General features: G+C 58.1%; 109 protein-coding genes and 1 pseudogene (2 of these 110 only partly in view). 35 read left to right on the forward strand and 75 right to left on the reverse strand.

Going from position 1 to position 115,343, the window contains the following annotated elements; genetic code table 11:
• A protein-coding gene (locus J5M73_RS03565) for a sulfite exporter TauE/SafE family protein (RefSeq protein ID WP_102860901.1) crosses the window boundary here: on the reverse strand, positions 1-521 show its 5' portion. It extends 229 nt beyond the left edge of the window; 521 of the gene's 750 nt are visible here — the first part of the coding sequence; its start codon is at positions 519-521; the stop codon falls past the left edge of the window.
• A 105-nt stretch (positions 522-626) separates the two neighbouring features.
• On the opposite strand from J5M73_RS03565, the gene J5M73_RS03570 reads away from it, so the two are divergent.
• The 3 genes from J5M73_RS03570 to J5M73_RS03580 all read left to right on the forward strand — a co-directional run bounded on the left by J5M73_RS03570 (position 627) and on the right by J5M73_RS03580 (position 2,748).
• On the forward strand, positions 627-1,577 hold the full coding sequence (locus J5M73_RS03570) for a LysR family transcriptional regulator (protein WP_102860900.1): 951 nt from the start codon (positions 627-629) through the stop codon (positions 1,575-1,577).
• A gap of 75 nt (positions 1,578-1,652) precedes the next feature.
• A complete protein-coding gene (locus J5M73_RS03575) occupies positions 1,653-2,114 on the forward strand; it encodes a MarR family transcriptional regulator (RefSeq protein WP_102860899.1) in 462 nt (153 codons plus the stop codon).
• A 214-nt stretch (positions 2,115-2,328) separates the two neighbouring features.
• The gene (locus J5M73_RS03580; protein ID WP_102860898.1) at positions 2,329-2,748 is read left to right on the forward strand and encodes an organic hydroperoxide resistance protein; all 420 of its coding nucleotides are present in this window, start codon (positions 2,329-2,331) and stop codon (positions 2,746-2,748) included.
• 71 nt (positions 2,749-2,819) lie between these two features.
• Here J5M73_RS03580 and J5M73_RS03585 read toward each other — a convergent pair whose 3' ends face one another.
• On the reverse strand, positions 2,820-3,392 hold the full coding sequence (locus J5M73_RS03585) for an elongation factor P (protein ID WP_007931398.1): 573 nt from the start codon (positions 3,390-3,392) through the stop codon (positions 2,820-2,822).
• 48 nt (positions 3,393-3,440) lie between these two features.
• Positions 3,441-4,574 (reverse strand): elongation factor P maturation arginine rhamnosyltransferase EarP, encoded by a 1,134-nt coding sequence (gene earP / locus J5M73_RS03590; RefSeq protein ID WP_102860897.1) that lies wholly within the window; start codon positions 4,572-4,574, stop codon positions 3,441-3,443.
• A 124-nt stretch (positions 4,575-4,698) separates the two neighbouring features.
• Here earP and J5M73_RS03595 point away from each other — a divergent pair, with 124 nt between their 5' ends.
• On the forward strand, positions 4,699-5,094 hold the full coding sequence (locus J5M73_RS03595; protein WP_102860896.1) for a hypothetical protein: 396 nt from the start codon (positions 4,699-4,701) through the stop codon (positions 5,092-5,094).
• A gap of 2 nt (positions 5,095-5,096) precedes the next feature.
• Positions 5,097-5,579, forward strand: coding sequence for a GreA/GreB family elongation factor (locus J5M73_RS03600; protein ID WP_102860895.1), 483 nt, complete (start codon positions 5,097-5,099; stop codon positions 5,577-5,579).
• A 6-nt stretch (positions 5,580-5,585) separates the two neighbouring features.
• On the opposite strand, the gene cysB is transcribed toward J5M73_RS03600, so the two are convergent.
• The 5 genes from cysB to J5M73_RS03625 all read right to left on the reverse strand — a co-directional run bounded on the left by cysB (position 5,586) and on the right by J5M73_RS03625 (position 9,541).
• Positions 5,586-6,560, reverse strand: coding sequence for an HTH-type transcriptional regulator CysB (gene cysB, locus J5M73_RS03605; protein WP_102860894.1), 975 nt, complete (start codon positions 6,558-6,560; stop codon positions 5,586-5,588).
• Positions 6,561-6,671: 111 nt separating this feature from the next.
• A complete protein-coding gene (locus J5M73_RS03610) occupies positions 6,672-7,172 on the reverse strand; it encodes a universal stress protein (RefSeq protein WP_102860893.1) in 501 nt (166 codons plus the stop codon).
• 95 nt (positions 7,173-7,267) lie between these two features.
• Positions 7,268-8,173 carry a 5'-nucleotidase gene (locus J5M73_RS03615; protein ID WP_102860892.1) on the reverse strand — a complete coding sequence of 302 codons (906 nt, stop codon included), beginning with the start codon at positions 8,171-8,173 and terminating at the stop codon, positions 7,268-7,270.
• 25 nt (positions 8,174-8,198) lie between these two features.
• A complete protein-coding gene (locus J5M73_RS03620; RefSeq protein WP_102860891.1) occupies positions 8,199-9,155 on the reverse strand; it encodes a putative 2-dehydropantoate 2-reductase in 957 nt (318 codons plus the stop codon).
• On the reverse strand, positions 9,155-9,541 hold the full coding sequence (locus J5M73_RS03625) for a thioredoxin (RefSeq protein ID WP_102860890.1): 387 nt from the start codon (positions 9,539-9,541) through the stop codon (positions 9,155-9,157). The genes J5M73_RS03620 and J5M73_RS03625 overlap by 1 nt, the downstream gene beginning before the upstream one ends.
• Between J5M73_RS03625 and J5M73_RS03630 the strand changes: the two genes are divergently transcribed.
• Both J5M73_RS03630 and J5M73_RS03635 read left to right on the forward strand, forming a co-directional pair.
• Complete coding sequence (locus J5M73_RS03630) at positions 9,540-9,974, forward strand: PilZ domain-containing protein (RefSeq protein ID WP_102860889.1); 435 nt, start codon at positions 9,540-9,542, stop codon at positions 9,972-9,974. The two genes, J5M73_RS03625 and J5M73_RS03630, sit on opposite strands and share 2 nt — an antisense overlap.
• A gap of 140 nt (positions 9,975-10,114) precedes the next feature.
• Positions 10,115-11,191, forward strand: a complete 1,077-nt coding sequence (locus J5M73_RS03635; RefSeq protein WP_047305542.1) for a 3-deoxy-7-phosphoheptulonate synthase — start codon at positions 10,115-10,117, stop codon at positions 11,189-11,191.
• Between the two features lie 61 nt (positions 11,192-11,252).
• Here the strand turns inward: J5M73_RS03635 and J5M73_RS03640 are convergent, their stop codons facing one another.
• Positions 11,253-11,534 carry a GNAT family N-acetyltransferase gene (locus tag J5M73_RS03640; protein ID WP_011062548.1) on the reverse strand — a complete coding sequence of 94 codons (282 nt, stop codon included), beginning with the start codon at positions 11,532-11,534 and terminating at the stop codon, positions 11,253-11,255.
• A 633-nt stretch (positions 11,535-12,167) separates the two neighbouring features.
• Here J5M73_RS03640 and oprI point away from each other — a divergent pair.
• Positions 12,168-12,419, forward strand: a complete 252-nt coding sequence (gene oprI, locus J5M73_RS03645) for an outer membrane lipoprotei OprI (protein ID WP_003448337.1) — start codon at positions 12,168-12,170, stop codon at positions 12,417-12,419.
• Between the two features lie 127 nt (positions 12,420-12,546).
• Here oprI and J5M73_RS03650 read toward each other — a convergent pair whose 3' ends face one another.
• From J5M73_RS03650 to J5M73_RS03660, 3 genes are all read right to left on the reverse strand, one after another.
• Positions 12,547-13,521 (reverse strand): L,D-transpeptidase family protein, encoded by a 975-nt coding sequence (locus tag J5M73_RS03650; RefSeq protein WP_102860888.1) that lies wholly within the window; start codon positions 13,519-13,521, stop codon positions 12,547-12,549.
• 134 nt (positions 13,522-13,655) lie between these two features.
• Complete coding sequence (locus J5M73_RS03655; protein ID WP_007931378.1) at positions 13,656-13,949, reverse strand: hypothetical protein; 294 nt, start codon at positions 13,947-13,949, stop codon at positions 13,656-13,658.
• 56 nt (positions 13,950-14,005) lie between these two features.
• Positions 14,006-14,611 carry an arylesterase gene (locus J5M73_RS03660; protein WP_102860887.1) on the reverse strand — a complete coding sequence of 202 codons (606 nt, stop codon included), beginning with the start codon at positions 14,609-14,611 and terminating at the stop codon, positions 14,006-14,008.
• A gap of 10 nt (positions 14,612-14,621) precedes the next feature.
• Between J5M73_RS03660 and J5M73_RS03665 the strand changes: the two genes are divergently transcribed.
• On the forward strand, positions 14,622-15,305 hold the full coding sequence (locus J5M73_RS03665; RefSeq protein ID WP_102860886.1) for an ABC transporter ATP-binding protein: 684 nt from the start codon (positions 14,622-14,624) through the stop codon (positions 15,303-15,305).
• Positions 15,305-17,809 carry an ABC transporter permease gene (locus J5M73_RS03670; protein WP_102860885.1) on the forward strand — a complete coding sequence of 835 codons (2,505 nt, stop codon included), beginning with the start codon at positions 15,305-15,307 and terminating at the stop codon, positions 17,807-17,809. The genes J5M73_RS03665 and J5M73_RS03670 overlap by 1 nt, the downstream gene beginning before the upstream one ends.
• 33 nt (positions 17,810-17,842) lie before the next feature.
• Here J5M73_RS03670 and greB read toward each other — a convergent pair whose 3' ends face one another.
• Entirely contained in the window at positions 17,843-18,316 is a 474-nt protein-coding gene (greB, locus tag J5M73_RS03675; protein WP_102860884.1) for a transcription elongation factor GreB, read from the reverse strand.
• A 302-nt stretch (positions 18,317-18,618) separates the two neighbouring features.
• Between greB and J5M73_RS03680 the strand changes: the two genes are divergently transcribed.
• On the forward strand, positions 18,619-19,248 hold the full coding sequence (locus tag J5M73_RS03680; RefSeq protein WP_102860883.1) for a response regulator transcription factor: 630 nt from the start codon (positions 18,619-18,621) through the stop codon (positions 19,246-19,248).
• A gap of 144 nt (positions 19,249-19,392) precedes the next feature.
• Here the strand turns inward: J5M73_RS03680 and J5M73_RS03685 are convergent, their stop codons facing one another.
• The 3 genes from J5M73_RS03685 to J5M73_RS03695 all read right to left on the reverse strand — a co-directional run bounded on the left by J5M73_RS03685 (position 19,393) and on the right by J5M73_RS03695 (position 21,958).
• Complete coding sequence (locus tag J5M73_RS03685; protein ID WP_102860882.1) at positions 19,393-19,701, reverse strand: hypothetical protein; 309 nt, start codon at positions 19,699-19,701, stop codon at positions 19,393-19,395.
• 298 nt (positions 19,702-19,999) lie between these two features.
• Positions 20,000-20,434 carry a DoxX family protein gene (locus J5M73_RS03690; protein WP_102860881.1) on the reverse strand — a complete coding sequence of 145 codons (435 nt, stop codon included), beginning with the start codon at positions 20,432-20,434 and terminating at the stop codon, positions 20,000-20,002.
• Between the two features lie 102 nt (positions 20,435-20,536).
• A complete protein-coding gene (locus J5M73_RS03695; RefSeq protein ID WP_102860880.1) occupies positions 20,537-21,958 on the reverse strand; it encodes a transglycosylase SLT domain-containing protein in 1,422 nt (473 codons plus the stop codon).
• 235 nt (positions 21,959-22,193) lie between these two features.
• On the opposite strand from J5M73_RS03695, the gene J5M73_RS03700 reads away from it, so the two are divergent.
• The 3 genes from J5M73_RS03700 to J5M73_RS03710 all read left to right on the forward strand — a co-directional run bounded on the left by J5M73_RS03700 (position 22,194) and on the right by J5M73_RS03710 (position 25,074).
• Entirely contained in the window at positions 22,194-23,000 is an 807-nt protein-coding gene (locus J5M73_RS03700) for a TatD family hydrolase (RefSeq protein WP_102860879.1), read from the forward strand.
• An 85-nt stretch (positions 23,001-23,085) separates the two neighbouring features.
• On the forward strand, positions 23,086-24,567 hold the full coding sequence (locus tag J5M73_RS03705) for a methyl-accepting chemotaxis protein (RefSeq protein ID WP_102860878.1): 1,482 nt from the start codon (positions 23,086-23,088) through the stop codon (positions 24,565-24,567).
• Positions 24,568-24,711: 144 nt separating this feature from the next.
• On the forward strand, positions 24,712-25,074 hold the full coding sequence (locus tag J5M73_RS03710) for a terminase (protein ID WP_102861005.1): 363 nt from the start codon (positions 24,712-24,714) through the stop codon (positions 25,072-25,074).
• A gap of 4 nt (positions 25,075-25,078) precedes the next feature.
• On the opposite strand, the gene J5M73_RS03715 is transcribed toward J5M73_RS03710, so the two are convergent.
• From J5M73_RS03715 to J5M73_RS03725, 3 genes are all read right to left on the reverse strand, one after another.
• On the reverse strand, positions 25,079-25,876 hold the full coding sequence (locus J5M73_RS03715) for a thioesterase family protein (protein WP_102860877.1): 798 nt from the start codon (positions 25,874-25,876) through the stop codon (positions 25,079-25,081).
• A 109-nt stretch (positions 25,877-25,985) separates the two neighbouring features.
• Positions 25,986-26,753 carry a CHAD domain-containing protein gene (locus tag J5M73_RS03720; protein ID WP_102860876.1) on the reverse strand — a complete coding sequence of 256 codons (768 nt, stop codon included), beginning with the start codon at positions 26,751-26,753 and terminating at the stop codon, positions 25,986-25,988.
• 143 nt (positions 26,754-26,896) lie between these two features.
• Positions 26,897-27,175: a hypothetical protein gene (locus J5M73_RS03725; RefSeq protein WP_102860875.1), complete on the reverse strand. Its 279-nt coding sequence runs from the start codon at positions 27,173-27,175 to the stop codon at positions 26,897-26,899.
• A 221-nt stretch (positions 27,176-27,396) separates the two neighbouring features.
• On the opposite strand from J5M73_RS03725, the gene J5M73_RS03730 reads away from it, so the two are divergent.
• The gene (locus J5M73_RS03730; protein ID WP_102860874.1) at positions 27,397-28,431 is read left to right on the forward strand and encodes a patatin-like phospholipase family protein; all 1,035 of its coding nucleotides are present in this window, start codon (positions 27,397-27,399) and stop codon (positions 28,429-28,431) included.
• A 29-nt stretch (positions 28,432-28,460) separates the two neighbouring features.
• Here J5M73_RS03730 and J5M73_RS03735 read toward each other — a convergent pair whose 3' ends face one another.
• The 6 genes from J5M73_RS03735 to kdpF form a co-directional block, all read right to left on the reverse strand.
• Positions 28,461-29,156, reverse strand: coding sequence for a response regulator (locus J5M73_RS03735; RefSeq protein ID WP_102860873.1), 696 nt, complete (start codon positions 29,154-29,156; stop codon positions 28,461-28,463).
• 103 nt (positions 29,157-29,259) lie between these two features.
• Complete coding sequence (locus J5M73_RS03740; protein ID WP_102860872.1) at positions 29,260-31,911, reverse strand: sensor histidine kinase KdpD; 2,652 nt, start codon at positions 31,909-31,911, stop codon at positions 29,260-29,262.
• 74 nt (positions 31,912-31,985) lie between these two features.
• Positions 31,986-32,531, reverse strand: coding sequence for a potassium-transporting ATPase subunit KdpC (gene kdpC / locus J5M73_RS03745; RefSeq protein ID WP_102860871.1), 546 nt, complete (start codon positions 32,529-32,531; stop codon positions 31,986-31,988).
• A 36-nt stretch (positions 32,532-32,567) separates the two neighbouring features.
• The gene (gene kdpB, locus J5M73_RS03750; RefSeq protein ID WP_102860870.1) at positions 32,568-34,652 is read right to left on the reverse strand and encodes a potassium-transporting ATPase subunit KdpB; all 2,085 of its coding nucleotides are present in this window, start codon (positions 34,650-34,652) and stop codon (positions 32,568-32,570) included.
• Positions 34,653-34,662: 10 nt separating this feature from the next.
• The gene (gene kdpA, locus J5M73_RS03755) at positions 34,663-36,357 is read right to left on the reverse strand and encodes a potassium-transporting ATPase subunit KdpA (RefSeq protein ID WP_102860869.1); all 1,695 of its coding nucleotides are present in this window, start codon (positions 36,355-36,357) and stop codon (positions 34,663-34,665) included.
• An 11-nt stretch (positions 36,358-36,368) separates the two neighbouring features.
• Positions 36,369-36,458 carry a K(+)-transporting ATPase subunit F gene (kdpF, locus tag J5M73_RS03760; protein ID WP_016964080.1) on the reverse strand — a complete coding sequence of 30 codons (90 nt, stop codon included), beginning with the start codon at positions 36,456-36,458 and terminating at the stop codon, positions 36,369-36,371.
• 344 nt (positions 36,459-36,802) lie between these two features.
• Between kdpF and eat the strand changes: the two genes are divergently transcribed.
• Entirely contained in the window at positions 36,803-38,167 is a 1,365-nt protein-coding gene (gene eat / locus J5M73_RS03765) for an ethanolamine permease (protein WP_102861004.1), read from the forward strand.
• A gap of 132 nt (positions 38,168-38,299) precedes the next feature.
• Positions 38,300-38,467, forward strand: coding sequence for a DUF2897 family protein (locus J5M73_RS03770; protein ID WP_020796133.1), 168 nt, complete (start codon positions 38,300-38,302; stop codon positions 38,465-38,467).
• A 45-nt stretch (positions 38,468-38,512) separates the two neighbouring features.
• Here J5M73_RS03770 and J5M73_RS03775 read toward each other — a convergent pair whose 3' ends face one another.
• Positions 38,513-39,364, reverse strand: a complete 852-nt coding sequence (locus tag J5M73_RS03775; RefSeq protein WP_102860868.1) for a DUF1989 domain-containing protein — start codon at positions 39,362-39,364, stop codon at positions 38,513-38,515.
• Between the two features lie 15 nt (positions 39,365-39,379).
• Positions 39,380-40,033, reverse strand: coding sequence for a GntR family transcriptional regulator (locus J5M73_RS03780; protein ID WP_102860867.1), 654 nt, complete (start codon positions 40,031-40,033; stop codon positions 39,380-39,382).
• A gap of 192 nt (positions 40,034-40,225) precedes the next feature.
• On the opposite strand from J5M73_RS03780, the gene J5M73_RS03785 reads away from it, so the two are divergent.
• A complete protein-coding gene (locus tag J5M73_RS03785; RefSeq protein WP_102860866.1) occupies positions 40,226-40,786 on the forward strand; it encodes a TetR/AcrR family transcriptional regulator in 561 nt (186 codons plus the stop codon).
• Positions 40,787-40,809: 23 nt separating this feature from the next.
• Here the strand turns inward: J5M73_RS03785 and J5M73_RS03790 are convergent.
• From J5M73_RS03790 to mtnA, 23 genes and pseudogenes are all read right to left on the reverse strand, one after another.
• A pseudogene (locus J5M73_RS03790) lies at positions 40,810-41,250 on the reverse strand (SDR family NAD(P)-dependent oxidoreductase); the annotation flags it as partial.
• Between the two features lie 172 nt (positions 41,251-41,422).
• On the reverse strand, positions 41,423-41,752 hold the full coding sequence (locus tag J5M73_RS03795) for a helix-hairpin-helix domain-containing protein (protein WP_102860865.1): 330 nt from the start codon (positions 41,750-41,752) through the stop codon (positions 41,423-41,425).
• Positions 41,753-41,863: 111 nt separating this feature from the next.
• Positions 41,864-43,858, reverse strand: coding sequence for a nucleoside-diphosphate sugar epimerase/dehydratase (locus J5M73_RS03800; RefSeq protein ID WP_102860864.1), 1,995 nt, complete (start codon positions 43,856-43,858; stop codon positions 41,864-41,866).
• An 84-nt stretch (positions 43,859-43,942) separates the two neighbouring features.
• Entirely contained in the window at positions 43,943-44,959 is a 1,017-nt protein-coding gene (locus J5M73_RS03805) for a glycosyltransferase family 4 protein (protein WP_102860863.1), read from the reverse strand.
• A 414-nt stretch (positions 44,960-45,373) separates the two neighbouring features.
• Complete coding sequence (locus J5M73_RS03810) at positions 45,374-46,318, reverse strand: SDR family oxidoreductase (protein WP_102860862.1); 945 nt, start codon at positions 46,316-46,318, stop codon at positions 45,374-45,376.
• The gene (locus J5M73_RS03815) at positions 46,318-47,085 is read right to left on the reverse strand and encodes a glycosyltransferase family 2 protein (protein WP_102860861.1); all 768 of its coding nucleotides are present in this window, start codon (positions 47,083-47,085) and stop codon (positions 46,318-46,320) included. The genes J5M73_RS03810 and J5M73_RS03815 overlap by 1 nt, the downstream gene beginning before the upstream one ends.
• 9 nt (positions 47,086-47,094) lie before the next feature.
• Entirely contained in the window at positions 47,095-48,504 is a 1,410-nt protein-coding gene (locus J5M73_RS03820; RefSeq protein ID WP_102860860.1) for a mannose-1-phosphate guanylyltransferase/mannose-6-phosphate isomerase, read from the reverse strand.
• Positions 48,505-48,543: 39 nt separating this feature from the next.
• Positions 48,544-49,629 (reverse strand): glycosyltransferase, encoded by a 1,086-nt coding sequence (locus J5M73_RS03825; RefSeq protein ID WP_102860859.1) that lies wholly within the window; start codon positions 49,627-49,629, stop codon positions 48,544-48,546.
• A gap of 6 nt (positions 49,630-49,635) precedes the next feature.
• Positions 49,636-50,790 carry a glycosyltransferase family 4 protein gene (locus J5M73_RS03830; protein WP_102860858.1) on the reverse strand — a complete coding sequence of 385 codons (1,155 nt, stop codon included), beginning with the start codon at positions 50,788-50,790 and terminating at the stop codon, positions 49,636-49,638.
• Positions 50,787-51,974, reverse strand: a complete 1,188-nt coding sequence (locus tag J5M73_RS31810) for a glycosyltransferase (RefSeq protein ID WP_146036382.1) — start codon at positions 51,972-51,974, stop codon at positions 50,787-50,789. Before J5M73_RS31810 ends, J5M73_RS03830 begins: the two co-directional genes overlap by 4 nt.
• The gene (locus J5M73_RS03840) at positions 51,971-52,531 is read right to left on the reverse strand and encodes a DapH/DapD/GlmU-related protein (protein WP_242553879.1); all 561 of its coding nucleotides are present in this window, start codon (positions 52,529-52,531) and stop codon (positions 51,971-51,973) included. Before J5M73_RS03840 ends, J5M73_RS31810 begins: the two co-directional genes overlap by 4 nt.
• A gap of 61 nt (positions 52,532-52,592) precedes the next feature.
• Complete coding sequence (locus J5M73_RS03845; RefSeq protein WP_207815057.1) at positions 52,593-53,570, reverse strand: GDP-L-fucose synthase; 978 nt, start codon at positions 53,568-53,570, stop codon at positions 52,593-52,595.
• Between the two features lies 1 nt (position 53,571).
• Positions 53,572-54,696, reverse strand: a complete 1,125-nt coding sequence (gene gmd / locus J5M73_RS03850; RefSeq protein ID WP_102860854.1) for a GDP-mannose 4,6-dehydratase — start codon at positions 54,694-54,696, stop codon at positions 53,572-53,574.
• A gap of 599 nt (positions 54,697-55,295) precedes the next feature.
• Positions 55,296-55,586, reverse strand: a complete 291-nt coding sequence (gene ihfB / locus J5M73_RS03855; RefSeq protein WP_102860853.1) for an integration host factor subunit beta — start codon at positions 55,584-55,586, stop codon at positions 55,296-55,298.
• Between the two features lie 146 nt (positions 55,587-55,732).
• Positions 55,733-56,014: a hypothetical protein gene (locus J5M73_RS03860; protein ID WP_102860852.1), complete on the reverse strand. Its 282-nt coding sequence runs from the start codon at positions 56,012-56,014 to the stop codon at positions 55,733-55,735.
• A 198-nt stretch (positions 56,015-56,212) separates the two neighbouring features.
• Positions 56,213-57,907 (reverse strand): 30S ribosomal protein S1, encoded by a 1,695-nt coding sequence (gene rpsA, locus J5M73_RS03865; protein ID WP_007931318.1) that lies wholly within the window; start codon positions 57,905-57,907, stop codon positions 56,213-56,215.
• 121 nt (positions 57,908-58,028) lie between these two features.
• Positions 58,029-58,718 carry a (d)CMP kinase gene (cmk, locus tag J5M73_RS03870; protein ID WP_011062580.1) on the reverse strand — a complete coding sequence of 230 codons (690 nt, stop codon included), beginning with the start codon at positions 58,716-58,718 and terminating at the stop codon, positions 58,029-58,031.
• Positions 58,715-60,922 carry a bifunctional prephenate dehydrogenase/3-phosphoshikimate 1-carboxyvinyltransferase gene (locus J5M73_RS03875; RefSeq protein ID WP_102860850.1) on the reverse strand — a complete coding sequence of 736 codons (2,208 nt, stop codon included), beginning with the start codon at positions 60,920-60,922 and terminating at the stop codon, positions 58,715-58,717. The genes cmk and J5M73_RS03875 overlap by 4 nt, the downstream gene beginning before the upstream one ends.
• Positions 60,923-60,950: 28 nt before the next feature.
• Positions 60,951-62,063, reverse strand: coding sequence for a histidinol-phosphate transaminase (gene hisC, locus J5M73_RS03880; protein ID WP_102860849.1), 1,113 nt, complete (start codon positions 62,061-62,063; stop codon positions 60,951-60,953).
• Positions 62,064-62,073: 10 nt separating this feature from the next.
• Entirely contained in the window at positions 62,074-63,168 is a 1,095-nt protein-coding gene (gene pheA / locus J5M73_RS03885) for a prephenate dehydratase (RefSeq protein WP_016964092.1), read from the reverse strand.
• Entirely contained in the window at positions 63,168-64,253 is a 1,086-nt protein-coding gene (serC, locus tag J5M73_RS03890; protein WP_102861003.1) for a 3-phosphoserine/phosphohydroxythreonine transaminase, read from the reverse strand. The genes pheA and serC overlap by 1 nt, the downstream gene beginning before the upstream one ends.
• Before the next feature lie 64 nt (positions 64,254-64,317).
• A complete protein-coding gene (gyrA, locus tag J5M73_RS03895; protein WP_102860848.1) occupies positions 64,318-66,987 on the reverse strand; it encodes a DNA gyrase subunit A in 2,670 nt (889 codons plus the stop codon).
• Between the two features lie 353 nt (positions 66,988-67,340).
• Positions 67,341-68,417 (reverse strand): S-methyl-5-thioribose-1-phosphate isomerase, encoded by a 1,077-nt coding sequence (gene mtnA, locus J5M73_RS03900; RefSeq protein ID WP_102860847.1) that lies wholly within the window; start codon positions 68,415-68,417, stop codon positions 67,341-67,343.
• A gap of 108 nt (positions 68,418-68,525) precedes the next feature.
• Between mtnA and J5M73_RS03905 the strand changes: the two genes are divergently transcribed.
• From J5M73_RS03905 to J5M73_RS03925, 5 genes are all read left to right on the forward strand, one after another.
• Positions 68,526-69,857: a TRZ/ATZ family hydrolase gene (locus J5M73_RS03905; protein ID WP_102860846.1), complete on the forward strand. Its 1,332-nt coding sequence runs from the start codon at positions 68,526-68,528 to the stop codon at positions 69,855-69,857.
• Positions 69,858-69,919: 62 nt separating this feature from the next.
• Complete coding sequence (ubiG, locus tag J5M73_RS03910; protein ID WP_016964097.1) at positions 69,920-70,618, forward strand: bifunctional 2-polyprenyl-6-hydroxyphenol methylase/3-demethylubiquinol 3-O-methyltransferase UbiG; 699 nt, start codon at positions 69,920-69,922, stop codon at positions 70,616-70,618.
• A gap of 3 nt (positions 70,619-70,621) precedes the next feature.
• Complete coding sequence (mupP, locus tag J5M73_RS03915; protein WP_102860845.1) at positions 70,622-71,293, forward strand: N-acetylmuramic acid 6-phosphate phosphatase MupP; 672 nt, start codon at positions 70,622-70,624, stop codon at positions 71,291-71,293.
• Positions 71,294-71,350: 57 nt separating this feature from the next.
• Positions 71,351-72,091, forward strand: coding sequence for a YciK family oxidoreductase (locus J5M73_RS03920; RefSeq protein WP_102860844.1), 741 nt, complete (start codon positions 71,351-71,353; stop codon positions 72,089-72,091).
• 368 nt (positions 72,092-72,459) lie between these two features.
• Positions 72,460-73,386, forward strand: a complete 927-nt coding sequence (locus tag J5M73_RS03925; protein ID WP_102860843.1) for a GGDEF domain-containing protein — start codon at positions 72,460-72,462, stop codon at positions 73,384-73,386.
• A 100-nt stretch (positions 73,387-73,486) separates the two neighbouring features.
• Here J5M73_RS03925 and J5M73_RS03930 read toward each other — a convergent pair whose 3' ends face one another.
• The 7 genes from J5M73_RS03930 to J5M73_RS03960 form a co-directional block, all read right to left on the reverse strand.
• On the reverse strand, positions 73,487-74,272 hold the full coding sequence (locus J5M73_RS03930) for an iron-containing redox enzyme family protein (RefSeq protein WP_102860842.1): 786 nt from the start codon (positions 74,270-74,272) through the stop codon (positions 73,487-73,489).
• 44 nt (positions 74,273-74,316) lie between these two features.
• Entirely contained in the window at positions 74,317-76,776 is a 2,460-nt protein-coding gene (locus tag J5M73_RS03935; protein ID WP_102860841.1) for an EAL domain-containing protein, read from the reverse strand.
• 207 nt (positions 76,777-76,983) lie between these two features.
• Positions 76,984-78,804, reverse strand: coding sequence for an ABC transporter ATP-binding protein (locus tag J5M73_RS03940; protein ID WP_102860840.1), 1,821 nt, complete (start codon positions 78,802-78,804; stop codon positions 76,984-76,986).
• Positions 78,797-79,399, reverse strand: coding sequence for a DsbA family protein (locus tag J5M73_RS03945; protein ID WP_170003873.1), 603 nt, complete (start codon positions 79,397-79,399; stop codon positions 78,797-78,799). Before J5M73_RS03945 ends, J5M73_RS03940 begins: the two co-directional genes overlap by 8 nt.
• Positions 79,400-79,435: 36 nt before the next feature.
• Entirely contained in the window at positions 79,436-80,377 is a 942-nt protein-coding gene (locus tag J5M73_RS03950; RefSeq protein WP_102860838.1) for a rhodanese-related sulfurtransferase, read from the reverse strand.
• 104 nt (positions 80,378-80,481) lie between these two features.
• Complete coding sequence (locus J5M73_RS03955; RefSeq protein WP_102860837.1) at positions 80,482-80,781, reverse strand: BolA family protein; 300 nt, start codon at positions 80,779-80,781, stop codon at positions 80,482-80,484.
• 12 nt (positions 80,782-80,793) lie between these two features.
• Positions 80,794-81,309: a DUF2059 domain-containing protein gene (locus J5M73_RS03960; RefSeq protein WP_102860836.1), complete on the reverse strand. Its 516-nt coding sequence runs from the start codon at positions 81,307-81,309 to the stop codon at positions 80,794-80,796.
• Between the two features lie 193 nt (positions 81,310-81,502).
• Here J5M73_RS03960 and J5M73_RS03965 point away from each other — a divergent pair, with 193 nt between their 5' ends.
• Positions 81,503-82,897 carry a class II fumarate hydratase gene (locus tag J5M73_RS03965; RefSeq protein ID WP_102860835.1) on the forward strand — a complete coding sequence of 465 codons (1,395 nt, stop codon included), beginning with the start codon at positions 81,503-81,505 and terminating at the stop codon, positions 82,895-82,897.
• Between the two features lie 72 nt (positions 82,898-82,969).
• On the opposite strand, the gene J5M73_RS03970 is transcribed toward J5M73_RS03965, so the two are convergent.
• The 3 genes from J5M73_RS03970 to pap form a co-directional block, all read right to left on the reverse strand.
• Positions 82,970-83,929: a DMT family transporter gene (locus J5M73_RS03970; protein WP_102860834.1), complete on the reverse strand. Its 960-nt coding sequence runs from the start codon at positions 83,927-83,929 to the stop codon at positions 82,970-82,972.
• A gap of 162 nt (positions 83,930-84,091) precedes the next feature.
• Positions 84,092-85,276: a thiolase family protein gene (locus tag J5M73_RS03975; RefSeq protein WP_102860833.1), complete on the reverse strand. Its 1,185-nt coding sequence runs from the start codon at positions 85,274-85,276 to the stop codon at positions 84,092-84,094.
• A gap of 103 nt (positions 85,277-85,379) precedes the next feature.
• A complete protein-coding gene (gene pap / locus J5M73_RS03980; protein ID WP_102860832.1) occupies positions 85,380-86,903 on the reverse strand; it encodes a polyphosphate:AMP phosphotransferase in 1,524 nt (507 codons plus the stop codon).
• A 148-nt stretch (positions 86,904-87,051) separates the two neighbouring features.
• Here pap and mnmC point away from each other — a divergent pair, with 148 nt between their 5' ends.
• The 5 genes from mnmC (at position 87,052) to J5M73_RS04005 (ending at position 94,379) form a co-directional block, all read left to right on the forward strand.
• Complete coding sequence (gene mnmC, locus J5M73_RS03985) at positions 87,052-89,028, forward strand: bifunctional tRNA (5-methylaminomethyl-2-thiouridine)(34)-methyltransferase MnmD/FAD-dependent 5-carboxymethylaminomethyl-2-thiouridine(34) oxidoreductase MnmC (protein ID WP_115580660.1); 1,977 nt, start codon at positions 87,052-87,054, stop codon at positions 89,026-89,028.
• Between the two features lie 203 nt (positions 89,029-89,231).
• Entirely contained in the window at positions 89,232-91,004 is a 1,773-nt protein-coding gene (locus J5M73_RS03990; RefSeq protein ID WP_102860830.1) for an N-acetylglutaminylglutamine amidotransferase, read from the forward strand.
• A gap of 3 nt (positions 91,005-91,007) precedes the next feature.
• Entirely contained in the window at positions 91,008-92,753 is a 1,746-nt protein-coding gene (ngg, locus tag J5M73_RS03995) for an N-acetylglutaminylglutamine synthetase (protein WP_102860829.1), read from the forward strand.
• A 127-nt stretch (positions 92,754-92,880) separates the two neighbouring features.
• Positions 92,881-94,065, forward strand: coding sequence for an osmoprotectant NAGGN system M42 family peptidase (locus tag J5M73_RS04000; protein WP_102860828.1), 1,185 nt, complete (start codon positions 92,881-92,883; stop codon positions 94,063-94,065).
• A gap of 86 nt (positions 94,066-94,151) precedes the next feature.
• Positions 94,152-94,379: a YheU family protein gene (locus J5M73_RS04005; RefSeq protein ID WP_025127101.1), complete on the forward strand. Its 228-nt coding sequence runs from the start codon at positions 94,152-94,154 to the stop codon at positions 94,377-94,379.
• 35 nt (positions 94,380-94,414) lie between these two features.
• On the opposite strand, the gene J5M73_RS04010 is transcribed toward J5M73_RS04005, so the two are convergent.
• Both J5M73_RS04010 and J5M73_RS04015 read right to left on the reverse strand, forming a co-directional pair.
• On the reverse strand, positions 94,415-94,747 hold the full coding sequence (locus J5M73_RS04010) for a YnfA family protein (RefSeq protein ID WP_102860827.1): 333 nt from the start codon (positions 94,745-94,747) through the stop codon (positions 94,415-94,417).
• Between the two features lie 64 nt (positions 94,748-94,811).
• Positions 94,812-95,627: an SDR family oxidoreductase gene (locus tag J5M73_RS04015; RefSeq protein WP_102860826.1), complete on the reverse strand. Its 816-nt coding sequence runs from the start codon at positions 95,625-95,627 to the stop codon at positions 94,812-94,814.
• 296 nt (positions 95,628-95,923) lie between these two features.
• Here J5M73_RS04015 and J5M73_RS04020 point away from each other — a divergent pair, with 296 nt between their 5' ends.
• Positions 95,924-96,076 (forward strand): DUF3309 family protein, encoded by a 153-nt coding sequence (locus tag J5M73_RS04020; RefSeq protein ID WP_007945780.1) that lies wholly within the window; start codon positions 95,924-95,926, stop codon positions 96,074-96,076.
• A 99-nt stretch (positions 96,077-96,175) separates the two neighbouring features.
• Here the strand turns inward: J5M73_RS04020 and J5M73_RS04025 are convergent, their stop codons facing one another.
• The 9 genes from J5M73_RS04025 to J5M73_RS04065 all read right to left on the reverse strand — a co-directional run bounded on the left by J5M73_RS04025 (position 96,176) and on the right by J5M73_RS04065 (position 107,348).
• Positions 96,176-97,141 (reverse strand): fimbrial protein, encoded by a 966-nt coding sequence (locus J5M73_RS04025; RefSeq protein ID WP_060844319.1) that lies wholly within the window; start codon positions 97,139-97,141, stop codon positions 96,176-96,178.
• Positions 97,142-97,156: 15 nt separating this feature from the next.
• Positions 97,157-99,688, reverse strand: coding sequence for a fimbria/pilus outer membrane usher protein (locus J5M73_RS04030; RefSeq protein ID WP_347709941.1), 2,532 nt, complete (start codon positions 99,686-99,688; stop codon positions 97,157-97,159).
• 185 nt (positions 99,689-99,873) lie between these two features.
• Positions 99,874-100,611 (reverse strand): fimbria/pilus periplasmic chaperone, encoded by a 738-nt coding sequence (locus J5M73_RS04035; RefSeq protein WP_102860824.1) that lies wholly within the window; start codon positions 100,609-100,611, stop codon positions 99,874-99,876.
• 55 nt (positions 100,612-100,666) lie between these two features.
• Positions 100,667-101,191, reverse strand: a complete 525-nt coding sequence (locus J5M73_RS04040; protein ID WP_102860823.1) for a fimbrial protein — start codon at positions 101,189-101,191, stop codon at positions 100,667-100,669.
• A 354-nt stretch (positions 101,192-101,545) separates the two neighbouring features.
• Positions 101,546-103,633: an LTA synthase family protein gene (locus J5M73_RS04045; RefSeq protein ID WP_102860822.1), complete on the reverse strand. Its 2,088-nt coding sequence runs from the start codon at positions 103,631-103,633 to the stop codon at positions 101,546-101,548.
• 339 nt (positions 103,634-103,972) lie between these two features.
• A complete protein-coding gene (locus J5M73_RS04050; RefSeq protein ID WP_102860821.1) occupies positions 103,973-104,164 on the reverse strand; it encodes a PLD nuclease N-terminal domain-containing protein in 192 nt (63 codons plus the stop codon).
• A gap of 84 nt (positions 104,165-104,248) precedes the next feature.
• The gene (locus J5M73_RS04055) at positions 104,249-104,779 is read right to left on the reverse strand and encodes a hypothetical protein (protein WP_102860820.1); all 531 of its coding nucleotides are present in this window, start codon (positions 104,777-104,779) and stop codon (positions 104,249-104,251) included.
• A gap of 114 nt (positions 104,780-104,893) precedes the next feature.
• Positions 104,894-105,412 carry an ankyrin repeat domain-containing protein gene (locus J5M73_RS04060; protein WP_102860819.1) on the reverse strand — a complete coding sequence of 173 codons (519 nt, stop codon included), beginning with the start codon at positions 105,410-105,412 and terminating at the stop codon, positions 104,894-104,896.
• Positions 105,413-105,509: 97 nt separating this feature from the next.
• On the reverse strand, positions 105,510-107,348 hold the full coding sequence (locus tag J5M73_RS04065) for a long-chain-acyl-CoA synthetase (protein WP_102860818.1): 1,839 nt from the start codon (positions 107,346-107,348) through the stop codon (positions 105,510-105,512).
• 678 nt (positions 107,349-108,026) lie between these two features.
• Between J5M73_RS04065 and J5M73_RS04070 the strand changes: the two genes are divergently transcribed.
• Positions 108,027-108,305, forward strand: coding sequence for a DUF3509 domain-containing protein (locus J5M73_RS04070; RefSeq protein ID WP_019093389.1), 279 nt, complete (start codon positions 108,027-108,029; stop codon positions 108,303-108,305).
• Between the two features lie 71 nt (positions 108,306-108,376).
• Here J5M73_RS04070 and J5M73_RS04075 read toward each other — a convergent pair whose 3' ends face one another.
• From J5M73_RS04075 to aroC, 3 genes are read right to left on the reverse strand one after another with little or no spacing between them, the layout of a single operon-like run.
• Positions 108,377-108,922 carry an acireductone dioxygenase gene (locus J5M73_RS04075; protein WP_102860817.1) on the reverse strand — a complete coding sequence of 182 codons (546 nt, stop codon included), beginning with the start codon at positions 108,920-108,922 and terminating at the stop codon, positions 108,377-108,379.
• A complete protein-coding gene (locus tag J5M73_RS04080; protein ID WP_180988518.1) occupies positions 108,919-110,076 on the reverse strand; it encodes an MFS transporter in 1,158 nt (385 codons plus the stop codon). The genes J5M73_RS04075 and J5M73_RS04080 overlap by 4 nt, the downstream gene beginning before the upstream one ends.
• Positions 110,077-110,104: 28 nt before the next feature.
• Positions 110,105-111,196 carry a chorismate synthase gene (gene aroC, locus J5M73_RS04085; protein WP_102860816.1) on the reverse strand — a complete coding sequence of 364 codons (1,092 nt, stop codon included), beginning with the start codon at positions 111,194-111,196 and terminating at the stop codon, positions 110,105-110,107.
• A 142-nt stretch (positions 111,197-111,338) separates the two neighbouring features.
• Between aroC and J5M73_RS04090 the strand changes: the two genes are divergently transcribed.
• On the forward strand, positions 111,339-112,292 hold the full coding sequence (locus tag J5M73_RS04090) for an alpha/beta fold hydrolase (RefSeq protein WP_102860815.1): 954 nt from the start codon (positions 111,339-111,341) through the stop codon (positions 112,290-112,292).
• Positions 112,293-112,390: 98 nt separating this feature from the next.
• The gene (locus J5M73_RS04095) at positions 112,391-113,182 is read left to right on the forward strand and encodes a hypothetical protein (RefSeq protein WP_102860814.1); all 792 of its coding nucleotides are present in this window, start codon (positions 112,391-112,393) and stop codon (positions 113,180-113,182) included.
• Between the two features lie 52 nt (positions 113,183-113,234).
• Here J5M73_RS04095 and prmB read toward each other — a convergent pair whose 3' ends face one another.
• Positions 113,235-114,143 (reverse strand): 50S ribosomal protein L3 N(5)-glutamine methyltransferase, encoded by a 909-nt coding sequence (prmB, locus tag J5M73_RS04100; protein WP_102860813.1) that lies wholly within the window; start codon positions 114,141-114,143, stop codon positions 113,235-113,237.
• Positions 114,144-114,384: 241 nt separating this feature from the next.
• On the opposite strand from prmB, the gene J5M73_RS04105 reads away from it, so the two are divergent.
• Both J5M73_RS04105 and J5M73_RS04110 read left to right on the forward strand, forming a co-directional pair.
• Complete coding sequence (locus J5M73_RS04105) at positions 114,385-114,975, forward strand: cysteine hydrolase family protein (RefSeq protein WP_016962781.1); 591 nt, start codon at positions 114,385-114,387, stop codon at positions 114,973-114,975.
• Between the two features lie 129 nt (positions 114,976-115,104).
• Positions 115,105-115,343: the 5' portion of a hypothetical protein gene (locus J5M73_RS04110; RefSeq protein ID WP_102860812.1), read on the forward strand. It continues 82 nt past the right edge of the window; the window shows 239 of its 321 coding nt (coding positions 1-239); the start codon lies at positions 115,105-115,107; the stop codon falls past the right edge of the window.

A 115,343-nucleotide genomic window follows, 5' to 3' on the forward strand; every position in this document is an offset into this window, starting at 1 on the left:
GCCACCACCTGGGAGGTGCCAAAGACGCTGGTCAATACTGGCGTGGCCACTACCGCTCCGCCTACGCCGAACAACCCGCCCATGGCCCCGGAGGCAGCGCCCAGAACCCCCAGCCAAGGCCAGGAATAACGCATCCGCGTGCTGGCCGGCGCGCTGCTCATGAACATGCGCAGCAGGTTGTAGGCCGACAGCACCAGGAGAAAGACGACAAAGCCGATACGCATCTTCTGTGCGTCGATGCCCACCGCCCAGATCGAGCCGAGCCAGGCGAAACAAAAGCCCATCAGCGCCAGTGGCAGGGCATGGCGCAGTTCGATGCGGTTGCGCTGGTGATAACGCCACAGCGCCAGCATCACATTGGGCACCACCATCACCAGCGCGGTGCCCTGAGCAATCTGCTGATCCAGGCCGAACAACACCCCCAGCACGGGAATCGCGATCAAGCCGCCGCCGATACCGAACAAACCACCCACAGTGCCCAGGGCCGCGCCCAACAGCAGATACATCACTAACTCGATCACAGCCGCTCTCCTCACCTGAGAGCTGCATGCTACGCAGTCGGCCCTGGCACGGAAACGCACAGCAACGCACAATGGCTGTGCCGTTTTCGCATAAGCGCTCTGACCATGAATCCCAACACTCTCACCGAACAACTGGGGCTGTTTCTCGATGTGCTGGAAGCCGGCAGTTTTTCCGCCGCGGCTCGCCGCCATCCACTGACGCCCTCCGCCGTGGCCCGGCGTATCGACAGCCTGGAAAGTGCCGTGGGCACCACGTTGTTCATGCGCACCACCCATGCCGTGGTTGCCACAGCCGCTGGCCTGGCCTTCGCCGAACGGGCCCGGCGCATTGTCGCTGAACTGCAACTGGCCCGGGCCGAGGCGGTGTCCCTGAGCCATGCGCCGGAAGGCCTGATCCGCATCGATGCCCCGGCCGCCTTCGGCCGCCGTCATCTGGCACCGGCGATCGCCGACTTCCTGGTGCTCTATCCCGGCCTGGATGTACAACTGCACCTGATCGACAGCTTCGTCGACATGCAGGGCTCGCACCTGGGCAAAGTGGACCTGGTACTGCGGGCCGGGCAACAGGTGGATACCCGGATGGTGGCCACCTCCCTGGCCAGCATCGTACGCATTGCCTGCGCCAGTCCGTCCTACCTGAAGAGCCGTGGCACCCCGACTCAACCCGCTGAGCTCAGCCAGCACGACGGCCTCGACTGGGATGGCCTGGCACCCTTGTTCGCCTGGCGCTTTGAACGGGACGGACAGCTGCACAGTCATCGCCCACAACGCATCCGCCTCAGCGCCAACAATGCCGAAGCCCTGCTTTCGGGAGCCTTGGCCGGGCTGGGAATTGCTCACTTGCCCACCTGGCTGGTGAGTGAGTACCTGTTGCGCGGAGAACTGGTGCCGTTGTTCTGTGATAACGGTCTACCCAAGCCGGAAACCGCCGGTATCTATGCCTTGCGTATGGAGCAGCATCCCAATGCCCGTAGCCGCCTGCTGCTGGAGTACCTGAAAAGTCGCTTCAGTCCGGTTCCGCCATGGGACCTGGCACTGCAGAGTGCAATGAACTGACGTCGAAGAAAATTATCTGGTGCATTAAAGACTCGCCCGCTAGATTCAGGACCATTAACGACCAAGGCCCCCGACATGACCACCGACCGCTCTACCCCGGATACCTGCGAACAGCTGCTGCTGGACAACCAAGTGTGTTTCGCCCTGCACTCCACATCGCTGCTACTGACCAAGGTCTATAAACCGTTGCTGCAGCAACTGGGGCTGACCTATCCGCAGTACCTGGCAATGCTGGTGCTCTGGGAGCGGGATGGCCTGACCGTCGGCGAAATCAGCCAGCGCCTGCTGACCGACCCCGGCTCGCTGACTCCCTTGCTCAAGCGCCTGGAAGCCGAGGGCCTGCTGAGCCGCACTCGCAGCCGGGAAGATGAGCGAGTGGTCATTGTCGAGCTGACGGAACAGGGCCGAGCGATGCGCGAACAAGCCCGGAACATCCCACAGTGCATCCTCGGCGCCAGCGGTCGGACAGTGGAGCAGTTGCGGCAGCTGCAAGAAGATTTACAGATGCTGCGGGGGCATTTGCAGGACAGTCTCTAAGGCTTCGCCGACAAGCCAGCGCCTATGGCTGGGGCTGGTTTTGAGAAAAAAATATATTTATAAAAAACAATGAGTTGAGCCAGAAACAGGGCTTCAGGCAAGAGTTTGCATAAAATATATCTTGCGCACTAAATATTTGAGCGATACATTTATTTCGCACTTACTTAGCGCGCAAATAATTAGCGCAAAAACAACCCAGCACGAGGTTTTCACCATGCAAACTCTCTACACCGCAGTTGCAACCGCCACCGGTGGCCGTGATGGCCGCGCTGTTTCCAGTGACAACATCCTCGACGTCAAACTGGCCACCCCCAAGGAACTCGGCGGGGCCGGTGGACAGGCGACCAACCCGGAACAGCTGTTCGCTGCCGGCTATTCGGCCTGCTTTATCGGTGCCCTGAAGTTCGTTGCCAGCCAGAGCAAGCGCAAGATCCCGGACAACGCCTCGATCACCGCCCATGTCGGTATCGGTCAGATCCCTGGCGGCTTTGGCTTGGATATCGATCTGCATGTCAGCCTTCCGGGCGTGGCTCAGGAAGAGGCGCAAAGCCTGGTGGATGCCGCACATCAGGTCTGCCCCTACTCCAACGCCACCCGCGGCAATGTTGATGTACGCCTGCACGTGAACGTCTGAAACGGTAAACGCCAGGCATAAAAAAGCCCGACTCAAGGTCGGGCTTTTTCATCGACAAGATCGAACCAGGATTAAACCTTGGCGCGGCCCTTGTAGGAACCGCCTTCGCGGGTATCGATCTCGATCATGTCGCCGATTTCGATGAAGTCCGCAACGCTCAGCTCGGTACCGTTTTTCAGTTTGGCAGGCTTCATCACCTTGCCCGAAGTGTCGCCGCGAGCGGAACCTTCGGTGTAGTCAACCTGACGTACGATGGTGGTCGGCAGGTCAACGGAAACCAGACGGTCTTCGAAGAACACGGCTTCGCAAACGTCGGTCATGCCTTCTTCGATGAACGGCAGAACGGCCTCGATGTCTTCGGCGTTCAGCTCGTACATGGTGTAGTCGGTGGTGTCCATGAAGGTGTAGGTGTCACCGCTGATGAACGACAGGGTCGCTTCTTTGCGATCCAGGATCACGTCGTCCAGTTTGTCGTCCGCACCGTAAACGGTTTCGGTCTTGTAACCGGTCAGCAGGTTCTTCAGCTTGGTCTTCATGATCGCGCTGTTACGACCGGACTTGGTGAATTCAGCTTTCTGAACCAGCCAAGGATCGTTGTCGATACGGATCACGGTACCGGGTTTGAGTTCTTTACCAGTTTTCATTGCGAATATCCGAATTTGGATGGGATTTACAAAAATCTAGGCCGCGTATCATATCCAATTTAGGTAAAACTGCACCAGCGCCGCAGCAAGATCGGCTTGCAAGCCTTGTTCCAGACACCATTGTTCGGCGTGCGCGGCGACTTCGGGCCAGTGTTGCAGCAGGTTTTTCCAGGCTTCGGTCATCGCTGCCTCGGTATTCCAGACCTGCCACAGGGCCCGCACCGCCGCTTGGGCGTCAGGTGAAAGAGTCCGGGTGTACAAGACGAGAAAGGCCTCGAGCTTGTCCAGGTGAATGTCTTCGTCCTGGCGGTAGATATGCCAGAGCATCGGCCGCCCGGCCCATTGCGCCCGAACAAAGGAGTCCTCTCCACGCACCGCGTTGAAATCGCAGCACCACAACAGACGGTCGTAATCTTCCTGGCGAACAAAAGGCAGGACCTGGACCGTCAGGGACTGCCGGATCTGCAGGCTGCCCACACTCAACGACGCGTCTCCCAGCCAGCGCTGCACATCTCCCAGGATGCGCCCTTCGGGCACCAGCAAATGGGTCTGTTGCGTATCGAGGGCCAAGGCATCCAGCCAACCACCAAGACTGGCGTTCTCATAGGCAAACAGCGATATCAAGCGGCTACCGGCGGCGGGAGTGACTCCCAGTCCTTGAAGAAAATCCAGCTGGACCTGGCGATCGGCCTGAAATTGCCGGCGGCGCTCGAGCAATCCGGCTTCGCGCAGCAGGCCGCCCGTGCCAGCCTGGAATCCGGGGAAGAAAAAGTACTTCTGTACACCACGAAACTTCACTGATGGCAGGCCGTGGCAGCCGCTGACCCAGTCCTCCGCGCTCAGGTAATCCAGATTCAGCCACAAGGGTGCACGCTGGCGCTCGGCCATCGCCTCCATATAGGCATGGGGCAACTGACAGGCAAACGCAGCGATCACCACATCGGCTGCAACTTCATCCTGCCACTGGGCCGGCCAGTGGCGCACTTCGACCCCATCCTGGTACTGGCTGTGTCGCTGGAAATCGATCTCTGGACAGATCTTTTCAAAGGCCCGCAGATCATCGACCCACAAACGCACCGTGCATTGATGCTCGGCCACCAATTGTCGGGCCAGGCGCCAGGTCACGCCGATGTCGCCGTAGTTGTCGACCACGCTGCAAAAAATATCCCAGGAGGCTTTCATTCCAGTCCCCGATTGGCAAAGGCGCCGATTGTCCGCATAAATGCTCCTGCGCAGAAGAGCCAACCTCGATTAATCTTCATGCGACAATCAGCCCTCGCCCACTATCGCCCGCCAGGAGGCAACCATGTCTTATCGCCCGCCCGCTCGTCGCTCCTTGCGCATCAGCTTCAATGCCCTGGCGCTCAGCGGCAGCATTGCCCTGGGCCTGTGGCTGGGTTTTCTGGCGATTGCCCTGACCTGCTGGCTAGCCTCGCACTTTCTCTTCAGCCAGCAACTGGCTCCTGTAGCGCAAGCCGTGCAGCAATTGGCGAAGCCGCCGGTGGTTGCGCCTGAGCCGCCCAATCGGCTGTTCGAGCAGTATCAGGAAAACCTGCGCAAGAACGAAGAGTTGCAATCCCTGGATAACGCTCGTAGCAACCCGCGCAACCTGTCCAATCCCAAATGCCAGTTCTGGTTGCAACAGGACCAGACAGCGCCCAGCGAAAAGAGTCGCGCCAACGTTCTGCAGTTCTGTAATTGATCATGAATAAACAGTCTGTCTGCCAACTGATTCTGCAACAGCTCCGAGAGGATCTGGAAGTCGCGGTGCGCGCTGCGCAAACCGCCTACGAAACCGCCACTCACGAAGAGAATATCGCCGAGAACAAGTACGACACCCTGGGGCTGGAAGCCTCCTACCTGGCGGCCGGCCAGGCTCGGCGGGTCGAGGAAATCCGTCAGGCATTGAGTCTCTGGCAGAATCTGAGTTTGCGATCCTACGACCCACAGGCCGGAATCCAGGTCGGTGCGTTGCTGGGGCTGGAGGATGAAAATGGCCACGAACAATGGCTGTTTCTTGGTCCCGACGGGGCAGGCTTGAAGGTTTATGTGGTGGGGCAACTGGTGACCGTCATCACCCCGCGGTCACCGCTGGGCAAGAGCCTGATGGGCAAGTTCGAGGACGACGAGGTGGAGATCGTAGTGGCGGGGACCCGGCAACAGTTCACTGTCACCGAGGTCCGCTAGCTGTAATCAGTGAACCGGCAGTTCAACGCCGTCGAACAGTTCTTCCAGTTCCTGCTTGTTATGGCATTGAATCGCCTTGGCCATGACTTCGCGCGTCAGGTGCGGGGCGAACTTCTCGATGAAGTCGCACATGAAGCCGCGCAGGAATGTACCGCGACGGAAACCGATCTTGGTGATGCTCGACTCGAACAGCTCGCTGGCGTCCAGTACCACCAGGTCATTGTCGAGCTTGGTGTCGACCGCCATCTTGGCGACGATACCCACTCCCAACCCCAGGCGCACATAGGTCTTGATCACGTCGGCGTCAGCCGCAGTGAACACCACCTTTGGCGTCAGGCCACGATGGCTGAAGGCTTCATCGAGCTTGGAACGGCCAGTGAAACCAAACACGTAGGTAACGATGGGGTATTCGGCCAGGGTTTCCAGGGTCAGCTTCGGCAGCTTGGTCAGCGGGTGGCCCTGAGGCACAACCACGCAACGGTTCCAGCGATAGCACGGCATCATCACCAGATCACCGAACAGCTCCAGCGCCTCGGTGGCGATGGCGAAATCCACAGTGCCGTCAGCGGCCATCTCAGCGATCTGCATCGGCGAGCCCTGGTGCATGTGCAGGGCCACATCGGGGTACTGCTTGATGAAGCTACTGATCACCGGCGGCAGGGCGTAACGTGCCTGGGTATGGGTGGTGGCGATGGACAGGGTGCCCTTCTTCTCGTTGGAGAACTCCTGGGCGATCTGCTTGATGCTCTCGACTTTGCGCAGGATCTCGCCAGCGGTAGTGATGATTCGCTCACCGGCCGGGGTCACACGGGTCAGATGCTTGCCGCTGCGAGCGAAGACCTCGACCCCAAGCTCGTCTTCGAGCAGACGGATCTGCTTGCTGATACCCGGTTGTGAGGTGTAGAGGCTTTGGGCGGTAGCGGAGACGTTGAGGTCGTGGTGCGCCACTTCCCAGATGTAGCGCAATTGTTGAAGCTTCATATCAATCCCTCAAAGCAGGTAGACGCCACGGGTATCAGCGACGGTATATAACTATATTAATGGTCAGGAGAATAAATCTAGAACTTTTATTCAGAATTTTCCATTCCGCTCTCAGACATCCCCCTGACGCCGACGCTGTACCAGAGGCACCAGATAAACCGGCACTTTGGCCAGCTGTAAAACCCGTGCGGCCGTACGCCCCAAAGGGGTTTGCGCACCGCCCCCGTGGCTGTGACTTCCTACGATCAGCAAATCCACCGAGAGTTTCGCCGCCTGATCCAGAATCACCTGGGATGGGTCCCCTTGAAGCACCCGCACCGACTGGATCAAGGTCAGGTCCTGCATGCCCTCCCCCAACTCCTCGCGAAAACTGTCCAGCACCCGCTGCTCGATATTGGCCATTACCGTGCTCAAGCCCTGGCGGTGAAACTCGTTCAAGGATTGCTCATCCAGATAGCTCTGCAACACCGATTCGGCAAATAGCCCCATGGGTTCCACTGCGTGCACTACATGTAAGTCGGCATTGAACGTTCGAGCCAGCTCCAAGGCATGCTGCATGACAAAGGGCGCATACAGACCGAGGTCGGTGGCATACAGCATCGAACGAATCATATGACCTCCTCAACTGCCAAGATGGCGGAGATTGATTCAGCTTAGCAGTGCCTGGAACTGTGGGAGGTTCGACGCCAAGCCTGGGATTTTAGGGCTCAATCCCTGGCTTCGTTGCTGATGCCGTGGGGCACGTGACCGGTGGCAACCACCTCGCGGGCCAACTCGCAGTGACCGGCCTGATCATCAAAAAAAACATCGGCGGCGAAGGCTTCAAGAAAGGCGGCTTTCTCCAGGCCGCCCAGAAACAAGGACTCGTCCAGACGAATGTCCCACTCGCGCAAGGTGCGGATCACCCGCTCATGGGCCGGCGCCGAACGGGCCGTGACCAAGGCCGTGCGAATCGGGCAGGCATCGTTGGGAAACTCGCCCTGAAGCAGATTGAGTGCCGCCAGAAAGCCCTTGAACGGTCCGCCCGGCAATGGCTCCCGAGCCGACTGCTGCTCACTGGCCTGAAAGGCCTCCAGGCCACCGGTTTGATAGACCCGTTCCGAGTCATCGGAAAACAGCACGGCGTCCCCGTCGAAGGCGATGCGCAACTCGCCATTGGCGGCACGCCGGGCGCCGCCTGAGAGGATGGTCGCGGCAGCAAACCCAGCCTCCAGAGCACTGCGCACATCGTCGGCATGGGTAGAGAGAAACAGATCGCTGCCAAAGGCCGCCAGATAGGGATAGGGACTGCGACCGCCGACGAAGGCCGCACGGGAAATACCCAGGCCGTAATGCTGGATCGAGTTGAACACCCGCAGGCCGGTGTCGGCACTGTTGCGTGAAACCAGTACCACCTCGACCCGCGCACGCCCCAGACTGGCATTGAGACTGAGCAGCTTCTTCACCAATGGGAAGGCATCGCCCGGTTCGAGGATCTCCTCTTCGTGTTCGATCTGGTACTGCCTATAAGCCTCGACCCCCTGGGCCAGATAGACCTTATGGCTGTCGCTCAGATCGAACAGCGCCCGCGACGAAATCGCCACCACCAGCTTGCCATCCAGGCCATTTGCCATATTCCGTCCCCTTCAGGTAATCAGCTCAAGCGTGATGCCGGTCGATGAAACTCAAGGCCTGGTAAAGCGCCTGGATTTTCGGCAGCTCACAGCCAGCGGCCCTGGCTGCCGCCAAAGGTGCGGCATAGATGGCTGCCAACTCCAGAGGACGCTGATGCAGGAAATCATGGTACATGCTCGGCCAGTAGTCGGGCATGTGCTCGGTGGACTTGAACAGTTGCTGTGCGTAGGCATCTGGAATGACATGACCACAAGCCGCGGCCCCCAGAAGCACCTCCTGCATGAGGTTCTGAATCAACTCGCGGCTGTCCGGATCGCCCATCAACGGCGTGGTGCTGGCCTTGAGCAGCACCGATAGACCGTTGTAAGGCACATTCCACACCAGCTTCTGCCAACGCGCCTGCTGCAGGTTGCCCATGACCTTGGAATCAAGCCCGGCCTCACGAAACAACGCCGCCCCTTCTTCGACAATAGCCTGGCTCAACACCGGATCAGCGCTTGCCGGACCGCTGTGGTAACCCAGATTGACTGCACCAAGAGCCTGGTGCTCGATCTGGCCGGGACCTGCACGATGGACACAGATAAAGCACAAGCCACCCAGTAGGTGCAGCGACTCAGGAAGCACGGCGCGCAGGCCATCTTCAACGTCCAGGCCGTTCTGCAGCAACAGAACCTTGGCATCAGGCGCCGCCGCCTGAATGATCGCCGGCGCCAACTGGAGGTTGCTGGTGGTCTTGGCTCCCACCAGCAGCCAGTCACAAAGCGGCATCTCCTCAGCGCTGGCGTATGCCTGCACCGGTTTCAGGCTCAACGCCCCGTACTGAGCGCTGTTGACCTGCAGCCCCTGCTCCACCACCGTCGAAAACTCGCTACGCAATAGAAAGTGCACGTCGAAACCGGCGCGTGCCAGCATCACCCCGTAAAAACCTCCGATCGCTCCGGTCCCGATAATGCCCACACGCGGTTTACGACCTGCATCCATCAAGGCAACTCCTCTGGAATTCGATTGAGCGCCTGACGCAAGCCCTCAGTGAGCTCCTTGTACGTCAGCCGCGACTGCAACGCCCCATAAAACTCACCGTCGCTCACCACAGACAGGGCCGGCAGGTGAAACACCTGATAGCGCTCCACGGCGCCTCCGTTGTCAGCGGCGTCGACCCAGCACAAGCGCTCGACCGGCAAGCCCAGCCCCGGCAGTTGCGCCCGCGCCCAACGGCAACTGGAACAGCCAACGCTGGTGAAAACCACCAGGGAAACACCATCCAGACCCAGCAATTGCTGGTCGATATCGAAGTCTGTCAGTTCCAATTCGACCACTATACTGGGGGAAACAATGTCAATTGGACGACACTCGGAGTCTGCGGTCATGGGACGTTTTTTGCCTCATCCTGATGATGTTCCGGTTGAACTGACCCTGCGTAAATACGCCTGCATTTCGCGTCAGCGGTTGCACACTATCAGCCTCGGTGGCATGGCGTGCAATTACCACCGCGCCTGGCGCCACGGCACCGCACTAGAGGTGTATATGCCGACGCTGGGGGAAAATGCGCGCTACAACGGCTATGTCGCCTGGTGCCTGAAACGCAAGCGCGGCTACCTGGTGGGCATCGCTTTCGTCGATGAACAAACGCTGTTCGGCGCCCGCATGGGCGAACAGGTGTGCCAGATCGCTCGATACTGCCGCCTGCATGAACCTCAGAGCGAACAACAATGCATCGAGGCCCTGGCCCTGAATTGGGTCGAGCAGCACGCAGAGGACTATTCCGAGGACCGCGTACACCAGGCTTTTGTGCAGCCTTAGCCCAATAAAACCGCCGTCTGCCCATTGTAGAGTCACCGGGTAACGCGCTAAGGTTCCGCTCCCCGACGCGCTCAAATCCGCTGTGCTCCGCCGCGCGGGGATCGCTGGCGGCCGGCACCCGTGACCTGACGAGTAACACGATGGCTGATTTACCGATCAACGACCTTAACGTCGCCTCCAACGAGACCCTGATCACCCCTGATCAACTCAAGCGAGACATCCCCCTTAGCGACACCGCCTTGCGCACCGTGACCAAGGGTCGCGAAGTGATCCGCAACATCCTCGATGGCACTGATCACCGTCTGTTTATCGTCATTGGGCCCTGCTCGATCCACGACATCAAGGCAGCGCACGAGTACGCTGAACGTCTCAAGGCACTGGCGGCGGAAGTCTCTGACACTCTCTATCTGGTAATGCGGGTGTACTTCGAGAAACCCCGTACTACCGTTGGCTGGAAAGGCCTGATCAACGACCCTTACCTGGATGACTCGTTCAAGATTCAGGACGGTTTGCATATCGGGCGGCAGTTGTTGCTGGACCTGGCTGAAATGGGCCTGCCTACCGCCACTGAAGCCCTTGACCCGATCTCCCCGCAATATCTGCAGGACCTGATCAGTTGGTCGGCCATCGGTGCACGCACCACCGAATCCCAGACCCATCGGGAAATGGCTTCCGGCCTGTCGTCGGCCGTGGGCTTCAAGAATGGCACCGACGGTGGCCTAACCGTGGCGATCAATGCGCTGCAATCGGTATCCAGCCCGCATCGTTTCCTGGGGATCAACCCACAAGGTGGCGTATCGATCGTAACCACCAAAGGCAACGCCTACGGCCACGTGGTGCTGCGTGGCGGCAACGGTAAGCCGAACTACGACTCGGTGAGCGTCGCTGTCTGCGAACAAGCCCTGAGCAAGGCCAAGATCAAGCCGAACATCATGATCGACTGCAGCCATGCCAACTCCAACAAGGACCCGGCGCTGCAACCTCTAGTCATGGAAAACGTTGCCAACCAAATCCTGGAAGGCAACCAGTCAATCATCGGTCTGATGGTGGAAAGTCATCTGAACTGGGGTTGCCAGGCGATTCCGAAGGACCTGTCAGACCTGCAGTACGGCGTATCGATTACCGACGCCTGCATCGACTGGGAAAGCACCGAGAAAACCCTGCGCAGCATGCACGCCAAGCTCAAGGACGTATTGCCGAAACGCAATCGCAGCTGATTCCTTTTCGTCAGACACAAAAACGCCGGGCCAAGCCCGGCGTTTTTTATGGTCGCCCCGATCAGAGCTTTGCTGCGTGACGCTGATGGCGTTCCATGTAGCGTTCTACATAAGAACAGGATGGAATCACTGTGTAACCCATACGCTCGGCGTACTCCAGCGCCTGCTCGGTCAACGCCGCGGCAATGCCGCGCCCACGTAATGCGTTGGGCACGAAGGTGCGGTAGATATCCAGAGTCTGCTTACCCAGGTCCATATAGGTCAGGTAGGCACGATGACCGTCCACATTGGTCTCGAACTGATGACCAGCCTGGTCATGGTGGATGGACAACGCCTCGCTCATCACTACTCCTTGCGGGTCTGGAATGCTGACCCATACCTTACCGATGTTTTTCCGGCGAAGGAACAACTTACGCCACCTCGTGCCTGTCGGACACCACCGTAGAAGGCATCCCCCTTACATCGCGAGCACGTTACAAAATAGTAGGCGCCCTGGGCATAAATGCTCAAGCCACACTCGTCACAGATCAACGTAAAACGCCCTCAGCAAGCCTTGCAGAAAGCACCGTCAGGCCCAGTGTAAAAATGCGTTGAGGCTATACATCGCCGGATGCTGAAACTTAAGACGAGCACCGTTTCTTAAAGTCACCGGCAAGATGGATAAAGATAGGCCAAGGCTGGGCAGATTCTGAAGAAAAGTGCCATCGACAGAATATAGGCCACTTTAGCCTAGACTCTGAAACAGCGCCTGGAGAATGCTGGCAAACAACCAGCACCCTCTGACAGAGCCTTGCCGCTGAATGTTTTTTATACAATCGCTTAAAAAGTTGCTCGAAAAAGAATCACCGCCTAGAATTTTTTTTGCTTCTTGCGCTACGTCAGTTTACTTACTACAAGTAATGGGTAGTATGTACGCCGGCTATTTCCTCACTCTGAGGTGATAGCTACTAATAGAAAGTCCTTGAAGGGGAACACGATGAACAACGTTCTGAAATTCTCTGCTCTGGCTCTGGCCGCAGTTCTGGCTACCGGTTGCAGCAGCGTATCCAAAGAAACCGAAGCTCGTCTGACTGCTACTGAAGATGCAGCAGCTCGTGCTCAGGCTCGTGCAGACGAAGCCTATCGTAAAGCTGATGAAGCTCTGGCTGCTGCTCAAAAAGCACAACAGACTGCTGACGAAGCTAACGAGCGCGCTCTGCGTATGCTGGAAAAAGCTAGCCGCAAGTAATAGTCCCTCGGGATTGTTATCAAGCCGATCCATTTTTTGGATCGGCTTTTTTATTGCCTGGGATTTTCCACTGACAATAAAAAACCCGTCGACACCGGCAGGTCTCGACGGGTTGTTGTTCTAACCCTTACTGCTGCAGATCGAACGGAGCACTGGACAACGATGTTGCAGGCGCAGTGGTCGGTATTGCGATCTCCACTGGCAAGCCATCTTCGGCCGCCACTACATCCCTGACCACATCCCAGTTCATGCGCAGGTTGTTGGCCAGATCTTCGCGCTTGAGCAAAGCATTGATCACCGCAGTGTGCTTGTCGACCACTGAAGGATTACCCTTGTCATCCAAAGGTGTATGCGCCTCCAGATAGACTTTGCCACCGCTGATACCGAACTTGTACGGATCGTTGATGATACGCACGGAAGTTCCTACCGGAACCATCCCAGCCATTTCCAGCACGTTGTTGTTGAGCATACGGAAACAGCCATGGCTGGTGCGCATGCCGATGCCGAACTTTTTGTTCGAACCGTGGATCAGGTAACCAGGCGTGCCCAAGGTGAACTTGAACGGCCCCAGCGGGTTATTCGGTCCTGCCGGCACCACGCTCGGCAGGGGATCACCATCGGCAGCGTGTTCGGCCCGGATCGACGCTGGTGGAGTCCAGGTTGGATTCGGGGTTTTCGCAGTAATGCTGGTATGAGCGATCGGCGACCCCCAACCCTCGCGCCCAATGCCCAACGGGAAGGTGTAAACCACATTCCGCCCCTTGGGGAAGTAGTAAAGACGATACTCCGCCAGGTTAATCACGATGCCCTCACGGGGCCCGGGAGGCAGGATGAAACGGGTGGGCAAGATGACCTCGGTCCCCGCCCCCGGCAACCAGGGGTCGACTACCGGATTGGCCGCCACCATCTCCAGATACCCCAGGTCATGAGCAGTGCCCAGGTCGGCGAAGGTGTCTTCGTACTTGGCCTTGATCACCTGCACCTGACCGACAATATCTTCACCGGGCGGCGGTAGAGGCAATTCCAATGCTGCAACGGGACCGGCCACACACAATGCGGCAAGTGTCAGGCAGCGGGTGACGACGGGGAGACGCGGCAACATCCGGATAATCCTTCGCATGAAAAACGAGTGATAGAAACGCGATTGTACACCCCGCCCCCTGGCTGCGGGAGCCAAGCGGGAGACACAAGCGCAGGCACATGAAATCCCTGTCGAAACGGTCCGCTATCGACCGCCTACAGCTCGAAGCGCAACTCCGGCCAGATCGGCGGAGTGCCGCGCTTTTGCGACTCCAGGATTGCCCGGCACAAAGGGCAGAGTCGTTGATCCTGGAAAATCGTCCGATCCACACTCGACCAGCGCGGCTGCGCGGGCAACAAAGTGCCACACAAGGTCCGATCGGCAGAACCACCCAATTCCAGCTGACGCGTCACCAGATGCACTCGAACTTCCTGGCAGGCGAACAGGTCAAGCTGTTCATCAGGCTCGATCAGTTGATAGGCAAACAGGGACCAGGCGGGACGCGGCATCGGGGGCTCCAAATCGGGGGCGCCACATTAGCCGAAACACTGCCACTAGAAAAGCGTCAAAGCAGCGGTTTTAGCGTCGGCCAGACATTTTCCAGCAACTTGTCCTGAGCCGCTGCTGCAGGGTGCAGACCGTCTGCCTGCATCAGTTCGGGATGACCACCGACCCCATCAAGAAAAAACGGTACCAGCGCCACCTTTTTGTCACTGGCCAACTGGCCATAAACCTGAGCGAACGCCTGGGTGTAGCGCACACCATAGTTGGGCGGCAACTGCATGCCCAACAGCAGCACCTTGGCACCACTGGCCTGGGCACTGTCGATCATCGACGCAAGATTTTGTTGCAATTGCTGAGGCGGCTGGCCGCGCAGGCCATCGTTGCCGCCCAACTCGAGGATCACCACCTCAGGCTTATGCTCTGCAAGCAGCGGCGGCAGCCGCGCCAGGCCACCGGCACTGGTGTCGCCACTGACCGAGGCGTTGATCACTTTGTCGGTGAAACCCTGGTCCTTGAGCCGCTTCTCCAACAGAGCCACCCACCCCTCGCGGGTATCCAGGCCGAAAGCCGCACTGATACTATCGCCCACGATCAGGACCGTACCCGCCGCTGCGTTCTGGGCCATGCACATCAAGGCCAGGCCGGCACTCAAAAACCATACACGCATCGGATTCTCCATGGGCGCAAGCATTCTCACTGCGCGGAACCTTAGCAAAGTGGTTCCCAGCGCGGAAGGTGAACTGACCATCCTTCATGAACTCAGCCTGGAGCTGAACCAGGGCGACAGCCTGGCCATAGTCGGCGCCTCGGGTTCCGGAAAATCCACACTGCTCGGTTTGCTGGCAGGACTCGACCTGCCCAGTAGTGGTGAGGTCACCCTCGCCGGCCAGGCCTTGAGTCGCCTGGATGAAGATCAGCGAGCACGGGTCAGGGCCGAGCACGTTGGGTTCGTGTTTCAATCCTTCCAGTTGCTCGACAGCCTCAACGCCCTGGAAAACGTCATGCTGCCCCTGGAACTGGATGGCCGCCGCGACGCCCGTGAGCGCGCCACCGAGCTGCTGCGACGGGTCGGCCTCGGCCAGCGCCTGAGCCACTCGCCTCGCCAGCTTTCCGGCGGTGAGCAACAACGAGTAGCCATCGCCCGGGCCTTTGCCGCCGAACCCGACGTGCTGTTTGCCGACGAACCTACCGGCAACCTCGACAGCCACACCGGTGAACGCATCAGCGACCTGCTGTTCGAACTCAACAAGGAGAGCGGCACGACCCTGGTGCTGGTGACCCATGATGAACGCCTGGCCCATCGTTGCCGGCGCCTGATCCGTCTTGAAGCGGGCTTGCTGGTCGCCCCTCTGGAGCCTTGATGGCACGTCTGCCGCTGTTGCGCCTGTTCAGCCTCGCCCTGCGCCAGCTGTTGCGCGATGCCCGCGCCGGGGAGTTACGGGTACTGTTCTTTGCCTTGCTGGTGGCCGTGGCGGCGAGCACCGCCATTGGTTATTTCGGCGCCCGCCTGAACGGCGCCATGCTGCTGCGGGCCACCGAGTTTCTCGGGGCTGATCTGCTTCTGGAGGGCAGCTCACCGGCACGCCCGGAGCAGGTCGACAGCGGGCGTGCACTGGGACTCGATCATGCCCGCATAGTCGAATTCTCCAGCGTTATCGCCACCGACAATGGCATCCAGCTGTCGAGTATCAAGGCAGTGGACAATGCCTACCCACTACGCGGCCAACTCAAGAGCGCGGCAGCGCCCTACGGTATTGAAGAGCCCGGTGGAGGTCCAAAGGCCGGTGAAGCCTGGGTCGAATCACGCCTGCTGACCGCGCTGAATCTGAAGATCGGCGACAGCATCGACGTCGGCACGCACCCCCTGCGGCTGGCTCGGGTCCTGACCTATGAGCCCGACCGAGCCGGCAACTTCTATAGCCTGACGCCTCGAGTGCTGATCAGCCTGGACGACCTGCAAGCCACCGGCGTCGTCCAGCCGGGTAGCCGGGTCAGCTACAAGGAGCTCTGGCGCGGCCCGGCACTGGCCCTAGAGAGCTATCGCCAACTGATCAAGCCGGGCCTGGCGCCCAACCAGCGACTGCAGGATGCCCGCGATGGCAACCAGCAGATTGGCGGCGCCCTGGGCAAGGCCGAGCGTTACCTGAACATGGCCAGTCTGGTAGCCGTGTTGCTATCCGGGGTCGCCGTCGCCTTATCGGCCAATCGTTTCGCAGCCCGGCGCTTCGATGCCAGCGCCTTGCTACGCTGCCTCGGTCTGTCGCGACGGGAAACCATGTTGCTGTTCAGCGTGCAATTGGGACTTCTGGGGCTCCTGGCCAGCGTCAGCGGCGCACTGCTGGGGTGGTTGGCCCAACTTGGCCTGTTCTATCTGCTGCATGACCTGCTGCCCAGCGATGTGCCTCCAGGTGGCCTGCTCCCGGCCATTGCCGGCATTGGCACCGGGTTGGTGGCCCTGGCAGGGTTTGCCCTACCGCCCCTGGCTGCCTTGGGGCGGGTCCCGCCACTTCGCGTGTTACGTCGTGACCTGCTGCCAATTCCTTCCAGTACCTGGATGATCTACGGCGCTGCCCTGTTTGCCCTGGGCCTGATCATGTGGCGCCTGAGTCTGGATCTGATCCTGACCTTTGCACTGCTCGGCGGTGGGCTGATAGCGGCACTGGTACTGGGTGGGTTACTGCTTCTGGTGCTGCAAAGCCTGCGTCGTCTGCTGGCCCGCTCCTCCCTGCCCTGGCGCCTGGGGCTGGGCCAGTTGCTGCGGCATCCCCTGGCGGCAGCCGGACAGTCCCTGGCCTTTGGTCTGATTCTGCTGTCCATGGCACTGATCGCCCTGCTGCGGGGCGAACTGCTCGATACCTGGCAGAACCAGTTGCCGAAAAATGCCCCCAATTACTTTGCACTGAATATCCTACCCGCCGAAAAACAGGCTTTTAGCGAACGCCTGGTACAACTTTCAGCCCCTTCGGCGCCGCTGTATCCAGTGGTTCCCGGACGCCTGGTGAGCATCAACGGCGAGCCCGTAAGGGAGATAGTCAGCAAGGACTCCAGTGGCGACCGCGCGGTACAGCGCGACCTGAGCCTGACCTGGGCCGCCGACCTGCCGGCCGGCAACCGCATCACCGAAGGCAACTGGTGGTCAGCGCAGCCCGCCGACGCTGTGCCCGGCGTATCGGTGGAGGCCAAGGTTGCACAAAGCTTGAAACTGAAGCTGGGCGACCAACTGACCTTCACGGTCGCGGGCGTTAATCGGGAAGCCCGGGTTACCAGCCTGCGCAGCATCAACTGGGACAACTTCCAACCGAACTTCTTCATGATCTTCCAGCCAGGCACCCTGAAAGACCTGCCTGCCACCTACCTGACCAGCTTTTATCTGAGCCCGGGACACGACCAGCAGGTCATCGAGCTATCCAGGGCCTTTCCAGCGGTGACTATTCTTCAAGTGGAGGCCTTGCTGGAGCAACTGCGCAGCATCCTGGCCCAGGTCACTCTGGCAGTGGAGTATGTATTGCTGTTTGTCCTTGCGGCGGGAATGGCAGTGCTGTTTTCCGGCCTGCAGGCCACGTTGGACGAGCGCATTCGCCAAGGCGCCCTATTACGCGCGCTCGGTGCCGAGAGGCGGTTGCTGGTCAAGGCTCGGCGGATCGAGTTCGGTCTTCTCGGCGCCGTCAGCGGCCTGCTGGCAGCCCTGGGTTGCGAACTGGTCAGCCTGGTGCTTTACCGATTCGCCTTCGACCTGCCCTGGCACCCACATCCCTGGCTATTGCTGCTGCCGCTGATAGGCGCCCTGTTGGTGGGCGGGGCCGGGGTTTTCGGCACCCGCCGGGCATTGAACGCCAGCCCGTTGAGCGTCCTGCGCGAAGGGTGAAGAGCAACAGCTCGCCAGCACAGGCTGGCGAGCCTACTTCTCATAGTCGATCTGATTGATCCACCAGCAGGTTTCGCCAGCCGGCGTATGAACAATGGCCTCGTCGCCCACTTCCTTCTTCAGCAGCGCCCTGGCCATGGGCGAGTCGATGGAAATGTAGTCCTTGCGCAGATAGATCTCGTCGTATCCAACGATACGAAAGCGCTTGATCTCGGCAGCCTCGTTTTCCACTTCTACCCAGGCGCCAAAGAACACTCGCCCTTCCTGCTCTGGCGCGTAGGAAACCACCTTCATGTCTTCCAGACGCTTGCGTATGTAACGCACCCGGCGATCAATTTCCCGCAAGAGTTTTTTGTTGTACTGATAGTCCGCGTTCTCACTGCGGTCACCCAATGACGCGGCCCAAGTGACCTTCTGGGTAATATCCGGGCGCTTCTCCCGCCACAGATAATCCAACTCCTGCTTCAGAGCGTCGTAACCATCCTGTGTGATGAGCTTAGTACTCAATTGGCTTGTCACCTTCCAGCCTTGTACATGCTGTTCTGTTATTTGAATGAGCTGATGCACTCGGCCCGTCATGGGAGGGTTGTTACGCCCCCTTCTCCCAGCCAGTCAGCACTATCAGATTTGTCCGATTTAGATTTCAGAGAGGTCAGCCAATCATAGAGCCAAACAGCTGAGGCTTACGGCACAAGACACACCTTAAGTAACAGTGTTTGCACCCAGCCTGAGGCACAACTTGAAACCTACTTATCCAAAGCACCCGCCAATACTGACCAACACCTCTAAAAACAAAGGGAACGCACTAAATGGGCAACATCATTATCGTCGATGACCATCCTCTGATTCGACTGGCCATCAGGTCGGTGCTGGAACCCCACCATCACACCATCGTTGCCGAAGCCGACAACGGTGCGGACGCGGTGCAACTGGTGCGAAAGCACATGCCGGACCTGTTGATCCTCGACCTGGGTATTCCCAACCTGGACGGCTTTTCGGTCATCGCCCATATCAAGTCCGCGGACCTGCTTGTAAAAACCCTAGTTCTGACTTCCAGTGACTCGAAGAACTTCGCCCTGCGATGCCTGCAAGCGGGAGCCGCGGGATTTCTGTGCAAGACTGAAAACCTTCACGAGCTGGCCAATGCGGTTAAAGCCATTCTGTCCGGGTACAGCTACTTCCCGGAAGACACCATCAATATCCTGCAGCAAAACACCAATGCCGCCAGTCAGGAGAGCGTGTTGATCTCGCGCCTGACCGATCGCGAGATCACGGTGCTGAAGCTCCTGGCAAGCGGCCTCAACAACCAGCAGATTGCCGACGCTCTGTTGATCAGCCACAAGACCGTCAGTACCTACAAGGTTCGCTTGCTCAAGCGCTTCAACATTTCCAACCTCGTGGCGCTGGCCGATCTGGCAAAACGTAACGCCGTAGTTTGAACATTAACCCGTTGTCGCTTCACTCATGACCAGCAGTAACTGCAACCGGGACTGTCCCAATCAGTGCTTGTTAGGTGGGGCCACAATCTGAATACGGCGCAGTTCAGCAACAAACTGTACAGCGCCGCCGAAACCTCTATGCAACTAGCGGCGAATGATCAGGCCTTGGCGAGCGACGCGGGTCAGTTGCTTGATGACTTCAGCAGCATCCGCTGCACTGGGGGCCGGAATGACCGCCAGATCAAAGCTATCGCTGGCAAAACGTGCCAGAGACTCGCCCTCTTCAACAAACTGAATCAAAAAGGCCGCCGGGCCCGGGGAACGCCGTGGCCAGCCGTCGAGGTAACGCAACAAGGTGGGTTGATGTTTGCCGCCAAGAAGGATTTTCGGGTTGCGCTGGGAAAGACTCGCCGTGATCGGCGCAAGACGTACAAGGGGGCGTGGTGCATTCATCGTATTGTGTCTCTGCCTCAAGTTTCTGCCGGGCAGGTGAGAGGCAACACCGAACCAGCGCTTTAGCGGTATTTCGAAGCCAGAATATAGCTTCTAACAGTGATCTTTCGACTCACTTGGCGCCCCGCAAGTAGCTGTTTAAATCGGCGCATGAGCAGCATCCTAGAGAAGCCAGCAGGTCAGTGTCAAGATTTCCCAACAACGAAAAAGGCCTGCATTGGCAGGCCTTGGAAATTTTCCTGGCAGTTGATCCAGAGCCGCCGAAGACCAACTTGACGGATGAATCGAGCTCGTCAAATCACTTGGTTATTGCTGCATCCACAGACAACTTGCCAGCACCTTCGAACAGGACCGCGACAGTACCGCCCAGCAGAGCCAGGGCGAACTCATAGCCGTTATTGGCCATGAACAAACCATTGCCGATATGCACCGAGAAGATCGCCACCAACAAGGTAAAGGACAAGCCCAGAGCTGCCGGACGCGCCAGCAAGCCAATGACCAGCGCCAAACCAGCGAAGAACTCGGTACCACCTGCCAACAACGCCATCAGATACCCAGGAGCCAGACCAATGCTTTCCATCCACTGAGCCGTTCCCGCCAGACCGCCTCCCCCGAACCAGCCAAAGAGTTTCTGCGAACCGTGGGCCGCAAAGATGATACCGACGAAGATCCGCAAGACGCTCAAGCCGTAACCAGCGCGAGTACTCAGTAGGTTTTTGATCAATGTGCTCATGCTCTGTAGTCCTGTGTATGGTGGGGAAGTTGGTCGCCATATTAATCAATTTTTATCATGCTAAAAGCGCAAAAAACCCAAGATAAAAATCAGTTTTTTCGATTATTTGCGAGACGCAACTTTTCGCTCCTGAGGCTCCAGAGAGCCTCGCTCACGGTCAAAGGCCAGATAGTATTTATTGACGCTATTAACATAGCTGACCGCGCCCATGCCCACCTGCTCCATGGCAATACGCTCAACCTGGAAAAACCATTGATTGGGATTCAGTCCACGGCGCCGGGCCTCGCTGCGCATTCCTTGTACCCGTTCCGGGCCCATGTTGTAGGCCGCCAGGACGAACGCCATGCGCTCGCGTTCGTTAAGCTTGGGGCTGGAGAAGAACTTACGGCGGATCATCGCCAGGTACTTGGCACCGGCCTGAACATTGTTGTCCAGAGACTGGATATTGTTGACCCCGACCCTTTGCGCCGCCGAAGGCGTGATCTGCATCAGCCCGGTTGGGCCGCTGCCGCTCCTGGCGCTGGGCTGCAAGGCCGACTCCTTGAACGCCAGGGCCGCCAGATTCAGCCAGTCCATACCCTGCTCCCCCGCATGCTTCTGCAACACCGGCCGCAGTTTTTCCAGGCGCTGTCGATCGGCCCGAGCCAGGGGGTAATGCACCTGGTACTGGCGACGATAGATACGCAAGAAGGCTACATCCTGGTCCGCTGGAGTCTTATAGGTCTTGAGGAAACGATCGATACTTGCCCGCAACATCGAGGCATCGCGCCGGACAAACCAGTGCTCCTCTCCCGGCTCACTGATCTTCAATTGCCTGTCAAAACGCAACTTGGGCAGGATCTTGCTCCAACGCTCGGCAATCGGCTGCTCGACAATGGTCAGGTGGAAGATCCCGCCCTGGACCATTTCCAGCACATCTTCCACCGCCAGACTGGGGTCCACCCACTCGACCTTGATCGGCGCCAGCTTGTGCAACGCAAGTTTCTGATTGATCTGACTCACCGCATCCCCTGCGGCGCTACCAGTGGTCAGGGTCAGAGTCTTGCCGGACAGCTGTTCGATACGCGTATAACGACGCTCGCCCTTGATCCCCACCAGCAGTAAGGGAACATTACTGACGATCGGATCGCTGGAACTGACCGCATGCCCTAGCTGAGCCTCCAACAACTCACCGGGAGCCACCAGATCCCCTTCTCCTCGCTGCAAGGCGCCAAGCAGTTGATCCTTGGCTTTGGGAATGATCTTGAGGCTGATTTCCTGACCGTCACGGGCATGGCCGTTGAGATACTGCTCGAACGAGCGCAGACGATGGTACTCGACGCCAATGGCCTGGCCCTGGACTTCACCGGAACTATTGCGGCTCTGGTTGACCAGTACCCGCAGAACCCGACTGCTGCGGATCTCCGCCAGGTCGCGGACCTTTCCCGCAGCCTGGGTTTCCGACGGCCCCGCCAAGCGCGCCATGGCCGGCAATGGCAGTAGCAACGTCAGGCACAGCGCGAGCAATATCGAGGGTCGGGTCATCCGTTCTCCGCAAAGAATACTGTTCAACCCTTCGTCGTTTTTTGAAGAATTGATCGACAGAAACAGAGCGCCATGAGTACTGGCAAGGTGCGAAAGACAAACGCAATGGCAGTAAAAAGCCTGAGCACTACGTTCTTCCGGCAACAAAAGACAGCGTTAACTCGTTGTAGTTCTTGGTTTTTCTTATAAATCTACAGCTCTGATATGCTTTCCGGCCGCAGGCGGAGATAGCACCATGCAACTCATCGATATCGGCGTCAACCTGACCAATCCCTGTTTTGCCGAAAAACATCAAGCCGTTCTCGATCGTGCTTATGAGGCTGGGATCTGCCAATTGGTCCTGACCGGAACCAGCGTCGAAGGTAGCGAACAGGCCCTGGAACTGTGCCAGCAACTGGACAGCAACGGGCAGCGACTGTTCGCCACCGCGGGCCTGCACCCTCACGCTGCCAGCGACTGGAATGCCGACAGCTCGCGGCGTTTGCGCGCATTGCTCAGCGAGCCACGGGTACGTGCAGTGGGCGAATGCGGACTGGACTTCAATCGCGACTTCTCCCCCCGCCCACAACAGGAAAAAGTCCTGGAAGAACACTTGTCCCTGGCGGCCGAGCTGCAACTGCCGGTGTTCCTCCACGAGCGCGACGCCAATCAGCGTCTGCTGGATATCCTGCGGGACTTTCGTGACCGTTTGCCAGCAGCCGTGGTGCATTGTTTCACCGGTGAACAACGGGCGCTGTTCAGTTACCTTGATCTTGACCTGCACATCGGCATCACCGGCTGGATCTGCGACGAACGCCGGGGTACCCACCTGCACCCACTGGTACGCAACATTCCCCGCGGGCGTCTGATGCTGGAAAGCGATGCTCCCTATCTGCTGCCGCGCAGTCTGCGACCAAAACCGAAGAGCGGCCGTAACGAACCGGCCTATCTGACCGAGGTCTTGAGGGAAGTGGCACAGCACCGGGAAGAGACCCCGAAAGACCTGGCCAACCACAGCACCGCCTGCTCCAGAGCTTTCTTCCGCTTGCCAGAGATTGCTTGACTCATATCAAGATTTTTCCGAGATCATGACGGCACAATAATGGCACCTTGCCAATACTGTTCCGCTCAATCAGAGAAAACCTTCTATGGGTGCCTGGCTTAGCAATATCTCGTTGAAATACAAATTCTGGGCGGTCAATGCGGTCGCCTTTGTCACCACCTTGCTATTGGTGCTTTACGCCGTGCAACTGGAGCAGCAGGCACGTAGCCAGACCGCCCAGGCCGCCGCCCATAGCCAGGCCCTGCTGCTCAATGCCTGGCCTGCAGGACAGCCCCTGCCCACCGATGAACACCTACTGACTTTCTCCCAGGGACAGACGCCCAGTTTCAACGACCAGGCGTTGCCCGAGCTGAACGGCGCCAACGGCTGGATCGAGATCAACCACATGCCGCTGTTCGGTACCAACCCGTTGCTGGGCGCCGAAGTCGTCCATCGCGCCGACGGCCAGCAGGTTGCAGTCCTGGCCCGCGCTCCAAGCCTGGCCCAGGTCTTCAGTGACCGCTTCACCAACTATGCAGCGGCCGTATTCATCCTGATGTTCGCCATGCTCTGCGCCTCGCAGTTGCTGATTCGCTTTCTCCTCAGCCAACTCAATACCCTCAAGGACGTCATGCTGCATGTTGAGAAGACCGGCGATCTGTCTGCCCGCGTACCGCTCTCCTGTAAGGACGAGGTGGGCCAGATGGCCAGCGCGTTCAACGCCATGCAGGCCGGCTACCAACGGGTGGTGAATACCGTGGCCAATACCGCTCGCCAATTGGATCAGGGCGCCGCGCGCCTAGCCTCAAGCATGAATGATGTACGCCACGGCATGCTCGGCCAGCAGAGCGAAACCGATCAGGCCGCCACCGCCATCAACGAAATGTCCGCCACCGTCTACCACATTGCCCAGCATGCAGGTGCCACTCGTGACCTGTCGCAAACTGCCGACACCCTGGCCGGCACTGGCCATGAAGTGGTCGGTCGAGTGCAGAAATCCATCGCTGGGCTGTCCAGTGGCGTGCAACAAACTGCCGAGATGATTCAGAAACTCGCCGAGGACAGCCAGAAAATCAACGGCGTGGTCAACGTCATCCACAGCATCGCCGAGCAAACCAATCTGCTGGCGCTCAACGCCGCCATTGAGGCCGCACGAGCCGGCGAAATGGGTCGCGGCTTTGCCGTGGTGGCAGATGAAGTACGCAACCTGGCCAAACGCGTACAGGCCTCGACCGACGAAATCACCGGCATGGTGTCCGCCCTGCAAGCCGGTACCCGCGATGCGGTGGACTTCATGCAGGAAAGCTCGTTCAAAGCCGACGACTGCGTGCAACAGGCACAGGAAGCCGGGGCGGCACTGGCGGAAATCACCGGCGCGGTGGCACAGATGCGCGAAAGCAACACTCAGATCGCCGTCGCCGCGGAACAGCAGAGCCAGGTGGCCGAAGAAATGAATAGAGCGGTGGTCAGCATTCGCGATGTTACCGAAAACACCGTGCAACAGACCGTTGCTTCCGCCACGACCAGCAGTGAACTGGCGACCCTGGCCGGCGAATTGAGCAAGGCCATCGGCCAGTTGAAGCTCTGATCCGCCAGCATGAGCCGCTACCCCGTAGCAGCCACCTGCCCTCACCCCACTGGCTATCGAACCGATAGCCAGCCTTGATTCGCCGCCAAACCGACTGCGCCCTATTCTTAGTCCATGAGTTTTCAAGCACTAAGGATGATCATCATGGGCAAACGTCACCCCAACCTCCCCGCCTGGCAATGGCGCGTCTACCCGCACAGCCACCAGCATCCGACCAACCTGGTTTTGCACCTGATCGCCGTCCCGCTGTTCATTGTCGGTTTTCTGCTGATTGCTTCGGGAGTGTTCTCCCTGAGTTTCCTGAGCCTGGCCATTGGCGTGCTCGGAGTGCTGGCTGCCCTCGGTTTGCAGCGTCACGGCCATAGCCTGGAGGCACAAGCCGGCGAACCATTCAGCGATCGCAAAGATGCAGTGCAACGCCTGCTGATGGAGCAGTTCGTGACCTTTCCACGCTTTGTCCTCAGCGGTGCCTGGTGGCGTGCCTGGCGGCAACGCCACCGTCACTGACGGATCAGGCGAAGATGGTTACCGTCTGCCGACTCAGGGCAATCAGTTGCCCCTCAGGGCTCCACAACGCGGCGGCAGCGTGCCCGTAGCCATCACGGGCATGCTCGATTTCCACCCGGTACTTGCACCAGTCCAGGGTGCTGATTGACAACAACGGCTGGACGAATTCGATAGTCCAGGTCAGGGTGCTGCCCGCCGCTGGCTTGTTCAAATGCGGCAACAGGGCCGGCGGCCAGGCATCCACCAGCGCCAGGATATGCGCCTCGGTCACCGGCTCCTCTTTGACATCCCCCCGCAGGCGCACCCAGCCCCCCATGTCCCGGGAACGGTTGCCAGTGAAGGGCATGCCGCCGATGCTCCAGCGCATTGCCAAATGACGCATGAATTCCGGCGTCACGCCCTTGATGTAGGGCAGTTCCTGGCACTCCTCCCAATGCTTCATCTCAGGCGCCGGAAGTGCGCCGACACTGACCACAGACTCGCGGGAAGCGCCAAAGCTGCCCTGCACCAGGGTCACCACTTGGCCGTCCTGCATGACGCGTCCCAGCACCTGGCTGACAGCCTTGCCTTCGCGCAGCACATCCACTTCAAAACTGACCGGTACATCCGGTGACACTGGGCCGACAAAGGTGACCGCCAAGGAACGTACCGGCCGGTCCAGCGGGACCTTGGCCCGCATCGCTTCGTACTGCAAGGCAACCACCAGGCCACCAAAACTGGCACGCCCCTGAGCCCACTCGGGCGGAATGGTCAACGCCTGGGGCTGGCCGCGTACGGCCTCAAGCAAATCGTAAAAACGCATGAAAACCTCGAGGGGCAAAAAATTGACTCAAGGATCTTAACCAGCGTCGCAGAGCCGCACAGCCACTATTCTGGCCAAAGCAGCGGACAGATAAGCCGCACAACGGTAGTCAGTTCCTGAAGCAATCGCCATGAAGCTTGTCCAGTACCTGGTCGGCGCGGGCCTGGGACTTGTGCATGGTTTTACGCCAGGTGGCGACACAGGGCAGCAAGTCCATCTGCTGTTCGGCCTGAGCCAGCCATTGCCAGCAATCATGCCAATCCCCCAATGCCCCCTGGGCTGCCTTGAGGCGTTTCATGGCTTGGGGTGGCAAACGATCCAGTTCGGGGTATGCATCGGCGGCGTAGCGCACACGCTTGATCAACAGTCGCAGGCGATGCCGGTCGTGGGCGGGATCACGCAACGCCTCACCCAGGGCTTTCCACTGCTTGGACAAGCGTTTTTCAATCTTTCCTCGTAAACCACGCAGCAGACCCTGACGTTCGGAGGCCCGTAGAAACCGCGGAAACGCATCCAGTACCAGAAACAACTGCGCCAACGGCGGCCCGGCGGCGATCGCCGAATACTCCCCTTGCAACTGAGCGGTACGACGCTCGGCGGCAGCATGCAGGCCATGCTGATACAGATAAGCGGCCAACACTTCGCGGTCACGAATCGGCGTCGTCAGCTGTCCCACGTCACTGGCTGCAGCCTCCAACTGCTCGACACCAGGCAAACCGCGCAATGGACGCAACAAGCTGCGCAAGCGGCGCACAGTGATACGCAAGTCATGCAGTGCCTCGGCATCAGTGGCGGCAGCCAGCCGCGCCTGACAAGCCAGCAAGCTCACTTCCAGGCTCAGGATCTGAACCACCAATCGATCAACCAAGGCAGACATCAGGCTTTCCCCAATACGGCTCACAAGCCCGATGTGGGCTTATCCGACTCAAGAATGACACCCCAGGCCCAAGAACGGCGTTGCGCCATGTCATTGGGGTCCAGGGTGGAGATTCACCGCTTCAGCGTAGCGGCTGGCGCGGCTCAGCGCCCGGCGCGGGACTCACGAATATAGAAGCGCGCCTTCTCGGCTTTCTTGGTGCACCCTTCAAAGGCTTCGAATTGCTGCTGAGTCTTGGCCCCCGTCAGCAACGACAAGGCCTTTGAATAACTCACAGTGCCGGCGAAACCTTCAGCCTTGGCCAGGTCCAGCTCGCGCCAGGCGGCGTCCAGCTGAGTGCCACAGCTGTCCCGGTAGGCGGTCTTGCCTGCGCAACCGGTCAGTACCAATGCCATCAGGGGCAAGCAGATCCAGGCTTTCATCAATGACACCTCAAGAAAAGAAAACAGTCGTACAGGGTAAGACGATGGCCGCGTAAAAAAGTGCCTGACGCAACCCTTGGAAAATATAGCCGCAGGAGCATAGCCGCGCGGCCCGAGCCCCCCAAGGAAAAAACACCGGACAGGTCCGGCCTTACATCAGCAATTGAACCCCAGGCCGCTATGGGTGCATTGTTGCAACCTGTTTGGCGAAGGGACGAATCATGAACAAACGTGTCGCATTGGTCCTCGGCTCGGGAGGCGCTCGCGGGTACGCCCATATCGGGGTCATCGAGGAGATCGAAAGACGCGGGTATGACATCGCCTGCATCGCCGGTTGCTCCATGGGCGCCGTGGTGGGCGGCATCTATGCCGCAGGCAAGCTCGCCGAGTATCGGGAGTGGATCGAAAGCCTGGATTACCTTGATGTACTGCGCCTGGTGGACGTGAGTTTCCGCCTGGGGGCGATTCGCGGCGAGAAAGTCTTCGGCCAGATCCGCAAGATCGTCGGTGAAGTGAATATCGAAGAGCTGCGCATTCCCTACACCGCGGTAGCCACTGACCTGACCAACCAACAGGAAATCTGGTTCCAGGAAGGCTGCCTGCATCAAGCCATGCGCGCGTCCGCAGCCATCCCAAGCCTGTTCACCCCGGTGATGCAGGGTAACCGCATGCTGGTGGACGGCGGTCTGCTCAACCCGCTGCCGATCGTGCCAGTGGTCTCCAGCCACTGCGACCTGATCATCGCGGTCAACCTCAACTCCACCAACCAGCGCCATTATCAGTTACCGGTGATCCAGCGCCCCCCGGCGTTCAAAAGCCGCTTTGACAGCCTGATCAACTCCCTGGGCTCGCACCTGCCGTTCCGGCGTAAACAGGCCGAACAACTATTGCTGCTGGAACAGGAGGCCTTCAAGAACCAAGCCGCCGAGATCAATCCCTGGGTCGAAGGTGCCGAACCGGAATCCCAGCAACCGGCTGCTGCGCCTGAAACCGACGGCGCGCCCAAGTCCGCCAGCGGTTCGTTCATCATCGACAACGTCGGTCCGGCCTCGCTACTGGACCTGGTGAACCAGAGCTTCGAGGTCATGCAGACGTCCCTGGCCCAATACAAGATCGCCGGCTATCCACCGGACATATTGATCAACGTGCCCAAGCGTGTGTGCCGGTTCTTCGAGTTCTACAAGGCCCCGGAACTGATCGCCCTGGGTCGTGAAATCGCCAGCGATACCCTGGACCGCTACGAACAGGAACAATAGCAAGCCCCGACATTCCAGCCCTCTAAGGCTCAGGGCTCGCTCCCCAAGAGACGGTAGCCAACCCCCGCCTCGGTGACGATGAACCGTGGTTGGGTCGGATCATCCGCCAGTTTCTGGCGTAAATGCCCGACCACGATCCGCAGGTAATGACTGTCCTCGGTGTGGGTCGGCCCCCAGATGTCCTTGAGCAGCTGCTGTTGGGTGATCACCCGACCGGGGTGTCGTGCCAGTTGCGCCAGCACAGCGTACTCCTTGCGCGTCAGGGCCACTTCCTGGCCATCGAGCAGTACCCGACGGTAGGCCAGGTCCACCGTCAGCGGCCCAACTTGCAACGCCGCTTCCTGCACCTCCCCCACCGGCGCCTGGCGCAACAGGGCGCGGATGCGTGCCAGGAACTCCTGGATGCCGAAAGGCTTGGTCACGTAATCGTTGGCGCCACCGTCCAGGGCCTCGACCTTCTGCACCTCGCTGGCACGCACCGAAAGCACCAGCACGGGCACCGTCGACCACTCACGAAACTCGCGCAGTACCTGCTGGCCATCCATGTCCGGAAGCCCCAGGTCGAGCACCAGCAGATCCGGCTTGTTCAGTGCCGCCTGGGCCAGGCCCTCGGTACCGGTACCGGCTTCAATCACTTTGTATCCTTGGGACGCCAAGCTGATGCGCAGGAACTTGCGGATCTGCGGCTCGTCGTCGATGACCAGGATGGTCGCGGTCTGGCTCATGGGTTCAATTCAAGACAAATAAGAGGCAAAAGAGTAGCGCAAGGCTGCTCCGGTAATCCCGGTAGCGCTTGCGTTACGAGGTATGACTGCGTTCTACAGGTATTCACAGATCCTGCTCAAGCTCCGGCTGGGTTTGCAATGGCAAGTGCAAGGTGATGCAGGTGCCATGGCCGTCAATACCATCGGCGACACTGATATGCCCGCCGTGGGCACCAACCATGCCCTGGCAAATCGCCAGGCCCAGCCCCGTTCCCTGCCCTCCCCGATCGCCACGGGCAGCGGTATAGAACATGTCGAAGATCTTCGCCCGCTCCTCTTCGGGAATCCCCGGGCCCTCATCGCTGACGGCAAAGCTCAATTCATGCTCATCGGCACTGACCTTGAGTTGCAGGCGACCCTGGTTTGGCGAAAAGCGTGCGGCGTTCTCCAGGACATTGACCAGTGCCTGCTCGATCAGGGCGGCATGCACATGGAGCAACGGCAGGTCCGGTGGCAATTCGGTGCTCACCTGCAGCGGCGCCAGCACCGCACGCAGGCGGTTCAGGGCGCTGCCGACTATGTCCCCAGGCGCGACCCAGTCGCGAGCCAGTTTCAACGCACCATGGCCGAGCCGGGTCATGTCCAAGAGGTTCTGGATGTAGCGATCCAGGCGCTCGGCCTCATCCCGCGTGCCTTCCAGGAGTTCACGCCGGTCTTCCAGGGGAATCGCCTCCCCCAGCGCCAACAGGCTGTCGATGCTGCCGCGCATCGAAGTCAGCGGTGTGCGCAGATCGTGGGACACAGAGGCCAGCAAGGCACTGCGTAACTGTTCGGTTTCACCGTGCAGTCGCGCCGCCTCCAAATCCTCCGCCAAACGCGCCCGAGCCAGCGCCTGGGCCAGGGGCTGGCTGAGGGCGGTGAGCAGGCGGCGACGCTGGCCACTGAACTCTTCGCCTTCCCTGGGACAGACACCCAACAACCCCAAGGGGCCGTCATCCACCGATAATGGCCACCACCACCAACGCCCGAAGGGCAAGGTCCCGGTCCCCAGCCCCGCAGGCTGATCGTGCTGCCAGGCCCAATCGGCCGCCGCACGCTCAGCCTCGGAGAACTGCGGCGAGCCACCGGTTTCGACTTTCCAGCCCCCCTGCCCGTCGCGATTAAGCAGGCAGATACGCAACTCATCACGCCCATGCAGGTGCTGGGCTGCGGCACTGATCACCGCTTGCCGGTCAGTGGCAGCGGTGAGCTTGCGTGACAGGTCCAACAGTTCACCGGTTTCCTCCTGGGTCTCGCGCAGGGCCTGCAACTGCCGCCGCTGGCGCGCCGCCAGGTTGCCGGTGAGCGCAGCCATGAGCAGGAAAAACAGCAGAGTCAGCACATCCTCTTCACGCTGGATGGCAAAAGAGAAACTCGGCGGGATAAACAGGAAGTCATAGCTCAAGAACGACAGCGCCGCGCAAGCCAGGGCCGGCCCCAGGCTGCTGCGCACGGCCACCAGCAACACTGCGGCAAGAAACACCAGGGAAATGTTCGGCAACGGCAGCACACTGGCCACCCCCCAGGCCAGGGCACTGGCCAACACGGTCGCCAACAGCGCCAGGGCATAGTCGAACCACAACAGCGAATGCTTGGCTCGCAAACCCGGCTGATGGGGTTGTGGCTCGCTGTCCAGGACATTGATTTCCAGGCCATCGGCATTACGCAAGAGGCGCGCCGCCAGGCCACCACCAAACCAGCGCCGACGCCAGCGGCGGCTGGATTGCCCCACCAGCAACAGACTGGCGCGGCGTTCGCTGGCGTGCTGGATCAGGGTCTTGGCCACCTCGCCAGCCCGCAGCAGAACCACCTCCCCGCCCAGGCGCTCAGCCAATTGCTGCGCCGCCTGCAAGCGCAGGCGCGACTGCTCGTCCCGCAGCCGGCCGTTGTCCACATGCACCAGGCTCCAGGGCAAATGCCGACGCTGGGCCACACGACTGGCATGACGCACCAGACGCTCGGCCTGGGCATCGCCATCAATGCCCACCAGCAAACGCCCACGCACCGCCGGGGCCGCCTGCCCCAACTGGCGATAGCCCAGGGCCAGGTCGTTATCCACCTGGGCCGCAGCAGTCTGCATCGCCAACTCCCGCAGCGCGGTGAGGTTGGTCTGGGTGAAAAAGGCATCGATGGCCGCCCGCGCCTGCTCCGGTACATAGACCTTGCCGTCCCGCAGGCGCTCCAGGAGCTCCCGCGGCGGCAGGTCCACCAGCAGCAATTCATAGGCTTCCTGCAGCACCCAGTCGGGCAGCGTCTCGCGGACCTGGACCCCAGTAATGCCGCGCACCTGATCGTTGAGGCTCTCCAGGTGCTGGACGTTGACCGTGGTGAACACGTCGATACCCGCCGCCAGCAGCTCCTGGATATCCTGCCAACGCTTGGCATGCCGGCTGCCCGGCGCATTGCTGTGGGCCAGTTCGTCCACCAGCACCAGCTTGGGCCGGGCCTTCAACAGACCATCCAGGTCCATCTCTTCGAGCACCACCCCACGGTACTCCGAGCGCACCAGGGGCTGCTGCGGCAAGCCGCTCAGCAGCGCTTCGGTCTCGGCACGACCATGGGTTTCCACTACCCCGGCGAGCACCTTGACCCCTTGGCGCATTTGCGTGTGGGCGGCCTGAAGCATGGCGTAGGTCTTGCCGACGCCAGGAGCGGCGCCAAGAAAGACCTTGAGCCGGCCGCGGCCATCCCGGGGCAGATCAGCAAGCAGCGCGTCGGCGCGGCCGGAATCACTCATGGGTTATCTCTCTGCAACAAAACAATCGGTTCAATCCGCACGCTAGACGCTGTCACCCGCACGAACGGCAGCGCTTACAGATTCTCCAGGGCCTGGTTCAGGGCCAGTACATTGACCACCGGCGGCCCCACCAGCGGCCGCTCGATATGTGCCTGCACCAGCGCCTGTAGCTTAGCCGCCGGCAGATTGCGCGCCGCCGCGACCCGCGCTAGTTGATAGTCAATCGCCTCGGGTGGCAAGTGCGGATCAAGGCCGCTGCCGGAGGTGGTCAGCAAGGCCAGCGGCACTGGCCCTTGACCTGGCACCTGGAGCTTTTGGGCATCGTCGATCACCCGCGTGGCCAGGGCCGGGTTGCTCGGCGCCAAGTTGCTGGCACCACTGGACACCGTGGCAAAGGCTCCTGCCGATGGGCGTGGATGAAACCAGGCATCACCGACAAAATCCTGGGCAATCAGGGTCGAACCACGCACCTTGCCCTGGGCATCACGCACCAGGCTGCCATTGGCCTGATCCGGGAACGCCACCTGGGCCACACCGGTCACCACCAGTGGATAGGCCACGCCGGTAATCACAGTCATCAACACAATCAGGCTCAAGGCCGGACGCAATACGCTAGTCATTTCTCAATCCTCGATTCATTCAATGCCGCAGGCGAGTTACACCAGGTGCAAGGCGGTCAGCAGCATGTCGATCAGCTTGATCCCGACAAAGGGCACCACGATCCCACCCACACCGTAGATCAGCAGGTTGCGCCGCAGCAGGTGGGCGGCACTGGCGGCCTGGACCGTGACCCCGCGCAACGCCAGAGGGATCAGCACCACGATGATCAGGGCGTTGAATACGATCGCCGAGAGAATCGCGCTCTGCGGGCTGGTCAGGTGCATGATGTTGAGCACGCCCAGCTGTGGATAAATCGCTGCGAACAGCGCTGGCAGAATGGCGAAGTACTTGGCGACATCGTTGGCGATGGAAAAGGTGGTCAGGGCGCCACGGGTCACCAGCAGCTCCTTGCCGATCTGCACCACATCCAGCAGCTTGGTCGGATCACTGTCCAGGTCGACCATGTTGGCCGCCTCGCGAGCCGCCTGAGTGCCGTCGTTCATCGCCATGCCGACATCGGCCTGGGCCAGCGCCGGGGCGTCGTTGGCACCGTCGCCGCACATCGCCACCAGGCGTCCGTCGTTCTGCTCGTGACGGATGCGCGCCAGTTTCTTTTCCGGCGTGGCTTCGGCCAGTACGTCGTCGACCCCGGCTTCAGCGGCGATGGCGGCAGCAGTCAGCGGGTTGTCGCCGGTCACCATGACAGTGCGAATCCCCAGCTTGCGCAACTCGGCGAAACGCTCGCGGATACCCGGCTTGACCACATCCTTGAGGTGAATGGCCCCAAGCATCCGGCCTTCGCCGCACACCAGCAGTGGAGTACCACCGCTCTGGGCGATCTTGTCGATTTCCCGGGACAGGGCCGGCGCCAGGTCGCTGCGTTTGAGGCCAACAAAGTTCAGCACCGAATCCACCGCCCCCTTGCGATAGATCCGGCCCTGGTAATCGACGCCGGACAGGCGGGTTTCCGCACTGAATGGCACGGCGGTCAAGACTTCAGGAGCCGGTTCAGGTTGTGGATAAAGCTCCCGCAAGTACTCGACGATGGATTTGCCTTCGGCAGTGTCATCCGCCAGTGAAGCCAGCAATGCTGCTTCGGCCAGCTCACGAGCGTTCACGCCGGGAGCCGGATGAATGGCGCTGCAACGACGGTTGCCGAAGGTGATGGTGCCGGTCTTGTCCAGCAACAACACATGCACATCCCCCGCGGCCTCCACCGCACGCCCGGATTTGGCGATCACATTGAGGCGTACCAGACGATCCATCCCGGCAATGCCGATGGCCGACAGCAGGCCGCCGATGGTGGTGGGAATCAGGGTCACCAATAACGCCACCAGGAACACCAGCGGCAGGCTGCCATTGGCAAAGTGGGCGAAGGGCTGCAGGGTCACCACCACCAGCAGGAAGATCAGGGTCAGGCCGATCAGCAGGATATCCAGGGCCACTTCGTTGGGCGTCTTCTGCCGCTTGGCACCTTCCACCAGGGCGATCATGCGATCCAGGGTCGACTCGCCGGGATTGCTGGTGATGCGCACCAGCAGCCAGTCGGAAACCAGCCGGGTGTTGCCGGTCACCGCTGAGCGATCGCCACCGGACTCGCGGATCACTGGCGCCGACTCACCGGTGATCGCCGCCTCATTGACCGCGGCAATGCCCTCGATCACCTCGCCGTCCCCCGGGATCATTTCCCCGGCTTCAACCCGCACCACATCGCCTTTGCGCAGGTTGATCGCCGGCACCACCTGATAGGTGCCCTCGCTGGTGCGACGGCGAGCACTCAAGCCTTCGCTGCCGGCCTTGAGGCTGTCGGCCCGGGCCTTGCCACGGCCCTCTGCCAGAGCTTCGGCAAAGTTGGCGAAAAGCACGGTAAACCACAGCCAGAGGGCTATCTGTGCCGCGACGAACGTCGATACCGAGGTATCCGGCACGAAACACAGCACAGTGGTCAGGATTGCCGTCAACTCCACCACCAACATCACCGGCGAACGTTGCAACTGGCGAGGGTCGAGCTTGACGAAGGCCTGAATCAGCGCCGGGCGCCACAGAGCAGAGATCGCGGTACTCGAAGATTCGGCCTGGGTGCGCTTGGCCTTGGCGGCCGAGTCAACAGCCTTGTTCGAGGCAGGAACATGCATATTCATCATCAGGTCCTCAGAAGCCCATGCTCAAGTGTTCAGCGATTGGGCCCAACGCCAGGGTCGGCAGGAAAGTCAGGCCGCCCACCAGCAAAATGGTCACGGTCAACAAGGCCACGAACAACGGGCCGTGAGTGGGAAAGCTGTTCTGGCCGATGGGGGCGGGCTTCTTCAGCCCCAGGCTGCCAGCCAGGGCCAGCACCGGCAGGATGTAGCCGAAACGTCCAATCAGCATGCCCAGGCCCAGCATCAGGTTATGGAAGGGGGTGTTGGCACTGAAGCCACCGAAGGCCGAGCCGTTGTTGGCGCTGGCTGAGGTGTAGGCATACAGCAACTGGCTGAAACCGTGAGGCCCTGGATTGCTGATGGCTCCGGCCGGGCCAGGCAGGCTGGCGGCCAGGGCACCGAGAACGAGGACGCCAATGGGCATGACCATCAGGGTCACTACCAGCAATTGCACTTCCTTGGCCTGAAGCTTCTTGCCCAGGTATTCCGGGGTGCGACCGATCATCAACCCGGCGAGAAATACCGCGATCAGTACGTTCAACAGCATGCCGTAGAGACCCGCGCCGACACCGCCGAAGATCACCTCCCCCACCATCATGTTGATCAGCGCCACCATGCCGCTCAGAGGATTCAGGCTGTCATGCATGCCGTTCACCGAGCCATTGGACGCGGCCGTAGTGGTCACCGACCAGAGCACCGTGGCAGTGGTGCCCAAGCGCGCTTCCTTGCCTTCCAGAGGTGCCGCCTGCTCCACCGCAGCATTCTGCAACGCCGGATTGGGTTGATACTCCGCCCACAGCGAGGTGGCACCGCCAATCAGGAACAGGGCAAACATGCAGGCAATGATCGCGCGGCTCTGGCGCAGATCCTTGACGTAGTGGCCGAAAGTGAACACCAGGGCCACGGGAATCAAGATGATCGACACCAGCTCGAACAGGTTGCTCCAGGCACTGGGGTTCTCGAACGGGTGAGCCGAGTTGACACCGAAGAAGCCACCACCATTGGTGCCCAACTGTTTGATGGCGATCTGGCTCGCCGCCGGGCCCAGCGGAATCACCTGGTCGTTACCTTGCAGGGTCAGGGCATCCACGTAGTGGGCAAAGGTCTGGGGCACGCCCTGCCAGACCAGGAACAACGCCAGCAGCAGACTCAGCGGCAGCAAGCCATAGAGAGTCGCGCGGGTCATGTCGCCCCAGAAGTTGCCCAGGGTGCGCACCGAACGCCGGCCAATGCCGCGGCACAAGGCAACCAGCACCGTCAGCCCGGTAGCAGCGCTGACAAAGTTCTGCACGGTCAGGCCGACCATCTGGCTGAGGTAGCTCAGGGAGGCCTCACCACTGTAGGACTGCCAGTTGGTATTGGTCATGAAACTGACGGCGGTGTTGAACGCCTGGGTCCATTCCTGTCCCGGAAGATTCTGCGGGTTGAGTGGCAGATACCCCTGGAACAGCAGGATGGCAAACAGCAGGACAAACCCCGCCAGGTTGAAGGCCAACAAGGCCAGGGTGTATTTCTGCCAACTCTGCTCGTCTTGTGGGTCGACCCCGGAAATCCGGTAGCACGCACGCTCCACCGGCCCCAGGACCGGGGTCAGCCAGGTGCGCTGGCCTTCCATGACCTTGTAGTAGAAACGTCCCAGCCAGGGCGCGGGCAGCAGCACCAGGGCAAAGAAGGCGAGGAGCAGCCAATAGTCATAACTGTGCATAACCGCAGCTCCTAGTTCCGATCCGCGCGCAGCAGCGCAACCAGTAGATAAACGAACAGGCCCACTGCCAGCAGCAATGACACCGCGTCCAGAATGTTCATGGAATGTCTCCGAGGTACGGCGATTGCCGCGAATGCAGCCATTGTCCGCAGGGTGCCTGTAAAGGAACGAGATCGACGGGGTGGGAGGCCCATAAAGAAAGCGTAAAGACTGGCTTTATGCGGCGTTTACCTGGGCAGTTGGAAGACGACAGCGGCTGCCCCCATGCTCCCCCTGCCCCAATCGAAGGCACCGGGATGCACCAGACTGATATCGATCGACGACAAAAACCTGGAAAACATCCTCGATACGACCGCTTTCCTGGCTTTACGACGGTCGCCACGAGACTGGCATGGGCGCTGCACAGGCCAGTCCCGAGCACTTCCAACCGTTCAGGGAGCAACTGATGAACACACAACTCAAGCCCACTCTGGGCACGCTGCATTTATGGGGTATCGCGGTCGGTCTGGTGATTTCCGGGGAATACTTCGGCTGGAGCTATGGCTGGGGCGTGGCCGGACCCCTTGGTTTCCTCGTGACCTCTTTACTGGTCGCCACCATGTATACCTGCTTTATATTCAGTTTCACCGAGCTGACCACGGCCATTCCCCATGCAGGAGGCCCCTTTGCCTACAGCCGACGCGCCTTTGGCGAGAAAGGCGGCTTGATTGCCGGGTTGGCCACTTTGATCGAATTCGTCTTTGCGCCACCGGCGATTGCCCTGGCCATTGGCGCCTACCTGAATGTGCAGTTTCCGGCGCTGGACCCCAAGCATGCCGCCGTGGGGGCCTACCTCGTCTTCATGGGCCTGAACATCCTCGGGGTAAAACTGGCGGCTACCTTCGAACTGGTGGTGTGCGTACTGGCGGTGGCAGAGCTACTGGTATTCATGGGCGTGGTAGCACCGGCCTTCAGCTTCAGCAATTTCGCCCTCAACGGCTGGGCCGGAGCCGACACCTTCGGAGCCCCTGCGATTGCCGGGATGTTCGCCGCCATCCCCTTCGCCATCTGGTTCTTCCTGGCCATCGAGGGTGCGGCCATGGCCGCCGAAGAAGCCAAGGACCCCAAACGCACCATTCCCAAGGCCTACATCAGCGGCATTCTGACCCTGGTACTGCTGGCCATGGGGGTGATGTTCTTCGCTGGCGGAGTGGGTGACTGGCGCACCCTGGCCAATATCAACGACCCGTTGCCACAGGCGATGAAAGCCGTGGTGGGCGACAGTTCCGGCTGGCTGCACATGCTGGTGTGGATCGGCCTGTTTGGCCTCGTGGCCAGCTTCCACGGGATCATCCTCGGCTATTCGCGGCAGTTCTTTGCCCTGGCTCGTGCCGGCTATCTGCCAGCATCCCTGGCCAGGCTGTCACGTTTCCAGACGCCACACCGGGCGATCATCGCCGGCGGCCTGATCGGTATCGCCGCGATCTACAGCGATGGCCTGATCAACCTGGGCGGCATGACCCTGACCGCCGCAATGATCACCATGGCGGTATTCGGCGCCATCGTGATGTACATCATGAGCATGCTCAGCCTGTTCAAACTGCGCCGGACCGAACCGGACCTGCCACGCAGCTTCCGCGCCCCGGGCTACCCGCTGGTACCCGCCATCGCACTGGCACTGGCGCTGGTGTGCCTGGTGGCCATGGCCTGGTTCAACGCGCTGATTGGCCTGATCTTCCTCGGCTTCATGGTGCTGGGTTTCATTTACTTTCAGCTCACCGCACAACTGCGGGCCGATGCCCCGGCGGATGCCATGCTCACCGGTCTGTAAGCATCGGGCACTACTAGCCAGAACAATCAGGCATACAATGGAACCAGTGCGAAACGCTTTAACTCAAAGCATTACAGGCAGTCCCGAGGGCGAACCTTCGTCCTCGGGAAACTGCCGTTCAAGGAGAGCCCTATGCCCTGGTATGCCTGGTTGATTCTGGTGGTTGCTATCGGTTCGATCGTCGGCGGCTTGATGATGCTGCGCGACACCGCCCACAAGGTGGAACTGACTGATGAGCAACGTAAACGCGTAGCCGAACGCAACGCAGAAATGGATGCCAAAGAAGCGCAGGATCGTTAATCCCATCAGCCCTTTCGTCCTGCATTGAAGGGACTGCTCAAGGCCCTACTTTTCCCATTCGGCCTTGGCGATGTGCAAGCCGTGCTGACCTTTGTAGGCCGCCCGCTCCGGCTGGCTCCAGCCTTCAAGCAGTGACTCTTCGAGACGATAGATCTCCACTCCCAGTGGCCGGCAAACACTCAAGGGGTCCTGAGCCTCGGGGCCCCACATCGGCAAGGACAGATCGCCCCCCGGGCAGGTCGACAGTGCACACAGCAGGTCGATTTCGGCAAAAAACTCCAGATAGTCGCCCTTTTGCGCCGGACAGGCCTTCATGAAATACATGTCGTCATGATTAAGGCCGGTGCACTGAAAGATATTCAATACGTCATGCACGTCGAATTCGGTGAGGCCATGGGGCAGAACCGCCCGTGTCAGATTGGAGTGACAGTGATGATGAAAATCCTCGCCTGTGAGCATTCGGTTCACATAGGGATCGCAACGGGTACCCAATAAATCGTGCAGGCGCCCGCCATGCTCGTCGATACCATAATTCGCCAGGCTGTCATCGGTGATCGTGACCAGCGGCCGCAAGAAAGGCAGGTTCGACCAGAGCCGGTCATGGGTGCTGACATGGGCGCCCTGCAACTGCCGGGTACGTGCAGCCCATAGGCGTTCTCGCGGGTCATTGGCATTCCAGACGTTGAAGTCTCCCACTTGCGGGCCTACGGGTGTGGTCACTCGAAACACATGACCGGCGGGCACCTTCCAGGCCCGGCCCGTACGAATCGGCACCTCGAACTGCTCGATCAGCGTACGTTGTGCCCGGTTATCACGGATACGTTCATAAAAGGTCGTATCCACCTGCAGCGCCGAGCCTTTGCTGACCTGATAAGCCGCTGGATAGTCTTTGTACATGGGTATCGCCCTCACTCAGTGACGCAAGGATTGACTGAACATGTTCAGCAGCAGGCGCTCGGAGTCGTCCAGATATGCCTCCATTGCCTCGCCGGCGCGGGCTTTGTCACCCTCCACCAGCCATTGGTGAATCTGCCGGTCACGAACCAGCCAGGGCGCCTGGAACAACGCTTCATCCGGCGCGGCGCAAAACACCAGACGCAATTGCGCGACTACATTGGTGAAAAATTCATCGAACAAGGAAGAGTCCAGTAGCCTTACCACCTGCTGATGAAAGCGCAAACCATGGGTCCCGACAGCACGCCAGTCCTCGCGATCTCGGGCCAATTGGGCCGCCTCGATGGCGTCGAGCATACGATCAGCCTGGCACTCGCTCAGCGGCTTTGCACTGGCGATCGCCTGCAACTCCAGAGTCCGACGTACTCGGAACAGATCCTTTACCTCATCGCTGCTCAGGCGTCTGACCACCACGCCTTTATAACGGACATAGTGGGTCAACCCCTCCTGGCCCAAGCCGTGCAACGCTTCACGTATGGTGTTGCGCGAAGCGTTGTAGGTGTTGACCAGCTCGCTCTCTACCAACGGCATGCCAGGCAACAGGCGACCACCGATAATGTCGGCACGCAGTTCCACCCTGATCTGGTCCGCAAGGGATAAACCGTTGCTCATGGCAACACCTCGAGATTGTTCAACAATTCGTGATCAAACTTTAATCACTTATCGTGCCAATTCCTGAGGGTCCTGCAAACACTCGCCCTACCTGTCGGAACGCTGTAAATACGCAAAACACCCACTGATAAGTAGGGGCGTGATCTGATGATCCTTGGTTAAAATAGCGCTCTAGTTGTGGAGGTTTCTCAAATGCGTTATTCAGCAGACCATAAAGCCCAGACACATCAACGCATTATCAAAGAAGCTTCGGAACGTTTTCGTCGTGATGGAATAGGGGGAACGGGATTACAACCACTGATGAAGGCACTGGGCCTGACCCATGGCGGTTTCTACTCCCACTTCAAGTCCAAGGATGAGCTGGTAGAAGAAGCCCTTTGCGCAGCTGCCCAAGACCTGGACGCCCACTGCGCAACTCTGTTCGCACAAGAACAGCCCTTGCAGGCGTTTATCGACAACTACCTTTCCGAGTGGCATCGCAGCTCACCCCATCAAGGTTGCCCACTACCAACCATGAGCTCGGAACTCGGCCAGCGCGGCCAACCCAGCCCCACCACCGATGCAGTGCTCAATGCCAGACTTGCCCAAGTGGAAGCGACTCTGGAAGGTGAAAATAAGGCGCAACGCAGCCTGATGATCATGTCGACCCTGGTGGGAGCGTTGATGCTCTCGCGCAGCGTGGAAAGTCCTGAACTGGCGGTACAGATACTGGAAGTCGTCAGTGAGGGCCTGAAGAAACAGGAGCAGGAATAATACAACCCGCTCCATGGGCCGCCTTAATTGGAACGCGCGGCGGCACTGTTCCTGGAAAGATTGGGCCCCAAGGCCAGGCGCGCGGCGACCAGTGCTTGCCAGTCCGCCGGAGCGGGAAACGAAGGTAGCGTGATCAACTCTCTCTGGTCGAAACCACTCAATGCCGCGTCCACCATCTCAGTCGCCTCAATCACCATCTCTAGGGGGATGGCCTTAGCCTCCAAGCCTGAACGCTCCCAGATCTCGGTACAAGTAACGCCAGGCAAGCTCCCCTGAGCCTGAACGTCATTGCCTTTCAACTCAGCCGGCAGTGACTGAGTCAGGCTTAGCACGTAAGCCTTGGCGGCACTGTAAGTCGCATTGAAACGCTCCGGGATTAACGCGACCACTGAGACAATTTTGATGATCGCCCTGCGCCCGACCGCGAAAAAACTCGTCGCGGCCGCTCCTGACAATCTTGAAAGTAATGGACGCCTCCGATTGGAACATCCGGAGAGCGAAAAATATTACATGCACAATACTCTTGCAGCACCATGAAAAAATTGCCTGTTGATTGAGATTCATGGCTAGGCACCAAACCCGCCCGAAATACAGAAGGCCGGTCACTGACCGACCTTCGATTGCTACTTGATCAAGTCAGTTGACGACGAGCTTGTCTCGATTGCGCTCCAGGATAGTCTTGCCGATACCCTTGACCTCAAGCAGTTCATCCACCGAAGCAAAGGGACCATTCTCTTCACGATAAGCGACAATCGCCTTGGCCTTGGCCTCGCCAATTCCAAATAGCTCGCGCTGCAGGACAGCCATATCGGCGGTATTGAGGTTGATTTTGCTGACTTGAGGCGTTGCCTGCTCCACTGCCTCAGGAGCAACAGTCTGCGCCTTGACAGCAGGCGCTGCTTGAGCTGCAAGCGAAAGGCTGGCTAGAACGGCAAAGATCAGCGAGGAGAGATAAGAGTTACGCATAGTGACGCTCCATGACATCGAGTAAGGAAAACAGCTTTTCCGAAGCTGCCTTCCAAACCTAGGTGATGCCGCAGGCAAGTCAAAAGCAGGAGGGTTACCGGTTGTGTAGATTCAAGGTTTGAGACGCCGCTGTTGATAAACCCAGTCGACGATTTCACCGTCCGGGGTATAACCACTCACCGTCTCACGAAGCAGTTGTCGAACTCTTGCATAATCATCTAACTCAAGCGCTGCAAGGAGTTCGCTGAGCTTGGCCTTAAGCACATCCCAAGACAGATGATCCTCATTGGCGCTCATGATCATTGGGTGTTGAGTCGCCACTACGTTGTCGCCAATCAGCAACTCTTCGTAAAGCTTTTCACCAGGACGAAGGCCGGTAAACTCGATAGCGATATCGCCATGAGGATTTTTTTCCGAGCGTATGCTCAGCCCGGAGAGATGAATCATCTTTTCCGCCAACTCGACGATTTTCACCGGCTCACCCATATCCAGCACAAAAACATCACCGCCCTGCCCCATCGATCCAGCCTGGATAACCAGCTGAGCAGCTTCCGGAATAGTCATGAAATAGCGCGTAATCTTCGGATGAGTGACCGTCAGCGGACCACCTGATTTGATCTGTTTGCGAAACAGTGGAATGACTGAGCCTGAAGAGCCCAATACATTACCGAAACGCACCATGGTGAAACGGGTTTTATTTACCCTTGAAATATTTGAAGAGTCATTGAATAACACTGGCGCGACTTCTTTGCTCAACGCCTGCAGAGTAAGTTCCGCCAAACGCTTGGTACTCCCCATTACGTTAGTTGGGCGAACAGCCTTATCAGTAGAAATCAGTACAAAATTAGCCACACCGGATTGCAAAGCGGCCTGCGCCGTGTTGAGCGTACCCATCACATTATTAAGTACACCTTCAGCAATATTATGCTCAACCATCGGTACATGCTTATAAGCAGCAGCATGATAAACCGTCTCGACACTCCAGGTTTTCATGACAGATAACAGCTTTTCGTAATTACGCACGGAGCCTAGAATAGGGAGCAATTTTACAATACGAGCCTCCCGCGACACACGCAGTTCAAGCTCAGACAAAATACTGTAGAGATTGAACTCGCTATGATCGAGCAGAATCAGAGCAGTGGGGCCCAAGGACAAAATCTGTCGGCAAAGCTCAGATCCAATAGATCCGCCGGCACCTGTCACCAGAATAGTTTTCCCTTTTATACAGTGCGCCAACAAATCGCCTTGAGCAGGTACAGAGTCACGCCCAAGCAAGTCCGCAATGTCCACTTCTTGAATGTCATCAACCTTCACTCGCCCACTGGCCAAATCCATAAAGCCAGGAACACTTCGAACATGAAGGGGAAAGTCCTCAAGAAAACCAAGAATCTCTCTACGACGACTACGAGTAGATGAGGGAATCGCTAGAAGTATTTCTTCTGCTCCCGTTTCGTCTATCATCTGTTGCAAGTGCTTGGGCTTGTATACCTGCAAACCAGCAATCATCCGATCGGCAATACTGTCGTCATCATCGATAAATGCAACTGGACGCATGAAACGTCCCAATCGTAGCGCTGCAACTAGCTGATTACCTGCCGAACCAGCGCCATAGATAGCTACCTTGGGTAAACCATCATCCCGGTTGGTGAATGGTACGTGCTGTGCGGTCGTGAACCAATCACCGAGAAAATATTGGCGCATAGCCAATCTTAAACCACCAATCATCACTAGACTCAACCACCAGTAGTTGAACACGATTGAACGTGGAACCACGACCTGGTGATTGCTATAAAGATAAACAACCAATGAAAGAATCAAAGCAGATAAAGTTACCGCCTTTACAATCGTAATAAGAGCATCATTACCAAAGTAACGCATGACGGCCCGATACATTCCAAACCGAACAAATAGAGGAATAGCAATTATCGGTGCACTTATGAACAGCCAAAGATGAAGAAAAAAAAGGTTATCTAACTCTTCAAACCCCAGCCTAACAACGAAAGCCATCCACAACGCAGCCCACACCAGAAAAACGTCAACAACCACCTGGAGCACACGTTTTTTTCTACGAGAACGACTCAATAAAAATGACCGTATCTTTTCCATATCTTAACTTCACCTCAATCCCTCAAAAACCAGCCCAAGAATAATGCACAACAAAAATCAACCATCTAGAAGGCACATATCAAGTCAACTGGATTTCTCTGTAGCTCCCGCATTAAATTTTACGGCAAGAAAAACCAAAGGAAAATAAGCAATCACAAGACCTAATATTCCATCCAGCCCGAATACACCTACGCATATGGCAATAGGTAGTAACCAAAGAGTATTTATAGTAGCAATAGCAAGAGTAACGGGTAAATGACCTTTAAAATGACGAGATGCATATTGATAAGCGTGACTACGGTGCGCTTCGTAGATCTTATCTCCACGAATAAAACGGCGGAGCAGCGTGAACGTCGCATCTACAATAAAAACGCCGAGCAGAATTAGCCAAACCCATATTAGATGAGGGGATACCAATGCTGCCTGAAGAGACAGAATCCCAAGGATCAATCCCAAGAAACCACTGCCTGCATCCCCCATGAAAATACGTGCGGGAGGGAAGTTCCAGTACAGAAACCCTGATACAGCAGCAATTAACAATAAAGGAGTTGAAACGAGCTCGTTTTCTCCACTCAACCAATAAACCAAGCAAGCGCCAATACAAACACTCACTGCCTCAATACTGGCAATCCCGTCAATTCCGTCCATGAAGTTATAGAGATTAAGCAACCAGACAAGATAGACGGCAGCCAATAAATATCCTACCCACCCCAGATCAAGAACAACGCCAAATACATCAACGGAGGGGACCACCTGCAGCCAACACAAGGCCCAACCCGCCCCAGAAAAATGGGCAAGTAATCTCCATCTGGCAGCGATATGCCCATGATCATCAAGGAATCCAACCATGGCAATCAGCGTTCCGGCGCCTACCAAACTTATAACGCTAGGCCAAGCCGCAAAGCCTTCCAAAGCTAGTAGAGGCAGAGCTGCCAGATAACTCACGACAATAGCCACCCCACCACCGCGAGGTGTTGGCAACAAATGAGAACTTCGCTCATTAGGTATGTCGATCAAACTGCGAGCGATAGCATATCTACGTAGAGATCCGGTCAAAAGCAGCGAACAGACGAGAACCGCCACAAAAAAAACAACAATCATGAGTTTCCCCGAAACATTACCAATACCTGATAAAGCTACATCGATGGCCAGGAGTGGTCTTTGATTTTACACGACTAGACAAAAATGGCGAAACCTATACCAGCGACCAATGAGCTAAAAAACATTTTTAGCACTATAGCCTCAAAAAACAACTCACAAAAAATCGATATTCAGCGACTAATACTCCTAAGACAGCCAACTTCAAGATCAAGTAGACCGTCTGCAACGCGTTATCTTACTCGCATAAAACCAAAAAAAGCAGATATTGACTATCTTCAACCATCCTCAAAAAAACAAAAATATGACTAAAAAGATAAAAAACAAACCCCGCCATTAAAACTTGCAAATCCATTAGTAACGACAGAAGCAATTCCACGTAAAAAGCACTTAATTCAAGCTCTACAACTGATTTAATTATTTTCTACGCTTGAACCCATCAACCGTTTTTCTCAATGCCTCGTCAACCCCAATCACCGGTTGCCATCCAAGAACCTTCCTAGTTTTTTCGACATCAACTTGCAAAGAACCAAGAAGACGCTGAGCCTGAGACTTTTTACCAAGAACCTGAAAAATCGCACGTAGTAAAAACGTAGGAACTGGCAGCAACCAAGTATTACGCCCCAAAGCCCTTCCAACACGTTGAAAAAGCTGAGTCGCAGTTAAATCTTCATCATCACTGACAAGAAATACTTGATTAGATGCATCAGGGTGATTCATACAAGTAAAAATCAAATCAACCAAATTATCCAATGCAACAAAACTACGTTTATTCACCAGCCTGCCAAAAGGTAATGGAATTCCGCGATCTAACCAGGAGATCATATTATAAAAGTTAGCTTTTACTCCATCACCATAAACTAAAACAGGCCTGATAATCACAACATCCATTTCTGAATCAGCGGCTATCTCCAGTAAACCCTGTTCCGCCTCAAGCTTCGAGATTCCATAATAATCAGAAGGCGCAGGCTCGTCATCGGCACGAAATGGTCGATCGGAGCTTGTAACTTCACCATTGACCTTGATTGAACTTAAAAAAATAAATCTTTTAACTCCACTCGCCAATGCCTCCCGCGCCAAATTTAATGTCCACTCGGTATTCACCTTACGGTATTCGGACAAAGCATTGGGCGAATACTCATCCATTACATGAACCCTTGCAGCAGTATGGATGACAACATCAACACCAAGCAGCGAGACGTTTTCAGTTTCTAAATTAACGACATCATGTACAGCACATTGCAAAGGAGAACTAGATTTACGAACAGCGGCGGTAACTTTAATATCATTAAGTGAAGCTAAGCGCTGTAAAACTGCCCCTCCGACAAAACCACTTGCCCCAGTTAGAAACACATGCATCATTACCTCATACTCCTAGGCTTACGGAACAACTCATACAGTTTGAAGGGGAGCTTTAAAAGCACCATAAATATATTCGTATACAAACCATTGTTCCTGCAAGCAGTCACTATCTCTAAATTAAGCCTCAAACTACTCTTAAACCCAGAAGTACTAACACCGCCCGAGCGCATACGCACAAGGACTTTATTAATATATAAATACTTCAAACCATGTACATAAAGCTGACGAACGAACATTTCGTAGTCAGCAGCAATTTTGTATTTAAGCGAATAAGCACCAACCTTTTCATATGCAGATTTACGAATAAAAGTAGCAGGATGAGGAGGCATCCAGCCAAAACGCAATCGCCATACAGAAAATCTATTAGCACGATAAAACCGCGTAACTTTCTTTAGGTCGGACGGTTCAACAAAAACAACATCGCCAAAAACAATATCAACTTCTGGTTTTTTATCAAATGCACCAACCACATAAGACAATATGCTTTCACTTTCGTAAAAATCGTCTGAATTCAATATCCCTACGATATCGCCAGTAGCTAAAGCGACACCTTTGTTCATCGCATCGTAGATCCCGTTATCTTTTTCTGTTACAAAAGTACTTATTTTATTTCCGTAAGATTTGACTATATCGATAGTTCCATCATTAGAACCACCATCCACAACTATATATTCAACATCGACATAATCTTGAGACAAAACCGACTCAATAGTATCTTTAATAGTAGAAGAACTATTATAACAAACGGTAACAATAGAGATTTTCAAGCACACCTCTTAGACACGGCCATACAAATCTTCAAACCTTACAATATCATCCTCCCCAAGATAGGAACCAGACTGTACCTCAATCAGCTCTAATGGAATTACACCTGGATTTTCAAGAGTATGCATTTGCCCTATAGGGATATAAGTAGATTGATTTTCTGCAACTAGATAAACTTTATCACCATTAGTAACTTTTGCTGTACCACTAACAACAACCCAATGCTCCGCTCGATGATGATGCATTTGCAATGACAATTTAGCACCAGGATTAACCGTAATACGCTTGACCTGATAGCGAGCACCATTGTCTATAGAATCATAGACACCCCAAGGTCGATATACTTCCCGATGATTCTTATATTCGGAACGACCAGAGGACTTTAGCTTTTCAACAATTTTCTTTACTTCTTGAACATGCTCTTTATGAGCAATCAGAACCGCGTCCTTGGTCTCTACAACGATTAGATTATCGACTCCAACAGTACTAACCAAACGACTTCCAGAATAGATATAGTTATTAGTAGAGCCTTCTACTATTACATCACCACGGCAAATATTTCCCTGAGAATCCTTATCTCCTACATCCCATAATGCGGCCCAAGAACCAATATCACTCCAGCCAGCATCCATTGGCACAACAACTGCATCTTTCGTTTTTTCCATCACCGCATAGTCAATCGACTCATCTGGACATTTTTCAAACTCATCACGTCCCACCCGAGTGAAATTCATGTCCTGCTCCCCCTTGCACAAAGCTTCACGACAAGCGCTCAGGATGTCAGGGCGGAAATGCTCTAGCTCACACAAATAACGGCTGGCACGAAACATGAACATGCCACTATTCCAGAGATAACAGCCACTCTCCAAATACGAGTTAGCCAATTCCTGAGGTGGTTTCTCGACAAATCGAGCCACTTCAAAACCACCACTTTCTAAGCCTGCACCCTTCTGGATGTAACCATAGCCTGTTTCAGGATGAGTAGGGTTAATGCCAAAGGTAACCAACTTTCCATCAATAGCTAATGGCAGTGCTTTATGAATACAGGATTGAAAGGCTACAACATCATTAATTAAATGATCAGCCGCCAAAACAAGCAATATAGGATCTTGACCATTCAAACATTCTTGAATTGCAACTAACGCAACTGCAGGTGCGGTATTCCGACCAGCGGGCTCCAATAGAATATTAAACTTTTCTAGACCTTGTTGCCTTAACTGTTCGGCTGCCAGAAAACGGTGATCTTCATTACAAATCACGCGTGGCGTAGCCGTTTCCAAACCGTTCAAGCGAGCGATAGTCGCTTGCAACATGGACATTTCAGCATCTGCCAAACACAGGAACTGCTTAGGATTTAGCTGGCGGGAGAGCGGCCATAGACGAGAGCCCGAACCACCTGCCATAATTATCGGAACTAACATAGATTTTCTCTTCAACTAAATTAAAATCATAGCAGTAATTTATTTTTCAACAGCAATTTCTAGAATTCTTCGCCCAACAGACTCCCAATCTTTTGGAATCATCTTCAATTGCTCGCTCCAATCGGGCCAATACCCAGTAGATAGCTTTCTATGTAACTCATCAACTGCACATCTCAAAGACTCGACATCATCAACCACAAAATATATAGCCTGATCTCCACACAGGGCTCTGGCGTATTCAAGATCGGGACAAACTATAGGAATGCCAATAAACATCGCTTCAACAAGCGGAAAACCATAGCTTTCATCTTTAGACAAAAACAAAAGAGCATCAGCAAGATTATAAGAGTCTAACATTCTCTGCGACGATAGCCGCCCACAGCAATGAATCCAGGAAATATCCTTAGCAGGGTGAGCCTCTTGCTCAATGGTTAACTCAAGGCTCTCGACTGGCCACTGTGATGCACTATTAGCTTGTATACTATCCAGTAGTTTATGATTTTTATGTGGATAGTCGGCAGCTGGATAAAACAAACGTAACGGAGCATCAGTTGCCACGACTCGTCCCCCACGCACTACTCCTGCGTTAAGAAGCCAGTTAGGTACAGGTTGAGGTACAACATGTACTCGTGCTCTTAACGAAGGATAAGATTTAATAAGAGCATCACGCATTAGCGCTGTCTGGACTATAAATGCTTGTGCATATCTTATGTTAAGAGAAAATATCCACCGAAAAACCAAAAACTTTAGACTTGATTTATTCCAACTAATCTTATCAGGAACTAACAAGTGCGAATTTTGCACAAAAACTGTTTGTTTTGCACTACAACGAATAGGCAGATCCCCCATAACCAAAAGAGGAGTGTCTCCACCAAAGCGTCTACCGAAGAATACACATTCCAAAAAACGAGAAATCGAATTCGGGAGATACCTTCTATAGTAGAATTTATTTATAGAGTTATCATCGACCACATACTCAGAAAGCTCTCCAACACTTGGAAGATAGAGTTCCTTAAGTCTGATACTTTCACATTGCTCAAGTGCTGGTAGCAACGACTTCAGCAATTGCACTGCCCCCAATCCCGCAATATTTGTTAGATGTAAACGAACGTTCTTTACGCTCATAAAAAACTACTCCAAATACCAGGGCGAAGAAACTTCTTTTCGCTTTAAACCCTTTACCTGCATTATAGACAGCATGTAACCTGCAGCAACATCAGGTTGAATTGCGATAGCCGCGACATTTGTAGCAGAGGTTAGCTCTTGAGAGAGCTGTGAGTCCTGTAAAAAAACCTCAAGCGTTTTTTTAAGTGAATGAGGCTCTTGAATATTAAAAATCATACCAGCAGTAAAACGCTCTAAAATAACACTTGCTCCAACTTGATCACTACAAATTACAGGAACGCCAGCGCATATAGCCTCATTCACGACAACTCCCCAGCCATCGTGCCTACTCGGTAGTACCAAAACATCATATCGTGCAATCACTTCTTGAGCGGAGCCAAAAGGAATTACTCCACAGTACCTAACCGTCACACCATCAATATTGTAAAGTCGTGGCTCCCCTGAACCATAGACATCAAGCACAACACGATCACCTAAGCTGCTAACAGCATCTATTAGCAAGTCCAACCCTTTTCTTGCAATCAAGGCTCCCACAAAAACAATTCGAAGTTTTTCATTCTTTGAATATACCCCTGACGGCCCTGGAGAATCAGACTTCAATGAAGGTATAAAATAGCCAAATGGAAATATTTTATCACTAGAGATACCGGCTTTAGTGTATTGAATAATTGCTTTTTTTGATATTGCAAACACCCCTGAAACCCAACGATTAAGCACTAAGGCATAAAGCCTGTAGATATAAGGTCGTGCTCTAGCTTTAATATTTGCAATAGCAAACTTATCTTCAGAAAAATAGCCAAGAGAAATAGGTGAGTATGGTTCGGACACGAGATAAAATTCGACCTTGAACCAAATTGCCAGTAACAAACAGTAAATCATCTTAATACTTTGGAAGGCACTTCCAAATATATGAACATCCCTTTGATGCTCACGCATATGCCTGTAACAATATTGCATCCATTTTTTTTGTGGGATTAATCTTCTATCTATAGACCCGACTTGAGTATCAAGCCAACCTTGAGAACGACGAGTATTATCCTCAAGTGTCAAGACATAAGCTAACAAAGGAGACTTTGCTTGTTGGGAAAGCTCCTCATAAGTATAAGCCTGATGATCAGTCAAAACTGGTTGCCAAGTGATGAAAGAACGGGGTTGAGTCATGATATCTCCCCAGTAATGAAATCAAGGACCGCCTGACCAGCCGACAAAGGTGAACAACGCTCAAGGACAATCAAGCTACCTTTCTCAGCACAACTTCGGCCTAAATCCGTGTCATCGACAACCAGCTTCAATATATCTGCTAGCTCTTTCGGATCATTTGATCCTAAGTATAAGGCACCCTCCCCCAAAACTTTACGGACATCACTGATATCCGTACTTATCACCAATAGCCCAGCTTCCGCAAACTCAATGACCTTTGATGGGAAAGTTGTGTCGGCCATCTCGCCGCCGATAGGTTTCAATGCCAGACCAGCACAGCATCGCTCAAGGATTTCTATATATTCAAGATTAGTTGTACGGCCATGAACCGTAACTTTAGGAAAACCATCTTCTAACGCTAGCTGCTTAAGAGCATCTAACCCTTCACCTTTACCGGTAACTTGAAAGGACAGTTTTTTAACCCAGAGCTCCTCACTTCTACGAAGCATACGAACAGTATCAATTAGTAAATTTACGCCCGTATCCGCGCTAAGAGTTCCCCCCATCAAAACATGACGTTCAGGCTCCAACCATGAAATACACTTAACTTTAGGAGTTGAGACAGAACCATAGTAGCAATGAATAGGTCGAATAGCCGTTCTACTGGCCAAAGCGCTACAAGCAAGAAGGGCCCCATTCGAACAGTACCGATCATAAACCCACACCAAGAAGCGATTCCATCGAACTTTTATTACAGTTTGCTTTGCATTGAAATTTTCACCATCTTCTAAGTCCAAGAAACGTCTATAACCCGTAAAAACAGAAATAAAAAGAAGAGGCAGATAGGCACTCATCCTATTATAAAAAACAACTGACCTTGAGGGACTTTTTGAAAGACGAAACAACATTCCAATCAATGAGAATAGAGAAAGCACTTGAGAAAAAAAACGGACATGAGAGAAAGAAGAATAAATAACAGATATACCATTAACTCTCTTAGCCTTACGGCCGTAATATTTAAGTGCCCCATTAGTACTACCTCGACCCAAGCTCAAAACATAGGGCCTCGCTCCGGCGGTACGCAATGCCTGACACAGCATAAATACTTTACGAGATGCTGCAGGACTGTCGCTACCAATTCCCCTTTCGGTACGAGTTGCATCATCCAATGCATTACAAACTATGAGCACAACTGGTTTTTTCACTGCAATTGCCTCTTTACAATGGAGGGGACACCCGCAACTAATGTATTTTTAGGAACATCGCGAACCACAACAGAACCAGCGGCGATAATGGCCCCATCACCAATTGTCACACCACCAAGAATCAAACTTTTTGCCCCAATCCAACAACCATTGCCTACTAATATTGGACGAGCAATACCCTGACCAGCTCGTCGAGCTTCACCACCAATGGCATGGCTTCCTAAAACAAACTCTACGCCTGGCCCAATATCACAATCAGAACCTAATCTTATTTCAGCTTCTATGTTAGTATGAAAAACAACACCTGGACTCAACCAGGTTCTCTCTGCAATGCTTAAAGAACCTCGACCATATATCCAGCCGCGGCCACAAAACTTCACTCCTCTCGCAAGATTCACACCGGCAATACGCCACAGCAAGTATCGTAGGCCAAAAAAACGAGAAGGAGGTAATATAGAAAGAACTAAATTTATTAAATGCCTCAGCATAATACTCAACTCATCTAAAATGAGCACCTTGGATAATAATACAAAGAAACAAAAAACTGACCACCCCAACTCTCGCTCTGCAAGAATATGCGGTGGTCGAATTACACATAACTAACAGACTGATTGTTAATCAGCTTGAGCGAGCTTTAAGCCCATTTTCTGAAAACCATTCATACGCCTCACGCAACCCGGATCTCAAGTTGATACTTGACTTCCAGCCTAAAAGTTCAATACGTGAAACATCCATTAGCTTTCGAGGAGCCCCATCAGGTTTAGTGGCATCAAATATCACCCTACCTTTAAATCCAGTAACCTGAGAAATTGTCTCTGCCAACTCTCGAATAGTACAGTCTTCGCCAGTTCCAACATTAATGTGTGAGAGCATAGGCTGAGTGTGCCGCTCATAAACATCTCGCGACAGTTCCATAACATAGACTGACGCGCTGGCCATATCGTCGACATGTAGAAACTCACGCTTCGGCGAGCCACTCCCCCAAATAACCACTTCATCCTTATTATACAAAACAGCCTCATGAAAGCGACGAAGTAACGCAGGTATCACATGAGAATTATCTGGATGATAATTATCATTAGGGCCATACAAATTAGTCGGCATTACACTTCTATAGTCTCGACCATATTGACGGTTATAACTTTCACACAACTTGATTCCAGCGATCTTCGCAATCGCATAGGGCTCATTTGTTGGCTCCAACTTCCCCTGCAACAAATCACTTTCAGCCATTGGCTGAGGAGCTGCTACAGGATAAATGCAAGAGGACCCCAAAAAGAGCAATTTCTGCACACCATTCATATGCGCAGAGTTAATCACATTAGTCTGCATTACCAAGTTTTCATAAATAAATTCTGCGGGATAGGTATTATTCGCATGAATACCCCCTACTTTCGCCGCAGCCATGTAAACTTGTTTAATTTTATTTTTAGAAAAAAAACCTTCAACAGCCCGCTGATCAAGAAGATTTAATTCGTTTCTATCTCGAGTGATTAGATTTTTATAACCCAGACTTTGCAACCGACGCATTATGGCGGAGCCAACCATCCCATTATGACCAGCAATAAATATGCCGTCTTCCTGATAATTAGTCATATCAGTTCTCCAAAGAAACAGGCAGATCGTAACCATGCTTCTTCAGCAGCGCATGTCGTTTGGCTACCTTAAGATCTTCACAGATCATCTCAGCACACATTTCTTGAGCCGTAATTTCTGGAGTCCAGCCTAACTTCACTTTAGCTTTAGTAGGATCACCTAACAATGTTTCCACTTCGGCAGGACGGAAGTAGCGCGGATCGATACGCACAATCACGTCGCCTGGCTTCAACGACGGAGCGCTATCCCCCACGATAGACTCAATGAAGCCTTTTTCTTCTAGGCCACTTCCCTCAAAACGAATTTTTATTCCTAGCTCGGCGGCAGACCATAAAATAAAATCACGAACAGAATATTGCACACCAGTAGCTATTACAAAATCTTCAGGCTTATCTTGCTGAAGCATCATCCATTGCATGCGTACGTAATCTTTGGCATGTCCCCAGTCACGAAGTGCATCCATATTCCCCATATACAAACACTGCTCGAGACCTTGAGCAATATTGGCTAATCCCCGAGTAATTTTTCGAGTAACAAAGGTTTCACCGCGACGTGGTGATTCATGATTAAAAAGAATTCCGTTACAGGCATACATTCCATATGCCTCTCTGTAGTTTACAACAATCCAGTAAGCATATAGTTTTGCAACAGCATATGGGGACCGTGGATAAAATGGAGTTGTTTCACGCTGCGGAACCTCCTGAACTAGCCCATAAAGCTCCGAGGTCGAAGCTTGATAAAAACGGGTTTTTTTCTCCAGCCCCAATAAACGGATTGCCTCTAAGATACGCAGCGTCCCCATTGCATCAACATCCGCAGTATATTCAGGAGACTCGAAACTTACAGCAACATGGGACTGAGCCCCTAAGTTGTAGACTTCATCAGGTTTAACTTCTTGAATGATCCGAGTTAGATTTGAAGAATCAGTTAAATCACCATAATGCAAAATAAAACGCTGATCATCAACATGTGGATCCTGATAAATATGATCTACTCTTTGGGTATTAAAGGAAGAAGCACGACGCTTGATACCGTGGACCTCATAACCCTTTTCCAGCAGAAACTCTGCCAGGTATGATCCGTCCTGCCCTGTAATACCAGTAATCAATGCTTTTTTAGCTGTCATTTCCACTTCCTAAATCTACAGTTCTGATATTGCCAAAAAAAATCACAAACAAAAAAAAATGTCAACAGAAGATAATTATCCGAAAAAACAAAGAAAGGCATAATGGCGTAACTGAAAGCCCTTGACAGATACGAAGATGAGCCTACACATTTTCATCATCAACAGAATCTCTTCGATTATCAATGCTTGGGTATATACCATGTAACATCATTGTATTTTGATGCCAGTTTTACACTCTGGCAATATCGAAACGTCTAAGAGCGCATACTCATCTAAAAAACAAGCAGAACCCTAGCAATAGGAGCCGTACAATTCCAGCGTTATTTTGCACCGAGGATGGGCAACCTTCATACAAGGATGCTATTAGAGGCTACTGCTGGCCAAATCAACTAGCGATGACCTGACAACTCAAAATATAAAGCATGTGGGCGGGCAATCTAGCAAAAACCACCGAATACTTCGGCAAAAAAATACATCCCCCCCCCAAAAAAAAATAGAACTTCTCACGAAGAAGAAATTCATTCTGGCATACTTATCCACTCCAATTTCAAGTCAGCACCATCATGCATTTACGGCATCCGAATAAAAAATGAAGACCATTAGATAATATCATCCTCATTGACTCTATCCCTTAATTCCTTACCCGGCTTAAAGTGAGGCACAAACTTCCCATCCAAACTAACAGATTGACCTGTTTTAGGATTACGCCCAACACGCGGAGCACGGTAATGAAGGGAAAAACTACCAAACCCTCGAATCTCTATTCGATCCCCAGTAGCCAGACACTGAGACATTTGCTCAAGCATAGTCTTGATAGCCAACTCGACATCCTTGGATGACAGCAGCCCTTGATGGGTGACAATTCGTTCGATCAACTCCGACTTCGTCATATTTTTCCCTTCTTTTTCAAGCAGCTAGGTCAGTGCTCAAAAGGTTTTAGCATGCTCTGAAGGTTTTGAACAGCCCAAGAACTGCGCAGATAACACAAACTCCTTTTGCCAGTGATAGAGACGCAGACATGTAAACTCAGGCCTTTCTATCGACACATCACGAGCATCGTACGCGTGAGGTACCCCGCCGGATTCCAGCCGAAGGGAAAATCTCCCTCCTCGTCCTTGGCGTCGCTCGACTTAGTGATGATTTTGTAACCACCAGCCTTACATTCGCTCGCAGCACGCCTGTAGCACTGCCCCCAATCCGCTCCCAAACCTGAACAATCGATCTCAATACCACCGACCCCACGAACAGCATGAGTCTTTACATTGGTCGCACAACCAACCAACAAAAGAACCAAAACAATCATAACCAGCCTGCTCATGCTCTTCCTTATAGCAGCCCCTGCTGCTCGAATGATGCACATCCAAGGCAAAGCCTAGCTCCGAATACGCAGCCGGCCACCTAAGAAAGAGACAGCTCACGGTACGTGTTGGTTTCCCTTGCGGAGAACTCTCAAACTAACGATTTTGGAGCAAAAAAAAGAGCGACCGAAGTCGCCCTTTTTATGGTCTGACAGAACTTAGTTCTGCTTTTCCATCTGTGCACGCAGCAGGTCGCCCAGAGTGGTAGGACCAGCAGCGATATCCGAAGCAGCTGGCTTGTCGCGCAGGCTCTGGATAGCTTCTTTCTCGTCTTCAACGTCTTTCGACTTGATCGAGAGCTGGATTACACGGCTCTTACGGTCAACGCTGATGATCTTGGCTTCAACTTCTTCGCCTTCTTTCAGAACGTTACGCGCATCTTCGATGCGGTCGCGGCTGATTTCGGAGGCTTTCAGAGTAGCTTCGATATCGTTAGCCAGGGTGATGATGGCGCCTTTGGCGTCAACTTCTTTTACAACACCCTTAACGATTGCGCCTTTGTCGTTCTCTTGAACGTACTCGGAGAACGGATCGCTTTCCAGTTGCTTGATACCCAGGGAGATACGCTCGCGCTCTGGGTCAACCGACAGGATAACGGTGTCCAGTTCGTCGCCCTTCTTGAAGCGACGTACGGCTTCTTCGCCCACTTCGTTCCAGGAGATGTCGGACAGGTGAACCAGACCGTCGATGCCACCGTCCAGACCAATGAAGATACCGAAATCGGTGATCGACTTGATGGTGCCGGAGATCTTATCGCCCTTGTTGAACTGGCCAGAGAAGTCTTCCCACGGGTTGGACTTGCACTGCTTGATGCCGAGGGAGATACGACGACGCTCTTCGTCGATGTCCAGAACCATAACTTCCACTTCGTCGCCGACTTGTACGACTTTCGAAGGGTGGATGTTCTTGTTGGTCCAGTCCATTTCCGAAACGTGCACCAGACCTTCCACGCCTTCTTCCAGCTCAGCGAAGCAGCCGTAGTCGGTCAGGTTGGTTACACGAGCGGTAACGCGGGTGCTTTCTGGGTAACGAGCCTTGATAGCAACCCATGGATCTTCGCCCAGTTGCTTCAGGCCCAGGGAAACACGATTGCGCTCGCGATCGTACTTCAGAACCTTGACATCGATCTCGTCGCCAACGTTGACGATTTCGGAAGGATGCTTGATACGCTTCCAAGCCATGTCAGTGATGTGCAGCAGGCCATCGACGCCGCCCAGATCAACGAATGCGCCGTAGTCGGTGAGGTTCTTGACGATACCTTTGACTTGCTGACCTTCCTGCAGGGATTCCAACAGAGCTTCACGCTCAGCGGAGTTCTCGGCTTCGAGGACGCTACGACGGGAAACGACAACGTTGTTGCGTTTCTGGTCGAGTTTGATGACTTTAAACTCGAGCTCTTTGCCTTCCAGGTGCGTAGTGTCGCGCACTGGACGGACGTCAACCAGAGAACCTGGCAGGAACGCACGGATGCCGTTAACGTCGACTGTGAAGCCGCCTTTAACCTTACCGTTGATAACGCCCTTGACCACTTCTTCGGCTGCGAAGGCTGCTTCCAGAACGATCCAGCATTCAGCGCGCTTGGCTTTTTCACGGGAGAGCTTGGTTTCACCGAAACCGTCTTCAACCGAATCCAGAGCAACGTGAACTTCATCACCAACATTGATGGACAGTTCGCCAGCATCGTTGTAGAACTGCTCAAGCGGGATCAGTGCCTCAGACTTCAGACCAGCGTGAACAGTTACCCAACGCGCTTGGTAGTCGATGTCGACGATAACACCGGTGATGATGGAGCCTGCCTGAAGGTTCAGGGTTTTTAGGCTTTCTTCAAAGAGTTCCGCAAAGCTTTCGCTCATTTTAATTCCTGTTGATAAGGGCGAAGAATACGCCCATCTGCCACATCCCAGACAATGTGGGTTACGTTCATATAAAAGAAAGATCGCAGGACTATGACTGGTCCCCCGCGATCCTCCTTGTTCACCCGGCGATATCGCGGATGGCGATCTCACTCAAGATGCGTTGCAACACCTGATCGATGGACAACTCCGTGGAATCCAGCTGTATGGCGTCGGCCGCCGGCTTGAGCGGGGCTACCGCTCGCTGGGTGTCGCGCTCGTCGCGCGCACGTATCTCATCTAGCAGACTCGACAGACTAACACCATCGACTTTTCCCTTCAACTGCAAGTAACGCCGACGGGCACGCTCCTCGGCACTGGCAGTCAGGAAAATCTTCAATGGCGCATCAGGAAACACCACGGTGCCCATGTCGCGACCATCCGCAACCAGGCCCGGCGGCTCTTGGAATGCACGCTGACGCTGTAACAAGGCATCACGCACAGCCGGCAGCGCTGCCACTTGAGACGCCCAGGCTCCAACCTGCTCATTGCGCAGGTCGTCGGTCACATCATCGCCCTCGAGGATGATCCGCTGTGGATGATTTTCAGTGGCGCCGAGAAACTGCACATCCAGATGAGCTGCCAACAACTTCAGCGACTCTTCGTTAGTCAGGTCAACGCCATGATTGCGTGCGGCGAAAGCCAGCAGCCGGTAAAGAGCCCCGGAATCCAGCAGGCACCAACCCAGATGCTTGGCCAGCTTGCCAGCAATGGTGCCTTTACCTGAACCACTTGGCCCATCAATGGTGATCACGGGCGCCTTGATATTCACGACTGAGCCTCTTGCGCGACACGAATCCCCACCTGCGCGCACAACGCAAGAAAGTTCGGGAACGAGGTAGCAACGTTCGCACAGTCGTGGATACGAATCGGCGCATTGGCACGCAACGAAGCAACGCTGAATGCCATGGCGATACGGTGATCACCATGACCGTGCACTTCACCGCCCCCAATCTGGCCACCCTCAATAATGATGCCGTCAGGAGTTGGCTCACACTTGACTCCCAAGGTCAGCAAGCCATCAGCCATTACCTGGATACGATCGGACTCCTTGACCCGCAGCTCTTCCGCGCCACGCAGCACAGTACGCCCTTCGGCGCAGGCGGCAGCTACGAATAGCACAGGGAATTCGTCGATCGCCAATGGCACCAACTCTTCAGGAATCTCGATCCCCTTGAGCTTGGCAGCACGCACATGCAAATCGGCAACCGGCTCACCGCCGACTTCGCGCTGGTTTTCCAGACGAATATCAGCGCCCATGAGGCGCAGGATATCTATCACGCCAGTACGGGTCGGGTTGATTCCCACATGCTCCAGCACCAACTCAGAGCCTTCGGCGATGGAAGCAGCTACCAGGAAGAACGCCGCAGAAGAAATGTCTGCCGGGACTTCGATATGAGTTGCCTTGAGCTTACCGCCCGACTCAACCGATGCAGTTGCACCGTCAACACTCACCGGGTAGCCAAAACCACGCAGCATACGCTCAGTATGGTCGCGGGTCGGTGCTGGCTCTGTGACTGTGGTCTTCCCCTCAGCATACAAGCCAGCCAGCAGCAGACAGGACTTAACCTGGGCACTGGCCATTGGCAAGGTGTAGGTCAGCCCTTTGAGCTTGTGACCACCACGAATCACCATTGGCGGGCGACCCTCGGCCGCTGTCTCGATCACCGCACCCATTTCCCGCAGCGGGTTGGCCACGCGATTCATCGGACGCTTGGACAGCGAGGGGTCCCCCGTGAGGGTGCTGTCGAAGCTCTGCGCAGCCAGCAGACCGGAGAGCAGGCGCATCGAAGTGCCGGAGTTACCCAGATAGATCGGGCCCGGCGCTGGCTTCAAGCCATGCAGACCCACACCATGAATAGTCACACGCCCATGGTGCGGACCTTCAATGACCACCCCCATATCGCGGAAGGCCTGCAGCGTCGCCAGAGCATCCTCACCCTCGAGAAACCCCTCGACTTCGGTGGTGCCCTCAGCCAGGGAGCCAAGCATGATCGAACGGTGGGAAATCGATTTGTCGCCCGGTACACGAATCCGCCCAGACAGGCGGCCACCAGGATTTGCCAGGAAAATCAGATCGTTGGAGTTCATAGCGTCCACATAGGCCCGGCGGGCCAGGATTTTACCGAAATGCTCGCGGGCAACCCGGGCGCGAGTGAATACGCCCAACAACTGATGCCCGTCCCCTGCATTGACCGCGTCGCGCAAGGCGTCGAGATCGTTGCGAAATGTATCGAGTGTGCGCAGAACTGCTTCGCGGTTGGCGAGGAAGATGTCGTGCCACATGACCGGGTCGCTGCCGGCGATTCTCGTGAAATCGCGGAACCCGCCCGCAGCGTAACGGAAGATATCGAGATTTTCACTGCGCTTGGCCAGGGAGTCGACCAGACCAAATGCCAGTAAGTGCGGCAGGTGACTGGTCGCTGCCAGAACTTCGTCGTGGCGCTCGACCTGCATGTGCTCGACATCAGCCCCCAACTCACGCCAAAGCTTGTCGACCAGATCCAGCGCGGCAGGATCGGTTTGCTCCAGAGGCGTCAGAATCACCTTGTGACGACGGAACAACTGCGCATTGGAGGCTTCGACGCCGCTCTGCTCGGAGCCGGCAATAGGATGCCCCGGGACGAACCGAGCTGGCATACCCGCAAAGGCCGCCTGCGCCGCACGCACCACATTACCCTTGGCACTGCCAACATCGGTCAGCACCGCCGCCCCCAAATCCATGCAAGCCAACATTGCCAGCAGTTTTTCCATGGCCAGGATCGGTACCGCGAGTTGAATCACATCGGCACCCTGGCAAGCCAGAGCCAAGTCTTCCTCACAGCGATCCACCACCCCCAGCTCAACCGCCAACTGGCGGGACTGCGGATCCAGATCGACACCGACCACTTCGCGACATACACCACTTTCGCGCAACCCCTTGGCAAAGGAGCCACCAATCAACCCCAGGCCGATCACTACCAGGCGACCGATCATAGGCACAGCAGATTGCATTGGAATGACATCAACCACGGGCCAGAACCTTGGCCAAAGCCTCAAGGAAGCGAGTATTTTCCGCAGGCAAGCCAATGGTGACGCGCAAATGGTTCGGCATGCCGTAGTTAGCCACCGGACGCACAATCACACCTTCACGCAACAACCCCTGGAACACTGGCGCAGCTTCACGCCCCAGATCCACGGCGATGAAATTGCCCTTGGAAGGGATCCAGCTCAACCCCAGATCGCGGAAACCCGCCTCCAGCTGCTGCATGCCCGACTCATTCAGTCGACGGCTCTCAGCCAGGTAATCCTCGTCCAGCAAGGCGGCACAGGACGCCGCCAAAGCCAGGCTGTTGACATTGAATGGCTGACGCACCCGATTCAGCACATCCGCCACCACCGGGGTCGAGAGACCATAACCAACCCGCAAGGCCGCCAGACCATAGGCCTTGGAAAAGGTCCGTGACACCAGCAGGTTCGGGTAGGCTGCCAGAAAGTCCAGACCGTCAGGCAGGTCACTGCCTTCGGCATACTCGATATAGGCCTCATCCAGCACTACCAGCACATGGGCAGGCACGTCCTGAAGAAACTCATCCAGCGCCTCGGCACTGAACCATGTCCCTGTCGGGTTGTTCGGATTAGCGATGAACACCACACGGGTCTGCTCATCGATCGCCTGGAGCATGGCCGGCAAATCGTGCCCCCAGTTGTTGGCGGGAATTACTTTTGCCTGGGCACCGACTGCCTGGGTCACGATGGGGTAGACGGCAAACGCGTGTTCACTGAACACGGCATTCAGGCCTGGCGCCAGATAGGCGCGAGCCACCAACTCCAGAATGTCGTTGGAACCGTTACCCAGGGTTACCTGCTGGATCTCCACACCACAGCGCTCGGCCAACAGGGACTTGAGAGCAAAGCCGTTGCCATCAGGGTAACGGGTCAGCTCCGCCAGCTCGTCGCGAATCGCTGCTAGCGCCTTGGGGCTGGCGCCCAGCGGGTTTTCATTACTCGCCAGCTTGACGATGGTGGCCGGATCGATGTCCAGCTCACGAGCCAATTCGTCCACGGGCTTGCCCGGAACGTAAGGCGAAAGTTGTTGCACGCCTGGTTGTGCCAGTGCGAGGAAGTCGCCACTCATTGTTAAAGCCTCAGAGAACCGCTTTCGGGTAGGAACCCAGCACCTTGAGTGCCACTGCTTCCTGACTGATCTTCTCCAGCACATCCTTGATCAACGGATCACGGTGGTGGCCAACGAAGTCGATGAAGAACACATAGGTCCATTTGCCGCTGCGCGAGGGTCGGGTCTCGATGCGCGTCAGGTCGATGCCGTTGTCGTGGAACGGCACCAGCAGCTCGTGCAACGCACCGGGCTTGTTGCTCATGGAGACAATGATCGAGGTCTTGTCGTCGCCAGTCGGCGGCACTTCCTGATTACCGATCATCAAGAAGCGCGTGGAGTTGTCCGGACGATCCTCGATTTTCTCTGCCAGTCGCGTCAGGCCATACAGACCCGCTGCCATATCGCCGGCGATAGCCGCCGAATTCCATTCGCCCTTGACCCGCTTGGCCGCCTCAGCGTTGCTGGACACCGCCACGCGCTCGACATTCGGATAATGGGCGTCCAGCCACTTGCGGCACTGGGCCAGGGACTGGGCATGGGAATAGATACGGCTGATGCTGTCGGTCTTGGTGTTCTCGCCCACCAGCAGATGGTGGTGGATACGCAGCTCGACTTCGCCGCAGATCACCATATCGTGTTCGAGGAAGCTGTCGAGGGTATGGTTGACCGCGCCCTCGGTGGAGTTTTCCACCGGCACCACGCCGAAATTAACCGCACCGGCCGCCACTTCGCGGAACACTTCGTCGATCGCCGCCATCGGCTTGCTGATCACTGCATGACCGAAATGCTTCATGGCCGCAGCCTGGGTGAAGGTGCCTTCGGGACCGAGATAAGCCACCTTCAGCGGCTGCTCCAGCGCCAGGCACGAAGACATGATTTCGCGGAACAAACGCGCCATCTCTTCATTGCCCAGCGGCCCCTGGTTGCGCTCCATCACCCGCTTGAGCACCTGAGCCTCGCGCTCGGGACGATAGAACACCGGCACTTCGCCTTCTGCCAGGGAAGCCATCTTCACCCGGGCAACTTCCTGAGCACAGCGCGCACGTTCACTGATCAACTCCAGGACCTTCTCGTCCAGAGCATCAATGCGCAGGCGCAGGGCCTTGAGTTCTTGCTCAGACATCAGCCGTGTTCCTTCTCGAACTCCGCCATGTAGGCTACCAGCGCATTGACTGCGTTGATGTCCACGGCGTTATAGATGGAGGCGCGCATGCCGCCCACCGAGCGATGGCCCTTGAGGTTGAGCAGGCCACGAGCCTCGGCGCCAGCCAGGAACGGCTTGTCCAGGCGATCGTCGGCCAGGCGGAACGGCACGTTCATCCACGAGCGGTCGGACTTGTTGATCGGGTTGCTGTACAGGCCGCTGGCATCGATGAAGTCATACAGGGTGCGCTGCTTGACTTCGTTGAGCTTGGCGATGGCTTCCACCCCGCCCTGCTCCTTCAGCCATTCGAACACCAGGCCGGACAAGTACCAGGCCAGGGTCGGCGGCGTGTTGTACATCGAGCCGTTATCCGCAGCGACCTTGTAGTCGAGCATGGTCGGGCACAGGGAACGGGCACGCCCCAGCAGGTCTTCGCGAATGATGTTCACCAGGATGCCGCTAGGACCGATGTTCTTCTGCGCGCCGGCGTAGATCATGCCGAAACGGGAGATATCCACAGGGCGCGAGAGGATGTCGGAAGACATGTCGGCCACCAGGGGAACATCGCCGGTTTCTGGAATCCAGCTGAACTCCAGGCCACCAATGGTTTCGTTCGGCGCGTAATGCACATAGGCGGCGTCCTTCGACAGCTGCCATTCGTTCTGGCCGGGAATTGCAAAGTAGTCATAAGGCTTGGCAGTGGCCGCGACATTGACCTGACCGTAGCGGGAAGCCTCTTCGATGGCTTTCTGCGACCAGATACCGGTGTCGATGTAGTCAGCCTTGCCGCCTTCTGGCAGCAGGTTCAGTGGAATCTGGGCAAATTGCTGGCTGGCGCCACCTTGCAGAAACAGCACTTTATAGTTCGAGGGGATATTCAGCAGATCACGCAGATCCTGCTCGGCCTTGGTGGCAATGGAGACGAATTCATCACTGCGATGACTCATCTCCATGACCGACAGGCCCTTGCCATGCCAATCCAGCAATTCGGCCTGGGCACGCAACAGGACAGCTTCAGGTAGCGCAGCGGGACCTGCGCAGAAGTTATAGGCTCGTTTGCTCACATCCACTCTCGCTATGCATTCACGGTAGCGGACAGAGCAAACACTCTGCCCTGCTACGATTTATTTAGTCTTTCGACTCTTCTTCGCCTGCGGCGTCTGCCTGTTGGCCATCGGTTGCATCATCCGGCTCGGCTACCGTATCCAGCACGGTACCCTCGAATTCAGCGCCCTCTTCACCTTCGTACTCTTCGCCTTCGATCTCCGATGGCTCCTGCACCCGCTCCAGGCCTACCAGGGTTTCATCGCTGGCCAGCTTGATCAGGGTCACGCCCTGAGTGTTACGACCCAGGCTCGACACTTCGTCGACACGGGTACGAACCAGGGTGCCCTGATCGGAAATCAGCATGATCTCCTCTCCGTCCAGCACCTGGACCGCGCCTACCAGGCGGCCGTTACGCTCGTTGCTGACCATGGCGATAACGCCCTGACCGCCACGCTTGTACTCTGGGAACTCGCTGATGGCCGTGCGCTTGCCGAAACCACGCTCGGAGGCGGTGAGAATCTGGCTGCCCTCTTCCGGAATCAGCATGGAGATCAGCTTCTGGCCTTCGGCCAAACGCATACCGCGTACACCACGAGCGGTACGGCCCATGGCACGCACGTCGGACTCCTTGAAGCGAGTCACCTTGCCACCATCGGAGAACAGCATGACTTCACGCTCGCCATCGGTAATCGCAGCGCTGATCAGCACGTCGCCTTCGTCCAGCTCCAGGGCGATCAAACCGACGCTACGCTGACGGCTGAAGGATTCCAGCGGGGTCTTCTTCACGGTGCCGTTGGCGGTGGCCATGAAGATGTAGTGACCTTCGGTGTATTCCTCTACCGGCAGCATGGTGGTGATGTACTCGCCATCGTCCAGCGGCAGCAGGTTCACCAGCGGACGGCCACGAGCAGCGCGGGATGCTTCAGGAATTTCGTAAGTCTTGAGCCAGTACACCTTGCCCTTGCTGGAGAACAGCAGCAGCGTGGTGTGACTGTTGGCTACCAGCAGGTGAGCAATGTAGTCCTCATCCTTGACGCCAGTAGCGGATTTACCTTTACCGCCACGACGCTGAGCCTGGTACGCAGCCAGGGGCTGGGTCTTGGCATAGCCGCCGTGGGAAATGGTCACCACGCGCTCTTCTTCCGGAATCATGTCGCCCAGGGTCAGATCGAGACGTGCATCGAGGATCTCGGTACGACGCACATCGCCGTATTCGGCACGGATCACTTCCAGCTCTTCGCGGATCACTTCCATCAGGCGCGTGGCGCTGTTGAGGATGCGGATCAGCTCGCCGATCTGGTTGAGGATCTCCTGGTACTCGGCCAGCAGTTTTTCGTGCTCAAGACCGGTCAGGCGGTGCAGACGCAGCTCCAGAATGGCTTGCGCCTGCTCCGGGGACAGGAAGTACTTGCCATCGCGCAAACCGTATTGCGGATCGAGGTTTTCCGGACGGCAGGAGTCCGCGCCGGCACGCTCGACCATGGTCATCACCGCGCTGGATTCCCATGGCGTGCTGATCAGCGCTTCCTTGGCTTCCGACGGTGTTGGCGAGGCCTTGATCAGGGCAATGACCGGGTCGATGTTGGACAGGGCAACAGCCTGGCCTTCAAGGATGTGACCGCGCTCACGCGCCTTGCGCAGCTCGAACACGGTACGACGGGTCACCACTTCGCGACGGTGACGAACGAAGGCTTCCAGCAGATCCTTGAGGTTGAGGATCCGCGGACGGCCATCGATCAGCGCCACGATGTTGATGCCGAACACGGCTTGCAACTGGGTCTGGGCGTAGAGGTTGTTGAGGATCACCTCGGGTACTTCGCCGCGACGCAGCTCGATGACCACGCGCATACCGTCCTTGTCGGACTCATCGCGCAGTTCGGTGATGCCTTCGAGTTTCTTCTCTTTCACCAGCTCGGCGATCTTCTCGATCAGGCGGGCCTTGTTCAGCTGGTAAGGCAGCTCGGTGATGACGATCTGCTGGCGGCCACCCACCTTGTCGATGTCTTCGATGATCGAGCGGGCACGCATGTAGATGCGGCCACGGCCGGTGCGATAGGCCTCGATGATGCCTTCGCGACCGTTGATGATCGCTGCGGTCGGAAAGTCCGGGCCGGGGATGTACTGCATCAGCTCGTCGACAGTCAGCTCGGGATTGTCGATCAGCGCCAGGCAACCGTCGATGACTTCACCGAGGTTGTGCGGCGGAATGTTGGTCGCCATGCCCACGGCAATACCGCTGGAACCGTTGACCAGCAGGTTGGGGATCTTGGTCGGCATGACCGCCGGGATCATCTCGGTGCCGTCGTAGTTCGGCACCCAGTCCACGGTTTCCTTGTGCAGGTCGGCCAGCAGCTCGTGCGCCAGCTTGGTCATGCGCACTTCGGTGTATCGCATGGCCGCCGCGTTGTCGCCGTCGACCGAACCGAAGTTACCCTGGCCGTCTACCAGCAGGTAGCGCAGGGAGAATGGCTGGGCCATACGAACGATGGTGTCGTACACCGCGGTATCACCGTGCGGGTGATACTTACCGATCACGTCACCGACAACACGGGCAGATTTCTTGTACGGCTTGTTCCAGTCGTTACCGAGCTCGCTCATTGCGTACAGCACACGCCGGTGCACGGGCTTCAAGCCATCGCGCGCATCAGGCAGTGCCCGCCCGACGATTACGCTCATCGCGTAGTCGAGGTAGGACTGTTTCAGCTCGTCTTCGATATTGACCGGGAGGATTTCTTTGGCCAGTTCGCCCATGAGAAGCCTGATTCCTTTTTCTGGTGAAACTTCGTCACATCCATATGGGACGAACGAAGCTCGCCGCTGCAGGCCTAGTGCCATGCACCGACTTACGACAAATCAACAAGTTATGCCATGGATTTGCGCAGTGAAGGCAGTCGCATCGGACCGCCTTGGAAACCGCCGGATGTTATCACAATCGCCGCCACGCACCTATCCCCCTGACGCGCATGGAGCATAGTTAGTTGACCGATGACAGCCTGATAAGAGACGAGAGAGGCTCAGAGGCCAAATTCGCACACATTTATGTGTTTTTTCCGACTCGGCGGCCCACCTCGGAAGTCATAGACAGCAACCTTCGAGGCCGAACATCAATGCAAGCGCTTACGGCACATCAATTGCGCCATCTTTGCTGCATCCGGACGTTCGACGACGCCCTTTTCGGTGACGATGGCGTCGATCAGGTCCGCGGGCGTCACATCGAACACCGGATTGAAGACCTCCACATCCGCCCCCACCCGCCTGCCAGCGAGCTCCAGCAACTCTGCGGCGTCGCGCTCCTCGATGGGAATGTCGTCCCCACTGGCCAGATTCATGTCGATGGTCGAACTGGAGGCCACCACCATGAAGCGCACGCCGTGATGCATGGCATTGACCGCCAGCTGATAGGTGCCGATCTTGTTCGCCACATCACCATTGGCGGCGATTCGGTCAGCACCGACAACGACCCAGGTCACACCTTTGGTCTTCATGATGTGGGCGGCGGCAGCGTCGGCGTTCAAGGTCACAGGAATGCCATCACTGGCCAACTCCCAGGCTGTGAGGCGCGACCCTTGGAGCCAGGGCCGAGTTTCATCGACATGAACTCGCTCCACCATGCCTTCCAGCCAAGCCGCACGAATCACCCCCAGAGCCGTGCCGAAGCCACCGGTCGCAAGAGCGCCTGTATTGCAATGAGTCAACAAGGCCTGGGGATTGCCCTGATGCCGACGAATCAAATCCACGCCCAGCTGAGCCATGGTCAGGTTGGCCTCACGATCACTCTCATGGATCGACATGGCTTCGGCTTCCAGCGCCGCCAGCGGCTCAGCCTGATCCTTGACCCGATCCAGACGCTCGCGCATGCGATTCAAGGCCCAGAACAGATTGCCACCGGTCGGGCGAGACTCCGCCAACAGGGCAAAATCCGCCTCCAGAGCGGCCAACCAATCGCCGCCTACGGCAAAGCGCGCACGAGCCGCCAGGACCAGACCATAAGCTGCGCTGATGCCAATGGCTGGAGCGCCGCGCACCACCATTGAACGAATCGCCTCGGCGACCCTGGCCGCGCTGTCGCAGGCAACCCAGGTCTCCTCGAAGGGCAGGTTCCGCTGATCGAGCAGGTACAGAGTGTTATCCCGCCAATCAATGGCCTTGACCTTCTCCGCAGCCAACAGACGATCGCGCATCCCTCACCCCGTACTCATGAACAAAAGCCGCGGATTATAGCGATCCCCCCGCCAAGACGCTCGGGTATACTTCGCCATCCTTTATATGAAGCCCTGGACCGATATTCGATGCCGAACCGTGAGACTGCGCCCGACCTGCTGCTGTTACCGACCTGGTTGGTGCCAGTGGAGCCAGCCGGCGTCGTCCTCAAGGAACACGGCCTGGGCATCCGCGACGGGCGCATTCTGTTCATCGGCCCGCGAGCCGAGGCATTGAAGCTTCGCGCCACCGAAGTTCGCGAACTGCCCGGCATGCTGCTCAGCCCGGGACTGGTCAATGCCCACGGGCACGCAGCCATGACGCTGTTTCGCAGCCTGGCCGACGACTTGCCACTGATGACTTGGCTGGAAAAGCATATCTGGCCCGCCGAAGCCAAGTGGGTGGATGAAGCCTTCGTCCGTGACGGTACCGACCTGGCCATCGCCGAGCAGATCAAAGGCGGCATCACCTGCTTCTCTGACATGTACTTCTTTCCGAAGGTTGCCAGCGAGCGCGTTCACAACAGCGGCATACGCGCCCAACTCGCCATACCGATCCTCGACTTCCCCATTCCTGGAGCCCACGACGCCGACGAAGCCATTCGTCAGGGCGTCGAACTGTTTGGTGATCTCAAGCACCACCCAAGGATCAAGATCACCTTCGGCCCCCATGCGCCCTATACCGTAGGCGATGAGAATCTGGAAAAGATCCGGGTGATCGCCGAAGAACTCGACGCCTCGATCCACATGCATGTGCATGAAACCGCGTTCGAAGTGCAGCAATCCCTGGAGCAGCGTGGCGAGCGCCCACTGGCGCGCCTGGCTCGATTGGGCCTCCTGGGGCCGCGCTTCCAGGCGGTTCATATGACCCAAATCAGCGATGACGACCTGGCTTTACTGGTAGAAACCAACACCAGCGTCATTCATTGCCCGGAATCCAACTTGAAACTGGCCAGCGGCTTTTGCCCGGTAGAGCGCCTGTGGCAGGCCGGGGTCAACGTCGCGGTGGGCACCGACGGCGCGGCCAGCAACAACGATCTGGACCTGCTGGGGGAAACTCGTACCGCCGCACTACTGGCCAAGGCCGTGGCAGGTTCGGCAACCGCCCTGGATGCCCATCGCGCCCTGCGCATGGCCACCCTTAATGGCGCCAGAGCCATGGGGCTGGAAAGCGAAGTGGGCTCTCTGGAAATCGGCAAGGCCGCAGACATGGTGGCCTTCGACCTGTCCGGTCTGGCCCAGCAACCGATTTACGACCCCGTGTCGCAACTGATCTACGCCACTGGCCGGGACTGCGTGAAACACCTGTGGGTCGCCGGCAAGCAACTGCTGGATGACCGGCGCCTGACTCGCCAGGACGAACAACAGCTGAGCGCCACCGCCCGCAACTGGGGCCAGCGCATCAGCGGCCACCCCCAATAACCCGGACCTTGAGCGGACGCTCGAGGCCCAACAGAGAATTTCTTAGCTTTGGAGTATCACCCATGAGCAACGTCGACCACGCTGAAATCGCCAAATTCGAAGCCCTGGCCCATCGCTGGTGGGACCGCGAAAGCGAATTCAAGCCCCTGCACGACATCAACCCGCTTCGGGTCAACTGGATCGACGAACGGGTCGGCCTGGCCGGCAAGAAAGTCCTCGACGTCGGCTGTGGCGGCGGCATCCTCAGCGAGGCCATGGCTCAGCGCGGTGCCACCGTGACCGGGATCGACATGGGTGAGGCACCTCTGGCGGTCGCCCAGTTGCACCAGCTGGAATCCGGCGTCAATGTCGAATACCGGCAGATCACCGCCGAAGCCCTGGCCGAGGAGATGCCTGAGCAGTTCGACGTGGTCACCTGCCTGGAAATGCTTGAGCACGTCCCTGACCCTTCATCGGTGATTCGCGCCTGCTTCCGCATGGTCAAGCCCGGCGGCCAAGTATTCTTCTCCACCATCAACCGCAACCCCAAGGCTTACCTGTTCGCCATCATCGGTGCGGAATACATCATGAAACTGCTGCCTCGCGGCACCCATGATTTCAAGAAGTTCATCCGTCCTTCGGAACTCGGCGCCTGGAGCCGCTCCGCCGGCCTGACCGTCAAGGACATCATCGGCCTGACCTACAACCCCCTGACCAAGCACTACAAACTGGCAGCGGACGTTGACGTCAACTACATGATCCAGACCCTGCGAGAGGAGTGAGACATGGCCATCAGAGCCGTTCTTTTCGATATGGATGGCACCCTGCTCGACACCGCGCCCGACTTCATCGCAGTCTGCCAGGGCATGCGCCGTGATCGCGGCCTGCCGCCGATTGCCGACCAACATATCCGCGACGAAGTTTCGGGCGGCGCCAAGGCCATGGTAGCCGTGACGTTTTCCATGGACCCGGAATCCCCGGGATTCGAGGAGTTACGCCTGGAATTCCTCGAGCGCTACCTCAAGCATTGCGCCGTGCACAGCAAGCTCTTCGACGGCATGGCGGAGCTACTGGCCGATATCGAAAAAGCCAATCTGATCTGGGGCGTGGTCACCAACAAGCCACTGCGCTTCGCCGAGCCGATCATGCAGCAACTGGGGCTGGCCGAGCGCTCGGCGCTACTGATCTGCCCTGACCACGTCAAGAACAGCAAGCCCGATCCGGAGCCGCTGATCCTGGCGTGCAAGATGCTCGACCTGGACCCTTCCAGCGTCCTGTTCGTCGGCGACGATCTGCGGGATATCGAATCCGGCCGCGACGCCGGCACCAAGACCGCCGCTGTGACCTATGGCTACATCCATCCGGACGATAATCCCCGGCACTGGGGTGCCGACGTGGTGGTCAACCATCCGCTGGAGCTGCGCCAGGTTCTGGATAACGCATTGTGCAGCTGCTAAGCGGCAGCAATTCCCGGCTAAGCGCCGGAGACGATCGAATTTCTGTTGAGGCCTTTTATGTTTGATTATTCCGCTCGCCCTGAACTGCTCAAGGACCGGGTCATTCTGATCACCGGCGCCGGGCGTGGCATCGGCGCCGCCGCCGCCAAGACCTTTGCCGCCCACGGCGCCACTGTACTCTTGCTGGGCAAGACCGAAGCCAACCTGACCGAGGTCTACGACGCCATCGAAGCGGCTGGCCACCCCCAGCCAGTAGTGATTCCGTTCAACCTGGAAACCGCCCTGCCGCACCAGTACGACGAACTGGCAGCGATGATCGAGACCGAGTTCGGCCACCTCGACGGCCTGCTGCACAATGCCTCGATCATTGGCCCTCGCACGCCGCTGGAGCAGCTGTCGGGGGAAAACTTCATGCGAGTGATGCAAGTCAACGTCAACGCCATGTTCATGCTGACCAGCACCCTGCTGCCCCTGCTCAAACTGTCCCAGGATGCTTCGGTGGTGTTCACCTCCAGCAGCGTCGGCCGCAAGGGTCGGGCCTATTGGGGCGCCTACGGCGTGTCCAAGTTCGCCACTGAGGGTCTGATGCAGACCCTGGCCGATGAGCTGGACACTGTGGCGCCAGTCCGTGCCAACAGCATCAACCCGGGCGCCACCCGTACCAGCATGCGTGCCCAGGCTTATCCGGGCGAGAACCCCAGCAACAACCCGACACCGGAAGAGATCATGCCGGTCTACCTGTATCTGATGGGCCCGGACAGCACCGGAATCAACGGCCAGGCTTTCAACGCACAGTAACCCTCTCCGTTCGTCGCGACAGAATACTGTCGCGACGCCTTGGCAAGCCCAATCCCCCACGGGTTTCAAGCCAAACAAATGTCAGCCAAGGTAAGTCGTGCTCCCGCACACTCACCAACCATTTGAATTCAAACAAGTTTTATTCGTATGAACCGAATGGCACGAGTTTCGCTCTAACAACACTCAACCCACGGTGCATTGACGCTGCGGGAAACGGCTTGTGCCGAGGGCTTTATAGCCAAAGGCGAAGCGGCCTAAAATGTGCGCGATTGTCCTACGGGACTGAAGGAACAGTATGACGCGCAGCTCAGAGCCGCTCTCACCCAGGCAGAAACACCGTAATTAGTGCTCAGGGGGCTCAAGCTCAAATGAAAACACCGACCCAGACCAACGCAATTGACTTCGATAGCGCCAAATTGCAACGCCTGGGCTTTGGCCAACAGACACCGCTGATCAAACAGCCCGTCAGCCTCGGACAATTGCGCCAACAACTGGGACTGCAACTGCAAACCAGCCTTGAGCCGCAACGCATCCTCGGCCTGTTCTTTCGCGAAGTGCAACGCCTGGTCCCCCTCGACGCCCTCCATTACCAGCACCCACTCAGCGACCTGCGCCTGGAGTTCGGCCAGCGCGGTCACCACTCCATCAGCTACAACCTGAGCCACGAAGGCGAGTCCATGGGCGAGCTGGTGTTCCGCCGCAGCCAACGCTTCAGCGAGACCGAACAGGGTTACCTGGAGTCGTTGCTCTCAACCCTGCTGTACCCGATGCGCAACGCTTTGCTGTATCGCGCCGCAACCCGCAGCGCCCTGCGCGATCCGTTGACCGATACCGGCAACCGGATTGCCATGGACCAAACCCTGCAACGGGAAATCGAGATGGCTCGCCGCCACTCACTCCCACTGTCACTGCTGATGCTGGACATCGACCACTTCAAGCGCATCAACGACAGCTACGGCCACAGCACTGGCGACGAAGTGCTCAAGGCCGTTGCCGCCTCGATCAAGGGGCAACTGCGCAATGTGGACATGGTCTTTCGCTTTGGCGGGGAAGAATTCCTGATCCTGCTCTCCAACACCGGGCGCGACGCAGCGGCGATGGTGGGCGAACGGCTGAGAAATGCCGCCCAAGCCCAGGAATACCAGGCTGACGGCAAACTGATCGAACTCACCGTCAGCCTGGGCTGTTCGACCCTGTTGCCGGGTGAGTCCGCAGAGAGCCTGTTGCGCCGCGCCGATAGCGCGCTGTACGTGGCCAAGCGGGAAGGACGCAATCGGCTGGCAATGGCGGGCTAGGTAGCAGGCCTCGCACTTGTATATCAATCACGGGCAACTCCACTGCCTCAGGCAACCCTTGCCCATGACAATCGACCTGCCCGTAAAGCCCCCGCCCGACTTACCCTTCAGCCAGCGCTAGGCGCTCGCGAGTCACTGTGGTTTTTTCCTGCTGCATGCAGCGCTCCAGGAACAGGTACATATAGTCATAGCTCTTGCAGATGGCCTGGCGCAGCTCAACTTGCAGGGCCTTGCTCGGATTCAAACCCGCCAGCGTGACGATAATTTCCAGGGCTTCCCAGGGATGAGCATCATCGTACTGGGCATGCATCTTCAGCCACTTCATGGCGCGCTTGCGGTCTTCTTCCGGGAACGCAGCGGCATAGACGCCGCTGGAACAGACCAGGGCCGACCATTCGCCCGTCGCCCCTTCAATGGCGTAGTTGGTTGCAGCGATCGCCACGATCAGCGAATCCGCCGAACTGGTGTGCCAGCACCAGTGACTCAAGGCATGCAGCTCCGGTGGCACTTGCTGAGCTTGCAAATCCTCCAGGGTCACACCATGGGCCCGACTCCAATGCACCCAGTAATCGGCATGATTGAGTTCGACCCGAATGTTGCGCATCAGCCAGCGACGCGCCATGTCTTCGCCAGGGTGACGGGCAAAACGGGTCTTGGTCAGGTTCTGCGCCATATACAAGGCGAACTGTTCAACCACAGGCCAGCCGCCGATCAGGTACTGACGCATGACTTTGGCACTGAGTTTGTTGTCACGCATGCGCTGATACAGCTCATGCTCCACAACACGGCGCTTGCTCTCGCTGCAGTCCCGGATCAATTGCTGAGTCCAGGCGGGGTAGCTGGCAGCTTCCATGAGCGGGCCGGTTCGGTTGAATGTGTCGATCACTGTCGGGCTCCTTTTGATTGTGATATGCGGATCCAAAAGAGGTTTCAACGGAACGTGCCGGGCGCCTTGAACAACAGCGGCTGTGGCCGCACGGGTCGACACTGCAAGCTGTCACAGGTGAACAATTGCGGACGTTCAACAATGTAGCCTTGAGCATAATCCACGCCGATCTCAAGCAGGGCCTGCTCGATCTGCGGTGTTTCAACAAACTCGGCAATCGTGCGCTTACCCATGACATGCCCGATGTGGTTGATCACCTCGACCATGGCGCGGTTAATCGGGTCGTCCAGCATATCCTTTACGAAACTTCCATCGATCTTGAGGAAGTCTACAGGCAAATGTTTGAGATAAGCGAACGACGACATTCCCGCACAAAAGTCATCCAGGGAAAAATGGCAGCCCAAACCCTTGAGTTCATTTATAAAACGGATCGCACTGCCCAAATTGGCAATTGCACTGGTTTCAGTAATTTCAAAACAGATCATCTTCGGCGGTACGCCATAGACCACGAACTGCTCTCGCAGGAAGTCGAGAAACTCGTCGTCGCCAATGGTGGTACCCGACAGATTGATCGCACACATCGCCATTGGTCCTTCCCGGCCCTCGGCAATGCACTGGGCGATGATCTTGAATACGTTCTGTACCACCCAGCGGTCCAGAGAGGTCATCAGGCCGTAACGCTCCGCCGCCGGAATGAAGCTGTCCGGCAGGATCATCCGGCCGGCCTCGTCGTGCAGGCGCAGAAGAATCTCGATGTGCCCACCATCATGCTCGGTACGACCTAGGGCGGTGATTTCCTGGGAATAGAGGCAGAAGCGGTTTTCCTCGAGGGCCATGTGCAGCCGCTGAACCCAGGCCATCTCGCCAAATCGCAGGGACAGTTCTGAATCGTCGGCATGATAGACCTGCACCCGATTGCGACCTTTCTCCTTTGCCATGTAACAGGCCATATCCGCTGCCCGCAACGACGCCTCAAGCGTGGTGGGAGTCTGGGCGATATGCACCAGCCCAATGCTCACGGTGGTCACGAATGGCCGGCCCTTCCAGACGAAATGCAGGTTCTGCACAGTCTGACGCAGCCCTTCGGCAATCTTCTCCGCCGCCTCCGGCGAGCAGTTCTCCAGAAGAATCCCGAACTCGTCCCCGCCCAATCGCGCCAGGGTGTCACCTTCGCGCAGCCCCGACTGCAGCAACGCGCAGATGTGCCGCAGCAACTCATCCCCAGCCGCATGGCCACAGGTGTCGTTGACCAGCTTGAACTGGTCCAGGTCCAGAAACATCAGCGCATGCCTGGCGGGCTGGCGGATCAAGCCGTGCAACGCCTGCTCCAGGCGGAATTCGAACTCCCGGCGATTGGCCAGGCCGGTCAAGGCATCGTGGGTCGCCTGCCAGGACAGATTGGCGATGTACTGCCGCTCCTGGGTCATATCGTGCAACACCAGTACCGTGCCACTGACCTTCCCGGCATTGCGGATCGGCGCACCCACCAGGGTCACCGACACCGTACTGCCATCCAGGCGCTGGATCAGCTTGGAATGCTCGCTGCCGCCACTGAGCTGGCCACTGAGGATGTGTTCGATCAGAGTGAAGCCGTCGGCCTGGGCGTTTTCGTCCAAGAGATTGAACAACGCCGCCAGGGGCAACCCCACCGCTTGCTCGGCCTTCCAGCGAGTCAGTTCTTCCGCCGCCGGGTTCATGTAGGCAATAGCGCCCTCGACATCCGTGGTGATCACCCCGTCACCAATGGACTGCAAGGTGATCTGCGCGCGCTCCTTCTCCAGTTGCAACGCGTCGGCAAAGGCATGCCGCTGGGCCAGCAGCTTGTGGGTACGCAGCAAGGCCAGGGCAATCAGGATCAGCGCTGTGGCCAGGTTGGTCACCAGCAAGAGGCGCAGGATCACCCGCGAGCCTTCCCCCAAGGCATCGCTGAAGGCCTTGGCCGCCGGCGTGACTCCATCGTTGATAGCAAAGATCTGACTCTTCCAACGTTGCACGTCGGCTTCGCTGGCACTGTTGCTGCCGATCCCCTTGTGCATCTCTCGGGCTACCGTATCGAGCTGCAGCAGGTAGCCGTCGCCCACGGTCCACAAATCGATGGCCTTTTCCAGATAGCTGAAATGGCGGAAGTTGAGGTACAGCCAGATCAGGCTAGGAACGTCATCCGGGTGATTGCCGCCCTTGAGAATCCCCAGGCGCGCCGCCTCAAGATCCGGCGGCTGGCTATCCAGGGCCACCCGCAACTCATGCCCGCCCTGGGGTACGGCTATGGCGTTCTGGTACTTGAGGAAGGTGCCTTCGTCACGGCTGTCGGCGTACAGATTGAGGTAGTAGATGGCGTCTTTCTGGCCTTTGGACCACAAGCTCTCACCGGCAACATAGCCACGCACTGCCGACAGGACATACAGGCTGAGGCCGCCCAACAGCGCTTGAAATAACACCACGGCGATAAAGGGCCAGACGATGCCCAACAACCGCGGCGTTGCGAAAGTCCGCTTTTGCTTCATGAGGGTCCTTGCTTGCGCACTGCCAAATGAACACCCAGTAGTCCCGACTCAGACAGCACAGATTAGGCGAATTTCCATAGCTCCGACGCAGGCTGGGCAGCGTCCGGGGCGAACCTTCACGGGGAAACGGCCGCTCTCTCAAGCCGAAGCGGTTATTCCACCAGGAAATTCAAGCACTAAACACAGAAACCCGGACAAAACTCAAGACTATCGAACCTGCTGCAAATGCCCGTATAGCTTGGCATAAAGGCCGCCATCAGCAATCAGCTGCTGATGGTCGCCATCTTCGGCGATCTGCCCGCCATCGAACACCAAAACCCGGTCAGCCTGTTTAACCGCCGACAGGCGATGAGCAATGATCAGCGTAGTCCGCCCACGCAGAAAACGCGTCAAGGCTTGATGCAGGTTGTACTCGGTGGCTGCGTCCAGAGCGGACGTGGCTTCATCAAGAATCACCACCTTGGGTTCGGCCAGTACCATCCGCGCAATAGCCAGGCGCTGGCGTTGCCCACCGGAAAGACGCACACCTGAGCGCCCGACCACACTGTCCAGGCCCTGGGGCAGCGCCCTGACGGTGGGTTCGAGCTGTGCAATTTCCAGGGCCTGCCAGCAAGCGCTATCACTGCGCTCACGGCCCATGGTCAGGTTGGCGCGAATCGTATCGTTGAACAAGGCAGGATGCTGCAGCACCACGGCGACGTGATCCCGTACCGTTTCCAGGCCGATTTCCTGCTGAGTGGCACCGCCAAAGCGGATCACCCCGGTCTGCGGCGTATACAGCCCCAGCAACAGCTGCACCAGGGTACTCTTGCCCCCACCACTGGCACCGACAATAGCCACCTTTTCACCAGGCGCAATCGACAGATTCATGTTGTCCAGCACCCGCTCATCGCCGTAGCCGAAGCTCAGGCCGCGGACCTCGATGCCGACGGTTTCGCGCCCCTGGAACGGATCCACGCCACCGCTGTACTGCGGCTCATCGGCCCGCGCCAGCAACTCGTTGATCCGGGTCAGGGCCCCGCCCGCGGCGTAATAGGCGTATTGCAGGTTCAGCAACTGCTCCACCGGGCCGATCATGAACCACAGGTAGCTGAACACCGCCAGCATCTGGCCGATGGACAGGTCGGAGAACAGCACTGTGAGCATCGCCGCCGCACGAAAAATGTCGATACCGAACTGGAACAGCAAACCACTGGCCCGGCCCGAGGCGTCGCTTTTCCACTGCGAGGCCACGGCGTAGTCCCGAACCTCCTCGGCACGCTGGCCCAAGCGTCCAAGAAAGTAGCCCTGGCGGTTGCTGGCGCGGACCTCCTGGATCGCCTCCAGGGTCTCGGTCAGGGCCTGGGTGAAACGCGAAGTGCTGTCATTTTCGAGCTTCTTCAGGTGCTTGACCCGCTTGCCCAGTTGCACCGTGGCAAAAATCACCAACGGGTTGAACAGCAGAATCAGCAGCGCCAGCTTCCAGTGCATCCACATCAGAATGCCGGCCGTACCCACCAGGGTCAGCATGGCCACCAGGAATCGGCTCAGGGTTTCACCGACAAACTTGTCCACCGTGTCCAGGTCGGTGACCAGATGCGTAGTGACCGTGCCTCCCCCCAGGCTTTCGTACTCCCCCAGGGAAATGCGCTTGAGCCGTTCGATCAGGCGCACGCGGATCCGATAGACGATGTCCTTGGCCAAACCGGCAAACAGCCGCGCCTGGACCACGTTGAACACCAGGGCGGAGCAACGCAGGATCAGGGTGATCAACAGCATCAACCCGATATAGCCCGCCGCAGTTTGCCAGCCATCGGGCAATAGGCGGTTCATCACTTGCAATGCGCCATCGCCATGGCCCAGCAGCACCTCGTCCACCAGCAACGGCAGCAACAGCGGAATCGGCACACTGCACAGCGTCGCCAGCACGGCCACCCCATTGGCAATCCACAGCGACTTTCTATGTTGCAGGGCCAGGCGACGGATTTCCCCCCAGCTCAAACGATCTACGGTTTTACCGGTGGGGCTTGAATCGACTGAATCAGGCACAGGCGGCGCGCTCCAACCAGCGTCCCAGCAACGGCGACAACTCGCTCAGCGGCTGATAGCCGTTGGTCAGCAAGGCCAACTGGCCGTTGCGTTCCGCCAGCAAGGTGGGAAATCCGGCGATCCCCAGGTCCTGGACCCAAGTAAAATCCGCCGCCGTGGCGGCATGCTGCTCGGCGCGATCGAAGGCTTCGGCGAACTCGATCCGAGGAACCCCGGCCTGCTCCGCCAACTCCACCAGCACACTGGCCAGGGTGACATCGCGGCCTTCGACATAGAACGCCCGCTGGATCAACCCCAACAGTTTCCAGGCACAGTCCGGAGCCAGGCTGCGAGCAGTGACGATGGCGCGACAAGCCGGCTCGGTGTCATAGACAAAGCCATCGGGCAAGGCACCCTCGAAGGTGAACGGCTGGCCGGTGGCCTGATGCACCGCCTGCCAGTGTTCAAGGATGTAGCGCCGGGTATTGGGCTCCAGTGCCGCCCCGCTGCCGGTGCGCAAGCCGCCCACCACCAGATGCAACTCGACTCCGGCGGCCTGGGCCTGCTCCGCCAGGGCCTGGGCCACGGGCGCAAAGCCCCAGCACCATGAACACATCGGGTCCATCACATAGAGCAGGCGGGCAGACATGGCTCAAGCCTCGGAAGGTGATTGCTTGTAGTTGTAACCAATCGGGTGCGGCAAGTTGCGGGCCTTGGCCAACTCAATCTGTTTCTGCCGATCGATGGCGCTGCGGCGAGTCTTCTCGCTCAGCTTGTCCCAGCAATGAGGGCAACTGATGCCCGGCACATAGTGCTTGGAAGCCCGATCCTCGACGCTCACCGGAGTACGGCAGGCATGACATTGATCGTAGTCGCCTTCGCTCAGGTCGTGGCGCACAGTGACCCGGTTATCGAATACAAAGCAGTCGCCCTGCCATTTGCTCTCTTGCTGCGGTACCTCTTCGAGGTACTTGAGGATCCCGCCCTTGAGGTGGAACACCTCGTCGAAGCCTTCACTGAGCATGTAGCTCGACGCCTTCTCGCAACGGATGCCACCGGTGCAGAACATCGCCACTTTCTTGTGCTTGCTCGGGTCGAAGTGGGCTTTGATGTAGTCCGGAAACTCGCGGAAGCTGGTGGTCTTGGGGTCGATGGCGCCTTCGAAGGTGCCGATGGACACTTCGTAGTCGTTACGGGTGTCGATCAGCAGCACTTCGGGATCGCTGATCAGGGCGTTCCAGTCCTGAGGCTCGACGTAAGTACCGACCTTCTTGTTGGGGTCCACGCCGGGCACACCCAGGGTGACGATCTCTTTCTTGAGCTTGACCTTGGTGCGATAGAACGGCTGCTCGTCGCAATACGACTCTTTGTGATCGATATCCACCATGCGTGGATCGTTCTTCAGCCAGGCCAGCAGCCCGTCGATGCCTTCACGACTGCCAGATACCGTGCCATTGATGCCTTCTTCGGCGATCAGCAGGGTGCCCTTGATGCCGTTGTCGAGCATGGCCTGCAGCAGGGGCTCGCGCAGGCTGACGTAATCTTCGAGGGTGACGAACTTGTACAGTGCCGCCACGACAATGGGTTGTGTCATGGGAAATCTCTCCAGGTGGCTACCCTCGTAAAGGGTGAACCGGATGCAAAAAAAAACGCGCCGGCATAAGCGGCGCGTTGCGGATTCTATCAAAAAAACCGCGATTAATGCTTACTGCCTCCGGCGCAGGTCGGCGAAGCCGGAGCCACACCGATCTTCGACCATTCCTCGGGTGTGTAAGTATGCAGCGCCAACGCATGGAACTGGCCCATCAGCTCACCCAGGGTGGCGTAGACCTTCTGATGACGCTTGACGCTGTTGAGGCCGGCGAACTGCTCGCTGACCAGTACCGCCTTGAAGTGAGTTTCCAGGCCACGGCTGTGCATGTGGCTTTCATCCAGCACTTGCAGGTGCTCGGGCTGCAAGGCCCCGAGCGCCGTTTCGATACGTTGTTGCATGGTCATTGCAGGCTCCGCTTACTTCTTCTTCGCCGGAGCAGCCTTAGGCTCGAGCTCGGCGGTCATGTCGGCCAGCAGCTTATTCACCACCGGTACCGCGCTTTCCAGCTTGGCCTGGGTCATCTGCGCCGATTGCTGAGTCAGCTGAGGCATTTTTTCCAGGACTTTCTTGCCCAGTGGCGACCGGTAGAACGCTACCAGTTCCTTGAGCTCTGACTCGCTGAAGTTGCTGGTGTAGAGCTTGACCATGTCCGGCTTCAGCTTGTTCCAGCCAATGGCCTGGTCCAGGGCCGCGTTGGCCTTGGCCTGGTAGGTTTCCAGCAGGGCGCGTTTGGATTCCGGGGCTTTGGTCTGCTCAAAACGCTGGGCAAACATTTGCTGGACTTGCATGTACACCGGCGTACCGAGCTTGTCCGCATGGGCCAGGGTCAGGAAGGCCTCGGCACTGGCGTTGTGGCTGGCGGTATCGGCAAGAACCTGGCCGCTGGCACACACCAGAACAACCGCGGTACAGATGGCACGAAAACGGGTCATCGAGTTTCCTTTATCTAGCAGGCGAGGTAGAACCCCAAGGGCGCCCATTCTGCGCCTATTAATCCGCGTCCCTCAACCCCACCCCCTGGCGCCCCCTGGTTTTGCCCGGGCGGCGGGCGGAAAACCCCTTCCACGGAACCCGAGCCGCAGATCAGGGCCTAAACTGGCCAGTCAGACTTGGAGGAATGCCACGATGAATCGAATCGAAACCGACAGCCTGGGCCAGGTTGAAGTCCCGGAACAAGCCTATTGGGGCGCACAGACCCAACGTTCGCTGGTCAATTTCGCCATCGGCAACGAGCGCATGCCTCTATCCGTGCTGCATGCCCTGGCCCTGATCAAGAAAGCCGCCGCCCGAGTCAACAATCGCAATGGCGACCTGCCCGCCGACATTGCCCGGCTGATCGAACAGGCCGCCGACGAAGTACTGGCCGGCGAGCATGACGACCAGTTCCCCCTGGTGGTGTGGCAGACCGGCAGCGGCACCCAGAGCAACATGAACGTCAATGAGGTGCTGGCCGGCCGGGCCAACGAACTGGCGGGCAACCCACGCGGCGGCAAGTCCCCGGTACACCCCAACGATCACGTCAACCGCTCGCAAAGTTCCAACGACTGCTTCCCGACCGCCATGCACATCGCAGCAGCCCAGGCCGTGCAGTTCCAGTTGCTGCCAGCGATCAGCGAACTGTCCGGTGGCCTGGCCGAGCTGTCGGCCCGGCACATGAAGCTGGTGAAAACCGGCCGCACCCACATGATGGATGCCACCCCGATCACCTTTGGCCAGGAAATCTCTGCCTTTATCGCCCAACTGGGATACGCCGAACGAGCCATCCGCAGCGCCTTGCCTGCGGTGTGCGAGCTGGCCCAGGGCGGTACTGCCGTGGGCACCGGACTGAACTCGCCCCACGGTTTTGGTGAAGCCATCGCCGCCGAACTGGCCGCCCTTTCCGGCCTGCCCTTCGTCACCGCCCCCAACAAATTCGCCGCCCTGGCCGGCCACGAGCCGCTGACCACGCTGTCCGGCGCGCTGAAAACCCTCGCCGTGTGCCTGATGAAAATCGCCAACGACCTGCGCCTGCTGGGCTCTGGCCCGCGAGCGGGACTGGCGGAGGTCAAGCTGCCGGCCAACGAGCCGGGCAGCTCGATCATGCCCGGCAAGGTCAACCCAACCCAATGCGAAGCCCTATCGATGCTGGCTTGCCAGGTGATGGGCAACGACGTGGCAATCGGCTTTGCCGCCAGCCAGGGCCATCTGCAACTGAACGTGTTCAAGCCGGTGATCATTCACAACCTGCTGCAATCGATCCGCCTGCTGGCCGATGGCTGCAGCAACTTCCAGCAGCACTGCATCGCCGGGCTGGAGCCCGATCCCCAACAGATGGCCGAGCACCTGGAACGAGGCCTGATGCTGGTGACCGCGCTCAATCCCCACATCGGCTACGACAAGTCCGCCGAAATCGCCAAGAAGGCCTATGCCGAGAACCTGACCCTCAGGGAAGCGGCGTTGGCCCTGGGGTACCTGACGGATGAGCAGTTCGATGCCTGGGTGCGACCGGAAAACATGCTGGAGGCTGGAAAGCAGGGTTAGCGCAGCGTCTTTTTCGCTGGCAAGCCAGCTCCTACCGCCACACTTCTGTAGGAGCTGGCTTGCCAGCGAAACTCACCCCGCAGCGATCCGCTGCCGTCGGGCGCGCAACCCCGCCATCAGCGACGGCCCCAACGCCGTCAAGGCCGACCCCAGTACCACCAGCAGCGCCCCGCCATAACCCAGGCCATTGATCTGTTCGGCGTGTACATACTCTGGCCAGAGCCAGGCCGCCCAGGCCACCGCGGCAAAGGTCACCAAGGGCGTGATTGCCAGGGTCGCACTGACCCGCGACGCCTCCCAATGGGCCAGGGCTTCGGCAAAGGCGCCATAGGCGATCAGGGTATTCAGGCAACAAGCCAACAACAGCCAGCCCTGCAACGGGCTCAGTTCCAAGGCTTCCAGCGGATGCGCCCAAGGCGTCAGAAGCAAGGCACAGAACAGGTAGATCACCATCATCACCTGCAAGGAATTCCACACGCTCAACAATTGCTTCTGGCCCAGGGCATAAAAAGTCCAGACCGCCGAAGCCGCGAGAATGGTCAGAACTCCGGCGGTGTAGTCACTCAGGGAGGTCAGCAGCTCGGTCAGGCGCTGATTGAAGAACAGCCCGAAACCGAGCAACAGCACCAGCAGTCCCAGGCCCTGCCCCAGACTGAAGCGCTCCTTGAACACAAAGACACTGGCGATCAGCAACAGGATCGGGCCCATCTGCACCACCAGTTGCGCCGTGCCCGGGCTCAGCAGGTTCAGGCCCATCAGGTACAACACATAGTTGCCCACCAGCCCCAAGACCGAAATCGGCACCAGCCACACACCCTTGGGACCGAGCGCGCGCCAACGCGGCAAACGCCCCACCGCCGCCAGATAGAAAAACAGACAGCCGCCGGACACCAGCAGGCGAAACCAGGTCACGGTCACCGGGTCCATCACCAGCAGCACTTGCTTGAGCTTGATGGGCAGGATGCCCCACAACAACGCGGTCAATAAGGCGAGGAACAAGCCATAAACCCAACGACCGGACGAGACATGCATGCGAACCCCACAAAGCCTGACGAGCAAGGTCCACATTCTAGGCCCGGGCCAGGGGCCGACACAGAGACAGTTGGCAGCAAAGCGCAAACACGATTGTGCCGGTCGTAAACAGCACAAGCCGTCCCCCATAGGGGCCGGCTTGGTCGGTGATGCACTAGAAACCTAACGGACTGCCTCAAACAACCCGGTGGCGCCCATGCCGCCCCCCACGCACATGGTGACGATGCCATACCGCAGGTTGCGCCGCTGCAACTCACGCACCAGATGCCCCACCTGACGGGAACCGGTCATGCCAAACGGGTGGCCAATGGCAATCGAACCGCCATTGACGTTGTACTTGGCGTTATCAATCTCCAGCCGGTCGCGGGCATACAGGCACTGGGACGCAAAGGCCTCATTGAGTTCCCACAGGTCGATGTCATCCACCGTCAGCCCCTTGGCCTTGAGCAGCTTGGGCACCGAGAACACCGGGCCGATACCCATTTCATCAGGCTCGCAGCCGGCCACGGTAAAGCCGCGGAAGAACGCCTTGGGCTTGAGTCCCAGGGCCAGGGCCCGCTCCAGGCTCATCACCAGGGTCATCGAGGCACCATCGGACAGCTGCGAAGAGTTGCCCGCAGTGACCGAACCATCCTCGGCAAACACCGGCTTGAGCGCTGCGAGATTCTCCAGAGTGGTATCGGGGCGGTTGCAGTCGTCACGATCCACCACGCCGTCAACCATCTGCACCTGTCCGGTGTTCTTGTCCTCGACCTTGTACTTGACCGTCATCGGCACAATCTCGTCGCTGAACAGACCATCAGCCTGGGCCTGGGCGGTACGTTGCTGGCTTTGCAGGGAGTAGAGGTCCTGGGCCTCGCGGCTGACGTTATAGCGCCGGGCGACCACTTCGGCGGTCTGGCCCATGGGGAAATAGATGCCCGGCACCTGCTCCTTGAGCAGCGGGTTGATCAGGTTGTCGGTATTGACGCTCTTCATGGTCAGGCTGATGGACTCGACGCCACCGGCGACGATGATGTCGCTGCAGCCGGAGGCGATCTGGTTGGCGGCGATGGCGATCGCCTGCAGGCCTGAAGAACAGAATCGGTTGAGGGTCATGCCCGCGGTGCCAGTGCCCAGAGCCGAGAGCACGGCAACGTTGCGACCGATATTGAAACCCTGGGCGCCTTCATTGGAGCCGGCGCCGACGATGCAGTCCTCGACACTGGCCGGGTCGATGCCGTTGCGGGCGAGCAGCGCATTGACGCAGTGAGCGGCCATGTCATCCGGACGGGTCTGGTTGAACTTGCCGCGAAAGGACTTGGCCAGGCCAGTCCGCACGCTGTCGACGATCACCACTTCACGCATGACGCACCTCACTGTTGTTGGCGGCAGGAAAGAGCATCGAGCATAGATCCCCCTCCTCGCCCACCGCGACAATCATTCACTGGGCGTATGCGCGACCATCGGTCTACTTCTTGTCCTTCTTCTGTTTCTTGTCGTGCTTGTCGGAACGCTCGAACGCGGTCTCCAGGGCCCGATTGATGGTGCGCAGGACCTTGACCCGTGCCCAGCGCTTGTCGTTGGCCTCCACCAGCGTCCAGGGCGCCACTTCGGTGCTGGTCCGGTCCACCATGTCGCCGACAGCGGCACGATAGTCACCCCACTTGTCGCGGTTGCGCCAATCGTCCTCGGTGATCTTGAAGCGCTTGAAGGGAATCGCCTCCCGTGCCTGGAAGCGCTCCAGTTGGGTGTCCTTGTCGATGGCCAGCCAGAACTTCACCACGATCACCCGGGCATCGGCCAACTGCTCTTCGAAGTCGTTGATCTCGCTGTAGGCCCGCAGCCAGTCAGTGGGCTGACAGAAGCCCTCGACCCGCTCCACCAGCACCCGGCCGTACCAGGAACGGTCGAAGATGGTGAACTTGCCGCGCGCCGGAATATGCCGCCAGAAACGCCAGAGGTAAGGCTGCGCCCGTTCATCTTCAGTGGGCGCGGCAATCGGCACGATGCTGTACTGGCGCGGGTCGAGCGCCGCCGCGACGCGGCGAATGGCGCCGCCCTTGCCGGCCGCGTCGTTGCCTTCGAACACTGCCACCAGGGCATGCTTGCGCATGCGCTTGTCCCGCAGCAAACCAGCCAGACGCGCCTGCTCGGTAATCAACTGTTCCTCGTAGTCGTCCTTGTCCAGATGCTGGGTCATGTCCAGGCTGTCCAGCAGACTCAGTTGATCCACCGCTGTCGGCAACGGCGCGGCGTTGACCTGGGTCGACTTCAATGGCTGACGGCTCAAGGCATTCTGCAATCCTTCCAACAGAATCCGGCCCACAGTAAGGCTGCGGTAATGCGGATCGACGCCCTCGATCACATGCCAGGGCGCGTAGTCACGACTGGTGCGGCGCAACACCCGCTCGCCGTACTTGACGAACTTGTCGTAGGTTTGCGACTGCTGCCAGTCCAGCGGGCTGATGCGCCAGCTGTGCAGCGGGTCATCCTGCAAGGACTTGAGGCGGTCCTTCATCTGTTTCTTGGACAGGTGAAACCAGAACTTGAAGATCAACGCGCCTTCATCGCAGAGCATCTTTTCCAGGCGTTCGGCGCCATTAATTGCCTGGTCCAGGCGCGGGTCCTTGATCTGGCCATGCACCCGGCCCTGGAGCATCTGGCTGTACCAGTTGCCGAAAAACACCCCCATGCGCCCCTTGGCCGGAAGCATCCGCCAGTAACGCCAGGCCGGTGGCCGGGACAGTTCCTCGTCGGTCTGCTGGTCGAAGGTGCGCACCTCGATCAGCCGCGGGTCCATCCATTCGTTGAGCAGCTTGACCGTCTCGCCCTTGCCCGCGCCCTCGATACCATTGATCAGCACGATCACTGGAAACTTGGCCTTCTGCCGTAGCTCGAACTGGGCTTCGAGCAAGGCCTCGCGCAGGGCCGGCACCTCGGCATCGTAGGTTTCTTTGTCGATGGCGTGACCGATTTCAGCGGATTCGAACATGGGTGGCTCCCTTCCAAGAATTGTCCAAGACTAGCGGATGGACCTGCGCCAAGGAAAACAAATCCCTGAACCCGCCGCGGCTTGCCGTGGATCAGGCACGGGGCCGGTGATCGGCTAGAATGGCCGCCTTGCGCCAAACGAGCCGAACATGACACCTGAACTGCCCCACGCCCAGCTCGACTGGGACGACCAAGGACGCCCGCGCTCGCGGGTCTTCGATGATGTGTACTTCTCCAGCGACTCGGGCCTGGATGAAACCCGCCATGTGTTCATCGAACAGAACCGCCTGCGGGAGCGCTTTGCCGCGCTCGAGGCAGGCGAAAAATTTGTCATCGGTGAAACCGGCTTCGGCACCGGGCTGAATTTTCTCTGCGCCTGGCAGTTGTTCCAGGAGCAGGCGCCGGCCACTGCCCGGCTGCATTTTGTCAGCGTGGAAAAGTACCCCCTGAGTCCGGCCGACCTGCAACGGGCCCTGGCCCTGTGGCCGGAACTGGCGGACCTGAGCCAACCGCTGCTCAAGCACTACGTCGCCGTGCACGCTGGCTTCCAGCGCATCGTGCTGGACGATGCCCGGGTCACCCTGACCCTGCTGATCGGCGATGCCCTGGAGCAACTGCCGCAACTGGACGCCCAGATCGACGCCTGGTTTCTCGACGGCTTCGCCCCGGCAAAGAACCCCGACATGTGGACCCCGGAACTGTTCGCAGAACTGGCGCGCCTGGCGGCGCCGGGCTCCACCCTCAGCACCTTCACCAGCACCGGCTGGGTACGCCGCCTGTTGAACGCGGCGGGCTTCAAGATGAAGCGCACCCCGGGCATCGGTCGCAAATGGGAAGTGCTGCGCGGCGACTTCCTCGGCTGGCCGGAAGACGCGCCGCCGCCAGCCCGAGCCAAGCCTTGGTTCGCCCGCCCGCCGGTCCAGGCCAAAACCGCGCTGGTGATCGGCGGCGGGCTGGCCGGTTGCGCCAGCGCCGCCAGCCTCGCTGCCCGCGGTTGGCAGGTGCAATTACTGGAACGCCATGAGCAACTGGCCCAGGAAGCCTCGGGCAATCCGCAAGGGGTGCTTTACCTCAAGCTTTCAGCCCACGGCACCGCACTGTCGCAGATGATCCTCAGTGGCTTCGGCTACACCCGACGCCAACTGGAACACCTGCAACGCGGCCAGGACTGGGACGCTTGCGGGGTGCTGCAACTGGCGTTCAATCCCAAGGAGGCCGAACGCCAGGCGCAGTTGGCCGCGGCCTTCCCCACCGACCTGCTGCGGCGGCTGGATCAGCCAGAGGCCCAGGCCCTGGCCGGCATCGGCCTGGACCACGGCGGCCTGTTCTATCCCGAAGGTGGCTGGGTGCATCCGCCCGCCCTGTGCCAGTGGCAGGCCAAGCATCCGCAGATCCGGGTCCTGACTCATCAGGACGTGCTGGAGTTACGCCGGGTCGACCAGCAATGGCAAGCCTGGGACGGCGAACGGATGCTGGCCAGCGCAGCGGTGGTGATCCTTGCCGGTGCCGCCGAAATCAAACGCTTCCCGGCCAGCGCCGAATTGCCCCTCAAACGTATTCGCGGGCAGATCACCCGCCTACCACAAACCGAGCACAGTCAGAGCCTGGCCACCGTGGTCTGCGCCGAGGGTTACGTCGCTCCGCCGCGACTGGGCGAGCACACCCTGGGCGCCAGCTTCGACTTCAAGAGCCAGGACCTGACGCCGACCACTGCCGAACATGCCGGTAACCTTGCGATGCTGCGGGAAATTTCCAGCGACCTGCTGCAACGCCTGAACGCCGAGCAGTTGCCCCTGGACCGCCTGCAAGGCCGCGCGGCCTTCCGCTGTACCAGCCCGGACTACCTGCCCATCGTCGGTCCTCTGGCGGACCCGGAAGCGTTCGCCGACACCTACGCCGCCCTGGGCAAGGACGCGCGCCAGGTGCCGGACCTGCCCTGCCCCTGGCTCGACGGCCTGTACATCAACAGCGGTCATGGTTCTCGCGGGCTAATCACCGCGCCGCTGTCAGGCGAACTGCTGGCCGCCTGGCTGGAAAACGAGCCGCTGCCACTGCCCAGGAGCGTGGCCGAAGCCTGCCATCCCAATCGCTTCGCCCTGCGTCGCCTGATTCGCGGCCAGGCCTGAAGCAGAGCGGCGGCGCTGATTTTTCAGCGCCGCCCATGACCGCTAGCCAGCACGACCGACTCCATCCAACAGCCCGCCCTCGCTCAACTGCTTATAACCGATTGATCTAAAACTCCCGAGTTATGCACAGGTCAGTTTCCAGGTAGCCGCCCTTTTGGCGACTGCAGATTGACTCTCCCCAACGGAAAAACCGGTAAGGACTTATGTGCGGATTAGCTGGCGAATTACGCTTTGATCATCAACCTGCCGACCTGGCAGCGGTTGAACGAATCACTCATCACCTGGCCCCCCGTGGCCCCGACGCCTGGGGCTTTCACAGCCAGGGCCCGATCGCCCTCGGCCATCGGCGGCTGAAAATCATGGACCTGTCGGATGGCTCGGCGCAGCCCATGATCGACAACCAGCTGGGGCTGTCCCTGGCCTTCAACGGCGCGATCTACAACTTCCCCGAACTGCGCGCCGAACTGGAAGCCCGGGGCTATGCCTTCCACTCCGGCGGTGACACCGAAGTGCTGCTCAAGGGCTACCACGCCTGGGGCGCCGACCTGCTGCCCAAGCTCAACGGCATGTTCGCCTTCGCCATCTGGGAGCGCGATGCCCAGCGCCTGTTCATCGCCCGCGACCGCCTCGGGGTCAAGCCTTTGTACCTGTCGCGCACCGGCCAGCGGCTGCGCTTCGCCTCAGCCCTGCCGGCCTTGCTCAAGGGCGGCGACATCAACCCGATCCTCGACCCGGTGGCGCTCAATCACTACCTGAACTTCCACGCCGTGGTGCCGGCGCCACGCACCTTGCTGGCGGGCATCGAGAAACTGCCACCGGCCACCTGGATGCGCATCGAAGCCGACGGCCGCAGCGAACAGCAGACCTGGTGGTCCCTGCCCTACGGCCCCCGTGCCGACGAAGCCCGGCTGACGCTGGAAGACTGGACTGACCGAGTGCTCGAAAGCACCCGCGAGGCGGTGGCCATCCGGCAACGGGCGGCGGTGGATGTCGGCGTGCTGCTGTCCGGCGGTGTCGATTCCAGCCTGCTGGTAGGCCTGCTGCGGGAAGTCGGGGTAGACGACCTGTCGACCTTCTCCATCGGCTTCGAGGATGCCGGCGGCGAACGCGGCGACGAGTTCCAGTACTCGGACCTGATTGCCCGCCACTACGGCACCCGGCATCACCAGTTGCGCATCGACGAGGGCGAGATCATCGACCAGTTGCCGGCGGCGTTCCGCGCCATGAGCGAACCGATGGTCAGCCACGATTGCATCGCCTTCTATTTGTTGTCCCGAGAAGTGGCCAAGCACTGCAAGGTGGTGCAAAGCGGCCAGGGCGCCGACGAACTGTTCGCCGGCTACCACTGGTACCCGCAGGTAGACGGCGCCAGCGACCCGTATGCCGCCTACCGTGCGGCCTTCTTCGATCGCAGCTACGACGACTACGCGGCCACCGTGCAGCCACAATGGCTGACGGCACACGACGCCGCCGGCGACTTCGTCCGCGAGCATTTCGCCCAACCCGGCGCCGACGCGCCTGTGGACAAGGCCCTGCGCCTGGACAGCACGGTGATGCTGGTGGATGACCCGGTCAAACGTGTGGATAACATGACCATGGCCTGGGGCCTGGAGGCGCGCACGCCGTTCCTCGACTACCGCCTGGTGGAGCTGTCGGCCCGGGTGCCGGCGCGCTTCAAGCTGCCGGACGGTGGCAAGCAGGTGCTCAAGGAAGCGGCGCGGCGGGTGATCCCCAGCGCGGTCATCGACCGCAAGAAAGGCTACTTCCCGGTGCCGGGCCTCAAGCATTTGCAAGGCGACACCCTGAACTGGGTGCGTGAACTGCTGCTGGACCCGAGCCAGGATCGCGGCCTGTTCAACCCGGCCATGCTCGATCGCCTGCTGACCGATCCCCAGGGCCAACTGACGCCCCTGCGCGGCTCCAAGCTGTGGCAACTGGCGGCCTTGAACCTGTGGCTCAGCGAACAAGGAATCTGACCGATGAAAGCTCACGCCACGGCTTACAGCCAACGCCTGCTGCGCGGCCAGGCGCCGTCCTATGAACGTCTGCAAGCGCGCTTTGCCGAAGACGGCAGCGAACCCGGCAATGAACCCATCGCCGTGCATTGCGGCTGGGGCCGACTGCTGATCGGCCATACCTTTCCCAACCCCACCCGCCTCGCCGAGGAGTTGCTCAACGAGCGTCCCGGCGAGCGCGACATCGCTCTGTATGTGGCGGCGCCGCAACAGGTGCTCGGGCTGGAACCGGCGCAACTGTTCCTTGACCCTTCCGACACCCTGCGTCTGTGGTTCAGCGACTATCGCCAGGCCACCCGGGTGTTTCGCGGCTTCCGTATCCGTCGGGCCCAGAGCGAATCGGACTGGCAGGCCATCAATCAGCTGTATCAGGCCCGGGCCATGCTGCCCATCAATCCGAAGCTGCTGACTCCGCGCCATCAGGGCGGTCCGGTGTACTGGCTGGCCGAGGACGAAGACAGCGGCGCGGTGATCGGTAGCGTCATGGGCCTGAACCACCACAAGGCCTACCAGGACCCGGAGCACGGCAGCAGCCTTTGGTGCCTGGCGGTGGACCCCGATTGCAGCCGCCCGGGCGTGGGCGAAGTGCTGGTGCGGCATCTGATCGAACACTTCATGAGCCGCGGCCTGAGCTATCTGGACCTGTCGGTGCTGCACGACAACCGCCAGGCCAAGAACCTCTACGCCAAGCTGGGCTTTCGCACCCTGTCGACCTTTGCCATCAAGCGCAAGAACGGCATCAACCAGCCGCTGTTCCTCGGCCCCGGGCCCCAGGCGGACTTCAACCCCTATGCACGGATCATCGTCGAGGAGGCCCATCGCCGTGGCATCGATGTCCAGGTGGATGACGCCGACGCCGGGCTGTTCACCCTCAGCCACGGCGGGCGCCGGGTGCGCTGCCGGGAATCCCTGAGCGACCTGACCAGTGCCATCAGCATGAGCCTGTGCCAGGACAAGAGCCTGACCCACAAGGTGCTCAAAGAGGCCGGCCTGAAGCTGCCCGCCCAGCAATTGGCGGGCAACGCCGACGACAACCTGGAGTTTCTCGACGAGCACCAGCGGGTGGTGGTCAAGCCGTTGGACGGAGAACAGGGACAAGGCGTGGCCGTGGATCTGAGCACGATTGAAGAGGTGCAGCGCGCCATCGACCAGGCCCGCCGCTTTGACAGCCGAGTGTTACTGGAAAGCTTCCACGAAGGGCTGGACCTGCGCATCCTGGTGATCGGCTTTGAAGTGGTGGCCGCGGCCATCCGCCGTCCCGCCGAGATCATCGGCGACGGTCGGCATTCCATTGGCGCCTTGATCGAGGCCCGCAGCCGCCGACGCCAGGCGGCCACCGGCGGCGAAAGCAAGATTCCCCTGGACGCGGAAACCCAGCGCACCCTGCATGCCGCCGGTTACGACTACAACAGCGTGCTGCCGGCCGGCGAGCGGCTGTTCGTCCGGCGCACCGCCAACCTGCACACCGGCGGCACCCTGGAAGACGTCACCGGCATTCTCCATCCGACCCTGGCCGACGCCGCCATCCGCGCGGCCCGGGCCCTGGACATTCCGGTGGTCGGCCTGGACCTGCTGGTGCCGGCAGCAGACCAGCCGGACTACGTGTTCATCGAAGCCAACGAACGCGCCGGGCTGGCCAACCACGAACCGCAGCCCACCGCCGAGCGTTTTATCGATCTGCTGTTTCCCCACAGCCAACCGGCGCCTTGATCCTTCGCCGGCCAGCCGGCTCCTGCCCCATTGGTAGGAGCTGGCTCGCCAGCGAAGGCGCCCCCCCAGGCCCTCCATCCATGCCCTCATCGAAACCATCGATGGCCTTTTTTCATCAGGAGTTTCCATGACCCGCCCGATGCCCCAACCGGACCTCGCCTACCTGCAGAAAGTCCTCCTGGAAATGCTCGCCATTCCCAGCCCCACCGGCTTTACCGACACCATCGTGCGCTACGTTGCCGAACGCCTGGAAGAACTGGGCATCCCCTTCGAACTGACCCGGCGCGGCACCATCCGCGCCACCCTCAAGGGCCAGAAGAACAGCCCCGACCGGGCCGTCTCGGCGCACCTGGACACCATCGGCGCCAGCGTCCGTGCGGTGAAGGACAACGGCCGCCTGATCCTGGCACCCGTAGGCTGCTGGTCCAGCCGCTTTGCCGAGGGCAGCCGGGTCAGCCTGTTCACCGACAACGGTGTACTGCGCGGCAGCGTGCTGCCGCTGATGGCCTCCGGCCACGCCTTCAACACCGCGGTGGACGAGTTGCCCATCAGTTGGGACCACATCGAACTACGCCTGGACGCCTATTGCACCACCCGCGCCGATTGCGAATCCTTGGGTATAGGCGTGGGCGACTTTGTCGCCTTCGACCCGCTGCCGGAGTTCACCGAAAGCGGCCACATCAGCGCCCGGCACCTGGATGACAAGGCCGGCGTCGCCGCCCTGCTGGCAGCGCTCAAGGCCATCGTCGACAGCGGTGAAAGCTTGATGATCGACTGCCACCCGCTGTTCACCATCACCGAGGAAACCGGCAGCGGTGCGGCGGCGGCCCTGCCCTGGGACGTCAGCGAATTCGTCGGCATCGACATCGCCCCGGTCGCACCGGGCCAGCACTCCAGTGAGCACGCGGTGAGCGTGGCCATGCAGGACTCCGGCGGCCCTTACGACTATCACCTGTCCCGGCACCTGCTGCGTCTGGCCGCCGAGCACGAACTGCCGGTGCGCCGCGACCTGTTCCGCTACTACTTCAGCGACGCCCATTCGGCGGTCACCGCCGGCCATGACATTCGCACCGCCTTGCTGGCCTTCGGTTGCGACGCCACCCACGGCTACGAGCGCACCCACATCGACAGCCTGGCGGCGCTCAGCCGCTTGCTCAGCGCCTATATCCTCAGCCCACCGGTGTTCGCCAGCGATGCACAGCCGGCCCAGGGCTCCCTGGACCGTTTCAGTCATCAGCTGGAACACGACACACAGATGGAAAGCGACACTCGGGTGCCCTCGGTGGACAGCTTGGTGGGCAACAAGTCCTGAACCGCAACCCGGGGTTTGTGCGCGCTACAACTGGCGGCATACCCCCGGGCGCAGTAGCATCCGGGATTGTTTTTCGGAGGCCCCCCATGCTGATTCCCCACGACCAACTTGAAGTCGACACCCTGACCCGTCTGATCGAAGACTTCGTCACCCGCGAGGGCACCGATAACGGCGATGAGACGCCTCTGGAAACCCGCGTGCTGCGGGTTCGTCAGGCCCTGAGCAAGGGCCAGGCGGTGATCGTTTTCGATCCAGACAGCGAACAGTGCCAGTTGATGCTCAAGCACGACGTGCCCAAGGAGCTGTTCGACTGATGCCTGGACCGGCCCAAACCTTTGGGCCGGGATGCTCAACCGTTGGAAAAGCGCGGGCCGAACAGAATCACACTGGCCCCGATCACACACAGCAACAGCCCCAGCCAGTCCGAGCCCAGGGGCCGCACCCGCTCCACCACCGCCAGCCAGCCAATGGACGCAACGATGTAGATGCCACCGTAGGCGGCATAGGCGCGTCCGGCGTAAGTGGCTTCGACTTTGGTCAGCAGCAGGGCGAACAGGGTCAGGCTGATCAGGGCGGGAATCACCCACAAGGCGCTCTTGCCCTGGCGCAGCCACATCCAGAAGGCATAGCAGCCGGCGATTTCAAACAGCGCGGCGAGGAAGAACCACAGGTAATTGAGCATGCAAGGTCTCGTCAGGATTGCCAGGTGCCGGCAACCCTAACGAGGCCAAGGGGGTGGAGCAAGCTCAAGGAGCGCTCTGTTTGGCCTTGGCGCGCATCTTGTCGGCCATCAGGGTCATTTCGTCGTACAGCGCCTGAGGGTTCTGCTGCTTCAGGGCCCAGGCCATGCGTCCCTGCTCGTGGGGCAGGATCATGAACTGACCGGCGTTGACCTGGGTGTGGATGTAATCGGCAATCTGGGCGGCGGTAATCGGCGAGCTTTCCAGCAATTTGCCCACCTGGGCCTTCATCGCCGGGGTCGGACCACGGAAGGAATCCAGCAGGTTGGTCTGGAAGAACGACGGGCAGACCACGTGCACGCCGATTTCCTGCTGCGCCAGCTCGACCAGCAGGCTCTCGGACAGCGCCACCACGCCGGCCTTGGCCACGTTGTAGTTGCTCATCGCCGGGCCCTGCATCAAGGCGGCCATGGAGGCGATGTTGATGATCTTGCCCTTGCTCTGTTCCAGCAGCGGCAGAAAGGCCTTGCAGCCCTTGACCACGCCCATCAGGTTGATCGCGATCTGCCAGTCCCAATCCTCCAGGGACAGCTCGCTGAAGAAACCGCCCGAAGCCACACCGGCGTTGTTGACGATGATGTCGATGCCGCCGAACTTGACTTCGCAAGCCTGGGCAAACGCCGTCAACTGGCTGTAGTCACGCACGTCGCAGCGCTGCACGAAGCCGTCGCCACCAGCTTCGCGGACCCGTTTCAGGGTTTCCTGCAGACCCGCTTCGCTGACATCGGACAAGGCCAGCCGCCAGCCATCGCGGGCCCAGCGCAAAGCGATTTCGCGACCCAGGCCGGAGCCCGCGCCAGTGATCATCATGCGATTGTGCATAAGAGTTGCCTTGTTGTTCCGGGGAAGATGGGCCGCAGTGTAGCGAAGGCCCCTGCGCCACCCACGCACCATCAGGCTGCTGAATGCCCCGGGCAAACCACTGGCCGGGTGCACGGTGCCGCGCGACCGATGACAGACGCAAAGGAAATAACCCGGGCAGCGCAATGCATTAAAAAATTTGGAATTATCTCGATAGGCGCAGAGTCGGATTTATTAAGCGCTTGGCTTTATTCATAAAGCCAAGTTGTCCTTGAACAACTGTGTTGTTCAACTCTATTCAATTCAAGGAAACCACCATGGGCACCATTCTGATCGTCATTCTGATTTTGCTGCTGATTGGCGGCCTGCCTGTATTCCCCCACTCCAGAAGTTGGGGTTATGGCCCTTCGGGAATCATCGGCGTCGTGCTGGTGGTGCTCTTGGTGTTATTGCTGCTGGGCAGGATTTGAATCAGCCAGACCGCTTTAGCGTGAACTGACTACTGAAACAGCCAGCGTCCTGACGACAGGACGCTGGGCAGGGTTCACAGACGAGTGAAGAACCCCCGTTCATTCATACATGAACGTAACCGTGGCGTTGGCCAGGACATCGCCTGCCGTTACTTCCGGACCGTACTGAAAATAAAAGACGGTGAGCGGGATACTCAGCAATTCGCCATCGACAGTGGTTTGCGAAGTCTTGAATTCAGTGCGGGTGCTGAGCTCTTGCAGAATCGGGCTGCTGGCATCACCTTGTACCAGGAACAGGCCCACGCCCTTGGCCATGCCCTTCCCCTCGCTATTTTTTAGAATATGCAGGTTGCTGTTGAGCCCGGTGATGTAATAGGCAACCTTGACGCCTTTGTCACACTCAAGATCGATCGCAAACGACTTGGGGCCGATCGGAGTGGCATCCGGCTTGAACTTGCCCAGTGGAACAGTGGGCATGGTGACCGTTTGCACCGGACGGGCGACAGTACACCCCCTGCTCTGAGCGGTGTAGGACACGTTATTGAACAAAATCTCATTGCTCAGTTGGTTGTGATAATAAATCCTGATCTTGTGATCGATAAACTTTCCCGAACTGATGGTGCCGGTCTTCACCAGTTCGAACTTGAACTTGTGCGGTGGTAAATAGGCGTTGGGGGTTATTCGACGCTCGAACCTGGGCCAGTCCATATAAACCCCTCCCTCGTTGTACCAGTAAATCCGCATGCCAATCCCAGGCACTCCCGTCTCATAGACATGTTCATAGGCGGTCTTGGTAGCGCCACCGACAAAGCCGTAGTCAAACCAGAGTCCATCGCCGTTGCAGTTCATGGTGGTTTTGCCCTGGTCTATCTCCTTGACCAGGATAGTGCTGCCCACCGGAATATCGCGCGGAGGCTTGAGCATGGCGAAATCGGCACTGGTGAAGTGCGTCGCCAATGGCTCTCCGATGCATTTATTGGCCCAAGCGTGACCGCCATGAATGGTGGCAAGCAGTAACCACGCCATTAAGGACCATCGATTGTTGAGCAGGACTTTGATACTCATCCCTTACCTACCTGTTTAAGATTGCGCGCCCTTATGGCAGGGCAACTCCAATTGCTGGTAATACTCGTCATTCGAGGAGGGGTCGGTGGGCATGCGATAAGAGGCCAGGCAACTCTGCCCTGCCCCCCACTGAATCAACAACTGGCCCTGACCTTCCAACCCCCGAACAAAGGCTCGGCCGCCCTGTCCGACCTGCGTCAACACCGCCCCATTGGCACCGAGAACTTGCGCGCCCAAGGGAATCATCTGGCCATCATCGCGTACCAGTTTGAGCAGCACGGCCGTCCCCACCACGGTCGGATAACGCAACATGACCACCGCCCCCGCACGCGGAGCTGTCTGTTGCGAGGTCATCTCCAACTCGACATCCCGGGAAGTGCCCTTAGGGTCCAGGGCCATATCGTTGCGTCGATAAGGCGTAAGTCCGGTCACGACTGCATAACCGTTATCAGCGATCCGCGTGTTGGCGTTACTCAGGACCTGAGCCCCTTTAGCCCCGGCGGCTTCGAGCACGGCCATGGTTTCGCCCTGCCCCGAAGTGGCGTTGATGCCGCCCGGGTGGGCGACCAGGGTGCCTTGCATGGCGAAGCTGGCTTGCTGATAGTTCTGGCCACGGCTGGCGCTCAGGTTGTAGTTGGCATGGGCCGCGTCATAACGCAGGTTGCCGCCATAGTTGCTGTTGCTTTGCCCCGCATAACGATCACGTGAGCCGTAGAGGCTGTAACCGACCTGAGCGTTTTCGCCGAGACTGCCACTCAAGGAGCTATTGACGCCGTGATTGCCGCTGCCGTCGTAGTTGATGGACGAGCTCAGGTAGGGTGAATAGCGGCTGCGTCCCAGAGGCAAACTGATACTGAGCAGGTATTGATTGTCCATGCTGCCCCCTCCGCTGCGGGTGCGGGCGGCGCTGAAACTGAAACTTCCCCAGCTGTAACTGTTGGAGTACCCCACCTGATAGCTCAGATCCCGCCCCTGATCGCGACGCCAGTAATCCTGCGCCAGACCGGAAAAGTTCAGCTGCCCCATGCGCTCGCCTATCGGCTGGCTCAGGCTCAACTGCAGCCGACTGCGTTGCTTGAACGACCGGTCTTGCGACGGGCTGTCCCGCAGGCGAGCGTACTCGTCGAAGTTCAGATAACCCTCACTGGAGAACCGATAGGCCGCCACGCTGAAGTTGGTGGCAGTGGTTTCAATCAGCTTGTTGTACGACAAGCGCAGGCTGCGACCACTGAGTTGCGTGAGGCCGTCAGCCTCTGAATCGTTCAAGCCCGAGGCCTGGGAATGGGTCAGATCCAGCGCCACCGCTCCCAGGGAAGTGCTCAAGGCCACCCCGCCCTGCCACGCTCGATAATCCTGAGCCAGGATACTGCCGCCATAACCGGTCCACAGATTGGACAAGCCGTACTGATAGGTTCCCTGGACAAAACCGGGCAGCGTATCCAGGCTGTCATCGCGGTAGCGGCCGGCGCTCAGGCTGAAGCGCGAACTGCCGGGTCGCAGTAACTGGGCCATCGAGGCATAGGGCACCACAAAACTTTTGGTCCGCCCATCGGCTTCGGTGATGGTGACATTGAGGTCACCGGCGTAACCGGCGCTGTTCAGGTCATCGATGGCAAACGGCCCCGGGGGCACCGTAGTTTCATGCAACAGGTTCTGGCCCTGGCGCACGCTGACCTTGGCGGTGGTATCGGCGACGCCACGCACCACGGGCGCAAACCCACGCATCGAATCAGGCAACATGCGCTCATCGCTGCGCAGTTGTACGCCGGTAAAGGAAAAACTGTCGAACAGACTGCCGGGGGTATAGAACTCCCCCAGGGTCAGCTGGGCCTGGGCCGCGGTGATATCGCGCTGCACATAGCTGCTCAAGGCGTTGTACTGGCTGCGACCGCCGGAACCTGACTGATCGTCATAACTGTAGGAGCCATTGTGTCGCAGGCGCCATTGGCCCAGGTTGAGCCCCGTATTGAGGCCGCTATAAAACTGGCGACTGCGCTGTCCGTTGCTACGGTTCTCGGACAGGTTGTTGCTGTAGCCGAGAAAGCCTGCATTGACCCCCGCATCCCACTCTTTGGGAGACACATAACCGCGCTGGGTCCGGCTCAGGTACAACTGAGGAATGGACAGATCAGCGCGCAAGTCGGCCATGTCCACTTCCAGGCGCCCCTGAGGCACCATTTCGTCGGGCCCCAGGCACTCGGCGGCGCGGGCCCGGTTGGCCTGGTCCTCGGGCAGCCGGGTGAAATCGACGCCCAGTTGCTCCAGCAAAGCGGGCGGCAGGCAGGGCTCGACCCTTGAACCATCGGCCACAGTCCTGAGCAGGATCTCTTGAGTCCCAACCCGGTTTTGATTGAGATACACATCAAGGCGATAAGTCCCGGGCGTCAGCGGATTACCTTGCTCATACCTGGACAGGTCCAGCGTTTCTCCACGACTGTTGCCAAAGAACGCCGGATTGAAACGAATCGGCTCGTCAGCCGCGCTGACATCAATAACCATCCACGATCCGATCAGCGTCATGCTGCCCAGAATAAAACCATCACGCACAACCAAACACTTTCTAGAGTAAGCAAGTACGTAATTCATAACTAACAACAACTTTTTTGACAAAGCACTCATCTAACCTGCCCGAACAGTCAGTACGATGGGTCAATGACGAAAATACCGAGGCAAATGCCTCGGCACGAACATTAAGCAAGGGATAAAACCAAGAACTTTCCTGGAGCACTTTATTATTTAAGCTTGGCCTCAACACGCATATTGGCTCCAAAATCGTTGATCCATTCGTACATCACACCCACCCCGACATCCGAGGCTTTGGGTGTTTGTTCAAAAACAAAATCAGCAGATGATTTTGGAGCGACCATATGACTTTTTACTGTTAGAGCCCGACCATTGTTGAGCTTTAACTCAACCGACTTGAAAGACACATGAAAGGCTCCATCATTGTGCACCTGCAAGACAGTGTCCTTGCCAGATCTGAATAAGTTCCAGCGCAGTTTCTCCGCGCTTTCAGTGGAACTTCCCGGAAGATCCGCAGGGCGGAAAAACAACTTCAGACGCGTACGAAACGCCAATTGCATGTGATTGCCGACCTGCGCACTCGCCAATGGGGGTACATCCAGCACATTGAGCCAGAACACCGACTCACGATCCTTGGGCAAATGAGTTGACGGTACAAAGGCAATCCGCAGCGACTGCCCCTTGTCGGGATCGATCCGCACCATGGGCGGCGTCACCATGAAAGGTGTATCCACCTCATCCGGCTTGGCATCGACGCGGCCATCGTCGATCCAGGTCTGTACCAGCGCTGCTTGTTGCCCCTGATTGCTCAGTCTGAGAGAAACCTCGCGCTCCTTGGCTGGATAGACAATTCGCGTGGCATCAACCACCACGCTGGCTTGGACGGAGAGAGAGCACAGCAAAATAGCGATACAAGTGATCAGACGCGAAAAGAAACAACAAAACATGGGCTCTATCGCTCACAGGATTAAGCCTTGAAGCTCAGGCTTCAAGGCTTTGATTTCACTCGTAGACAAGGTCAAAGGTTAGTTCGGCTTTAACATCACCTGCTGTGACCGGGACATCACCTGCCAAGTACCGAGCAGCTAGTACGAATTGCGCGGCATTTGCACTTACAGACAGAGGCGCAAAATAGGGCTTACTAATAGAATCGAGCATTAGATCAATAGGTTTACTTTCATGATCAAGCAGTTGAATCATAGCCGTGGAGCCATCGGGCACACTGTTTTTAAGGGCGCCTGTTTTATGGTCAACTTTAGAAAAATCAGGACTAAACATCCCTTTCAACTTAGTGCCATCACACCCCGACACGCTGATAAAAAAGACCTTTTCACCTGCGTAACCACCTGGTTCTTTAAGAGCCTCGGTACTAACGGGGTTCATTCCAATTTCATTAAGTCCGTCCACTTGACATGTTGTGGGCACGACCTTCCCCTCAAACTTCAACAGCACATCATATGCAAAAGCACTGTTTGCCGCGAAGAGTAGAGCCGATACAACACCAGCCGCCAAACGAAACTTTTTCATTTAACTCTCCCTTTAACCATCATCATGGCGTACTACCCAGCACCCCATTTAATAATCAATGCTACGTTCCAGGTCTGGAGTTTTGCGTGTATCAGTCCAGACCGAAGCGGATGCGATCATTACAGTCTGTTGTATTGGCTAACATCAGATGAATCCTAAAATCCAAGAAATTTCCCATTTAAACGCGAGAAATCGACTAATCACCGAGAAACTTTTCCCAAGAAGAACGGGAAATACCTCAAGACAAATCAATGGCCTCATCTGTCGACAGGCAAAAAAAAACACCCCATCAGGGGTGTTTTCTTTATCAGCAAGGTCTTGCCAACGCTCTACAAGCGCCGACAAGTCCAAGGGTCAATCCGGCTTGCCGTTGACCACGCCGGCGGTGTTGTCGATCAGGCTCTTGGTCGCCGTCTGCAGGAAGGATTCCAGCTTCTGCTTGAGCTGCGCCTCATCGGCGGCTCCGGAAATCAGCTCGCCGCCAGGGGTTGCACCCAGCTCGTACTTGTACAGCCTGGGCGGCATTTCCTTGGGCAGGACCAGCACCCGATCCGCCGTCAGCAGCGCCACGGTCTGATCGCTGCCCGACGGTTTGACCACGCCAAAGCCCTTGTCGCCTTCGGGCAGGTTGAGCAGGTCACGCCCCCAGCACTGGTGCAACACATCACCACCGAGGCGGCCCATGATGGTCGGCACGATATCGATCTGCGTGCCCACGGTGTGGTCGCGCTGGCCGAACTTCTCCTGGATACCGGGTGCAATCATCAGCATCGGCACGTTGAAACGACCCAGGTCCATTTCGGTGATCTGTTGCTCATTGCCGAAACCGTGATCACCGACCACGACGAACAGCGTCTCCTTGAAGTACGGCTCCTTGCTCGCCTTCTCGAAGAACTGGCCCAACGCCCAGTCGGAATAGCGCATGGCGGTCAAGTGCTCATTGAGGCTACCGCGGTCGGTGACCTTCTCCACGGGCAATGGCGTCGGCAATGCGTACGGGGTGTGGTTGGACAGGGTCTGCAGCAGGGCGTAGAACGGCCCCTTGCCTTCACGGGCCTTCAACTCTTCCAGGCCACGGTTGAACATGTCTTGGTCGGACACACCCCAGGTCGGGTCGGAGAACACCGGATTGACGAAGTCATTGCGACCAATGAAGTTGGTCATGCCCTGGTTGCTGAAGAACCCCGACTGGTTGTCCCAGGCAAAATCACCGTTGTAGACATACACATCGTCATACTGGCGGGCGCTCAGCAGCTGCGGCAGGCCAGACAGTTTGTGGCTGCCTTCCGGGGTCTGCATCAGGTATTCAAAGCCTGGCAGGTTGGGGAAGCAGGCCATGGTGGCGAACATGCCCTGGTGGGTATGGGTGCCATTGGAGAAGAAGCGGTCGAACAGCAGGCCTTGTGTCGACAGTTTGTCGAAGTAGGGAGTGATCTCCCCAGGACGTCCCAGCGCGCCCACCGAATGCCCGGCGAAGCTTTCCATCAGGATCACCACGACGTTCTTGATCGGCAGGGTCTTGTCCGCATCCGGCGTGTAATTACGGCGCACGGCGGCGATGTCCGCATCCACCAGTTTGTCGTTCGGCACCAGCAGCATGTCGCGTACGGTCTGTTGAGCCAACGGCTGAGGCAAGCTCGCCTTCCAGATATTGGTGCGGTCTTCGGAGAAGCGATCCTTGGCTGCCGCCATCAACTGCAGGGTGCCGTTGAGGCCCAGCTGGTTGGCGAAGTTCGATTCGGTGGTGTAGACATCCCCCCAACGCATCGGCGGACCCTGGCGCAGGGTGCCACGAGCCGCCACCACACAGATCAGCAGGCAGACCACGAATACCGCAATACGTGCATACCAGGGCGCAACCTGGCGTGCGCCGACATTGCCACCGCTGAACGGACCGCGAGGCCGAGTGGCACGGTCGGCCCACTTGAACGCCAGGCTGAGGATCCAGGCTCCCACGACCCAGGCCAGCAGGTAGCGAACCACAGGGAAACCGTACCAGAGCATGCTCATCACGGTTTTCGGGTCCTCCTTCACATACTGGAAGACCAGACCGTTGAGACGCTGGTGGAACTCACGGTAGAAATCCATCTCCATCAGGCCAAGGAACAAGGCAATGCTGGAGGTCACCGTCAGCCACAAGCGCAGCAGCCCGCGAGCCGCCATGGCCCGGGCACTGAGCATGGCCAGCACCAGCGGTACGCTGAGGTAGACCACCAGCCGCAGGTCAAAACGCAGCCCATTGGCAAACGCTTCGAGGAAGGTCGAAGCCGGGGTGTCGAGAATCATCTCGCGGTTGTAGATCAACAGCGCGACGCGCAACAAAGAAAACATCACCATCATGACCAGCGCGCACAGCAGCGTGTAGGCCAGATGGGATTTGACGGTCGGTTGCAGCAGGCGATTCGAGGATCGCTGCTGACTCAGGGCATCCGAGTTTGCCATGTGGTTTTAGGACCCATTGGAAGTTTAAGTTGCAGAGAAAAAGTGGCGTTCTGCCCTCTTTTTGTCGCCAGGGCGACGGGGATTACGCGGTGCGCAGATGTTGCACGATCACTGAAGGCATTGCCATTGATTAGTGGGCGCTCCCCACAAGCCCAGCTCCTACGGCTCTGGAACAACAGATTGCCGGGATTCGCACCAGGGGAAAAATGCCGGCGAATTGTCTTTGAGGCCTTGTGAAAATTTCGTTCAACGCATGTTTAGTCACACAAAAAAGGGCCTGGCGGCCCTTTTTTTCCATCGCCGGCCATGATGCCGGGGCTGTTCGTCACGTGTCCTGGTTCAGAGCCTGACATTACCTCGGGGACCGGCAATGGCCCAGATGATCAACCCAAGTACGGGAAGGAAGATGATCAACAACACCCAGACAATCTTCATCCCGGTTTCAGCGCTGCTTTTCAGCACGTTGATGATGGCCCAGATATCCAGGGCCAGAATGATCAGGCCAACCAGGCCATTGAAGGTGGAACCCATGGTGTCGCTCCCAAATGAAGGTGTGCCTCTTTAGGATAGTCGCGCTGAATCAGGGTTCCGTTTTATTCCACCGCTATGGCGGATTCAGACGTGCACGGCAATCTTCAACGCTTCCAGGGCCGGCGCTGCGGCGATACCGACTTCGGCACACAACTCCAGCACTCGCGGCAGGTCATTGCCGTAGACCAGCACCATCTGCAGTTCGTCATCCAGCAACTGGCTGAAATTCATCAGCACATAGCCGCCGTTTTCCGGGTTCATGCTGCCCATCTGGATTTGGATGCGGTTCAAGGCCGTCAAGGCTTCGATCTTCGCCAACTGCTTGGGCTTGATGTTGAAAGGCACGTCCTTGCCGAAAGACGCGACGATCTGTGCGAACAGATCAACATAAGTGTCGGCCTGAAACAGCACAGTCTCCGGCAGGCTACCGACCACCACCCACTCGCCCAGGGGAATGGGGAAGCTGTCGTCGTAGTTGATGTCCGGATTGGCCGCCAGGAACGCCTGGGGATCGGCGTAGGCCTGGGCCGCTTCGTCGGCGATCTGCTGGATCTCGGCATCGCCCATGCACCCGGAGCTGATTTTGCTGATGAGTTCGATAAGGGCGGTTTTCATGGGGACATCCTGAAGACAAGGAAATTCGAGGGCGCGAAGGATAGCCTAAAGTGCGCCCCCAGACCTACGCCTGTGACGCGGGCCTGGCGCCCTCGCCCCTCGAACCTTGACGGCTCAGGCCAGGAGTTTTTCCAGCTGTGCGGCAGTGTCCTGCGCACCCATGGTCTTGGCGGCTTCCAGGGCACTGACACCATTGCTGTCGCAAGCCTTGGGATCGGCGCCCTGGCTGATCAGGTAAGTGACGATTTCCGTGCGGTTGAACATCGCTGCCATCATCAGCGCGGTACGCCCGTCAAAGGACGAACCTTCCACTTGAGCTCCGCCTTCCACCAGGGCCTTGACCACCGCCAGGTCGCCCTTGAAGGCGGCGCCGGCGATCGGGCTCTGGCCATTGTCGTTGCGAATCTCGGGATCGGCCTGGTGCTTGAGCAGCACCTGCACGGCGTCCACATGCCCGTGATAGGCGGCCAGCATCAGCAAGGTGTCACCCTTGTGGTTGCGCAGGTTGACCGGCAGGCCACTGGCCGCCAGCTTGTCGAGCATCTGTGCGTCGCCCTGACGGGCCACGTTGAATACCTGTTCGACAAACTGGGCGGCCTCTTCTTCAGTCATCTGGCGGCTTTTGTCGGTCATCGGAAACTCCAGGTTCGGCAAATCGGAAAGGCGCTAGTTTCCCCAAGCCGGCCGCAGCCTGTCATCCCTTTTTTCCCAAGAGCCGCCATAGGCAGAATCAATAACGCAGACGCCCGCCCTGGATATCGGCAAAAATCTGCGGGGTCAGTTGCACATAGGTATCCGACCCGGGAAGCCAGGCATAGACCGGATCGTCGCCGACCCGTTCGAGGTCGAACGCCTGCTCCTTGAGTCGGCTCTTCTGATATTTGAAGGTGCCAGTGGTGTCCATTTTCACCTTGATCCGCAGGAACAGCGGCACCGCGTAAGCCGGAAGCTGCTGCCTGGCATATTGCAGCAACTCACTGAAATCCAGGGTTGCCAGCGACTCCGCCGGGGTAATGGCCACCATTCCGGCACGGCCGTTGGTGTTGTGGATTTCGACGCCATAGGCCACCACCTCGGCCACTTGCGGGTGCCCCAGGAGAATGTTTTCCACCTCGGTAGTGGAGACGTTCTCGCCCTTCCAACGATAGGTGTCCCCCAGCCGATCGACGAACTGCACATGGCCAAAACCGATGTCGCGCAGCAAGTCACCGGTGTTGAAGTAGCAATCGCCCTTCTCGAACACATCCTTGAGGATCACCTTGAGGTTCTTTTCCGGATCGGTGTAGCCATCCAGCGGCGCCTTGTCGTCGATCTTCGCCAACAGCAGGCCCTGACCGCCCTTGGCGACCTTCTGCATGAAGCCCTGGCTGTTGCGCAATGGCGCCCCGGTGTCGTGGGCGTACTCCACCAATGCCCAGGGGATCAGGGAAAAACCCACGGTGTTGTCGAAGTTGAGGATATTGCTGAAGCCGATATTGCCGTCGCTGGCCGCGTACAGCTCACAGACATGACCGACGCCGAAACGCTGCTTGAACTCGCTCCAGACTCCCGGACGCAGGCCATTGCCGATCATCTTCAACACGCCATGCTCGGTATCCCGGGCAGTGCTGGGCTGATCGATCAGGTAGCGACACAACTCACCGACATAGCCCACAGTCGTCGCCTTGAACCGACGCGCATCGTCCCAGAACTGACTGGCGCTGAACTTGCGGCGAATGGCGAACCCCGAGGCGCCGGTGATGGCCGAGCCCCAGCAGACACACAGTCCGGTGGCGTGGTACAGCGGCAAGGTGCAATACACCACGTCGCCGGGCTGCATATCCAGGGCGATGGTGCCGAAACCGGCAGAGGTGCGCATCCAGCGCCCATGCTTGAAAATCCCCGCCTTGGGCAGGCCCGTGGTGCCGGACGTATAGATGTAGAAACAAGGGTCGTTGAAGAAGATGCGCTGGGTCTGCAGCAGATTGTCCGCTGGATAACCGGCGCTCTCGGCCATCAGGTTGACCAGGTCCTGCGGAGTCGGTCCAGGGTCGACGAAGGTGTCCTGATCGGCCACGAACCAGGTGCGAGCCGGATCGATATCCACTTGATCGCGTACTGCGGAAAAAGCCGCCAGCAACTCACCACCGACCATGATGCCCACCGGCTTGACCAGTTCCAGGCTGTGCGCCAGCACGCTTTGGGTCTGCGCGGTGTTGAGCATCGCGCAGATCCCGCCAAGCTTGGCCACCGCCAGCACCGTGACCAGCAGCTCAGGGCGATTCTCGATGAAAATCGCCAGCACATCGCCCTTGCCGATGCCCTGCTCCCGCAGGTAAGCAGCGATGCGGTTGGCCCATTGATTGACCTGGGAGTAACTGAGTACCCGATCGCCATACAACAGGGCCGGCCCCTGGGGATTGCGCAGGGTGGCCTGCTCGAAACTCCAGCCCAGTCCACAGGGTTGGTCAGGGTTGTCGATGTTCCCTGCCCTCATGCCTCGCACCACCCGAGGTAGCGCCTTGGCAATGGACGGCACCTTTCGCAGCATCATGCCCCAGGTGATCATGTCGCTCTTGTACTTGTTCATGGTGGCTCCGGTTCGACAGCAAAGGTCTGTGCCCGGGCCAGGCCGGGCGTTGGCAACAGCCAGCGCAAGGCTCAACCGGGGTTGGCGACCCAGGGTTCGGCAACCGGCAAGCGAAGACTGCGGGGATCACCCGCAAAGGGATAAAGGCAGGGCAAGTGCAGCGCTGCTGACAGCACCGGCACTAATGCAGTGGGACCGTTCATGGAGGGCGTCCTGTTTCTTATTATTCGTCGGGCAGGATCGCTGGATCGCGCCGCAACACATTCCATGTCGCAGAAACACCTTTCAAACCTGTTCGGCGGGGTCGCCGAGGCAGCATTGAAACGGCGTGACAGGCTGGAAAATACGTCAGCCGTCGCGGGCCTGTACACGGAGTTTTTGCAAACTTTTGTATCTCCCCGCCGGTTATCTCCAGGGCCCTCCAGCCCCGTCCATAAACGATTGAATTTTCTCTCGGGGCCAGCGGTCATAACGCTGTAGCCACGCCCACGGTCAATCGCCGCCAACCTGCAAAATGCAGGATGCACGATGGCCATTCATGCAATTTGCACGAGATCGGAATTCCATAGAAATTATAAGCTATTGATTTATAAGGATTTTATAAAAAAACAATACTGGCACAATCGCTGCACCTATCACTCCACGCTTGCCCTTCAAGAGCTAACGGAGCTGATAGACATGAGCCTGATCCAAGAAAAGTTTTCTTCCCTGTTCTCCAACTTCGAAGTGACCACTCAACCCCGTCCTGACGGTGGCATCCTGCTCACCCTGCGTAACAGCGAAGGCAAACAGTTCAAGCGTTCGATTTCCTACGCGCAGCTGCATGCCGCCGACCAGCTGTCCTGGGTCATCAGTGCAATTCGTCGTGACTTGGCCGAACAGGCCAGTGAGCTGCCGCAGATTTCCATGCTGCAAAGCCAGAACCGCTTTGCCTTGCCGACTTACCACTCCGCGTAAGCCAGCTTCGGTTTCCTGCTCGGGCCGGCCCACCTTGCGTGGGACCGGCCCGTTGACGTAGCGCTTCCCGCTCAATCGTCCAGGCGTGGGAACTGGCTGGCGATAGCGTCGCCGGTCAGGCTGGCCGACCAGCCTTGGGGATTACTGAACAGGCGGATGGCGACCAGGTGCGGCTCCTCCCCCATATCGAACCAATGGGCAGTGCCCGCCGGCAGCGAAATCAGGTCGTTTCTTTCGCAAAGAACGGCATAGACGTAGTCGTCGATGTGCAGATTTAGCAGTCCACGTCCGGCGACGAATAACCGCACTTCATCCTCGTCATGGCGATGCTCGTCGAGAAAGCTGGCACGCAACTCGGCTCTTTGTGGATGGTCACGGTTGAGGCTGATCACATCCACGCTGACATCACCCTGCTCGGTCATCAGCCGATCGATCTGCTCCTGATAGGCCGCAACCACCTCTTCCTGGCTGGCCCCCGGCTCGATCCGCGTCGAGGCTGGCCAACGATCAAAGCCAATCCCCTGTTCGGCCAAGGTCGCAGCGATATCGTCAAAGTGGGTCAGAACCTTGTTCGGCAGGTCCGGGCTGGATACGTGGTAGACGGACAGGCTGCTCATGACGGCAACTCCTCTTGCATGCGGGTGGCAATGATAACGGCTGCGGCCAGGGCGGCGACGCTAGCAATACTAAAGGTCAATGTGGCGCCCAGGGCGTTCCAGCTGTAGCCGGAATACAGGGCGCCCAAGGCACCTCCGGTTCCCGCCAGGGCGGCGTACAGCGCCTGGCCCTGGCCCTGCTGGCGAGCACCGAAACTGCGTTGGACAAAATGAATGGCTGCGGCGTGAAAGCTGCCGAAGGTTGCCGCATGCAGCACCTGCGCCAACAACAGTGCCCCGAGATGCTCCGCCAGGCTGCCCAGCAGCAGCCAGCGCAAAGCCGCCAAGAGAAAACTCGCCAGCAACACCCGGCGCACGGAAAATCGCGCCAGAATCCGGCTCATGGCCAGGAACATCAGCACCTCGGCCACCACACCCAGAGCCCAGAGCATGCCGATCAGGCCACGGGTATAGCCCAGGTGCTCCAGGTGCAGGGTCAGGAAGGTGTAGTAAGGACCGTGGCTCATCTGCATCAGGGCCACACACAGGTAGAAGGCCAGCACCCCGGGGCCGCGCAGCTGCTTGATAAAGCCCTCCCCGGCCAACCGCGGCCCCTGCACCACAGGCTGGGCGTTGGGCACCCACAGGCTGCTGAGCACAATGCCGCCCATGATCGCCACCAGTGCCGCCGGGTAGATATCCAGGCTCAACCACTCGAACAGGCGCCCCAAAGCCACCACGGTAAGAATAAAACCGATGGAACCCCAAAGACGGATCTGACTGTAGCGTGAGGTCTGCCCCTGCAAGTGCGCCAGGGTGATCACCTCAAACTGCGGCAGGACTGCGTGCCAGAAAAATGCATGCAGGGCCATGACCATCGCCAGCCAGGCGTAGCTCTTGCTGACGAAGATCAGCGAGAAACAGATCAGGGTGCAGATGGCGCCACAACGCACGATCGCCAGGCGCCGGCCAGTGTAGTCCCCCAGCCAGCCCCAAAGGTTGGGCGCCACGCAGCGCATGAGCATGGGAATGGCCACCAGCTCACCGATCCGCGCGCTGGAAAACCCCAGGTGATCGAAATACAGCGCCAGAAACGGCGCCGTCGACCCCAGCAGAGCGAAATAGAACAGGTAGAAACTGGAAAGCCGCCAGTACGGCAGCGCCGCCACGGTCATCAGACCGTAGCGACTGGCAGAACCGCCATTACAGCTGGCCCAGTACCGGCGTGCTGACGCGCACGTCGGCATTCTGGCCGCGGTGACGCAGCAGGTGATCCAGCAGCACGATGGCCATCATGGCTTCGGCAATGGGAGTGGCACGAATGCCCACGCAAGGGTCGTGACGGCCCTTGGTGATCACGTCCAGCGGATTGCCATCAACGTCGATGGAGCGACCTGGCGTGGTGATGCTGGACGTCGGCTTGAGCGCCAGGTGGGCAACGATCGGCTGCCCCGAGGAGATCCCGCCAAGAATGCCGCCGGCGTTATTGCTGAGGAAACCTTGCGGGGTCAGCTCGTCACGGTGTTCGGTGCCGCGCTGGGCGACGCAGGCGAAACCGGCGCCGATTTCCACGCCCTTGACCGCATTGATGCTCATCAACGCATGAGCCAGTTCGGCATCCAGCCGGTCGAAGATCGGCTCGCCCAGGCCCGGCATCACGCCTTCGGCGACCACGGTGATCTTCGCTCCCACGGAGTCCTGATCCCGGCGCAATTGGTCCATGTAGGCTTCAAGCTCCGGAACCTTATCCGGATCGGGGCTGAAGAATGCGTTGTCCTCCACCGAATCCCAGGTCTTGAAAGGAATCTCGATCGGGCCCAACTGACTCATGTAACCGCGCACCACGATGCCCTGGCTTGCCAGGTATTTCTTGGCGATGGCCCCGGCCGCCACGCGCATGGCGGTTTCCCGCGCCGAGCTGCGACCGCCGCCACGGTAATCACGAATGCCGTACTTGTGGTGGTAGGTGTAATCGGCGTGAGCCGGACGGAACAGATCCTTGATCGCCGAGTAGTCCTTGGACTTCTGGTCGGTATTGCGGATCAACAGGCCAATGGAACAGCCCGTGGTCTTGCCCTCGAACACCCCGGAAAGGATCTCGACTTCATCGGGTTCCTGGCGCTGGGTGGTGTGACGGCTGGTGCCGGGCTTGCGCCGGTCCAGGTCACGCTGCAGGTCTTCCAGGGACAGCTCGAGGCCCGGCGGGCAGCCGTCGACAATGGCGACCAACGCCGGACCATGGCTTTCGCCCGCGGTGGTGACAGTGAACAGCTTGCCGTAGGTATTGCCGGACATGCGGGGAGCTCCGTGAAATCAGCCGAAATAACTCAATCAGGATTACTGAAGGGCGCAAGTATACGCAGGCTACCCAACTAGTTCATCCTCGAACCTTCTGCCCCTGCCCGAGTCCAACCGGCACCTTATACATGATGGCGTGATGATGCTGCGAGTCCTTCTCTTGAGCCTTTCCCTGTTCACCGGCCTGGTCAACGCGGCCGTCCTGCAACGCCCCGTAAGCCTGGACACCGGCCACGGCGAGCTGTATGGCTCGATGCTGCTGCCCAAATCCGCGCAGCCGGTGCCGGTGGTGCTAATCATCTCAGGCTCCGGCCCCACCGACCGCGACGGCAACAACCCCGACGGCGGGCGCAACGATAGCCTCAAGCGCCTGGCCTGGGTGCTGGCCAAGCACAACATCGCCAGCGTGCGCTACGACAAGCGCGGTGTGGCGGCCAGCCTCGCGGCGACCCCGGATGAACGCAACCTGACCCTCGACGCCTATGTGGCCGACGCCGTGGCCTGGGGCAAGCAGCTCAAGGCCGACCCGCGTCTGGGCCAACTGATCGTGCTGGGCCATAGCGAAGGCGCGCTGATCGCCAGCCTCGCCGCCGCCCAACTGGACGCCGCCGGCGTGATTTCCATCTCCGGCACCGCCCGCCCCGTGGATCAGGTGCTGCGCCAGCAACTGAGTTATCGCCTGCCGCCGGCGCTGATGGTGCGCAGCAACGAACTGCTGGACAGCCTCAAGGCCGGTCAGGTCGACAACGATGTGCCACCAGCCCTGCAAGTGATCTTCCGCCCCAGCGTACAACCCTATCTGATCACCCTGTTCCGCGAGGACCCGGCCGCCGCTTTCGCCCGCCTGAAAATGCCGGCGCTGATCATTCAGGGCAGCAATGATATCCAGGTCAGCGTTGACGACGCCCGGGTGCTCAAGGCGGCAAAACCGGATGCTCAACTGACCTTGATCGACGGCATGAACCATGTTCTGCGTATCGTACCCAACGATCTCAAGCGCCAATTGGCGTCCTACAAGGACCCGCAATTGCCCCTGGCGGCGGAACTGGGCCGATCCATCATCAGTTTTATTGACGGACTTCACACCCGTTAGGCTGTTTTTACCCTCCAGTCCTGAAAAAAACGGCCGATAAGCCTTTGCCGGCCGTTCGATTGCTGTCGGCGCGCAGCGATTGGACAGGACTTGCCGTTATGACTGATACCTCGAATTCACCCGCCACCGAGCAGGAAGCCGCCGTACCGGAAGCGGCGCCGTTGCCGTGGGCGGACGTCCAGGCTGAACATCACAAGATGCTGCGCCTGGCGCCCCTGCAGACCGATCGCGCCACCGGCGGGCGCCCTTTGCGTTTTGTCGAGTTCGGTTATGCCGAACGCAACAACAAAGAGCACAGCCTGCTGCGCATGACCATCAGCCTGCCCGGCCAGCGGGTGCGCAAGGAACAGAATCACCTGGATGTCTGGGTCGAGCACGACACCCACCGGGTGCACTTCGAGCCCGAAGGCGGGCTGCAGATCGAACCACTGAACCGTGGCATCGGACGCTTCCTGCTGGCCCAGGCCGCGCAATGGGCGCAGAAGAAGTGGCCGCACTACCGGGTCGACGGCTTCGAGCTCGCTAACAAGGACGCCCTCAATGAGGACACTCGCCTGCGCCGCGATCATGTGCTGCGTACCCTGGGCTTCGACGTGGTGTATGCCGATGCCCAGCATCTCAAGGGCAGCGTCAAGGATGTTCAAGTGGGCGAGCTGCTGAGCCAGTGGAACACCGAGAAACTGCAGTTCGTGGAGATACTGGAAGCCGCACAGATGCTCCAGCAGGCCGAGCAGAACCTGGAGGAGCTGGAAGTCAAACTGCGCAAGCAGGAAGAGAAAGTCACCAAGTACAAACGTGAAGACACCGGTCTGCGCTTCACCATCACCTGCCTGGTAGCCTTTGCGGTCTTCCAGGCGGGTCTGCTGATCTGGATTGCGACTCACCGCTGAGTCGCAACCTCTTCAGGGATCAAGGCCCGCCTTGCGCGGGCCGGCACATGGCTCAGGCGCGGGCGGCGAACAGCGCCTGATGCTCGCGGCACTGCTCCGCAGTGAGCATGAACACACCGTGACCGCCGCGCTCGAAGTCCAGCCAGGCGAAGTCGACTTCGGGGTACAGCGCTTCGACGTGCACCTGGCTATTGCCCACTTCGACAATCAGCAAGCCTTTCTCGGTCAGGTGATCAGCGGCCTGGGCCAGCATGCGCCGCACCAGATTCAGACCATCATCGCCACAGGCCAGGCCCAGCTCGGGCTCATGCTGGTACTCGTCCGGCATGTCGGCAAAATCTTCGGCATCGACATAAGGCGGGTTGGAAACGATCAGGTCGAAACGCTGCCCCGGCAAGCCATCGAAACCATCGCCCTGCACGGTGAACACTCGCTCATCGACACCGTGGCGCTCAATGTTCTGGTTGGCCACTTCCAAGGCTTCGAAGGACAGGTCGGCCAGCACCACTTCGGCCTCGCGGAACTCATAGGCACAGGCAATGCCGATGCAACCGGAGCCGGTGCACAGATCGAGAATCCGCGCAGGCTCAGTGCCCAGCCAGGGTTCGAAGCGTTTCTCGATCAACTCGCCGATGGGCGAGCGGGGAATCAGCACACGCTCGTCAACGATGAACGACATGCCGCAGAACCAGGCCTCGCCCAACAGATAGGCTGTGGGCACGCGTTCTTCGATTCGGCGCTTGAGCAAGTGCTGAAGGTGGACCAACTCGTCGTCTTCCAACGCGCAGTCCAGGTAGCTGTCGGCGATTTCCCAGGGCAGATGCAAGGCTCCGAGCACCAATTGGCGGGCCTCGTCCCAGGCGTTGTCGGTACCATGGCCGAAGAACAGATCCTCCCCATGAAAGCGGCTGACAGCCCAGCGGATATGGTCACGCAAGGTGCGAAGGCGGGAAGTGATCACGGGACAGAACTCCTGAAAAAACGACCGGCAATTCTAACAGCCAAAGCGCCTGCCGACGACGAATGAAAAACCACCGCCGTACAATCGCCTGACCGACCGCTTTTTGCCCGGCAAGCCAAATACCTTGCCCCTCTTGACAAGGCTGCAGGCCAACAACGGCGCACCTTACGTTAGTAGCGATTCACAGAAGCGCTCCGCCAGAGGACAATGTCGCAAAAGCCCCACTCACAGGAGCCCCAGAATGTCCGTTCCAAAGACGATGTTTCAACTCAGCGGTCGTGGTTATGCAGCGGCCAATTTGAGCCACGCGACCCTTGTGATCATCGACGCCCAGAAAGAGTACCTCAGCGGCCCCCTGGCCCTGTCCGGCATGGACAAGGCAGTGGCCAACATCGGCCAACTGCTGGCCGCAGCCCGGGCTGCCGGCCGGCCCATCGTGCATGTGCGCCATCTTGGCACCGTCGGCGGCCTGTTCGACCCTCAGGGCGAGCGCGGCGAATTCATCCCCGGCCTTGAGCCCCAAGGCGACGAGACCATCATCGGCAAGCTGCTGCCCAGTGCCTTCCACGGCACCGAACTGGAAAAGCGCCTGCAGGATCTGGGCTCCCTGGACCTGATCGTCGCCGGTTTCATGAGCCACTCCAGCGTCAGCACCACCGTGCGAGCAGCGAAGAACCTGGGATTCCGTTGCACCCTGGTAGAGGACGCCTGCGCCACCCGTGACCTGCCCTACAAGGGCGGCATTCTCAGCGCCGAGCATGTTCAGCAGACTGAAATGGCGATCATGGCCGACAACTTTGCCACTCTCGCCCAGACCGCAAGCCTGATCTGACCAGCCTTGGTGAGCGGCTGGCGGGCCGCTCATCCATAAACGCCTCGCATTTGCAGCAATTGCCTTAGCCTCAGGAACCACCCGGTCAACTCCCGGTCGAAGGGCCGATACCCATTGAGGAAGGTCGGAATGAAGATATCCGATGGTTTTGACGCACGCCGATTGCGGCCCAAAAGCCCGCGAAACTGGCGCCTGCGCCTGGGGGCTGGATTCTCTGCATTGCTGGCGACCTTCGGCGTGCTGCTGGCCCTGGCTGGGACCGCAAGCCTGCTGGGACGCGCTCCGGCGCTAGGAGAACTCAACGCCAGCCCACTGGGCTCGGCGCTGATCCTGCTGATCGGCCTGCTACTGCTGTACATCGGTGTGCG

The organism is Pseudomonas sp. 50_B, assembly GCF_017491625.1.
GTDB lineage: Bacteria > Pseudomonadota > Gammaproteobacteria > Pseudomonadales > Pseudomonadaceae > Aquipseudomonas > Aquipseudomonas danubii.

Bases quoted from the DNA above. Each gene is read 5' to 3' on its own strand.
- J5M73_RS03570 (WP_102860900.1), top strand. From the start codon at position 627: ATGAATCCCAACACTCTCACCGAACAACTGGGGCTGTTTCTCGATGTG.
- J5M73_RS03575 (WP_102860899.1), top strand. From the start codon at position 1,653: ATGACCACCGACCGCTCTACCCCGGATACCTGCGAACAGCTGCTGCTG.
- J5M73_RS03580 (WP_102860898.1), top strand. From the start codon at position 2,329: ATGCAAACTCTCTACACCGCAGTTGCAACCGCCACCGGTGGCCGTGAT.
- J5M73_RS03585 (WP_007931398.1), bottom strand. From the start codon at position 3,392: ATGAAAACTGGTAAAGAACTCAAACCCGGTACCGTGATCCGTATCGAC.
- earP (WP_102860897.1), bottom strand. From the start codon at position 4,574: ATGAAAGCCTCCTGGGATATTTTTTGCAGCGTGGTCGACAACTACGGC.
- J5M73_RS03595 (WP_102860896.1), top strand. From the start codon at position 4,699: ATGTCTTATCGCCCGCCCGCTCGTCGCTCCTTGCGCATCAGCTTCAAT.
- J5M73_RS03600 (WP_102860895.1), top strand. From the start codon at position 5,097: ATGAATAAACAGTCTGTCTGCCAACTGATTCTGCAACAGCTCCGAGAG.
- cysB (WP_102860894.1), bottom strand. From the start codon at position 6,560: ATGAAGCTTCAACAATTGCGCTACATCTGGGAAGTGGCGCACCACGAC.
- J5M73_RS03610 (WP_102860893.1), bottom strand. From the start codon at position 7,172: ATGATTCGTTCGATGCTGTATGCCACCGACCTCGGTCTGTATGCGCCC.
- J5M73_RS03615 (WP_102860892.1), bottom strand. From the start codon at position 8,173: ATGGCAAATGGCCTGGATGGCAAGCTGGTGGTGGCGATTTCGTCGCGG.
- J5M73_RS03620 (WP_102860891.1), bottom strand. From the start codon at position 9,155: ATGGATGCAGGTCGTAAACCGCGTGTGGGCATTATCGGGACCGGAGCG.
- J5M73_RS03630 (WP_102860889.1), top strand. From the start codon at position 9,540: ATGGGACGTTTTTTGCCTCATCCTGATGATGTTCCGGTTGAACTGACC.
- J5M73_RS03625 (WP_102860890.1), bottom strand. From the start codon at position 9,541: ATGACCGCAGACTCCGAGTGTCGTCCAATTGACATTGTTTCCCCCAGT.
- J5M73_RS03635 (WP_047305542.1), top strand. From the start codon at position 10,115: ATGGCTGATTTACCGATCAACGACCTTAACGTCGCCTCCAACGAGACC.
- J5M73_RS03640 (WP_011062548.1), bottom strand. From the start codon at position 11,534: ATGAGCGAGGCGTTGTCCATCCACCATGACCAGGCTGGTCATCAGTTC.
- oprI (WP_003448337.1), top strand. From the start codon at position 12,168: ATGAACAACGTTCTGAAATTCTCTGCTCTGGCTCTGGCCGCAGTTCTG.
- J5M73_RS03650 (WP_102860888.1), bottom strand. From the start codon at position 13,521: ATGTTGCCGCGTCTCCCCGTCGTCACCCGCTGCCTGACACTTGCCGCA.
- J5M73_RS03655 (WP_007931378.1), bottom strand. From the start codon at position 13,949: ATGCCGCGTCCCGCCTGGTCCCTGTTTGCCTATCAACTGATCGAGCCT.
- J5M73_RS03660 (WP_102860887.1), bottom strand. From the start codon at position 14,611: ATGCGTGTATGGTTTTTGAGTGCCGGCCTGGCCTTGATGTGCATGGCC.
- J5M73_RS03665 (WP_102860886.1), top strand. From the start codon at position 14,622: ATGGGCGCAAGCATTCTCACTGCGCGGAACCTTAGCAAAGTGGTTCCC.
- J5M73_RS03670 (WP_102860885.1), top strand. From the start codon at position 15,305: ATGGCACGTCTGCCGCTGTTGCGCCTGTTCAGCCTCGCCCTGCGCCAG.
- J5M73_RS03680 (WP_102860883.1), top strand. From the start codon at position 18,619: ATGGGCAACATCATTATCGTCGATGACCATCCTCTGATTCGACTGGCC.
- J5M73_RS03685 (WP_102860882.1), bottom strand. From the start codon at position 19,701: ATGAATGCACCACGCCCCCTTGTACGTCTTGCGCCGATCACGGCGAGT.
- J5M73_RS03690 (WP_102860881.1), bottom strand. From the start codon at position 20,434: ATGAGCACATTGATCAAAAACCTACTGAGTACTCGCGCTGGTTACGGC.
- J5M73_RS03695 (WP_102860880.1), bottom strand. From the start codon at position 21,958: ATGACCCGACCCTCGATATTGCTCGCGCTGTGCCTGACGTTGCTACTG.
- J5M73_RS03700 (WP_102860879.1), top strand. From the start codon at position 22,194: ATGCAACTCATCGATATCGGCGTCAACCTGACCAATCCCTGTTTTGCC.
- J5M73_RS03705 (WP_102860878.1), top strand. From the start codon at position 23,086: ATGGGTGCCTGGCTTAGCAATATCTCGTTGAAATACAAATTCTGGGCG.
- J5M73_RS03710 (WP_102861005.1), top strand. From the start codon at position 24,712: ATGGGCAAACGTCACCCCAACCTCCCCGCCTGGCAATGGCGCGTCTAC.
- J5M73_RS03715 (WP_102860877.1), bottom strand. From the start codon at position 25,876: ATGCGTTTTTACGATTTGCTTGAGGCCGTACGCGGCCAGCCCCAGGCG.
- J5M73_RS03720 (WP_102860876.1), bottom strand. From the start codon at position 26,753: ATGTCTGCCTTGGTTGATCGATTGGTGGTTCAGATCCTGAGCCTGGAA.
- J5M73_RS03725 (WP_102860875.1), bottom strand. From the start codon at position 27,175: ATGAAAGCCTGGATCTGCTTGCCCCTGATGGCATTGGTACTGACCGGT.
- J5M73_RS03730 (WP_102860874.1), top strand. From the start codon at position 27,397: ATGAACAAACGTGTCGCATTGGTCCTCGGCTCGGGAGGCGCTCGCGGG.
- J5M73_RS03735 (WP_102860873.1), bottom strand. From the start codon at position 29,156: ATGAGCCAGACCGCGACCATCCTGGTCATCGACGACGAGCCGCAGATC.
- J5M73_RS03740 (WP_102860872.1), bottom strand. From the start codon at position 31,911: ATGAGTGATTCCGGCCGCGCCGACGCGCTGCTTGCTGATCTGCCCCGG.
- kdpC (WP_102860871.1), bottom strand. From the start codon at position 32,531: ATGACTAGCGTATTGCGTCCGGCCTTGAGCCTGATTGTGTTGATGACT.
- kdpB (WP_102860870.1), bottom strand. From the start codon at position 34,652: ATGAATATGCATGTTCCTGCCTCGAACAAGGCTGTTGACTCGGCCGCC.
- kdpA (WP_102860869.1), bottom strand. From the start codon at position 36,357: ATGCACAGTTATGACTATTGGCTGCTCCTCGCCTTCTTTGCCCTGGTG.
- kdpF (WP_016964080.1), bottom strand. From the start codon at position 36,458: ATGAACATTCTGGACGCGGTGTCATTGCTGCTGGCAGTGGGCCTGTTC.
- eat (WP_102861004.1), top strand. From the start codon at position 36,803: ATGAACACACAACTCAAGCCCACTCTGGGCACGCTGCATTTATGGGGT.
- J5M73_RS03770 (WP_020796133.1), top strand. From the start codon at position 38,300: ATGCCCTGGTATGCCTGGTTGATTCTGGTGGTTGCTATCGGTTCGATC.
- J5M73_RS03775 (WP_102860868.1), bottom strand. From the start codon at position 39,364: ATGTACAAAGACTATCCAGCGGCTTATCAGGTCAGCAAAGGCTCGGCG.
- J5M73_RS03780 (WP_102860867.1), bottom strand. From the start codon at position 40,033: ATGAGCAACGGTTTATCCCTTGCGGACCAGATCAGGGTGGAACTGCGT.
- J5M73_RS03785 (WP_102860866.1), top strand. From the start codon at position 40,226: ATGCGTTATTCAGCAGACCATAAAGCCCAGACACATCAACGCATTATC.
- J5M73_RS03795 (WP_102860865.1), bottom strand. From the start codon at position 41,752: ATGCGTAACTCTTATCTCTCCTCGCTGATCTTTGCCGTTCTAGCCAGC.
- J5M73_RS03800 (WP_102860864.1), bottom strand. From the start codon at position 43,858: ATGGAAAAGATACGGTCATTTTTATTGAGTCGTTCTCGTAGAAAAAAA.
- J5M73_RS03805 (WP_102860863.1), bottom strand. From the start codon at position 44,959: ATGATTGTTGTTTTTTTTGTGGCGGTTCTCGTCTGTTCGCTGCTTTTG.
- J5M73_RS03810 (WP_102860862.1), bottom strand. From the start codon at position 46,318: ATGATGCATGTGTTTCTAACTGGGGCAAGTGGTTTTGTCGGAGGGGCA.
- J5M73_RS03820 (WP_102860860.1), bottom strand. From the start codon at position 48,504: ATGTTAGTTCCGATAATTATGGCAGGTGGTTCGGGCTCTCGTCTATGG.
- J5M73_RS03825 (WP_102860859.1), bottom strand. From the start codon at position 49,629: ATGAGCGTAAAGAACGTTCGTTTACATCTAACAAATATTGCGGGATTG.
- J5M73_RS03830 (WP_102860858.1), bottom strand. From the start codon at position 50,790: ATGACTCAACCCCGTTCTTTCATCACTTGGCAACCAGTTTTGACTGAT.
- J5M73_RS03845 (WP_207815057.1), bottom strand. From the start codon at position 53,570: ATGACTAATTATCAGGAAGACGGCATATTTATTGCTGGTCATAATGGG.
- gmd (WP_102860854.1), bottom strand. From the start codon at position 54,696: ATGACAGCTAAAAAAGCATTGATTACTGGTATTACAGGGCAGGACGGA.
- ihfB (WP_102860853.1), bottom strand. From the start codon at position 55,586: ATGACGAAGTCGGAGTTGATCGAACGAATTGTCACCCATCAAGGGCTG.
- J5M73_RS03860 (WP_102860852.1), bottom strand. From the start codon at position 56,014: ATGAGCAGGCTGGTTATGATTGTTTTGGTTCTTTTGTTGGTTGGTTGT.
- rpsA (WP_007931318.1), bottom strand. From the start codon at position 57,907: ATGAGCGAAAGCTTTGCGGAACTCTTTGAAGAAAGCCTAAAAACCCTG.
- J5M73_RS03875 (WP_102860850.1), bottom strand. From the start codon at position 60,922: ATGATCGGTCGCCTGGTAGTGATCGGCCTGGGGTTGATTGGTGGCTCC.
- hisC (WP_102860849.1), bottom strand. From the start codon at position 62,063: ATGAGTGGCGACTTCCTCGCACTGGCACAACCAGGCGTGCAACAACTT.
- pheA (WP_016964092.1), bottom strand. From the start codon at position 63,168: ATGTCTGAGCAAGAACTCAAGGCCCTGCGCCTGCGCATTGATGCTCTG.
- gyrA (WP_102860848.1), bottom strand. From the start codon at position 66,987: ATGGGCGAACTGGCCAAAGAAATCCTCCCGGTCAATATCGAAGACGAG.
- mtnA (WP_102860847.1), bottom strand. From the start codon at position 68,417: ATGCGCGATCGTCTGTTGGCTGCGGAGAAGGTCAAGGCCATTGATTGG.
- J5M73_RS03905 (WP_102860846.1), top strand. From the start codon at position 68,526: ATGCCGAACCGTGAGACTGCGCCCGACCTGCTGCTGTTACCGACCTGG.
- ubiG (WP_016964097.1), top strand. From the start codon at position 69,920: ATGAGCAACGTCGACCACGCTGAAATCGCCAAATTCGAAGCCCTGGCC.
- mupP (WP_102860845.1), top strand. From the start codon at position 70,622: ATGGCCATCAGAGCCGTTCTTTTCGATATGGATGGCACCCTGCTCGAC.
- J5M73_RS03920 (WP_102860844.1), top strand. From the start codon at position 71,351: ATGTTTGATTATTCCGCTCGCCCTGAACTGCTCAAGGACCGGGTCATT.
- J5M73_RS03925 (WP_102860843.1), top strand. From the start codon at position 72,460: ATGAAAACACCGACCCAGACCAACGCAATTGACTTCGATAGCGCCAAA.
- J5M73_RS03935 (WP_102860841.1), bottom strand. From the start codon at position 76,776: ATGAAGCAAAAGCGGACTTTCGCAACGCCGCGGTTGTTGGGCATCGTC.
- J5M73_RS03945 (WP_170003873.1), bottom strand. From the start codon at position 79,399: ATGTGTTCATGGTGCTGGGGCTTTGCGCCCGTGGCCCAGGCCCTGGCG.
- J5M73_RS03950 (WP_102860838.1), bottom strand. From the start codon at position 80,377: ATGACACAACCCATTGTCGTGGCGGCACTGTACAAGTTCGTCACCCTC.
- J5M73_RS03955 (WP_102860837.1), bottom strand. From the start codon at position 80,781: ATGACCATGCAACAACGTATCGAAACGGCGCTCGGGGCCTTGCAGCCC.
- J5M73_RS03960 (WP_102860836.1), bottom strand. From the start codon at position 81,309: ATGACCCGTTTTCGTGCCATCTGTACCGCGGTTGTTCTGGTGTGTGCC.
- J5M73_RS03965 (WP_102860835.1), top strand. From the start codon at position 81,503: ATGAATCGAATCGAAACCGACAGCCTGGGCCAGGTTGAAGTCCCGGAA.
- J5M73_RS03970 (WP_102860834.1), bottom strand. From the start codon at position 83,929: ATGCATGTCTCGTCCGGTCGTTGGGTTTATGGCTTGTTCCTCGCCTTA.
- J5M73_RS03975 (WP_102860833.1), bottom strand. From the start codon at position 85,276: ATGCGTGAAGTGGTGATCGTCGACAGCGTGCGGACTGGCCTGGCCAAG.
- pap (WP_102860832.1), bottom strand. From the start codon at position 86,903: ATGTTCGAATCCGCTGAAATCGGTCACGCCATCGACAAAGAAACCTAC.
- mnmC (WP_115580660.1), top strand. From the start codon at position 87,052: ATGACACCTGAACTGCCCCACGCCCAGCTCGACTGGGACGACCAAGGA.
- J5M73_RS03990 (WP_102860830.1), top strand. From the start codon at position 89,232: ATGTGCGGATTAGCTGGCGAATTACGCTTTGATCATCAACCTGCCGAC.
- ngg (WP_102860829.1), top strand. From the start codon at position 91,008: ATGAAAGCTCACGCCACGGCTTACAGCCAACGCCTGCTGCGCGGCCAG.
- J5M73_RS04000 (WP_102860828.1), top strand. From the start codon at position 92,881: ATGACCCGCCCGATGCCCCAACCGGACCTCGCCTACCTGCAGAAAGTC.
- J5M73_RS04005 (WP_025127101.1), top strand. From the start codon at position 94,152: ATGCTGATTCCCCACGACCAACTTGAAGTCGACACCCTGACCCGTCTG.
- J5M73_RS04010 (WP_102860827.1), bottom strand. From the start codon at position 94,747: ATGCTCAATTACCTGTGGTTCTTCCTCGCCGCGCTGTTTGAAATCGCC.
- J5M73_RS04015 (WP_102860826.1), bottom strand. From the start codon at position 95,627: ATGCACAATCGCATGATGATCACTGGCGCGGGCTCCGGCCTGGGTCGC.
- J5M73_RS04020 (WP_007945780.1), top strand. From the start codon at position 95,924: ATGGGCACCATTCTGATCGTCATTCTGATTTTGCTGCTGATTGGCGGC.
- J5M73_RS04025 (WP_060844319.1), bottom strand. From the start codon at position 97,141: ATGAGTATCAAAGTCCTGCTCAACAATCGATGGTCCTTAATGGCGTGG.
- J5M73_RS04035 (WP_102860824.1), bottom strand. From the start codon at position 100,611: ATGTTTTGTTGTTTCTTTTCGCGTCTGATCACTTGTATCGCTATTTTG.
- J5M73_RS04040 (WP_102860823.1), bottom strand. From the start codon at position 101,191: ATGAAAAAGTTTCGTTTGGCGGCTGGTGTTGTATCGGCTCTACTCTTC.
- J5M73_RS04045 (WP_102860822.1), bottom strand. From the start codon at position 103,633: ATGGCAAACTCGGATGCCCTGAGTCAGCAGCGATCCTCGAATCGCCTG.
- J5M73_RS04050 (WP_102860821.1), bottom strand. From the start codon at position 104,164: ATGGGTTCCACCTTCAATGGCCTGGTTGGCCTGATCATTCTGGCCCTG.
- J5M73_RS04055 (WP_102860820.1), bottom strand. From the start codon at position 104,779: ATGAAAACCGCCCTTATCGAACTCATCAGCAAAATCAGCTCCGGGTGC.
- J5M73_RS04060 (WP_102860819.1), bottom strand. From the start codon at position 105,412: ATGACCGACAAAAGCCGCCAGATGACTGAAGAAGAGGCCGCCCAGTTT.
- J5M73_RS04065 (WP_102860818.1), bottom strand. From the start codon at position 107,348: ATGAACAAGTACAAGAGCGACATGATCACCTGGGGCATGATGCTGCGA.
- J5M73_RS04070 (WP_019093389.1), top strand. From the start codon at position 108,027: ATGAGCCTGATCCAAGAAAAGTTTTCTTCCCTGTTCTCCAACTTCGAA.
- J5M73_RS04075 (WP_102860817.1), bottom strand. From the start codon at position 108,922: ATGAGCAGCCTGTCCGTCTACCACGTATCCAGCCCGGACCTGCCGAAC.
- J5M73_RS04080 (WP_180988518.1), bottom strand. From the start codon at position 110,076: ATGACCGTGGCGGCGCTGCCGTACTGGCGGCTTTCCAGTTTCTACCTG.
- aroC (WP_102860816.1), bottom strand. From the start codon at position 111,196: ATGTCCGGCAATACCTACGGCAAGCTGTTCACTGTCACCACCGCGGGC.
- J5M73_RS04090 (WP_102860815.1), top strand. From the start codon at position 111,339: ATGATGCTGCGAGTCCTTCTCTTGAGCCTTTCCCTGTTCACCGGCCTG.
- J5M73_RS04095 (WP_102860814.1), top strand. From the start codon at position 112,391: ATGACTGATACCTCGAATTCACCCGCCACCGAGCAGGAAGCCGCCGTA.
- J5M73_RS04105 (WP_016962781.1), top strand. From the start codon at position 114,385: ATGTCCGTTCCAAAGACGATGTTTCAACTCAGCGGTCGTGGTTATGCA.